The sequence below is a fragment of the Propioniciclava sp. genome (genome assembly GCF_047602245.1).
Lineage (GTDB): Bacteria > Actinomycetota > Actinomycetes > Propionibacteriales > Propionibacteriaceae > Propioniciclava.
Genome location: NZ_JASGHT010000001.1, coordinates 2,909,011 through 3,024,353, shown reverse-complemented (window position 1 = coordinate 3,024,353; position 115,343 = coordinate 2,909,011). Strand labels below are relative to the sequence as shown.

The window sequence follows — 115,343 nt, the reverse complement described above, 5'->3', positions numbered from 1 at the left end:
TGATGCGTTTCTCGCGCACCGGCGAGGGACTGCACCGTTTCGTGGATCCCGCCGACGGCCGGGTCTACCTGTACTCGCAGTTCGAGGTGGCGGATGCCCGGCGCATGTTCGCCACGTTCGAACAGCCCGACCTGAAGGCGACCTTCCAGTTCACCGTGCTCGCACCACAAGCCTGGACGGTGTTGTCGAACTCGCCCGCGGTCGCGCCCACCCAGGCCGGCGACGGCGTCCATCGCTGGGAGTTCGCGCCCACCAAGCGGATCTCGACCTACATCACCGCCTTGTGCGCCGGCGAGTTCCACTCGGTGACGGACGCCTACCTGCGCGAGGACGGCACCTCCATCCCGCTGTCGGTGCACGTGCGGGCCTCGCTGGCCGAGCACCTGGACGCCGACCGCATCCTGACCACCACCCAGCGCGGCTTCGCGGTGTTCGAGCGGCACTTCGGCTGCCCGTACCCGTTCGACGACTACGCCCAGGTTTTCGTGCCGGAATTCAACTTCGGCGCGATGGAGAACGCCGGCTGCATCACCTTCCGCGACGAGTACATCTTCCGTAGCCGGCAGACCCGATCTGCTTACGAGAGCCGCGACAACACGATCCTGCACGAGATGGCGCACATGTGGTTCGGCGATCTCGTCACGATGACCTGGTGGGACGATCTGTGGCTCAACGAGTCGTTCGCCGAATGGGCCAGCCACTTCGCCCAGGAACAGATCCGTGCCGAGTACGCAGACCGGGCCAATCCGTGGGCGACCTTCTGCAACAGCCGCAAGACGTGGGCCTACCGGCAGGATCAGCTGCCCTCGACGCACCCGATCGCCGCCGACATGGTCGACCTGGAGGCGGTCGAGCTCAACTTCGACGGCATCACCTATGCCAAGGGCGCCTCGGCGCTGCGGCAGCTGGTCGCCTTCGTCGGCCAGGACGCCTTCCTCGCCGGGGTGCGCGCCTATTTCGCCGAGCACGCTTTCGGCAACACCCGCCTGCCTGACCTGCTGGTCCACCTCGAGAACGCCTCTGGCCGGGATCTGTCGTTCTTCACCAGCCAGTGGCTGCAGACGGCCGGGGTGAACACGCTCAGCGCCGAGTTCGAGACGACGCTCGGCGCCGGCGGGGAGGAGTTCGCCTCGTTCGCCATCCGCCAGGCCGCCACCCCGGACTGGCCCACGCTGCGCCGGCACCGGATCGCGGTCGGCCTCTACGATCTGGCCGGCGATAAGCTGACCCGCCGGGATCGCGTCGAGTTCGACATCGACGGCCCGCTCACCCAGGTGCCGGCGCTGGTGGGGGTGCGGCGTCCGGATCTGCTGCTGCTCAACGACGACGACCTCAGCTACGCCAAAATCCGGCTCGATGAGCGCTCGCTCGCCACGCTGGTCGGCTCGGTGCACCTGCTGGACGACGAGCTGGCGCGCGCGCTGGCCTGGGGGGCGACCTGGGATCTCACCCGCGACGGCGAGATGCCCGCAGCCGACTATGTCGATCTGGTGCTGCGCGGTGTCGGCGTCGAGAGCGACCTGACCGCGGTGAACGCCCTGCTCGCCCAGGCCCGCGCGGCGATCGACCACTACTCCCCGCGCACGGCCCGCCGCGCGCTTGCCGACCGCTTCACCGCCGGCCTGGCCCGGCTGCTGAAGGCCGCCGAACCGGGATCGGATCATCAGCTCGCGCTGGCGCGCGCGCTGTCGTCGTCGATCAACGACGAGATCGGCGCGGCGGTGCTGCAGGCGTGGCTGGATGGCGAGGAGGTGCCCGAGGGCCTGAGCGTGGACACCGATCTGCGCTGGCGGCTGCTCACCGATCTGGCCCGCGTCGGCGCCATCGGCGAGGCGGCCATCGCGGCCGAAGCTGAGCGCGACAAGACGGCGACCGGTGCCGAGAAGGCGGCCGGTGCCCGGGCCGCGCTCAAGGACGCCGCCGCCAAGGCCGACGCCTGGGCGGCAGCCACGCAGCGCGACACCCCGAACGAGACCCACTTCCAGATCTGCGCCCAGTTCTGGCAGTTCGATCAGGACGAGGTGCTCGCGCCCTACGCCGACGCCTATCTCGAGGTCGTGGATGCGATCGCCGAGCGGCGCGGCCCGTGGGCGTCCGCATCGACCACGATCCGGCAACACGTGCTGGGGTTGCTGTTCCCCCGTCCGCTGGCCGATGCCGCGTTCCTGCGCAAGCTGGACGCCTTCCTGGCAGACCGGGAACTGCCCGACTCGGTGCGGCGGCTGGTGATCGAGCGGCGCGACGACGCCGTCCGGGCCCTAGCCAACCAGGAGCGCTGAGCAGCGATGGGCGTCAGAGTCGCCACCCTCGCCGGCTGGTTCGAGGACGCCTATCCCCCGGGCCTGGCCGAGGGATGGGACCAGGTCGGATTGTCGGTCGGTGACCCGGACGCGTCCGTCGACCGGGTGCTGTTCGCGGTCGACGTGACCGACGCCGTGGTCGCCGAGGCGATCGCGGCGGGCGCCCAGTTGATCGTCAGCCATCACCCGCTGCTGCTGCGCGGCGTCCACGCGGTGCGCACCGACCAGCCCAAGGGCCGAGTGGTCGCCACCTTGCTGCGGGCCGGGATCAGCGTGTTCAGCGCGCACACCAACGCGGACGCCGCCGCCGACGGGGTCGCGGACGCCCTCGCCGACGCGTGCGGGCTGGTCGATCGGCGCCCGCTGGTGCCATCAGCCAGCGAGCCCGCGCTCGGCCTGGGCCGGATCGGGCGCCTGCCCGAGCCGATCACCGCGGACGCCTTCGCGCGCCGCCTGGCGGCGTCCGTGCCGGGCACGGCGGGCGGGGTGAAGCTGGGCGGGGATCCCGGCCGGCTGCTGAGCACGGTCGCCGTGCTCGGCGGCGCCGGAGACTCGCTGCTCGATACCGCCCGGGCCGCGGAGGTCGACTGCTATGTGACCGGCGACCTGCGCCACCATCCGGCACAGGATTTCCTGGCGCATGCGGACGCCCCCGCGCTGGTCGACGTGCCGCACTGGGCAGCCGAATGGCTGTGGCTGCCGCGCGCCGAAGCCTATCTGCGGCGCACGGCGTCCGCGGCGGGGGTTGATCTGGCGACGTCGGTCTCGACGCTGGTCACCGATCCGTGGGTCGCCCGCTACTGAGCCGCCTGAGCAGCGCGAACGCCAGCGGCGCCGCGACGGCGAGCAGGACGCCGCCGGCCACCATCAGCCACACCGCGATGCCGGGGTACATCAGCGACACGGTCCGGCCTGCCGCCGAGAGCGGCGCGCCGAGCACCCACGCCAGCCACCAGGCGATCATCCAGCGCGGCCGGGGCGCACCGGCGCAACGGAACAGGTCGGCGAGGTTGCGGTAGGGCAGCCACCAGGCGCCCACCGGGATCAGCCACGACCACACGTGCCACCACGGGGTGTGCCGCGGCGTGCCCGGCGGGTAGGCGCGCACGGCGCGGAACTGCCAGATCACCCAGACCAGCCCGGCGATCAGCAACGACACCTCGGTGCCGATGACCAGGCCGTTGTAGGCGTCGTCGGTCAGCCACGCGGGCGGCTCACCGAGCCGCCACGCGCTGGCGCCGGTCGCGACCAGCGCCACCAGGGCGTGCAGGCAGGCCAGGACGCCGGCCGCGGTGCTCAGCCCCCGCAGGCGGACGGGTGCGGGCGCCGGCCATTCCGAGGCCCGCGCCGCCTGCGGGAGCGAGGTGGCGGTCATCTCAGTGCGCGTCGACGGCCTCGACCTCGGAGCGGTCGCCGCTCCACAGCGTGTGGAAGGTGCCCTCCTTGTCGACCCGCTGGTAGGTGTGCGCGCCGAAGAAGTCGCGCATGCCCTGGGTGAGCGCGGCGTTGGTGCGCTCGGCGCGGACCAGGTCGTAGTACGACAGCGCCGACGCGAAGCCCGGGATCGGCACCCCGGCCTCGGCGGCGCGCGCCACCACCCGGCGCCAGGATCCCTGCGCGTCAGCGAGACCGGCGGCGATCGACGGGGCCTCCAGCAGCGTCTCCAGGTTGCCGGCCGCGTACTCATTGGAGATGCGGTCCAGCAGCTTGGCGCGGATGATGCAGCCCGCGCGCCAGATGCGCGCCACCGCGGCCACGTCGATGTCCCAGCCGTAGTCCTGGCCGGCGACCTTGATCAGGTGCAGGCCCTGGGCGTAGGCGACCACCTTCGCGCACCACAGCGCCTGGCGGACGTCCTCCACGAACGCCTCGCGATCATCGACCTGGACGCCGCCGCTCGGCCCGGTCAGCGCGGCGCGGGCCGCCTGGCGCAGTTCGGGGCTCGAAGACGCGGCGCGCGCGTAGACGGCCTCGGCGATGGCCGCGGCGGGAACGCCGAGGTTCAGCGTCTCCTGCACCGTCCAGGTGCCGGTGCCCTTCATGCCCGCGGCGTCCACCACCACGTCGACCAGCGGCTTGCCGGTCTCGGCGTCGATCTGGCGCAGCACCTCGGAGGTGATCTCGATCAGGTAGGAGTCCAGATCGCCGGTGTTCCACTGCGCGAACACGTCCGCGGCTTCGGATGCCGACAGCCCGACGCCCTTGAGCAGGTCGTAGGCCTCGCCGATGAACTGCATGTCGGCGTACTCGATGCCGTTGTGCACCATCTTCACGAAGTGGCCGGCACCGTCGGTGCCGATCCAGGTGCAGCACGGCTCGCCCTGATAGGACGCCGCCACGGCCTCCAGCATCGGGCCGACGTGGGTGTAGGACTCCTTCGGGCCGCCCGGCATCATCGCGGGGCCCTTCAGGGCGCCCTCCTCACCGCCGGAGATGCCACAGCCGATGAAGTTGAAGCCCTGGGCCGAAAGCTCCTTCTCGCGCCGGCGGGTGTCGGGGAAGTAGGTGTTGCCGCCGTCGATGATGATGTCGCCGGCGTCCAGATGCGGCGTCAGGGTCGCGATGGTGGCGTCGGTGGCCGGGCCGGCCTTGACCATCATGATGATCCGGCGCGGCTTCTCCAGCGAGTCGACGAACTCCTCGACCGTCTCCGAGCCGATGAACTCGGCCTCGGGGTGCGCCTGGAGCACCGCGGCGGTCTTGGCGTAGCTGCGGTTGAAGATCGCGGTGCGGAAACCCTTGCTGGCGAAGTTGCGGGCCAGATTCGAGCCCATGACGGCCATGCCGACGACCCCGATCTGTGCGGTGCCGGTCTTGTCGCTCATCGTGTGATGTTCCTTCCGTACGGGATGGATGACGCCGCCGTCGGCGGTTGTGCGCCTATCTTGCCCTACCCCGCCGACAGTCCCCGGCGGTCCCATACGCGCACCACGAGCCGCCAGGCCACCCACACGACCACGAACAGCGCGGCCGCACCGAAGGCGTCCAGGATCGAATGCTGTTTCAGGAAGCAGGTCGAGCCCGCGATCAGCACCACCAGCACCCAGGAGGTCGCCACCACCCAGCGTCGCGTCACGTAACGGCTGGTGGCCAGGCAGAACGCGACCACGATCGAGGTGTACACGTGCAGGCTGGGGAACACGTTCGAGGGGTCGTCGAAGCCTTGCAGACCCTCGACGATGGTGGTGAACACGCCCTGATCGGGGTAGCTGTCGGGCCGCAGCGACTGGGTGGTGGGCCACAGCGTGTACCCGATCAGGCAGGCGGTCATGCCGGTGATTAGCAGGAACGCCAGCCGCGGGATCTCCGCGCCGCGCCGCCAGTCGATCACGTACAGCCAGGCGATGAAACCGAGCAGGTACGGGAACCAGGCCAGGTAGGCCAGGATCCAGCGGGCGTCGAAGCCGAACAGCGCATCCAGCGGCGAGGAGACGTCGATCATCGAGGAGGCCGGGCGTCCCTCGAGTGCGAAATACCACCCGAGGAACACCGGCAGATACAGCAGTGGCGCGAGCCTCTTCAGCACGTCAGCGGCGATGGGTGATGCGGCCGGCCCACACGGTCAACTCGACCGGGTCGGGCAGGTCGAGGCCGTGGTAGGGGTTGTTGCGCGACTTGGACGCCGAGCGGCTCTTGTCGACGGTCTCCCGCCGGCTCGGGTCGACCAGCACCAGATGCGCCGGCTCGCCCACCGCGAGCGGGCGCCCTTGGTGCGCGAGGCGTCCGATCCGCGCGGGCGCGACCGACATCCGGTCGGCCAGGCCGGCCCAGTCGAGGCGTCCGGTGTTCACCATGACCTCCATCACCACGGCGAGCGCCTGCTCCAGGCCGAGCATGCCGGGTGCGGCGACATCGAAGGGATGGTCCTTGTCCTGCACGGTGTGCGGGGCGTGGTCGGTGCCCACGATGTCGATGGTGCCGTCGGCCAGCGCCGCGCGTAGGGCTTCGAGATGCTCCGAGGTGCGCAGCGGCGGGTTGACCTTGTAGGTGGTGTCGAAGCTCTCCACATGCGGGGTGTCCAGCAGCAGGTGGTGCGGGGTGACCTCGGCGGTCACCTGCGCCTTACCGCGGGCCTTCGCCCAGCGGATCACGTCCACGCTCTCGGCGGTCGAGATGTGGCAGGCGTGGTAGCGGCCGCCGGTGAACTCGGCCAGTTGCACGTCGCGGGCGATGATCGTCGACTCCGCCACGGCCGGCCAGCCGGGCAGGCCGAGGCGTCCGGAGATCTCGGATTCGTGGCAGCAGGCGCCCGGCCCGGCCAGACGCGGATCCTGGGCGTGCTGGGCGACGACGCCGTCGAACGGCTTGAGGTAGGTGAGCGCGCGGCGCATGATCAGCGAATCGTGCACGCAGGCACCGTCGTCGGAGAACACCCGCACGCCTTGGGCCGCCATCAGCCCGAGTTCGGCGAGTTCGGTGCCCTCGCGGCCCTTGGTGACCGCACCGATCGGGACCACCTCGCAGTGGCCGTCGCGGCGTCCGAGATCGGCGACATAGGCGGCCGCCTCGGCGGTGTCGGTGGCCGGGTCGAGGTTCGGCATCGCGAAGACGGCGGTGAAGCCGCCGCGCGCAGCGGCCAGGGTGCCGGAGGCCACCGTCTCAGCGTCCTCCTTGCCCGGTTCGCGCAGGTGCGTGTGCAGGTCGACCAGGCCGGGCAAGGCGAGCAGGCCGGAGCCGTCGATGCGCTCCGCGCCCGCGGGGGCGTCGGTGACCTCGACGAAACGGCCGCCGTCGATCGCGAGATCGCGCACGCCGCCGTCGGCCAGCGTCACACCGGTGATGACCAGACTCATCGGGCTCCTCCCTCTCCACCCAGCAGGTGGTACAGCACACTCATGCGGACAGCGACGCCCGCGGACACCTGATCGAGGACGCGCGAGTTAGCGGCGTCGGCGGCCTCGGAGGAGATCTCCACGCCGCGGTTCATCGGGCCGGGGTGCATGATCGCGGCCTCCGGCTTGAGCAGGCCGAGCCGCTCGGCGGTCAGGCCGTAGCCGGCCGAATATTCGCGGGCGGTCGGGAAGAACCCGCCCGACATCCGCTCGCGCTGGACTCGCAGCATCATCACGATGTCGGCCCGGGGCAGCACGGCGTCCAGGTCGTGGCTGACGGCCACCCCCCACTGCTCCACACCGGTGGGCAGCAGGGTCGGCGGCGCGACCAAGGTGACCTGCCCGCCGAGCGTGCGCTGCAGCAGCACGTTCGAGCGGACCACCCGGCTGTGCAGCAGGTCGCCGACGATGGCGATCCGCTTGCCCTCGAATCCTTCCCGGACGCGCGCCTGGCGGAAATGCTGGCGCATCGCGTACGCGTCCAGCAGCGCCTGGGTGGGGTGCTCGTGCTGGCCGTCGCCGGCGTTGACGACGGACGCCTTCACCCAGTTCGCCGCCTGCGCGACCGCGCCCGAGGAACCGTGCCGGATGACGAAGCAGTCCACGCCCATCGAGTCGAGGGTCAGCATGGTGTCGCGCAGCGACTCCCCCTTCGACACCGAGGAGCCCTTGGCGGACACGTTGATCGTGTCGGCGCTCATCCATTTGCCGGCAATCTCGAAGCTCGTGCGGGTGCGCGTCGAATCCTCGAAGAACATGTTGATGATGGTGCGTCCGCGCAGGGCGGGCAGCTTCTTGATCGGGCGGCGCTGCACCTCGTGCATCTCCTCGGCCATGTCGAGGATGGACAGCGCCTCACGGCGCGACAGGTCCGCCGCGCTGAGCAGGTGACGCATCAGGCCCCCTTCTGGTGGCCGAGGGTGATCAGGTCTTCGCCGTCGATCTCGGTGAGCGCGACGCGCACGTGCTCGGTGGAGCTGGTCGGCAGGTCCTTGCCGACATGGTCGGCCTGGATCGGCAGTTCGCGGTGCCCACGGTCGATCAGCACCGCCAGGCGGACGACCCGCGGCCGCCCGAGGTCGGACAGGGCGTCCATGGCGGCGGCGATGGTGCGCCCGGAGCAGAGCACGTCGTCGACGAGCACGACGGTCTTGTCGTCCAGCGCCACCGGGATGCGCGTGCGCCCCACCGCGCGAGTCGGCTGGCTGCGCAGGTCGTCGCGGTACATGGTGATGTCGAGTTCGCCCACCGGCACCTCGACACCCTCGGACTCGGCGATCAACGCGCCCAGCCGCGCCGCAAGCGGGACGCCGCGGGTCTGGATGCCCAGCAGGACGAGGCCCTCGGGGCCTCGATTGGACTCCAAGACCTGATGGGCGATCCGTTTCAATGCCCGACCCATGTCGTTGCCGTCCCAGATCACTCGGGCCGTCGATTCTGCGCTCACCAGGGTTGCTCCTTCGCCGCTGTCCCGGGCAGTCAATCTACCCGACTCGTCCGCTAGCATTCGGGACATGTCGCATCTCGCCTTGATTCCCCTCCTCGAAAGCCTGCCCGGGTGGCCGCAGGAGGCCGAACCGGCCGTCCTGGACATCCTCGTCGTCATCCTGGGCATCCCGCTCGGCATCACCGCCGTGATCACGGTGCTGTTCATGGGGCCGCATTGGCTGCGCCGCTCCCAGGGCAAGAGCGCCGAACTCGAACGCGCCTGAGTCCGGCAGGCCGCCCTCAGGACTTGCCGAGGGCGGCGTAGCAGGCCTCCAGCAGCGGCTCGGGCGGACAATGGTGACCCGTCATGAGCCGGATCTGGTCGAGCGCCTGCCCGACCAGCAGGTCGATGCCCGACAGCTGAACGATGCCCGCCTCGCGGGCGGCCACGTCCAGGCGGGTCGGGTAATAGTTGTAGGTGGCGTCGAAACACGTGTTCGTCATCGCCGCGATTCCCGCGGCCACCTCCGGCTGCAGGGGGGCCGACACGGTCGCGATCACGATGTCGACGGATTCGGCGTCCGGCACCTCGCCGTAGACCCCCAGTTCGTAACGGACGCCCAACGCGTCGGTGAGCGCATCCAGGCTGGCGCGGGCCTTCTCGGGGGAACGCACCAGCACCAGTAGGTCACGGACGCCGAGTTCGGCCAGCGCGTACACCGCCGACCGCGCGGTGGCGCCGTTCCCGAGCAGGATGGCACGGTTGGCGCTGGTGACGCCGGCGCGGCCGAGCGCCCCGGTAAGGCCGGTGACATCGGTGTTCTCGACCTGCGGAGCCCCCCCGGGGTTGAAGATCAGGGTGTTGCCGGACTCCAGCATCCGGGCGCGCTGCGACGGCTCGCCGAGGGTGAGCAGCACGCTCTTCAGCGGGGCGGTGCAGGACAGGCCGACCCACTCGGGCCCGCAAGAGGCCACGAACGCAGCCAGTTCATCCTCTTCGACCTGGTAGCGGCCGTAGTGCCAGTCGTCGGCGATGCCCAGCACGTCATAGGCGCGCCGATGAATTACGGGGCTGAGCGAGTGCGCGATCGGAGACCCGAGCACGGCGCAACGATGAAGTCTCACCGGTTCCCTTTCTTCGGTTCTGCCGGCCAGCGCCGGTACAGGTCGCGCACGGCGCCGGGCAGCGGTTGCGGACGCCCCGCGGCGTCCGCGTGCACCAGCACGGTGACCGCGCGCGCCAGGGTGCGCCCAGCCGAGGAGTCTACGATGCGCGCGGCCAGCGTGAGTGAGGTCCGCCCGAGCGCAGCCACCGACGTCTGCACCTGGTACGGCTCGAGCCGATGCTCGATCTGCCCGATGTAGCGCATGTCCTGGCGCACGACCAGCCACGCGCTGCCGCGCGACGGGGCCCCCAGCATTCCCACCCGCGCCTCGCCGACATAGTCGTAGAAGCGGGTGTTGTTGGCGTGACCGTAGGCGTCCAGGTCGGACCAGCGCACCACCAGCGGGTGCGCATAATGACGCCCGGACACCTGATAGTCGCCGACGTCACGCAACGGGTCCAGCGGGACGGAACGCTCGGTGAACCAGCGGCGTTCGGCGTCCGCCATGCGCGCGGGGCGCTGCGTGGCGAAGTCGAAATTGCACAGCAGCGTGCGAGCCCGGGCGACGCGCTCACCGGCGGCGTACACCTCGTAGCCGACGGTGAACTGCGCGGCACGGACATCACCCACGCTCAAGCCGACCTCGACCTCTCCGACGCCGCCGCGGATGGGCGCCAGGTACTCGACCTGATGCTCGACCACGATGATGCCGCCGCCGAGCAGGTGCGCGTTCGGGCCGCGGAGCAGGAAGTCGACGCGCGCCTCCTGGAGGTAGTCGAGGATGACCGCATCGTTGGCCCACCGCTGGGGCAGGCTGTCCTGTGCGTCGAGATCGGCCCAGCGCACCGGCACGCGCACGAGGTGAAGCTCAGTCATCGTCCTCGGTGTCGTAGAGCGAGTCGACCACGTCGGCGTACCGTCGGGTGACGACACTGCGGCGCAGCTTCATGTTGGCGGTCAGGCCACCGTCCTCCACCGTCAACTCGTGGTCGAGGATCGCGTACCGCTTCACCGTCTCCCAACGTTCCAGCTTGCCGTTGGCCCGCTTCATGAAGCGGTCGACCGAGGCACGCATCTCGGGCAGCTGGGTGAGTTCGGCGTAGCTGAGATCCTCCTTGCCGTGACGCTTGGCCCAGTTCTCGACCGCCGCCGGATCGAGGGTGATCAGCGCCGAGATGTACTTGCGTCCATCGCCGACCGCGATCACCTGGGATGCGTAGGGAATGTTCGCCGCCAGGGTGCCCTCGACCTTCTGCGGGGCGACGTACTTGCCGCCCGAGGTCTTCATCAGGTCCTTCTTGCGGTCGGTGATCCGCAGGTAGCCGTCGGCGTCCAGTTCGCCGATGTCGCCGGTGTGGAACCAGCCGTCGATGAGCACCTCGGCGGTCTGCTCGGGATCCTTGTGGTAGCCGCGCATGATGCCCGGCCCCTTGATCAGCACCTCGCCGTCGGCGGCGATCCGGATCTCGGTTCCCGGCAGCGCGGGGCCGACCGTGCCGAAGCGCGGCGTGACCGGCGGGTTCACCGTGGCGACGGCCGAGGTCTCGGTGGAACCGTAGCCCTCGACGATCACGATGCCGGCGGAGTAGAACCACTCCTGCACCTGGGGGCTCAGCTTGGCCGAGCCGGACACCATGAACTCGATCTTGCCGCCCATCCGGGCCTGCAGCTTGGAGAAGACCAGTTTGTTGGCGAGCGCGTACTGGACCGCGAGCAGCTTCGGCATCGGCTTGCCGGCCAGGCGGTACGGGTTCGATTCGCGGCCGACCGCGAACGCCCAGCGCGCGATCTTGAACTTCACCCCGCTGGCCGAGTTCGCCTTCACCGCGTTGCGCACCTTCTCGAAGATGCGGGGGGCGCCGCACATGAACGCCGGATTGGTCGCCCCCAGGCCGGGGACGATGCGGTCGAGGCGTCCGTCGATGACCGAGCCGAAGCCGATCTGCAGCTGGATCATCGACACCGCCTTGCCGAACACGTGCGACAGCGGCAGCCAGAAGTACTGCAGCGAGCCGGCGCCGATGATGTTGAGCGAGTCGACGCCCACGCCCTCATAGGTCCAGTTGCCGTGGGTCAGTTCGACGCCCTTGGGCAGGCCGGTGGTGCCGGAGGTGTAGATCAGGGTCGCCAGTGAGTCGGATGTCGTGGCCGCAACCGCGTCGTCCATCGCAGTGGGATGCTCGGCGAGATGGGCGCGCCCGCGCGCACGCAGATCGGCGACACTGAGGGCGCCGTCGAGCTGGCCGTCGAACAAGATGATCTGCCGGATCTGGCCCTCGGGCACCAGCGCGCGCAGCTTCTCGACCTGTGCGACGTTCTCGGCCACGAAATAACGCGAGTCGGAATGGGTGACGATGTGCGCGAACTCGGGGCCTTGGGTGTTGGGGTAGACCGTCGTCGTCGCCCCGCCTGCGCAGTTGATCGCCAGGTCCATCAGCACCCACTCGATCCGGGTGTTGGACGCGATCGCGACACGGTCCTCGGGCTGCAGGCCAAGGGAGAGCAGGCCCGCACCGAGCTCCCACACCTGCTGGCGGGTCCGCGTCCAGGTCAGGCTCACCCAGTTCTCCTGGGCGTCCGGGTAGCGGAACGCCTCGAGATCGGGCGTCTTCGACACCCGCAGGTTGAACATCGCTCCGACCGTCGGCGGCCGATTGTCGAGCAGGGTCTGGATGTCGGTCATCGTTGATCCTCTCTCAGCGACGGCCACGGTCGAGCCATCGTGGCGTCAGTGTAGAGGGTCGATTCCAGCATCCTCACTAGCCTCGCGGGCTAGAATTGCCTTCATGCAGACGTCCGCCGCTCCGCGCTGGCTCACCGCGGAGCAGCAACGAACCTGGCGCGCCTACCTCGAAGCCTCCGCCCACATCGACCGTTATCTCGAAGAAGGCCTGCGCCCATTCGGCCTGGGAATGAGCGAGTACGAGATCCTGGTGAACCTCTCCGAGGCTCCCGGACGCCGGATGCGGATGAGCGATCTGGCCGACGCGTCCCGCCAATCCCGCTCGCGGCTCACCCATACGGTGGCGCGGATGGAGAAGAAGGGCCTACTCACCCGGCTGCCCTGCCCCGGCGACCGGCGCGGCGTCATCGCGCAGCTGAATCCGGACGGCTGGGATCTGCTCGACTCCGCTGCCCCCGACCATGTGGCGTCCGTGCGCGAGATCCTGATCGACGTGGTCGATCCCGAGGATCTGGACGCGCTCGGGCGTGTGATGAATGCCGTCAACCGCGCCGCCGAGCACGCCACTGGCCCGGCGAGCTGACCGTCGTGCCCACCACGGCACCGCTGGTTCCCGGAGTGGATTCCTCGACGCTCACCCGCGCGCTCTACTCGACCGACGCCTCGCTCTACCGGGTGGTGCCCCAGGGCGTGGCGCACCCCGCCTCGGTCGCCGAACTCGAGGCGATCGTGGACGCCGCCCGCACCGCCCGCATCCCGCTCACCACCCGCGGGGCGGGCACCTCATGCGCCGGTAACGCGGTCGGGCCGGGCATCGTGGTCGACGTGGCGCGGCATCTGCGCACCATCCATGCCCTCGACGCCCACACCCGCACGGCCGTGGTCGATCCGGGGGTCGTCCAGGACGTGCTGTCACGGTCGGCGCAGCAGGTGGGCTTGCGCTACGGCCCGGACCCATCGACGTTCAGCCGCTGCACCGTCGGCGGCATGATCGGCAACAACGCCTGCGGACCGCGCGCGCTCGGCTACGGACGCTCCTCCGACAACGTGGTGGCGCTGGAGGTCATCACCGGAACCGGCGAACGGCTCACCCTCGACTCGCGGGCGGACCTCACGGCGTCCGGCTCACCCACGCTGCGTGCCCTGCACGAACTCGTGATGGCGAACCTGGGCGTGATCCGCACCCAGTTCGGCACCTTCTCCCGGCAGGTGTCGGGGTATTCGCTGGAATGGCTGCTGCCCGAGCGCGGCTTCGACGTGGCGAAATTCCTGGCCGGCAGCGAGGGCACGCTGGCGGTGATCACCCGGGCCACCGTCCGGCTGGTCGCCGACGCCCCGCACACCATCATGATCGCGCTGGGTTACCCGAGCATGCCCGAGGCCGCCGACGCCATGCCCGCCCTGCTGCCGTTCTCGCCCACCGCCGCCGAAGGCATGGACGCCCGCATCGTCGACGTGGTCCGGCACACCCTCGGCTCCTCGGCGGTGCCCGACCTGCCCGCGGGCGAGGGGTGGGTGTTCGTCGAGTTGGCCGATGCGGACGCCGCCGCGTTGCGGGCGCGAGCCGACGCGCTGGTAGCGGCGTCCGGCTGCCTGGAGGGCCGGGTGGTCACCGACCCGAAGATCACCGCGGCGCTGTGGAAGATCCGCTCCGACGGCGCCGGCCTGGCCGGGGTGAGCCTGGCCCGGCCCGCCTATGGCGGCTGGGAGGACGCCGCGGTGCCGCCCGCCCGGCTGGGCGCCTACCTGCGCGACTTCGACGCGCTACTGCGCCGGCATGGGCTTCAGGGGCTGCCGTACGGGCACTTCGGCGAGGGCTGCGTGCACTGCCGGATCGACTTCCCGCTCACCCAGGACGCCGGCGGTGCGGCGTCCTATCGCGCCTTCGTCGAGGAGGCGGCCGATCTGGCGGCGTCCTACGGCGGTTCGATGTCGGGCGAGCACGGCGACGGCCGGGCCCGCTCGGAGCTGCTGGGGCGGATGTACTCCCCCGAGGCGCTCGCGCTGTTCGCCCAGGTGAAACGGATCTTCGACCCGGACAATCTGCTCAATCCGGGCGTGCTGGTCGATCCCGCGCCGGTCGACGCCGACCTGCGCGCCCCGGCGGTGCGCGCCTCGCCGCTGTTCGGCACGCATCGCCGGTTCGCCGACGACGTGCACCGGTGCACCGGAGTCGGCCGCTGCGTCGCCTCCACCGGCGGCGGCGTGATGTGCCCGAGCTGGCAGGCGACCCGCGACGAGAAGGACTCCACCCGCGGGCGGGCGCGCGTGCTGCAGGAGATGATCAACGGCACCCTGGTCACCGACGGCTGGCGCTCGGCCGAGGTGCACCAAGCACTCGATCTGTGCTTGTCGTGCAAGGGTTGCTCGCGCGACTGCCCCACCGGCACCGACATGGCCGCCTACAAGTCGACGGTGTTGCACGAGGCCTATCGCGGACGGCTGCGCCCCCGCGACCACTACACGATGGGCTGGCTGCCCCGGTGGGGCCGGCTGGTGTCGAGCACCCGGCTGCTGCCGCCGCTGATGAACCTGTTCATGCAAACCCCCGGGCTGTCGGCGATCGTGAAGGCGGTGTCCGGCATCGACGCCCGTCGCGGCATGCCCCGGTTCGCGGCGCGGTCGAACAGGGCGGTGCTGCGCCGTGCGTTGGCCCGTCCGGGCTCGCCGGCCGGCCTGACGCGCACCGGCCTGGAGCCGTCCGGCGCCCTCGCCGCGCAGGAGGACACGATCACCGCCAAGGGCGAGGTGGTGCTGTGGGTCGACTCGTTCTCCGACGCCTTCGAGGGTGACGCGATCGCCGCGACCGCCGCGGTGCTGATCGAGAACGGGTGGACGCCGCGCCTGCTGGAGCGCAAGGCCTGCTGCGGGCTGACCTGGATCACCACCGGCCAGCTCGACGGCGCGGTCAAGGAACTGCGCAACGCCACCGGCGTGCTGCACCCGTTCGCGGCCCGCGGGGTGAAGGTGGTGGGCACCGAACCGAGTTGTATCGCAGTGTGGCGTTCGGACGCGTTGGAACTGCTGCACGACGACCCGCGGGTGCAGGAGGTCGCCGCTCAGGTGGTCACGCTGGCCGAGTTCCTGGCCGCAGACCCTGATTTCGTGATGCCGGACCTGTCCGGGCACACCATCGTCGCCCAGCCGCACTGCCACGAGGCGTCCGTGATGGGGTGGGAGGCCGAGGCGGCGCTGCTGGCCCGCTCGGGCGCGAAGGTGACCCGGGTGCAGGGCTGCTGCGGGCTGGCCGGTAACCACGGGATGATCGACGGCCATTACGCCTTCTCCAAGGCCGTGTTCGGCACCCATCTCGAGCCGGCCCTGGACGCCGCGGGCGACGATGCGATCGTCCTCGCCGACGGATTCTCCTGCCGCACCCAACTCACCGACCTGCGCCACCAGCACTCATTGACCTTCGCCGAGCTGATCCTCGCGCACCGCTGACGCCGGCCCGCCGGCCCTCCCGGGGTTCGCCGCCCGCCATCTGCGGCTGGCGACCTAGCGGTGGGGGCGGGAGACCCACTCCGAGGCGTGCAGGCGCTCGATCGCGTCCAGGAGTAGGTCGAGGGTGAACTCGAACTCGTCGTGGATGTCGCAGCCGGCCGGGTTGCGCGCGGCGGCGTCCGTGGCGATGGCGACGATGTGCGGAAAGCGTGCGGCCATCGCCCGCACCACCTCGGCCGAGGCGTCCACGGCGTCCGTACTACCGGGCGGAGCGCTCGCTTCCTCGTCGAACGCCTCCTCGCTGTAGCCCCAGATCCGGGTGCCGAGGGCATGCATCGCGTAGTGGGTGAGGTCGGCGGAGAAGCCGTCCTCGATGAAGTCGCCCGCCACCGCGTTCATGTGGGCGAGCACCGTCTCGGTGCGACGGCGGCGGGCGCCGATGGCCGCGCGTAGCCAGGCGTGCGCCCCGAGCGCGGCGCGGGCGGTCATCACCCGGCTGCGCACCCGGTCGCGCCAGCCCCGGCCGGCCGGGGGCTCGGGGTAGTCGGTGATGACCAGATCGACCATGCCACCGATGAGATCGTCCTTGTCGGACACGTGTTTGTAGAGCGCCATCGGCACCACGCCCAGCGTGTCGGCGAGGGCACGCATGGTCAAGGAATCGAGACCGTGGGCGTCCGCGAACGCGACCGCAGCCCGGAGCACGCTCGCTCGGTCGAGCCGTCGCCTCGTTGACATGGTGTACAGCATACACTTACGCTCCTTATAGGTATACGTCGTACACCTTGGCGTCCGCGATCGAGGCATCGCGCCACCACCGCGTCAACCCGGGGAGGGATCTCATGACCGATCACCGCACACCGGCCACCCATCAACGCGCACCGGCCACCCATCAACACACACGGACCACCGATCAGCGCACGCTCGCGGCCGTGACCGGAGCGCTCTACCTGGTCACTTTCGCCACCTCCATTCCCGCCCTCGCACTCAAAGCCCCCTTCCTCGGCGGAGGCGGCTCTCTCGCCGCCGCGCAGACGGCCGCGGTGCTGGAGATCATGCTCGCCGTCGCGTGCGCCGGCACCGCGGTCGCGTTCTATCCGATCGGACGCCGCTACGCACCCGCCCTGGCGCTGGGATTCGTGGCCTCGCGCATCACGGAGGCCGCCCTCGTCGCCGTCGGGGTGATCGCGCTGCTCGCATTCACCACCGTCCGGGCCGGCCTTGACGCGGACGCCCCTCTTCCGAGCACGCTCGACGCATTGGCGGCGCTGCATGACGGGGCCTTCCTGGTCGGCCCCGGCCTGCTGCCCGCCCTCAACGCCGCCCTGTTTGGCACCTTGCTGATCCGGCACCGCCTGGTGCCCCGGATCATCCCCGCCGCAGGCCTGATCGGCGCCCCGCTGCTGACATTCTCGGCGCTGGCGACCATCGGCGGACTGGTGGACCAGGTCTCCCCCGTCGCCGGCGTCCTGGCCCTGCCCATCGCGCTGTGGGAGTTCGCGATCGGAATCTGGCTGCTCGCCAAAGGCGTCCACGTCGCGCCCGTGGACGGCTGAGCCTCACACCGCTGAGTGAGGCAATGTCAGCAAACATTGACATTGTCAACCATGTCTTCATACCCTGACATCGTGAGCGAGTTCCTCAACGCCCGCAGCCTCACCCGGCTGGCCCAGATGATGAAAGCGCTGCGCCTGCGCCGAGGTCTCACCCAGGCCGAGCTCGCCGCCAAGGCTCAGGTGTCGCGCCAGTGGCTGATCGCGCTCGAATCGAAACCACCCGCCGGCCTCGAAGTCGGACGCCTGATGCGCGTCCTCGACGCGCTGGACGCCAGCCTCTACCTGCGCGACGACGAGGTGGCCTGACACCCGCCCCTCAGTCAACCGGACTACCGACAGGCGAGTTCGTAGCCGCTCTCGACCGCGACCATCGTGTAGCCGACACCCGGGTGAAGGATCTCGGCGACGTCGAGGGCGCCGCCCCACTCCGTGGGGGTGCCACCAGCGATCCGGTCGATCAGGACACAGCCGGGGACGGGGTTCTTGTTGCCGATCCAGTAGACGGGGTGGGCGTCGACCAGGTAGGACATCAACCCGACGTCGGTTTCGACGACGGCGCCGGCGGGCACCTGGGCCAGCACCGCCCGGGCGGCGCCGGCTCGCGCCGGTTCGTCCCAGGCCGACGGGCTGAGGAGGGATCGCAGCGGAAGGGTCGGGGCCAGCACGGCCGCGACGACGATCGCCATTACGGCACCCAGCGCGGCGTAGCGGCGCAATCCGCGCCAGGGCAGCTGCGGGCCGCGGCGCATGGCGTCCAGCAGCGCGGCGAACGCGATCGGCATCAGGACGGCGCTGTAGTGCCAGGCAGGCCCCCAGTGGCCGCTGTTGGACGACACGAACCTCCAGGCGAGCGTGGGCAGCAGCACCAGCGCGACCGGCGAGCGCAGCATCAGCCCGCCGGTGATCACCACGAGCAACAGCAGCGTGTGACCCTTCGCGGGGTCGAAGAGGGCCGCCGGGTCGGCGAACAGCGAGCCCGGATCGGCTTCGCCCGCATACGCCCACGACCCGCCAGGGTTCAGCGAGGGAAGCACGACGAGGGTGGCGATCAGGAACCAGGCCAGCCCCCACACGGCCAGCCACAGCCCGAGCCATCGGCGTCCGACCCAGGCCAGCAGCAGCCCGAACACCAGCACGGTGAGCCCGAGGTCCTCCTTGACGAAGACGAGCAGGCCCGCCCAGAGCGCGGCGGTGCGCCAGCGCTCCTCCACCAGCGCGCACAGGGCGACGGTGAGGATCGGCACGGCGAGGGCGATCTCGTGGAACTGCGCCTCCGCCGCGTACTGCAGGCCCCACGACAGCCCGAACGCCAGCCCGAGCAGGACGCCGTTCATGGTCGAGCCGAGCAGCCGGATCGCCGAGCGGGTCAGCACGCCGGCGGCCACTGCGAAACACGCTGCCTGGATGACGAGCAGGGTGAACGCGCTGGGGAACAGCGCATAAACCGGGGCGAAGACCACCAGCAGCGGATGGAAATGATCCCCGAGCAGGTGATAGCCCTCGCCCTTGATCGTGACGATGGGCGCCTGCAGCCGGGCATAGTTCTGCAGCAGCTGGGTGAAGATGCCCAGATCCCAGGAGCGGACGGCGAACTCGCGCCACTGCCACGCGGCGTAGACGACGTAGACCACCGCCACGATCGCCGCGACGAGCAGCGCCCCGGCCCAGGCCGCGCGGCGTGACGCCGGGGCCTGGCCCGCGCGCCGGGGCGTGCCGGCCACCGGGTCGCCGGGAGGATTCCCGGCGTGCTGTGCGCGTCGATGCTCCACCACGGTGTCCTCTCGTCGTTGCCCGCCCGTCGGCCGCTCCGCAGGAGTCTGCCACCCGTCCGGGGTTCGCGCCGTCCGTCCCCGGCCTGCCGCGCCGGCGATTGACACCCGCCGTGGGCTCACCTACAGTCGGTTCGGTCTCGGCAGAGACACGAGCATTGGGCATGTCACTCGCTTCGCGAGGCAAGGACTCAGGCTCCGCCGCAGTGAACGCTGCGATGGATCCGGGGTCCTTTTTTGTTTGCCCTGACCCGCATCGTGCCGACACCACCGCTGACCCGATCAAGGAGGACCCATGGCAGCAGTCGACTATGCGGCCCTGGCGCAGGACATCCTGGCCAAGGCCGGAGGACCGGACAATGTGGCGAGCGTGGTGCACTGCGCCACCCGGCTCCGCTTCACGCTCAAGGATCGCGCCAAGGCGGACAAGGACGCCATCAGCACACTGCCGGGCGTGATCACCGTCGTCGAGAACGGCGGTCAGTTCCAGGTCGTCATCGGCAACAACGTGCCCAAGGTGTACGCGGCGCTGCCCGCCGCGCTGACCGCCGACAAGGAGGGTGCGGACGCCGCCGGGGCGTCCGGGGGCGTCGTCAGCCGCATCATCGACGTGGTGTCGTCGATCTTCGCGCCCATCCTCGGCGTGCTGGCCGCGACCGGCATCCTGAAGGGACTGCTGCTCATCGCGGTCGCCGCCAAATGGCTGGCCACCACGTCACCGACCTACCAGATCCTGTACGCGGCCGCGGACGCCCTGTTCATGTTCCTGCCGATGTACTTGGCCGTCACCGCGGCCCGCAAGTTCAACTCGAACCCATACACCGCGCTGACCCTGGCCGGCTCGCTGCTCTACACCCAGCTGGCCACCATCAACATGCCGATCGACGGCAAGGTCACCGCCACGACGCTGCGCGCCTGGAGCCAGGCCGGCAACACCGTCGACTTCTTCGGCATCCCGGTGCTGCTGCAGAGCTACACCTCCTCGGTGGTGCCGATCGTGCTCGGCGTGTGGGTGATGAGCTACCTGGAGAAGTTCTTCAACGCGCGCATCCATGAGTCGGTGCGCAACTTCATCACCCCGATGCTCGCGCTCGTGATCATGGTGCCACTCACCTTGATGACCCTCGGCCCGCTCGGCGTCTTCCTCGGCCAGGGCATGGCCGGCCTGATCCAGTCCGCCTACACCTTCTCCCCGGTCGTGATGGGCATCCTGATGGGTGGCCTGTGGCAGGTGCTGGTCATCTTCGGCATCCACTGGGGCATCGTGCCGATCTTCATCAACAACCTCGCCACCCAGGGATTCGACCCGGTCAAGTCGGCCGCTTTCCCGGCGGTGCTGGCCCAGGCCGGTGCCGCGCTCGGCGTCTTCCTGCGCCTGCGTGACCGCCAGCAGAAGGCGATCGTCGGCTCCACCGTCATCGCCGGCATCTTCGGCATCACCGAGCCGGCCATCTACGGCGTCAACCTTCCCCGCAAGCGTCCGCTGATCATCGGCTGCATCGCCGGTGCGGTGGGCGGCGGCATCACCGGCGCGATGGGCGTCCTCGTGTTCGGCACCGGCGCACCTGGCCTGCTCACCCTGCCCATCGGCATCGACCCCAACGGCAATATGAGCAACCTGGTCTGGCTGCTGGCCGGCACCGGTCTGTCCTTCGTGCTGGCCGCCGTGGGCACCTATCTGTTCGGTTTCAGCGCTGATGATCTCGCCAAGGACGCCGCCGCGGCCGCCCGCGCCGAGAGTGATCCCGCCGCCGGCGTCCCGGCGCCGGCCACCGGCGGCACCGCGCTGCTGACCGCCCTCGATACGACGGTCCGCGCGCCTATGTCGGGCACCGCGATCGATCTGGCCGACGTCGATGACAAGGTGTTCTCCTCCGGCGCGATGGGGGTCGGTTTCGGCATCGTTCCCGACGACGGCCGCGTGGTCGCCCCGGTCGACGGCAAGGTGATCGTGGCGATGGGGCACGCGTTCGGCATCCGGACGGCCACCGGCGTGGAGATCCTGGTGCACGTGGGCATCGACACCGTGCAGCTCAAGGGTGCGCCGTTCAGCCAGGTGATCGCCAAGGGCACCGAGGTGCGCGCCGGTGATGTGCTCGCCATCGCCGACCTGGACGCGATCCGGCGGGCCGATCTCGACCCGACGACTGTGGTGCTGGTCACCAATCCGGGTAACTTCACCACTGTGGACATCATCGCCGCTGGACCCATCGCCGCCGGTGACGACGGTCTCGTCGTGGTCGCCTGATCCGCGCACGGCACAACGCTCAAGGAGAACCGCATGCATTACGCACAATTGCCCGCCTTCCCCGAGGACTTCCTGTGGGGCGCCTCCACGTCGGCCTATCAGGTCGAGGGCGCCTGGGACGCCGATGGCAAGGGCCCCTCGGTCCAGGACGTCCGCACGCACTTCCCGGAGGGAACCACCGACTTCAAGGTGGCCGCCGATCACTACCACCACGTCGAAGAGGATGTTGCCCTGATGGGCGAGATCGGCCTCAAGGCGTACCGCTTCTCGATCGCGTGGACGCGCATCGTCCCCGACGGCGACGGTGAGGAGAATGCCGCCGGCATCGCCTTCTACCACCGCCTGATCGACGCGGTGATCGCCCAAGGCATCACGCCGATCATCACCATGTACCACTTCGATCTGCCTCAGGCGCTGGCCGAACGCGGCGGTTGGGCCAACCAGGCCACCATCGACGCCTTCGTCCGCTTCGCCGAGATCCTGTACCGCGAGTATGGCTCGAAGGTGCGCTACTGGCTCACCATCAACGAGCAGAACATGCTGATCATGTACGGCAAGATGCTCGGCACCACCACGCTGGAGGGCGACGCCGCCCAGCGCGATCTGTACCAGCAGAACCACGGCATGTTCCTCGCCCAAGCGCGCGCGATGATCCGCTGCCACGAGCTGCTGCCCGAGGCCAAGATCGGTCCGGCGCCGAACGTCGCCTACGTGTACCCGGCGTCCTGCGCACCCGAGGACGTGGTCGCGGCCGACGACTGGAACGCCGTCCGCAACTGGCTTTACACCGATCTGGCCGCCCGCGGTGAGTACAACTCGCTGGCCTGGGCCTACCTGGTGGAGAAGGGCTGGGCTCCGGCGATCGCCGAGGGTGACATGGAGATCCTGGCCGCGGCGAAGCCCGACTTCATCGCGTTCAATTACTACGCGACACAGACGGTCGCCGCGCCGAGCGGGGACGCTTCCGACCTGCGCGCCCGTGGCGAGGACCAGCAGATGGTCCGCGGCGAGGTCGGCGTCTACAAGGCCGTCGACAACCCGAACCTGCCGAAGAACGCGTTCGGCTGGGAGATCGACCCGGTCGGCTTCCGCACCACGTTCCGGGCCTTGTGGGACCGCTATCGCCTGCCGCTGCTGGTCACCGAGAACGGCCTCGGCGCGTTCGACGAGCTCGGCGAAGACGGCATGGTGCACGACGATTACCGCATCGACTACCTGCAGCGCCACATCGAGCAGATCCGGCTCGCGCTCGCCGATGGCGTGGACGTGCTCGGCTACTGCCCGTGGTCGGCGATCGACCTGATCTCGACCCATCAGGGCTTCTCGAAGCGGTATGGCTTCATCCACGTCGACCGCGACGAGTTCGATCTGAAGGATCTGGCCCGCAGCCGGAAGAAGAGCTCCTACTGGTACCAGGAGGTCATCGAATCCCGGGGCGCTCGCCTCGACGGCTGATCGCCTCGCCCGTGCGGGTGGACCGGTCCTGCACCGGTCCCCCCGCTCTCACAGAAAGGACCCGACCGCGGCCCATGCGCGTCACCCGAGTCCTCAACAACAACGCCGCGATGGTCGTCGGCAACGACGGCGCGACCGCCATCGTGCTCGGCCGTGCCATCGGCTACGGCAAACGCCCGGGTGACATGATCGATCCCGCCGCGGTGAGCGAACGTTTCGTCCCGGACGCCTCCACCTCGCTCGACCGGCTGACCGCCTTCCTGGCCGAGACGCCGCTGGAGGTGGTGCGGCTGGCGCGCGAGATCGCCGAGGTGGCGCACACGCGGCTCGGCGTGCGGATCAGCCAGGCCTTGGTGCTGCCGCTGGCCGACCATCTCGCGTTCGCGATCCAGCGCAGCCGCTCCGGGAGCGAGATCGACTACCCGTTGCGCTGGGAGATCGCGCAGCTGTACCCGCAAGAGCTCGCTCTCGGTCGGGAGGCGGTCGACCTGGTCAGGCGGCGCCTGGGCGTGGAACTCGCCGAGGACGAGGCCGTCGCGGTCGCGATGCACGTCGTCAACGCCCAGTTCGCCGGCGCGAGCCTGGCGCCGACGCTGGAGATGACGACGAAGCTGAACCGCATCCTCGGCGTCATCGAGACGACCATGGGCATCCAGATCGACCGGGACGCGATGAGCACCACCCGCTTCATCACGCACCTGCGCTACTTGTTCGTGCGCCTGCAGACCCACCAGCAGTTCGCCGGGGAGCCCACCGGTATCAGGTCGGCGGTGCTGGACGCCCATCCCCGGGCGTACCAGTGCGCCGAGCGCATCCGGTACCTGCTCACGCTCGATGACCAGTCGCTATCGGACGACGAGGTGACCTACCTCACCCTCCACATCGCCCGGCTGATGCAGGCGGCGCAGGGCTGAAGGGCTACCGGCGTCCGTCTCAGCGCGCTGCCTCGGCGGCGATCACCTGCTGGAAGACATCGGCGGGCTGGGCGCCATTGATGGGCTGGCTGCCGACGACGAAGAACGGGGTACCGGAGATGCCGATCTCGCGGGCATGGGCAGTGTCGGCCTCGACGGCCGCGCGCAGCGTCTCGTCGTCGAGTGCGGTCTCGAAGGCGGCCAGATCGGGAACGCCGGCCGTCCGGGCGAACGCGATCAGGTCGTCACGGGCGATCTCGGGGTGACCGCTGGCGGGGGCCGCGGAGAACACAGCCTCTTGGAACTCCCAGAACTTGCCCTGTTGGCCGGCCGCGCGGGCCGCCACTGCCGCCGCAGCGGACTCGTCGCCGAAGAGCACCAGGTCGCGGAATTCGATCCGTAGCGTGCCCGCATCCACCGCGGCTTTGAGCTGCGGCAGCGTCTCCTGGTGCCACTTCGCGCAGAACGGGCAGCGGTAGTCCGACCAGTTGGTGAGCACGACGGGCGCGTCCACCTTGCCGAGCGCGAGCGGATCGCCTGCCTGGCGGCGCGGAAGCTCACGCAAGAACTGCTGGAGCTGAGGGTCGGGCGTCTGCGCGGGCGCGGCGGACGTCCCCGGTGTGCCCGGCGCCGGCACCGCCCCGGGCGCACCGGCGCCCAGGGGCACCTGCGTTCCGATCAGGAAGGCGACGACAACACTGATCGCCCACAGCGCCGCGAGCAGCGCCTTGCGGCGTCCGCTGCGGCCCGCGCGTGGTTGCAGGGTCGGCGTGGAGGACGGGGGCGGGAGACTCGACATGCGCTCACCGTATACTGGGCCCGATTTCATCCCACACACAGCCAATGACGAGGACGGTTCATGCCCGAGTTCGTGTTCACCATGCACAACGTGCGCAAGACGCTGGGCGAGAAGCTCATTCTCGACAACGTCACGTTGTCGTTCTACGAGGGCGCCAAGATCGGCGTCGTCGGCCCCAACGGCGCCGGCAAGTCGACGCTGCTGAAGATCATGGCCGGCCTGGAGAAGGCGAACAACGGCGACGCGATGCTCGGCAAGGGCAAGACCGTCGGCATCCTGCTGCAGGAGCCGCCGCTCACCGAGGACAAGACGGTGATGGAGAACGTCGAGGAGGCCGTCGCCGAGACCAAGGGCATGCTGGACCGCTTCAACGCGATCGGCATGGAGATGGCCGAGCCGGACGCCGACTTCGACGCGCTGATGGACGAGATGGGCACGCTGCAGACCGAGCTCGATCACCGCAACGCATGGGATCTGGACAGCCAGCTCGAGCAAGCGATGGACGCCCTGCAGTGCCCGCCCGGCGACACCCCGGTCAACGTGCTCTCCGGTGGTGAGCGGCGCCGGGTCGCCATGGTGAAGCTGCTGCTGCAGCAGCCCGACCTGCTGCTGCTCGATGAGCCCACCAACCACCTGGACGCCGAGAGCGTCAACTGGCTCGAAGGTCACCTCAAGAGCTACCCGGGCGCCGTGCTCGCGGTCACGCACGACCGGTACTTCCTCGACAACGTCGCCGAGTGGATCTGCGAGATCGACCGCGGCAAGCTACACCCCTACGAGGGCAACTACTCCACCTACCTGGAAACCAAGCGTTCCCGGTTGCAGATCGAGGGCAAGAAGGACGCCAAGCGCGCCAAGATCCTCGAGCGAGAGCTGGAGTGGGTGCGCGCCAACCCGAAGGCCCGCCAGGCCAAGAACCGGGCCCGCCTGGCCCGCTACGAGGAGTTGGCGGCCGAGGCGGACCGCAACCGCGCGATCGACCCGACCGAGATCAACATCCCGCCCGGTCCGCGCCTGGGCGCCGATGTGCTGCAGGCGGTCAAGTTGACCAAGGGCTTCGGCGACCGCGTCCTCATCGACGACCTGAGCTTCACGCTGCCGCGCGCCGGCATCGTCGGCATCATCGGCCCCAACGGCGTCGGCAAGACGACCCTGTTCAAGATGATCGTCGGCGAGGAGACCCCGGACTCGGGCGAGTTGAAGGTCGGCAAGACCGTGTCGTTCAGCTACGTGGATCAGGGCCGCGGCGGCCTGGACCCGAAAAAGAACGTCTGGGAGGTCGTCTCCGACGGCCTCGACCACATCAAGGTCGCCAACTTCGAGATGCCCTCGCGCGCCTACGTGGCGTCCTTCGGCTTCAAGGGCCCCGACCAGCAGAAGCCGGCCGGCGTCCTGTCCGGCGGTGAGCGGAACCGCCTCAACCTGGCGCTCACCCTCAAGCAGGGCGGCAACGTGCTGCTGCTCGACGAGCCGACCAACGACCTGGACGTCGAGACCCTGCAGTCGCTCGAAGACGCCCTGCTGGAGTTCCCCGGCTGTGCCGTCGTGATCTCCCACGATCGCTGGTTCCTCGACCGGGTCGCCACCCACATCCTCGCGTGGGAGGGCAACGACTCCGACGAGGCCAACTGGTTCTGGTTCGAGGGCAACTTCGCCGACTACGAGGCCAACAAGGTCGCCCGCCTGGGTGCCGAGGCCGCGCGCCCGCACGCGTCCAAGCACCGCCGGCTCAAGCGCGACTGACCCATGGCCGAGGCGATCACGGGCCGCGCCCTGCTGCTCGACATGGACGGCACCCTCGTCAACTCGCACGCGGTCGTCGAGCGGGTGTGGCGGGACTGGTCGATCGAGAACGGGCTCGACCCGGTGGAGGTGCTGCCGAGGATCCACGGACGCCAGGCGCACGCCACCATGGCGATTCTGCTCCCCGGCCGCCCGCACGAGCTGAACCTGGCCGACAACGCGCGCCTGCTCGCGATCGAGCAGACCGACCTGGACGGCATCGTGCCGATTCCGGGCGCGGCCGATCTGCTGGACGCGATCGCGGACGTGCCGCACGCGCTGGCCACCTCGGCACCGGTGCCTCTGGCTCGAGCCCGGATGGGCGCGGCCGGGCTCCCGGTGCCGTCGGTGACGGTGACCGCCGAAGATGTCCGGTTCAGCAAACCCGACCCGGAGTGCTTTCTGCTGGCGGCCTCCCGGCTTGGGGCCGCCCCCGAGGACTGCGTGGTGTTCGAAGACTCCGAGGCCGGCATCGCCGCCGCCCGCGCCGCCGGGATGGCGGTCGTGGGCGTCGGCGGTCCTGCCGCGGCGTGCGATCCCGACCTCGCCGTGCCCGACCTCACGTCGATTCACCTTGAGGTGGTCTCGGACGGCTCCTTCGTCCTGACGCTGGTGTGATCTCGGCCCGCCGTCAGCTGGCCAGCGCCTCCAGCGCCTCGTCGGCCTCCTCCGCCTCGCCGGCCTCGTGCGATCCGCCGGACGCCTCGGCCTCACCGATCACACCGTTCTCGTCCGGATCGCCACCCCATGGATCGTGGGCGGCCCAGGGATCGTCGATGCGCTCGTCGGCACCCTCGCGCGCGCCGTTGGCACCGGCCTGGTCCGCGTAGCACGACGCCTCGGCGTCGTTGCGCGCGGCCTCGAACTCGGATTCGGCCGGCCCGGACGCCTCGGGCCGCAGCCGCGCCCGCACGAAGCGGGCGGTGCCGCGGCGCAGGTCGGGCGCGACCCAGGTGGCGTCGACCGCGAACTCGGCCCGCGGCATGCCGTGGGCGTCCACCCAGCGATCGATGCGCAGGCGTCCGTTCACCAAGACGGCGTCGCCCTTCTTCACGCTCTCGATCACATGCATGGCGAGTTGCCGCCAACAGGTGACCCGGTACCAGGTGGTGTCGAGGTCGACCCACTTGCCCTCGCGCAGGCCCCGTCGCGTCGCCGCGACCGGGAACGATGCCCGCGCCCCATAGCGCTCGTCGGTGCGCCACTCCACATCGGCTCCGACGTTTCCGCTGATGACCACTTCCGCCTCCATGGCAGCCCCTTTCCGGTTGGCTCGTGCCAGGGCATTCGGCGGACTGGGCCGGTTTTGGGCAACGGATTCGCTGGCTGTGGACAACTCGCGTCGCGTCCCACGGGCAGCGATCCTGCTGTGGACAAACACCCCGCGCACCCGGGGCGTCCGCCGCACCGCCGCACTCGACCGCACGACGTGAAGGGTTGACCAGCAGTGTTACCGCGCCTTGGCGACCGCCTCGCGCGCGGCGGCCAGGCGTTCCAGTTCCGCACGCACCGGCTCGACGATCTCCTCGTCGGCTACCTCGGTCACCGACGTCATCAGCGCCCGTCGCGCCGAACGCGCCTTCACCGCCGCGCCCGCGTTGACGAATACGCGACTGAGCAGGGCCACCAGCACGCCGCCGGCCACACCGCCGGCCACGAGAACCAGCTGGGCGGGCCAGCCGAACCACAACAGCAGCGGCAACTCCACCGGCACCTGGGCCAGGGCGAGCAGGGCCGGCAGCAGCAGCCACACTCCCCCGGCGACCAGCGCGGCGAAGAGCAGCCACTGGAGGATGGTGACCACGATCCACCAGCCGTGCCCGGCGTCCATCTTCAGATCGGTGGAGGCCACCGCTCGGTCGAGCCGGTCGATCACGCGCGCGTCGTTGCCGCGGGCCACAGCGCGGATGCGGTCCGCCCACCCCCGCGGAAGCCCTGCCGTCGCCGTCTCGATCACGCCGCGCACGGAGGCGTCCAGCTTGGCGCGCTGCACCGAGGTCGCCTTGGGCAGCGATGTCCGGCTCACCTCGGTGGGTGAGAGTGCGGTGGGCGCCAGCCCCATCCGCAACCGCTTCAGCGGGTCGGGTTTCAACCGCTTCACCCACGACACCATCGGCCAGCCGGTGGCCAGCGCGCCACGGTGCTGCCATGCGTCGCGGACGCCGTCCACCACCACCGGCACGCTGGCCGCCTGCGCCATCGACGCGTACACGCCCTCCAGCGAGGCCTCGTCGAGCACGGGAATCGGCCCTGAGCCGAGTTCGCCGGCCAGCAGACCGGCCTGGCGGGTGACGTCGGCGGCGAACCGCATCCGCGAGGCCGCCTTCGCACGGGCCGCGGCCTCCAGCACCGCCCGGAACTCAGGCACACCCTCGCCGGTCACCGCCGACATCGCCAACACCCGGACGGCACCGAGCCCCTCGGAATCCAGCAGACGGCGCAGGTCGGCCAGCGCCGCGGCCCGCGCGTCCGGCGTCAACCGGTCGGCCTGGTTGAGCACGACGACCATGATGTCGGCGTGGCTGGCCAACGGCTTGAGGTAGCCGTCGTGCAGCGCGGCGTCGGCGTATTTCTGCGGGTCGACGATCCACACCATCATGTCGACCTGTTCGACCAGCCGGTCGACGGTGAGCCGGTGCGCGACCTCGGTCGAGTCGTGGTCGGGCAGGTCGAGCAGCACCAGGTCGCGCAGCGCGCCGTCCCCGGTCGCGATCAGATGGCGGCGCCGCACGCCCAGCCAGTCCAGCAACTCGGCGGGCAATTCGGTGCCCCAACTGACCGCCATCGCCTCGCTGGTCGTCGGACGGGTCACGCCCGCTGTCGCCAACTGGGTGCCGGTGACGGCGTTCAGCGTGCTCGACTTGCCCGACCCGGTCGCCCCGGCCAATGCCACCACGGTGTGCTCGCCCGCGATCGACAGACGCTCCCCCGCGCGTTCGATGAGCGCATCGGTGGCCTCGATCACCGATTCTGGGGCTCGCCCGCGCGCGAGATCGATCGCATCATCGAGGTACTTCAACCGTGCGGCCAGGCTCGGCTGCTTGCGCCGGTCATCCTTCACGCGGCACCTCCACCCGGTAGCCTTCGTCAGCAGGTTCGAGCACCTCGCCGCTCAGCACCGGATGCTCGGCGGCTGGCAGCGGGACGATCCGTGTCTGGCCGCGACGCTCGGCCAGACCTGCGACGGCGGCGCGGACGGCGTACGCCTGCCGGGCATCGACGCCGACGCCCGTCAACGCGTGGTGGTAGCGGCCGAGCTCGATCGCCATCAGCGACTCGATGTGCTCGTCGAGCAACTGTTTGGCCTGCTTGGCGAGCCGGCGCACCGCGTCCTCGCCGAAGACCGCCTCGAGCAGCTTCTGGGCGAGCACAGCCGTGCCGCCGGCCACCCCCACCTCGGCACCGGTCAGGCCTCCGGTCTGGCTGAACACGACAACCATGAGCGCCACTCCGGCGCCGTTGACGCCGAGCGCGAGATAGCGGGCGGTGCTGCGCTTGGAGGCGCCGACCTCTTGAACCAGATCGAGCACATCGCCTTGCCAGGCGCGGATCGAGCGCTGCACCTCCTCGGCGAAGTCGGGCGAGGAGTGCGCCAGGTCGGAGCGTGCGCGGGCGAGCACCTGCCGCCCGGCCGCGTTCGCCGCCCAGGACGCCTCCGCGCGCTCGGCCGCGGCGTCGCCCTCTTCACGGACGAGGGCTTCCAATCCGGACTCGACGGCCAGCTTCACCTCGGCGACCTGCGGCGGCTCGCCCTTGAACGCCGACAGCATTCGGTCCCTGAACCGGCCGATCCGCTCTTCGACGGCCCGCATGAATGCGCCGGTGCCCACGAAGTCCTGCCAGCGCGCCAGCACCTCGCCACGCAGCAGGGTTCCGTCCGCTGTCTGGACGCCCACGGTGCGCACCGCCTCGGCGTAGCTCTTCTCAGCGTCCTCGCGCAGCCGTGCGAGCGCCTCCGCCTGTTCGTCAAGCGCGGTCGCGACGGCGGGCGCGCGGTCCACCAGCGAGCCGATCGCGCCTTCCAGGGTCTGCAGGACGACCGCCTGCCGGCTCGCCTGGTCGGCGGCCAGCGTGGCGAGCCAGCCCCGGATCGGCGCGACGGCGGCGTCCGGAAGCATGCCTGCGGAGTCGGTGGTCGTCTCGGGGACGGCGAACAGCGGTGAGCGACCCAGCCCACGTTCGGTCATCAGGCCGCCCAGGTGCGCGGGCACCTCGCCCATCGCCGCAGGCGGGATCCGGTCCAGCACCACCGCGACCGCGGCACCGCGCTCGGCGGCCGAGCGCAGATATTCCCAGGGCACGGCATCGGCATACCGGGCCGCCGAGGTCACGAACAGCCACAGGTCGGCCGCCGCCAGCAGCTGCGCGGCGAGCGCCCGGTTCTCGGCGACCACCGAGTCGATATCGGGGGCGTCCAGCAGCGCCAGGCCACGCGGCAGCGACGGCTCGGCGACCAGTTGCAGCGTGCTGGTGTCGTGGGAGGGATCGAACGAGCGCGCCAGCCCGGGCAGCACCCTCTCGGAGGTGAAGTGCTCGGCGTCGTCGGGATGGTGCACCAAGACAGGGCTGCGGGTGGTCGGGCGGATCACGCCGGGGCGCGACACGACCCGCCCGATCAGCGAGTTCACCAGCGTCGACTTGCCGGCGCCGGTCGAGCCACCGACCACGGCGAGCAGCGGCGCCTCGAGACGGTCCAGGCGCGGCAGGATGTAGTCGTCGAGCTGCGTGGCCATGGCGCGCGCGGTGCCGGACGCCTCGGCGCTGCCGGGCAGTTCGAGCGGCAGCCGCACGGCGCTCACGGCGTCGCGCAGGACGACCAGCGCTTCGGCGAGAGCCACTGTGCTCATGGCGTCCTATCCTTTCGGCGGCCCCCAACGCGGGTCCACGGGCGAATACACCGGCGAGCCTAGCGGCATGGACGCCGTCGGTGCGGGAGTCATTTGCCTGCGGCGCCGCAATCGCCGCAGAGGATTCGGGATCTTCGGGAACTGGAAGCGCTGCGCCTTCGGGTCGGTGATCGCCACCGGCCACAGTGCGTGCGCGGTGGCGAGCAGTTCGCGGGCACGGCCGTCCCCGGCTTCATCGATCGCACCGCGCACCTGCGCGTCGCGCAGCTGCGCCAGTTCGCTCATGGCGCGCTGCAGCCGGAAGGTCGCCATCAGCGGCCGCCAGCCGTAGCTGACCGCGTTGCGCAGGCTCGCCCACCGCGTCCGCTGCCGGCTGAAGGCGACCACCGCCTCGGGCGGCAGCCAACCCATCATCACGTAGTCACCCAGGCGATCGCGGTGGCGGCGCCCCTCGGCGAGAACCTGCCGGATCAGGTGGAATGCCAGCGACAAGGCGATGATCCAGCCGATCACCGCCATCACGTTGGCGTCCATCCCGACACTGGCGAAGAAGTTGAACACCATGTGCGCCAACGCGGCGAGCAGGTAGCCGGCCAGCGGCGCGATGATCCGCACCACCTTGCTGCGCGCGCGCAGGGCGATGATCAGGCCGATCGCGGTGAGGATGGTGAACAGCGGGTGCCCGAACGCGGTCTTGAGACCGCGCAGCAAGACGATCTCGTTGAGCGCCGCCTGCGGATCGCCGGCCTCGATCGTCGTCGACGAGTACACGATGACCCGGCTGTAATAGAGGATGTTCTCGGTGAAGGCGAAGCCCGCCGCCGACAGTCCCGCCAACGCGGCGGCCTGGATGCGAGAGACCAGCCGGTAGCGCAGCACGATCGCGATGCCGAACAGCACCGTCGCCTTGGTCGCCTCTTCCACGAACGGGGCGATGAACACGGCCGTGCGCGCGCCGGACGCCGGATCGCCCTCGCCCACGATCGAAAGGTGCTGCCCGGCCCAGGTGTTGATCATCATCGACAACGCGGTGGCGACCGCCCCGCCCCAGCCCACGGCGAGCCACCACAACAGCGTACGCATCGGCCTGAACCGGTCGAGGCAGACGAACACCACGACCCACGCCAGCAGCGTCGGCCAGGCCAGCTGCGCGGCGCGGCGGATCGCCGACGGGTTCAGCCCGGGGATCACCCCCTCCTCCAGCACCGTCGCGCGGATCGAGGTGGAGTACATCCACCACAGGCAACCGGCGTAGATCGCGGTGAGGCCGAGCGTCACCCACGTCCATGGGCTGGTCAGCACCCGGAGCGCCCAGTGCTGGTTCTCCGACGCCGACGGACCGGGGAGGCCGTTGGCGCGGCGCGCGCGGCGTTCAGCGAGGTCGAGCGTCATGAGCCCAAGGGTAGTAGGCCGCACCGACTCCTCCAGGCACCTCTTCAGCGTCAGGGATCGCTGAAGGCCAGCCTGCCCGGGGGTTTGCTCGGGTAGGGCGGCCTCCTCACCATGAAGGGTGGGCGCGAAGGTAGGCGAGTTGGTCCTCGGGAATGGCCGGCACCGGAACGACGACGTCAGGGAAACTGAACACGTCGTCTCCCCAATTCCCACCGATCAGCGACCGCGAGGTGGAGTGAAGGTTGCTGAACCGGATGCCGCCGAACGCGTCGATCGCGACATCGCCGCTGAACTCCCACTCTCCGTTGCCCAGGGGATCGAAGTGCCCGTCGTAGTGGTAGTGCAGCGGCCACGTGCGTGGATCGCCATCCGGCGGCAGGCGGGTGATCGCGCGGAAATGGACCGACGCCTCGGAACTCTCCCACCCGCTCGAACGCGACTGATCGACCTCGATCACCGGCGTCGATATCTCGCCGTAAGCGTTGCCTTCCCAGCGAATGGTGAGCACCGCGTAGGCGGTGCCGGGACGAACCTGCGGTATCCGCACGATACCTTGGCGGTACTCATGGGCCTGACCGGTAGCCTTCGCTCCGGGCATCTGCTTGCGGGCTTCGGGCGTGAGAAGGCGTTGTTGTGTGTCGTAGCTGACCGTCAGCGAACCGGACGCCTTGGCCAGGACCTGGGTCTGCACGATGGCGGCCGCACCGAGCCCGATCTGTGCGGCCTCCGCGCCGGTCAGCAGCAACAACGGGTTCTGCTGGTAGGCATAGACGCGGACCTCCTTCGAGGCAGGAACCGCCAGGGCGACCGCTCCGGCGAAGAGCTCGGCCTCGGCGCGTCGGCGTTCGGCGAGCACGGCGCTTTCCCGTACGCCGTCCGGAGTGCGCACGCGCGTCCAGCGCCGCATCTCGGCGGGAATCCCCGCGACCTCGCCACGCTCGAGCTGGGCGAGCACGGACGACCGCTGGAAGGCCTGCGCACCGATCCCGCAGGCGAAACTGACCAGCGCATCAATCTGATGCACGGCCAAGGGAGCACCGGACTTCACGGCGAGGAAGTCCTCGGCCGCCGCGATCCTGCGCGCCAACTCTGCCTCGCCGGCCGTCCCCGGCGCCAGGTAGGGACGCTCCCAGTTCTCGATGAACGTCCGCCCGGCCGGTGAAACCTCGACACGCCTGGAGAAGGGCACCACCACGCCACCGGCGCCGCGCCGCACCGACGGGACCACCGTGGTCACCAGCACGGACTGCTGCGCCGACCTCGGCGGCGGAAGGGCGTCGGTCGCGATCGTGACCGACCCCGCCCCGGCGATCTCCGGTCGGCTGTCGACGACGAACTCCCAGCTGGCCGCGTCGATACGGCCGGCGAGCAGGGAGGCACCGGGAATCGGAAGCCGGGAGACGAAGCCGCGGACGACCGCGTTGATGACGTCGATCGTGTCCCGGTAGGCACCGGTGGATGCGGCTTCGAAGCTCTCGCCCGCCTTCCACCGCTTCCAGAAGAAGTGGAGCGTCGGTTCCGGCAGATAGTTGTTGCGGTGCGCGCCCGAACTCGTCCGTGCCCCGGCATCCAGCCAGGCCGGGTTCAGGCTCGATCCGACACAGTTCATCATGTAGACGCCGCGCACGTTCAGGGCGCCGCCGTAGTCGGCGCGCAGCGCCCGGATCCATGCTGCGTCCACCGAGCCGGTGGCCGACACGAATTCTCCGTTGCCGCCGTGGGTGAGGATCAGCAGATCGATGACGCGGCCGGCACGCGTGGCATCGAACAGCGTGGCCCGGAGCTCTGCGGGGGTCGCCGTCGAATCGCGCAGGATCGTGACGTCGGCGTACAACCCAGGACGCGCCGCCCCGAAGTTGTTCAGCGCCAGGTCGGCGGACTCGAGCATGGTGTCGACGGTCCTGCGGATCGCCTCGTTGATCGTCTCGGCGAGGCTCCGGCGGACGTCGGGGGTGATGATCGCCTCCGCGCCGGGGATCGCCTGGACGAGCTTCTCGACCAGGGCGGGAAGGCCCAGGTCGATGCCACCGTTTTCGATGAGCACGACGAGTTGGCGATCGGCAGCCGACTGCACGGCGCTCCAGACCGAGCGTGAGGTACCTGAGGTGCGTGTCATGGCATGTCCTTCCCGAATACGTTACGCCCGGCGCAGGTGATGTCCTTCGAGCAGTTCGCTGATCAACTGGTCGACCTGGTCGGTGATGAGTGCGGCGGCCGAGTCGACCAGAGCAGCCGACGTGGGCGAGGTGTAGGTGTCGACGGCGGCCCGGATCACCTTCAGGCCGTCGGGCGTCGGGACGGGCGTGTGCGCCCAGACCCGCTCGACAAAGGTGCTCAGATCGACGCCGCTAGCCAGCAACCCCGGGTCACTGAGGTTGGCCACCGACTGCGCGACAGCCTGGCGCATCACCGCCAGGGTCGCCGGGTCGAGGTGTCCGTCGCCGTGCACGGTCCAGGGAGCGGCTCCTGCGGCGTTCCTGACCGCCACGCCCACCTTGTTGAGGTGGTCGTGCACGCTCTTCACCGCAAGGTTGGCGATCTCGTCGGGCTTGACCGCCGCGGCCTTGCGCAGCAACTCCGTGAAGTTGTGGACGGTGTTGATGTTGGCATGCCATCCCACACCTCCGATTCCGATCGAGGGGTCGTACTGCTCGAGGACGCTGAACTTGGCCTTGACCTCACCGCGGAAGGCACGCTCGGCCACACGGCCGAAGAACTCATTCGCCTCGCGGGTCAACGTCGAGCCGTCGTAGAAGCCGGCACGGAACCGGCCCATGACGACCTCCTTGTTGACGAGATGCCCGGCGGCGAACGCGTCGGTGAGGAAGTGATCGGCGAATGCGTTGACGATCAGCGCAGATTCGAGCGAGGGCGTCGCGTTCGGGTGGGCGAGATGCAGGCGCTGCGACTCGGCCAACGCCCGCTGATGCAGTTCCCGATAGCGAGCGCGGTTGTCACCGTACCGTTGGGCAAACGACTCACCCATCAGGGAGGCCGGCGAGAAATGGTCGTAGTTGGCCTTGGCCAAGGTCAGATAGATGCCGCCGGTGGCCCTCTGCCACTCCGCGTCGTTCGGATTACTCCCGGAACCGCTGCGGTAGTGGTCAGCGCTGCGGCGGATGAGGGTGCGCATGGTCTGAAGTTGCTCGGGAGCGGCCGCCAGGAGACCGTCGGGACCGTCGAAGAAGTCCCCCATCGCGATCAGGTCGCCGTAGCTGAAGGGCACACCGCCAACATTGAGCGGCAGGACGGCGACCTCGTCACCGGCACGCACGTGTTCGCCCGTGTCAAAGAACGGGCGGCTCAATCCGTCGCCGCCAAGCGCCTGGACGGTGCCCCCGAGGGCGACGCGGCCGGCATCGGTGACGGGATACAGGTGGCTCCACACGGGGATGGGTGGCGCTTCGGCCGACCGGCGGGCGTCCTCGATGGCGGACAGGTCGCGGATGAACTCACGTTGGCCGACCGTGGCTGGCGCGGCGGCGGGCGGAGCCGGGGACGGGCGGGGCCCGGCCGGGGCGACCTGCGCCTGGAGCGCTTGGTCGAAGCTGTCGAAACGACGCTGCAGTTCGACTGTTCCGAGGTCATAGGCCTGCGCGTAGGCCATGCTTTCGGCGATCCGGTCGAAGATCGCCTGCTCGTTCTTCGCCTCCACCGGGGGCGGGGGCGGTGGTGGCGACGCCTGTCGCTCGCGCATGGCGCCGGTGGCCGGATCGTAGATCTTCTGCCCGGTCAGGATCGCCTGCATGTCGGCGGCCAGGTCGCTTTCCGCGAGTCCCGCGCGCGCCTCGGCGGGCGGGTCGCTCGGGACCGGTGGGCGCGCGGCTTCGAACGGGTCCACCGGCCGCTCAACGGGGGCGATCGGTGCCGGAGGTGGTGGAGCCGGCTCCGGCTGCCGGATCGCTGCCGAGTAGGGGTCAGGTGCGGCATCCCCGGGCGGCGGCGGAGGCGACGGCGTCACCGGTGCAGGCGGGGCAGGATCCGGTGCGGGGTCGGACGCCGCCGGCGGCGGCACCACGGCAGCCACCGGAGCGGACGACCCCTCGGCCGCTATCGCAGGGGCCGTCGCGGGGGACGTGCCGGCCGGTGACGTCACGGCGGGCGGCTCGCCGCGTTCCACGACGTATTCCTCCGCATCCGCCGCGGGCACGACGGCCGGCAGCACGTCGGCGCCCGTGTCGATGCTGAGGCCAACGGCCCGCGGCGACGGACGCGGCGCGCGACGAGGAGGACCGTAGAAACCGGTCAGAAGGCGCGCGTAGGCGGCGTCCACGTTGCCACTACTGGGATATGCCATGTCAGGACCTCACATTCACTTTCACGACCGCGAACTGGTCGAAGGTGATCACCAGTTCGTTGTCGTCCTGCAGCAGACGGGCGTCGTCGAGGCGGAGGGTCAGGTGCGCCGGACCGCGCGAGACGACCTCGACCAGTTCCCCGTTGACCACGGCGACCGGAGCGAACGAGGAGTCGACCGACAGGTTCCGGCCCTCGACCAGCAGCACGGGCGACCCGTCCGACTGAGAGAGGCTGACACCGTCGATGACCGGCGCGGCCTTGCTGCGCCGCGACTGCTGGAGTTTGCGGGCGATCTGCCCGTAGTCGATGTCCGAATCCGTCGCCGCACGCAGGTCGACCTTGCGCTCCTGGAGCTCTTGGAGGTCCTCGATCGAGTTGACGCCGATCCGCCTCAGCTTCGTCCGCGTCGGCTCGTCGACGTCGAGGCGATCCGGTGCCGGCGACGGCCCCCGCGTCTTGGTGCTGGCCCGGACCTGCTGGTCGGTAATGGAGTTGAGCTGGATCGACAATCGCGACGACCCTTCCTCGCCGGGGCGAGCTGTCACGAACCGCACCGATCCATCGCTGTAGGTCGGGAACGCGTTGACGTCGAGGGACACTTCTTTCACCGAGTAGCTCAACGGCTTGTTGATCGCCTTGACGGCGAGTGTCTCGCGGGTCTTGTCGAGTTCGACGACGAGCGAGTCGACGAAATCCTCCAGGCGCCAGGGCGTGTTCTCAGCCATCGGACTCTCCTGTCACCACGACGATGCGCACCGCATGGAGGACCGGCGCCAGCGAGGTCTCGAGGTGGTACAGCGGCGGCGCGGCACCGATCTGCACCTGCCCGCCGGTGACCGTGAGATCGAGTTCGATCGGCGTGGTCACCTCGCATGCGGTGATGGTCTGACGGATACCGCGGGCGGCGTCCTCGATGGGCGGCGACAACGGCAGCAGCGCCGGCAGCAGCCGGTGCAGGGGGATGAAGGCCTCGTCCATCAGTCCGCGCTCCGAGCCGGCTCCAGACCGGCCTTGACATCGAACACGACCTGGTAGCCGTCGAACAGGTAGCCCTCCGGGGTCGGATCAGGCTGCTCATCGGTCGACGTCAGTCCGAGCAACCGGATTGCCTGAACGACCGGGAAGGCGACCTGTCGGTCGGCCATGCTCAGCACCTGACCGTGGGCATCGACCTCTGCCGGCGCGCCGACGGTGAAGGTGCGCAACTCGATCACCGGGACGGCCCAGAGCGCTCCCCGGGTGCGGCGGCGTCCCTCGAAGCGGACGTTCACCGTGGCGTCGCCTCCCTGGGTCGACAACCACGCGGGGCTGCGGAACGCAGTCACGTCAACCGCGTCGAGCGGTCCATGACCCGGCCACAGCGCCAGCAAGGCGTTCAGTTCCGGCACCGCGACCTCGATCCCGGCCTTCACGCGCCCGGAGGTGACCTTACGCACCCCGCCGGCGGGTGTGCCCGGCGCGGTGCGCGTCTGCATGAGTCCGTTCGTCTCCCCCGCCGTGAGGAGAACCGAGTAGCGCACGGCGCTGTCGAAGCCCCACAACGCCGCGTCGTCTCCGTCCTGCGTGGTCCAGACCCGATTCCAAAAGGTGCGATACCGGGGCATGTCGGTGAGTTCGATCGGGGCGCCGACGCGATCACCGACCGTGCGCACGGTGCACGGCGCGGCCACCACCACGCGGCTCGCGCAGACGCTGCGGTGGACACCGGAGGAGGTGGGCCAGCGAAGCTCCGCCACGACATCGAGGTCGACCTCCTGCGGAAGCGCCGCGATGTCATGGCCCGACAGCGTCACCGCGAACACGCCGCCGGGTGCGATCTCGGTGAGCCGTTCCGTGCGCGACAGCAGCACGGTCGAGGTCCCCGGCTCGCGCACCGACAGTTCCAGGATCGCTCGGGGCAAGGGAGTGGCCGGACCATCGGCGGGCACGTCGAGGCGGAAGCGCAGCGAGACCGTCTGCGTGGGCGCGTAGACGACGCGTGCGCCCCCGGGGCGGTCGAGCGCCGGCGCCTGTACCGGGGTGAGAAGCGCCCGGCTGGCGCGCCCGGCGTCCTGAGGTGCCGGTGAGGTGCTGGCGGACTGGGCGAACCAGACCGGCGTCCCTTCCGGAGCGGATACGGGGCGTGCCTGGAGGATGCCGATCACCTCGGCCCACGCGTCGTCCTCGCCTGCCGAACGCAGCAATTGCAGCAGCCGCATCCGCGTGCGGGGGTCGAGCGCGCTCGCCAGCGGTGTGGCGGCCTCGCGACAGCTCGCGTGCCGCATCGCGAGCGCGTTGAGCAGCAGCGGCAGCACCGAGGGCGGTGTCGCCGCGGGCCACGCCTGCGCCTGCGCGATGGCTGAGGATCGCCACTGCGGACGGACCGACGCGGGGGTGGAAAAGAGATACTCGGCCGGCGCCTGCGCCACTACGGACGCCGTTTCGGCGGTCGCGGCAGGGGCTTGCGCAGCAGGTGGCTGTGGCGTGGTGGCTCCCGTCGTCGGGGTCGCCGGCGCGGTGATCGTGGGCGCGATGATCGTGGGCGCGGACGCCGCGGCCGGAGCCGGCACCGTTCCGGTCGCACCGAGCACCGTGCGCAGCAGTTCGCCGAGCACCTCGGGCGTCACCAGGGACGCCGCCCCGGTTCCCCCGAGCAGGTCGCGCAGCAGCGGCGCCGCGGCGCGGACGAGCGAACCCAGGAGGTCATCCAACGACGCCGCTCGGCTGAACGCGCCGGCGGCGGTGCGGTGCGCGACCCCCGTGCGCAGGGGTTCCGGCATGGTCCGCGCCGGTGAGGAGGACGCGGTCATGGCCCGGTCCTCACTCGGGGCACGGCCGAGGACGGGACTACCACCGCCGGCCCCCAGCCTTTCCGCCCGCGAGAACGCCCGGCTGCGGCCGGACTCGTCCTTGGCCGTTTGCACCTGGACGAGCGTGCCGCGCTCGCGGACGGCTCCACGATCGAACGCCAGTCGCATCGTGGTGTCGAGGTGGCGGCCCGCCCGCTCGTTGCGCACCCACGGGCCGACCCAGTACGGCTGATCGACCACGGCGATACCGTCCAGGTCGCGCACCTCGAGACCGAGGAGGGCGCGCGCCAGCGGGTTCGTGCCGGTGTCCACCTGCAGGGTGATCGTGCGTCCATCGTCATCCACCTCCCGGAGTTGAGCGAGTGCCATCTCGCCTGCCTACCTGCCGGTGACCGCTCTCGGAGCACCAGCGGGTGCCGCCGCGCCGCCCGGGGCCAACGCGGCGGTGCCGCCGTCGGAATACATGTTCGCGAAGTTGTCCAGCTTGAAATAGTCGGTTTTGAACTGGATATTGACCTTTCCGGTCAGCTTGGCGGACAAGGTGTCGGTCGCTTCCTTCTGCGACGTATTGATCTGGATATTCGTATTGGTCATCGACATGCTGCCGCTCGGCCCACCGAACAGCCCGAACAGCGGAGGGTCGTAGTCCATCTGCAGGGTCGTCGTGTTGATGTTCTGGTCCTGATGGGACGCGGTGGACTTGCGATTGGCGGTGATCATGAACTCGACGCCGGCCTCGATGACGCCCTTTTCGACCACCAGGCGCGTGACGCCCATCAGCAGCACCTCGCGTAGCGCTGCACGGTGCTCCTTGGCCATGTTGATCTTCGCCTCGAGGACGGCGCGTTTGACCTCGGCGTCCTCCGGATCCTTCTTGTCGCCATCAGGGGTGGTCAGCGCCAGTTTCTGCCGGCCGTCCGGACCGGTTTCGGTCGTGACGCCGAACTGCTCGGGTCGTGACTCGGCCAACTTGAGGAAGGACTCGTCATCCTTGATCTTCGTGATGAATTCGGCCGTCGACTTCGTAGCCTCCTTCATCAGCTTGATGTAGGAGTCGGTCTGTTCCTTCATCACCTTCAGGTTCGCGTTGAAGACGGCCTTCATCAGGTCGGCGACGAACTGAGGGAAATCGACGCTGTCCACCAACTCGTTGAAGGCCTCGGTCGACCCCTCGAAGCCCGGACGGTACCCGTCGAATCCCATCTCTTCGCCCGAGTCGGTGGCCATCGCCCGGACGACGGCACGAGGCGACAGGCCACGGCGCGCGCGTTCACGATCGACCTCCTCCTCGACGAGGGAGAGATAGACGCTCTGCTGGTCTGCCAGCGCCATCGACTGGAACGGTCCACTGGGTGCCAGCACCTGCACGGCGTTGCGGCGGGCGATGGTCAGGATCTCGTCGTCGGGCGACCAGGAGGAGATGTCGGTCATCGTTAGCTCCGTTCTTGTCGCGGCCGGTTCAGAAGTCCCACTCGTCGCCCGGCGCGGTGCGCGCACCGCTGGACGACGGAATCAGGCCTTGCGGGATGAGTCCCGGTGGCATGCCCGGCAACGACGCCGGATCCGGCATGCCGGGCATCGTGGTGGGCGCGTCCCCGCTGGTCTCGCGGCGTTCATCATCGTCGGCGAGTTGTTCCTGCAGGATGCTCTGCGTGGTGATGAAGGCGTCCACGTTGGAGATGAACTCCGAGAACGGGCCATCCTGCTCGAACGACCACGCGGTGTAGTCGGCGATCTGGTTGATCAGCGTGTAGCCCAGGCGCGCCTTGTTGTTGAGCACCGACACGCGCGCCCGCGCACCTCGCGCGACCGCGAGCTTCTCGACGACCTTGAGCCACGACCCACCGCCCGGAACGACGTGAGAGCGGATCTCCGGATGCTGGAAGATGCGCGTGACGAGGAAGTCCAACTCGGCGTTCATCAGCGGCGTCATCACGGTGGCCAGGCCGACGCAGTTGCTCGACAGGTTGTACTGCAGGTCTTCGACGGCCTGCATGACGTTCTGGCGCGACACGAAGTTGTCCGGGTTGGGGCTGACCTGGGCCCGCTCGAGGTAGCGTGCGGATTCGAGGATCAGGATCTTCCACAACCGCAGGAACTCGTCGTTGACGGGTGCGTCGCCCGCCGTCGGCGCCGAACCGGAGTTGAACACCTGACGGTAGTAGGCGCGGCGCAACGGCTCCCGCGTCGCGTTGACCTTGTCGATCTGCCCGGTGCGGTAGTCGATCACCGGGAAGCGCCCGGAGAAGACGTAGTCTTCGAGGTCCTTGCGCAACACCGGGTCTTCCACGGCGAGACCGTCGTGGTAGAGGTAGCTGTCGGTGAAGTAGCGCATCGCTTCGAACAGTCCGAGTTCGTCGCCGAGCGTCATCACGTAATAGAGCTGGGCTGCGCACTTCACCGCGGCACTGTTGACCGAACTCGACGCGGCGTCGTCACCGTAGAAGGTCACCCCGAACGGATCCGTGCTGGGCGCCGCCAGCGGCTCCGCCGACGCTGCCTTGGCGAGATACAGCGGCACCATATAGGCCGCGTTCTCCTCCGTGACGGTCACCGGGGCCGCGTTGAGCAGGGCGATCAGGCGAGGCCTCAGCTCGGCGGGCACCGACACCTTCGAAGCGACGATGATGTCGTCGAACTTCGACTCCGCGAGATCGGTTTTCACCAAGGACAGCATCGCGTCGGGGAATCCGGCCGCGGTGAACAAGGCCTCCGAAGCCCTCAGCGCCGCGACGAGGTGGCTGTCGTCGTCCTCGATCAACCGCACCCGGAGCGACTGGGCGGCCACCAGTTCACGGGCGGCACTCACCTTGGCGTAGCCGACCATGTCACCGGCACCGAGCCGGTGGGATGTCGCGAACGTCAGCAGGCTCGCCCGCTGACGGATGCCGAACAGCAGCGTGCCGCGTGCGAAGACCAGGTCGCGGATGCCGGTGCGATCCAGGACGACGCGGGTGTTGAAGTCGAGCACCGAACTCTGTTGTTGCAGGTCCGCATCGAAGGCGTAGCGGAGGTCGCTGAGGTCCTGGTTGGCGGCGATGACCTCGCTGATGGTGAGTTCGCCGTCGTTCTCGACCAGGGACTTCAGCTTTGCGGCCAGGCTCTCCTTCGCCCATCGTCCGACGCCGACCTGTTTCGCGCGGGCAGGGGTCAACGTCAGTCTGGCCAGGGCCGTGACGGCGTCGGTCGGCTCGTCGGCGCCGATCACCGCCTTGCGCAGCAGGGCGTCGAGTTCGTCCAGCACCGCGCCGACCGTCTGGTCGGTGGCGGCTTGCTGTCCCTGGACGGTGGCCAGGGTCCGCTTGATGCGGAAGCCGCTCGCGGCAGCTCCCTTGTCGAGCACCGTGGAGGTGACCAAGTTCGGCATCACTGTCTCCTTACCGTGGGTTGCCCGCTGCGCTGCGCGGTCGAGGCGAGCGCGAGAGCCATTTGAATGCGTCTGTGAGGTTGATCAGTCCGTAGCCGGCGAGCGGGCTACGGGAGCGGGAGTCGATCCGGTCGCTGGTCTCGCGCAGCACCCGGATGACGTCGTTGCCGGCGAGCCCGAACCCGTGACGACGTCCGTAGGACTTCATCAGGGCGACCGCCCCGGCGACCAACGGTGAGGCCTGGGAGGTGCCCGAGGCGACGGCGTAGCGCCCGCGGGCGTACGAACTGAGGATCTGCACCCCGGGAGCGATCACCGTGATGTCGGCCCCGTAGGACGAGAACGACGCCACGCGTCCGGCGCTGTCGCAGGCGCCGACGGCGATGACACCGGGCAAGGCGCCCGGGTAGTACTTGGTCGGTCCGCCGTCGTTCCCGGCGGCCGCAACGACCGTGACACCTTTGCTCTGTGCGTAGCGCACCACATCGGCATGTGGCAGGCCGCCTTCGGTATGGCGAATCCCGACGCTCATGTTCACGACGTCGGCGCCCCGGTCGACACACCATTTGAGCGCGGGATTGATGTTGTCGACGATGCCGGCGCCCTGCAGGCCCGCCTCGGTCTTCATCGTCGCGAGGACGCGCACCGCCATCAACCGGCATTCCGGCGCGACACCCGGATCGATCGCCTTGCCTGCTGCCGCGATGATGCCCGCCACATGCGTGCCGTGGCCGACTTCGTCGTCTGGATCATCGTCGGCATCCAGCACGTCCCCGACGAAGTCGCTGGTATCCAGGCCCGCGAGATCGACGAAATCGGCGGCGGCGTCCACCTTGCCCGCCAGCTCTGGATGGTGCAGATCGACGCCGGTGTCGAGCACGGCCACGTGGACGTGCGGGTCGCCCCGGGTGAACGCCTGCGCGAAGTCCAGTCCGATCAGTTCCCGGGTAGACCCCGGAGCACTCAGCGAGCGGGCTTCCCCAGCATCGGGCAGATCGACCGACGCCACCACGAGTTGGCTGCACCGCTCCACGGTGCCCAGCGCACCGAGCGATGCCAGCACCTCGGGGGCCACCACGGACGCGTCCAGCAGCAGGATCCGGTAGGTGCGGTCGAGACCGTGGAAGACCTCTTCGGGGCTCCAGGCACCGCCCGCGGGAATGTACTCGTGGGTCACCCAGAAGTCGGTGGGCATCCGGTGAAGGACGGCGTCCACCTCGGCATTGACCGTGGTCACGGTGTGGGTCTTGTCGCCGATGAAGCCCACCCAGTCAGGAATGACGGGCGGCTCGGGGAGCCTGGCCCGCATCTTGAGGATGAGATGATGCTTCACGCTTTCGATTGAACGATCAGCGGCGCACCGTGACAATACGTAGTTACGACACCCCCCACAGGGGTACGGGCGGCAACAGGCCGAGCGCTTCGGCGCGGCGCACCGCGAGTAAGCGATCATGCACGCCGAGCTTCGCGTAGACGTTGCCCAAGTGCTTGTGCACGGTGCGCTCGGAGACTCCCATCCTCGCCGCGATCTCGCGGGCCAGCATGCCTTCGCTGAGTAGCCGCAGTACCTCGATCTCCCGCGAGGTCGGCTGAGGCAACGAAACCGAGGACGGCGGAGCTGGCGTGGCCGGCGTCACCGAAGGAGCCGTCCGGCGGGCACGCTCGAGCAGCTCAAGATGGCGACGCACATCGGTCAGCCGAGCCTCATCCCGTTCATCCGGCCTGGCCATCGTGCCCAACAACACCACGGTGAACCCGTGGTGATCGGCGATCACCGGAAGCTCCGACAGATGAGCCGAGGCGAACCAATCGATCACGAAACGACGGGCCGCACAGCCGTACCAGACCTCCTCCAGCGTGTCGGCCGACCATGTCTCCGGGATGGTGAAGTCGATCGTCGACGCCATCTCGTCGGACTCCTGCCGCCACAGACACAACGCCGAACGGGGCTCGCCGAGATCCACCCTGATATGACCCGTCGCCCGTGCACGAAAGGCGCGCCCGAGCCAGCTCAACACGAGCGGACGGTGGTCGCCGCCGTCGACCACCGTCGTGAGCGCGTCGGTGTACATCTCCAGCGCCCACCGCGTGAAGACGGCGTCATCCACCGTGGGCGGACGAGCCGGATCCGATGGCATGGCGCCTCCTCGCGGCGCTGTCGAACAGGGGCAGCTGAGACCTGAAGTGAAGCGAAGGCTACTCCGCTGGTCTCGCTCGTGTCGATGAGTCGAGGTGCCCCCGCTCGCCTCCGCCTTGGGTCGAGTCAATCAGATGGCAGCATCGAGGCCCGGACCCTGACGTCTTGAAGAAGTCAGGGTCCGGGCCTCACCGGAGTGTCAGCGTCCGGGCGACGCGAACAGCGGCATCGTGGTGACGTCGATCAGCGGGTTGGAGTCCTGCGTCTTGACGAGCTCTTCCGCTTCTTCGCGGGTGGCTACGGTCGGGACCGACCCCAGCAGCGGCCGGGCGGCGGTCTCGGGCATCGCGAACACGGCCGCGACGGCGATCGCCGAGAAGGCCATGATCCAGATCGCCGGCATGTACGGGCTGACCGGCGAACCGTGGGTCGCGTTGACGAGCAGGTTCGCGAACAGCGGGGTCGTGCCACCGAAGAGGGAGACTGCGATGTTGTAGGTGATCCCCATACCGGTGAAGCGTCCCGCCGTCGGGAACAGCGCCGGCAGCGCGGAGGCGGTCATCGAGACGAAGAACGCGACCGGGACGGCGACCAGGCCGAGCGCGACGAACACGATCCACATGCCCAGCTGGGGTGCCAGCTGCAGGATGGCGAAGGCCGGCAGCATGACCACGAGAGTCGACCCGGTGGCGAGGAAGTAGACGCGCCGGCGTCCGATGCGGTCGGACCAGCGGCCGATCGTCGGCAGCATCAGCGACATCACCACCAGCACCGGCACCGTGGCGATGGCGGCGTTGAGGTTGGAGACCTGCAACTCCTCCTCCAGGTAGGTGGGCATGTAGCTGGTCAGCGCGTAGCCGGCGGTTCCCTCGGCGGCGACGATGGCGATGCCGATCAGGATCCGCTTCCAGTAGACCCGGATCAGGCTGGGCAGGTTGTGGCGGTACTGCAGGTCGAGCGGGTCGGTCGGCTGGAATGCCTCCTGCGCGGCACGGGTCTCTTCGAAGCCGGGGGGCTCGGGAATGCGCATCCGGAAGTAGATGGCGATGGAGCCGAGCGGGATGGCGAGCAGGAACGGGATGCGCCAGCCCCAGTCCATCATGGCGTTGTCGATGCCCATCGCGTATTCGGTGATGAACGTGGTGATGGCGACGACGGTGGCACCCGCGGCGAAGCCGAGGTAGGAGCCCACGTTGAGCTTCGATGCCCAGAAGCCGCGGTCCTTGTCGGGGGAGAACTCACTGACGTAGGTGGTCGCGCCCGCGAACTCGCCGCCAGTCGAGAACCCCTGCATCATCTTGAGCAGGTAGAGGGGGATGATGATCCAGAAGCCGCCGGCCTGCGCCGCCGACGGCAGCACGCCGATGAGCGCGGTCGCGGTGGCCATCAGCGCCATCGTGAAGTAGAGCACCTTCTGGCGGCCGATCCGGTCACCGATGGGGCCGAGGATCAGCCCGCCGAAGGGGCGCACCAGGAACGACACCGCGAAGCCCAGCAGGGTGACGGTGAGGCCGAGTTCCTTCGGCATGCCCTCGGTGAAGACCTTCGTCATCGTGACGGCCAGGTAGCCGTAGATGCCGAAGTCGTACCACTCCATGAAGTTGCCGACGAAGGCGCCGCGCAGGGCGAGCTTCATCCGGGACGGCTCGACGACGATCACATCGCTGGTTTCGAGCTTGCGTGTCGGCGGCCGGGTGTTGGGCGGCGGCGCAGATTCGGACATGGTTGTTCTCCTATTTCTCGGGAGGTGGGTGAAGGAAACGAGAGCCGGGGCGCCGGAGCGCCCCGGCTCCAGGTCAGATCAGCCCGTCGGAGAGCTGGTTCGGCGTGCCGAAGCGGTGCGCGGTGATCGACACCGCCTGCTCGTGCAGGTGCGGCAGCATCTCGACGCGGCCGGCCGAGACGATCTCGCCGCCGTAGACGGCGACGTCCGGCTTGCCGTGCGCAGCCTCGTAGACCGCGGCGACCCGGGCCTCGCGGGAGGCTCCGGCGACGATACGGACGCGAGCGCCCGCGTGCGGTCCGTCCTGGGCGGCGAGAGCGCCGACCCGCTCCTGCCAGGCGGCCTCGTCCTCGAAGTGGACGGTGAGACCGGCGGCGGCCAGCGCGTCCGCGACCGGCTTCGGCAGGGCGACCGGGGTGCTGACGACGGGCTTGGCGCCGGCGGCGAGGCCTGCGGCGATGGCGCGCACCGCGTGGTGCAGGGCGGCGTCCTCGGTGACCCGGATGACCACCTCGACCGGCAGGTAGCGCAGCAGGTTGCGTTCGACACCGAGCTGGGAGGCGTCACGGGCGATGCCGAACTCCTCCGCCCAGGCGTCCGCGTCGCTACCGAGCGCGGCACGCAGCCAGGCCAGATCCTCGCCGCTGACGCCGGATTGCTCGGCGGCGGTGAGCAGGCGTGCCGCGACCGGACGCGGGGCGCGCGTCGCGCCCGTGACGGGGGCGTCGGTCCAGTCGACGAGACCGTGCAGGTAGTTGGGTCCCCCGGCCTTGGTGCCGGCGCCGATCGCGGACTTCTTCCACCCGCCGAACGGCTGGCGGCGCACGATCGCACCGGTGATGCCGCGGTTCACGTACAGGTTGCCGGCCTCGATCCGGTTCAGCCACAACGCCAGGTCGTCGCGGTCGAGCGAGTGCAGGCCGCTGGTGAGGCCGTAGTCGATCTGGTTGACGATGTCGATCGCCTCATCGAGGGTCTTCGCGGTCATGATGCCCAGGATCGGCCCGAAGTACTCGGTGAGGTGGTACTCCGAGCCCCGCCGCACGCCCTCGCGCACACCGGGACGCCACAGCTTGTTGCCGCCGCGCTGGTCGAGCGCCAGCGGGCTGTCGCTGGGCAGCGGCTTCGGCTCGATGAGCCACTGCTCGCCCTCGCCGAGCGTGGTCAGGCCACGCAGCAGCTTGCCCGACGGCGCGGTGATGATGGTGCCCACCTGGGTCTCCAGGTGCTCCGGCGTGCCGACCTTCAGCGAGCGGACGGCGTCCAGCAGCTGGCCACGGAAGCGCTTCGAGGTGGCCACCGATCCGACCAGCACCACCAGCGAGGCCGCCGAGCACTTCTGCCCGGCATGCCCGAACGCCGACAGCGCGACGTCCTTCGCGGCCAGGTCGAGATCCGCGTTCGGGGTGACGATGATCGCGTTCTTGCCACTGGTCTCGGCGAGGATGGGCAGGTCGCGGCGCAATTCGCGGAAGCTGACCGCGGTCTCGTAGGCGCCGGTGAGGATGAGCCGGTCCACCCGCGGATCGGCGACGAGCTTCGAGGCCAGCTCGCGGCCGGTGAACTGCACGAACTGCAGCACGTCGCGGGGCACACCGGCCTCCCACAACGCCTCCACCATGACCGCCGCCGACCGGGCCGAGCTCGATGCCGGCTTGATGATCACCGACGCACCGGCGGCCAGCCCGGCGAGCACACCACCGGCCGGGATCGCGACGGGGAAGTTCCACGGCGGGATCACCGCGACCAGCTTCTTCGGCTGGTAGGTGGCGCCGTCCACCTGGCCGAGGAGCTGGCCGAGCATCGCGTAGTAGTTGGCGAAGTCGATCGCCTCCGACACCTCCGGATCGCCCTGGTCGAGGGTCTTGCCACACTCCGACCCCATCACCTCCAGCAGATCCGCACGATGCGCCTCGAGGCGCTCACCCGCGCGGTACAGGATGCGGGCGCGCTCGTCGGCGTCCAAGGCCTGCCACGAGCCGGACGCCGCGATGCCGCGCGCGATCGTCTCGTCCAGCACCGTCTCATCCTCGATACGCGACGACTCCACCAGCGCCGTGCCGAGCGTTGATCCGACCATCCGGTCGGCGATGCCGCGTCCCCAGACGCGGTTGCCGGGCAGGTCCGGATCGCTGTCGGGCGTGTTGCCGAATTCGCCACGGCGTCCCGCCTCGACCCGGGCGTCGACGCGCTGCTCGGCGCCGGCTTCGTCGTAGTGGCGGCGGTCCTGCAGGCGATTCGGGGCCGGCACGGCGAACGACTCGACCGAGCCGTCGCCGGTGATGCCCTTCAGGTCACCGAGCGAGGCGAGGAAGCGGTTCTTCTCACGCTCGAACAGCTCGGCACTGTCGTTCAGTTCGAAGACGGCCGACATGAAGTTGTCCGGGCTGGCACCCTCCTCCAGGCGGCGGATCAGGTAGGCGATCGCGACGTCGAACTCCTGCGGGTGCACGACGGGCACGTAGAGCAGCAGCGAGCCGACCTCGCGCTTGACCGCCTCGGCCTGGCCGGTCGCCATGCCGAGCAGCATCTCGAACTCGATGCCGCTCTGGGCGCCACGGGCCTTCGCCAGCAGCCAGGCCAGCGCCACGTCGAAGAGGTTGTGGCCGGCCACACCGATCCGGACGTTCTTCACCCGCTCGGGGTCGAGCGCGTAGTCGATCACGGCCTTGTAGCTGGTGTCGGAGTCCTGCTTCGAACCCCAGGTGGCGACCGGCCAGCCGTGCAGGGCGGCGTCCACCTGTTCCATCGGCAGGTTGGCGCCCTTGACGATGCGCACCTTGATCGGGGCGCCGCCGTCGGCGACCCGGGCCGCGGCCCATTCCTGCAGGTCGATCATGGCGCCGAGGGCATCCGGCAGGTAGGCCTGCAGGACGATGCCGGCGGCCAGCTTCTTGAACTCCGGACGCTCCAGGATGCGCTTGAAGACCGCGACGGTGAGATCGAGGTCCTTGTACTCCTCCATGTCCAGGTTGATGAACTTCTTCGGGCTGGCGGCATTGGCGAGCTCGAACAGCGGCGTCAGCTGCTCGACGATGTGGCCGACGGCCTCGTCGAACGCCCAGTGGTTGTGCGGCGCCACCGTGGCGGACACCTTGATCGAGACGTAGTCGACATCCGGGCGGGCCAGCAGCGCGCGCGTACCGGCAAGCCGGCGCTCGGCCTCGTGCTCGCCGAGGATCGCCTCACCGAGCAGGTTGAGGTTGAGCCGGACGCCGTCGGTCTTGATCTTCTTGATCGCCGGGCCGAGCTTCGCGTCACTGGCATCGATGATCAGGTGGCTGACCAGCTCGCGCAGCACCCTGCGGGCGATCGGGACGACCACGCCCGGGAGCGGCTTGGCCACCACACCGCCGACACCGATCGCGGCCCGCATCGGCGCGGGCAGGAACTTCGGGGTGAGCGGGACCAGCTCGTTCAGCTTCTTCGCTGCGGCACCGTAGTCTTCCGGCCGCACCACACCATCGACGAAGCCCACCGTGAACTCAAGACCGTGGGGGTCACGCAGCACCCCGGCGAGAAGTTGGGCGGACGAAGCGACCGGATAACCAGCCGCCTCCTTCAGCCACCGCTGCACCAACGCGATGGCATCGGACGCGAGATCCTGAGGACGAACACTGCTCACGGTGTGACCTTTCGAACGATTGTGTAACGGCGACCTAACAACTATGTAACGGACCTGCGGGCACGCCAAAGCCCTCGTGACTTGGGGTCTGAGGTGGAGGGCTCCAACGGTTCTGCGCGCGAGCAGAGGCTCCTGGCATCAGTGTGTGCGACAGATAGGGATGAAGTAAAGCGACTGTTTCTACCTGATAATGTGAAGTTTACCTGAATCGGGTTGTCGGAGGCCTTCACTTCACAACCCCAGGTCCACCCCGAAAGCCCTGCGGAGGAGGCACGATGCTCGAGATGAAGCGGCTGCGGCTGCTGTGGGAACTGCACGTCCGCGGCACGGTCGCGGCCGTCGCCGAGGCGCTCAACTACAGCCCTTCGGCGGTGTCGCAGCAGCTGGGAATCCTGGAACGCGAGACCGGAGTCGAGCTGTACCGGCGGTCCGGACGCACGCTCGAACTCACCCCGGCCGGTGAAGCACTCGTCGCCGAAACCGAGGTGCTGCTCGCGGGACTCGAGCGCGCCGAGGCCGCACTGCACCGCGTCCGGGACGAGGTCAGCGGCACCGTCCGCGTGGCCGCCTTCCAGACCGCGATCCTGTCGATCGTCCCCCCGGCGCTACACCGGCTCCGTGAGGAACATCCCGACCTGCGCGTCGAGGTGGTGCAGTTCGAACCCGGGGCCGGGCTACGGGAAACCTGGGCGCGTGGCTTCGACCTCGTCGTCGCCGAGCAATACCCGGGCCATTCCGCCGCGCACTTTCCCGGGCTGGACCGCCGCCCGCTCACCGGCGACCCGATCCAGCTCGGGCTCCCCCTCACCGGCACCGCCGATCCCGCCTTCGACCGGATCGCCACGCTCGCCGATGCCGCCGAGCTGCCTTGGGTGATGGAGAGACCAGGCGCCGCCAGCCGGCACTGGGCCGAGCAGGCCTGCCGCAGCGCGGGCTTCGAGCCGGACGTCCGCTACGAGGCCGCCGACCTGCAGGTGCATGTGCGCCTCATCGAATCCGGCAATGCGGTCGCACTGCTGCCCGGGCTCGTGCACTCCGGTGTGGCGACCCGGATGCGCTTGCTCGATCTTCCCGACGCGCCGCGCCGCACGGTGTTCACCGCGGCGCGGGCATCAGCCGGCTCCCATCCAGCACTGACCGCCGTACGCGAGGCATTGGTGCACTCCGCCACCGCCCTGGGGCCCGACTGGACGCCGTGAGCGATCAGGGGGATGACACGAAACCTCCCCCATCTGCGGGATGTACCAGGCATTGTCTTCGGCTCGACACTGGCAAAAACACCTGAATGTCGGCCATGACGAGGGGTGAATCCGATGCCCGCTGATGGAAGACTCCTGGAAATCGCCAGACAACAGTCGTGGGCGATCGCCTGCAGCGCGGCTCCCTGGGAAGGTGCGCTCTGCGAAAGCCTGCAGGAGTTCTTCGGCGACGATGTCCATCTCCACCTGGTGCGGTTCGCCCGAACCGGACCGTGGAGCCTGCGCCTGCTCGACTGGGTGGAAGCCCCGGCGCGGTCAGGCGGAATGGCACCGGGGCGTGCGGTCGACATCGATGACGTCCGCCGGCACCCCGGCATCGCCACGATGGTGCAGCAGAACACGGCGGCACCGATCCGGCTGAGCGATGTCGTCGACCTACGCAGCTTCCGGCACACCGAGATCTTCCACCGCACCCATTCCCGCCCCCATGGCACGAAATACGCCTGCGCGGCGCCGCTGTTCAGCAGCCCGGAGACATTCGTTCTTCTCGGCGGGCACAGCACCCGCGAGGACTTCTCACCCGATCAGATGAGCCTGCTCGCCCGGCTCCAAACGGTGGTGGCCAGCGCCTTGATCATGCGGTCGGCCCTGCGCCAGCTGTGCGATGCCGCGGAGCAGCACGGGGAGCACCCGGATCGGCCGCAGCCTGCCTCACCAACACCACTCCGCCTGCCGGAGCGAACCGCCGAAAGCGACTATTGGCCATCGGCTCGTGAGCAGCAAGTCCTCTGCCTACTCACCCTCGGCCTGACCAGCAGCCAGATCGCGCGCCGGCTGGAGATCACCGAACGAACGGTCCGCAAGCATCTGGATTCCGTCTATCGCAAGGCCGGCCTGACCAGCCGGACTGCGGCGGCCGTCTGGTGGAAACGCCGTGCGGACGGCTGAGGAGTCGGTGTCAAGTGGCGACAACGACACCTGGCCCGACCGATCCGGCTACCCGGATGCTGGTGGCAGACCCAGCGGCCCGATCCCGGAGCGACCATGAACGAGTTGTCTGCACAACTGTTGGCATCCGCCGTCCGCTACGTCATCGCGCGAGTCGAAGAGTTGGCGACCCCTGAGAAGCTGGCGGAGGTCATCGATGGCAACGTTCCCGCTGACAGCGCGGGCGTCGCCACCGACCTCGCCGCCGCCCGGGACCATGCGGACGCCGCGACGACCGCGCTCGACGACGGCAACGTCGCCCGCGGTGCCCAGCAGGCGTGGCTGGCGGTCCAGGAGGTCCACGACGCCGCAAAGGCGCTCGGCGTCGGAGACCTCAGCACCGTCGCGCAACGCGTGGTGGGCGCAGCACCGCCGGGCGCGATCATCCGCCATCTCGGCATGCTGGACCCGGCCATCGCGCCACGCGACACGGGGCTCACCCTGACCTGGACGACTCGCAACGTCAGTCTCGGGGTGTTCACGATCGGCACCCTCAGCATCGGCTTCGTCTTCTCGGTCAACAGCCTCGGCGTCACGGTGCGCGCCGCGCAGACCCGCGCCGATCTCGGCGCCGGGGCCGCCGGCCTGGTGTCCCTGCTGCTCCAGGGTGCGGGAGAAGCCGCTGCGGACATCACCCTCACCATCGACCAACGCGGCCTCACCGCCTCAGGCGCCCTCGGCCCGATCGCCCTGCCGGCGCGCCTGCAGGCCCAGGTCGTCGAGCTCGGAGGGCTGGATCTCACCCTCATCCCCGCGGGCGACCAACTGCGGGTGCGGCTGCGCAGCCGCATCCGCACCGACCTGGCCGGCGTCCTGGGCGCCCGCATCAACGGCGCCGGATTCGAACTCACCCTCGACGCCGGCCGCATCCTGCGCGGCGAGTCGCCGTTCCTGCCCACCCCGGCACCCGTCGCGCCGACCGGAATCGGCCTGTCCCTCAACGCCGGGCCTGTATCGGGCTCCGGCGAACTCCTCCAGGTGGCGGACGGGTACGGCGGCGCCCTCGACCTGCGGATGGGGCCGGTCGGTGTCACCGCCTTCGGCCTGCTGCGGACGAGCGCCGGCTCGGTATCGTTCGTCGCCGTCGTGTCGGTGCGCTTCGACGTGCCGATCGAGCTGGGGCTGTTGTTCACCCTGAACGCCGTCGGCGGCATCGTCGGGCTGGGCGTCAACGTCAATCCGTCGGCGATCGCGGCGGGACTGCGCGACGGCGTCCTCGACCGCCTGATGTTCCCCGCCGACGTGCGCCGGGCGGCCCCGCAGATCCTCGACACGCTCAGCGCGGTCTTCCCGCCGAAACCAGGCGGTCTGGTGGTGGGGCCGATGGTGCGTCTGGGCTGGGGACGCCCGGCCAGCCTGATCACCCTCGATGTCGCGCTGGTCCTGGCGGTGCCCGATCCCGTCGTCCTGATCCTCGGCCGGGCCCGTGCCGCCATCCCCGACGCGCAGGCAGCGATCATCGACCTGCGCGCCGACGTGATGGCGCAGTTCGGCCGCGGCGTCATCTTGATCCGCGCCGAACTGCACTCCTCGCGGATGGGGTTCTTCTCGGTATACGGCAGCATCGGGATGCTGATCCGCTTCTCCGACGGCCCCACCGCCGTGATCAGCGCGGGTGGGTTCCACCCCACCTACACGCGGAAGCCGCCCGAGCTCGCCGACCTGCGCCGCATCGGCGCCGAGCTATCACCGCCGATCGGACTGCAGTTCCGCGTGCAGGGCTACGTCGCCCTCACCCCGAACACGGTGCAGTTCGGCGGGTCGTTCGAGGTCGGATACTCGATCGGCGTCGCCGCGGTGCGCGGCGGCTGCTCGCTCGACGCCATCATCCAGTTCGACCCGTTCGGTTTCGCCGTCGACCTGAACGCGCATGCCCACGTGGAAGCGTTCGGCATCACCCTCCTGGGCGTCGCGCTCGCCTTGCACCTGGAGGGGCCGAGCCCCCTGGTGGTGAGCGGACGCGGCTCGATCTCGCTGCCCTGGCCGCTGCCCGATCCCAGCATCAGCATCGGGCCGTTACGGATCGGGGGCGGCGATCCGCCTCCCGAGCTGCCCCCGCCCGTGCATCCGCTGCGCGAGGTCGCTGCAGCGCTACGCGCCACCGATGCCTGGCAGAAGGTCGACCGGCAGGGTCAGCGCCTGCCTGTGCGCCTGAGGGCGGCGTCCGGCACCACGGGCGTGGTGATCGAGCCGTGGGGCCTGCTGCGCGCCAGCCAGCGCGCTTTCCCGCTCCGGATGACGCTTGAGCGGTGCGGACGCGCCGCCGTTGAGCCCGAGGGCTGCCGCATCGACGTGAAGGGGCTCATCACGGTCGGCGGCGTGCCGAGCGAGGTCCCGACATCGCCGGTCACCGAGACGTTCCCGGTCGGCCAGTTCATGCGGCTGACCAAGGACGAGCAGCTCGCCGCGCCGGAATTCGAGGACCGGCAGGGCGGCCTGGTCATCGACCCTGCCGGGGCCGAGACCGTGGCCGGCACGCTGAAGCCGTTCGCCACCGAGGCGTCCCTGGAGTACGAGGACTTCTGGCGGGATGCCACTCAACGCTCGCGGCCTAAGCTGCGTTTCGCGCTCCCCGACTGGCTCGCAGCCCTCATCCTGGACTGCGGTCCGGCCGGGGCGAGCGCCGCGCGCGCGGAGGATCGCTACCGTCCCCAGCAGCTGGAGCGCGTCATCGAGGTGCGCCCGGTCAGCGAGGTGCGCGTGACCGACATCGACACGGGCGCCGAGATCGACGGCTTCGCCCTCTGGAGCGACGCCCGGCATTCCGCCCGAGGCCAACGCGGTGGTCTCGCTTCGATGACCCGGGTAGCACAGCCATGAGCACCTTCGACGTCACCGCCCGCTCCACCGCGGTCGACGCGAACAAGGCGGGTGCGGACAGCTTCACCTTCCTCCCGTACTTCCGTAGCGGCGCGGCCGCCGGCATTCAGGGCGTGGCGACACCGCCGTCGGCCCCCGCGCGGACGACGATCTCGATCGCCTTCACGCTCACCGACGGGCGCGGCGGAACCGAAGACGTCGCGCAGCAGATCGCACTGCGCGGCCCGGGCGACGTCCTCGGCATCGACCCCGCCCAGATCATCCGGCGTCATCCCGCGCCCGGCACGGCCTCGGCGTCCACCGGCGACCTCGTACACCTCGAGTTCGACCAGCCCGACCTCCCGTGGATGTTCACGCCGGTGGCTCCCGTCGGCGGACGGCTGCACCCGTGGCTGCGCCTAGTCGTCGTGCCGACGTCCGCGATCACCGAAGAGGTTCCCCCCGCAGGTCCGGACCTCCCCAGCGCCGTCGTCGTGCCGGCGAGGGAACTGCCCGCCGCCCAGGACGGCTGGGCCTGGGCGCACGCACAGGTCTCCGGCACCAAGCTGACCGAGGGCACGCTCGCACGGCACCTGGGCACCGGCGCGCCCCAACTGAACCTGTCACGACTGGTCTGCCCGCGCCGCCTCACCGCCAACAAGCAATGGACGGCGCTCGTCGTGCCCGCATTCGAGGCCGGGCGGCTCGCGGGGCTCGGACAGGCCCCCATCGACACCCTCGACTGGGCGTGGGGCGCAACCGACACGGTGACGTTGCCCGTCTACGACCGGTGGGAGTTCGCGACCGGCGATCCGCTCGGCTTCGAGGACCTCGCCCGCCGCATCGTGGGAACCCCGGCGACTCCCGATCTGGGCCGGCGCTGGGTCGACACCAGCACCCCTGGCAGCGACCTCACCGTGACAGGCACGCCCGGCCCCCGCGCCGTGCGCGGTGCTCTGGTCGCCCCGATGCCGGACGCCGACGCGAGCGGCCGCTGGGAGGAGGCGTCCGTTGCGCGGCTGCGCGACCGTCTCGCGCCGTCCGGCGGTGACCCGGTCGTCGGGCCGCCGATCTACGGCGGGGCGCACCTGCAGCGCGACCTGGTGCCTGCCGCCGGACAGGAGCCGGCCTGGCTCGCCGAGCTCAACCTGGACCCGGCTCACCGGATCGCGGCCGCGCTGGGCGCCGCCGTCGTGCGCATGGACCAGGAGCCGCTGATGGCCGGCGCCTGGTCGCAGCTGCAGAACGTCCTTGCGGCCAACGCCGTGCTGCGAGCCGCGCAGTTCGCGCGTTTCACCTCCTCGGCGCTGCACTCGCGGACGATCGCCCAGATGAGCGCGGCTGACACGCTGCAGGTGACCCAGCGCGCGCACGCACACCTCGACGTCGACGGCCGCACGGCCCACGGCGCCGTCGCCGCCAGCGCACTGCCGGTGGCCGCGGGCAGTGCCGCGATGCGGCGGCTCACCCGCCCGCTCGGGCGCTCGATGCGCTTCGTCCCTCTCCCCGACCGGGCCGCGTCCGCCGTCGCGGTGATCGCCGACGGCGATGCCGGCACCGACTGGGTGGTGTCCGTCCCTGGACCGATGACCACCGACGACAGCGGTCTGCTGGCTCAGGCGGAGGCTGGTGGTGGGCTCACCGGAGTGCTCGATCTCGCCGCCGGCGACGATGCGGCCGACGCGCTGGTCGAGATCATCCAGGCACTGCCGACGCCCGACGACATCCGGGCCTTCACCGACGGGCCCGAGTTGAACGCCCGGCTCGATGAGGTGCTGACGCTGATCGCCTTGGGCTGGCGGCTCGCCCAAGCGCAGGATCCCTGGCCGGTGCCGGCGGTCGTGCTGGCTCGCTTCCCCGAGACTGGACTGGATCCGTTCGATCCCGGCACGACCCATCCGCAGAGCGTCATCATCGACGGCGTCTTCACACCGGTGCTGGAGGCCGCCGCGTCGCGCTGGGATGGCCGCTTCGAAGAGTTCCGGTGGCCGACCGAGATCGGACCGGATCGGCATGCGCTGGCGCCGCTGTGGCGTGAACCCGACCCGCGGGTGGGCGAGACCTTCGACGAGTTGCGGTGCCACGACCTGGCCGAGCCCGTCGAACCGCTGCGTCCGCGACTGGACATCGCCGCCCTCGACCTCGCCGCCCGCCTGCATCCGTCGCTGACCGTCCCGCGACGCACCGCGACGCGGCTGCCGAATCTCGCCGGCCTGCTGGGCCGGCCCCTCGACGATCTGGACGCCGTCATGGCCGCCCCCGAGTTCCGCACACCGCTCTACGAAGCGCTGGACCGCTACGACCGGGAGTGGCTGATGCCGGGCATCGCGGCGATCCCGGCGCCGGACATGGTCACCGTGCTGGAGACCAACGGCCGGTTCGTCTCCTCCTTCCTCGTCGGCGCGAACCATGAGTTCGCCCGCGAACTCGTCTGGCGCGAGTATCCGACCGATGGGCGGGCGACGAGCCTGCGGCGTTTCTGGACGCCGGAGCCGGACATCGAACCCCTGCATGCGCTCCGCCACGGCTCGCTCGCGGGACTCGCCGACCCGCGGTTCGACGGCAAGCTCGTCTTCGTCGTCCGCGGCGAACTGGTCCGGCGCTTTCCTCACCTTCTCGCGAACGTTGCCCGCTCCACGAACCCCGACTACCCCGTCGAGTACGCGTCGCAGCCCGTACGCACGCTGTTCCGCCTCACGCTGTCGCCGGACATCCTGCTGGTGGGGGTCGATCTCACCGACGCCCAGGTCACCGCGTCCGACAATCTGAGCCCGATGCCGCCCCAGGACGCGCACTGGCTGACACTCGCCGAGCACGTCGGCGCCCCGCGGTTCGGTCTGGACGAAGAGCCAGAGAAGCCGATCGGCAACCCCGTTCAACGCGACGCTCTGAGCTGGAAGCACTGGCCGCCCACCAACGACCACCTGCCGGCGACGATCCCCAAGGATCTGCAGGTGCAACCGCCTCGGCCCGTGACGAGCGCCCTGTTCGCGTGGGCGCTCTTCCAGAAGCCGGCACGCGTGGGCTACCGCGTCGCATCGCTGCTGTCCGAGACGGGAGGCTGATCATGTCTGATGCCTGGAGCGAGGTCGACCCCGCGCTTCCCCTCGCGCTCCTGCCCGTGCGGGTCGAAACGCGATCGCGGCTGTCCGCCGACGAGCCGGGTGCCGTCGAACTGCGCGTGCGCATCTATCCCGACGAGCTCGCGTTCGACGCCATGTCGGGGCGGGCCCTGCTGCTGCCCGAGTCGTTCCGGGTGATCGCCGTGCAAGGGGAGGTCGTGTCGGAGCAGGACGGTGCCCCGATCGCGGGCGACGACCTCGGCGTGGGCCTGGGGCAGGGTCTCGGGTCGGGCGATGTGGGCGATGAGCAGTTCGAGGGTGCGGCGCGGACGCTGCGCGATCTCGCCGACGGCGTCGGCGACAGCGCCTGGCTCGGCGACTACGACCTGGCGGTGGCACGTGGCTTCGCAGTGACGGTACGGCTCGGCGCCGGCGCGGAGAAGATCGATCGTCTTTATGTGATCGGCGTGAACCGCGCCGACCCGCAGAGCACCGCCGATGCCCTCGCCGCGGCGCTGCGGACGCAGCCCGAGTGCGCGTTGTGCGCGGCAGGTACCCCCACGAACAACACCACGAATGCCCGCTCCGGAGGCGTGGGGAACGACGGCGCCCCGGCCGCCGCCCAAGCGGTCGTGCAGGCGCTGGGACTACACGGTGCCGAGACGATCGACGGCTGGCCCTCGACGGCGACCGATCCGTCGCTGCCCGGACTGATGGCCAGCGCGCTGTGGCCAGTGGCGTGGGGCCCGTGGCTGCGCGATACGTTCTCCGACCGGGTGCTCGGACTGTACGACCGGCTGGATGTGCACGACCATCTGCTGCGCTGGGTGCGCCCGGAGGGGCCTTTCCCTGTCTTGCGGGTCGGCCGCCAACCCTACGGGATCCTGCCGGTCACGCTCACCGGCGAGGTGACCGGCAAGGGCCGGGGTGCGCGCCTGGTGACGGGTGCCGTCCGGGCGGCGTGGCCGTCCTGGCGCGACGCGCCACCGCCACCCAGCGTGCGGGACGGCGACCTCGCCACGGCGCTGCCGAGCATTCTCGGGCTCGCGCCGTCGAGCGGATTCGTGCGGGTGCGGCACGTGCTGCACACCGACAACGCGCTCGACGCCCTGATGGCACGCGTCTTGCCCGACTTCCACCGCAGGCGCACGGAGGCGACGCGCGAGGCGGAACAACGGCTCGGCCTCGCGCCCGGGTCGCTGCGTCAACTCCCCTACCTGGGCGATCCGCGGATTCTCGGGCTGCCTCTGGTCGACGAGACGGACCCGAAGGCGCTCGCCGGCCTGGTTGATGCGCCCGCCGAGCCCGCCGACGCGAGCGTCCTGCAAGTGCTGCTCAGCGTCGCACGCGGCGACTCTCTCGCCCGGGCCCGCGCGGCGCGGCGCACCCTCGTGGCGCTCATCGACAACGAGGGATGGATCCGGCAGATCGAATCAGGCGGCCCCGACGACGCCGAGCGGGCGCGGGAGAGCCTGGCCCAGATCCTCATCGACGCGCTCGCCAAGCTTGGCGGCGCGTCCGGCGACCCCCAGGCTTTCGTCGAGACGTTGCAGGGAGCCATCACCGGCGATCTGCTCGACATCGACGCGATGACGATCCGCGACCACATGCGACCGCTGCTGGAGCATCTCCGCAAGCGCTTCGGGACGCTCATCCTCACCGCCCACCGCACCCCGCTGTACGCCCGGCTGAAACTCGCACAAACTCCGTCGAGACTCACCCAGGCCCGGGAGATCCTCGGCGCGCTGCTGGAGTACCTCGCCGCCGTCGACGAGGCAGCACGCGTCGTCCTCGCGCTCCCCACGCTCGCCGGCGTCACCGACAGCGACCAGCGCGCACGACTACTGGCAGGAGCGCTGGACACGGCATCCCATCGGCTCGATGCCTGGACGACATCTTTGGCGACCAGGCGGCTCGACCTGCTGCGGGCGGCGAACGGCACCGGTGTCGTGGTGGGGGCGTTCGCCTGGCTGGAGGACATCGTGCTGACTCCCCCGCCCACCGATCCGGACGCCATCGTCACGGCCCAGGGCGTGGGCTGGATGCAGGCCCCGTCGCCCACGCACGCGGCCACCGCCGCCGTGCTGCGCAGCGCCCGGCTCAGCCATGCGCCCGACGACGGTCCCGACAGCCCGCTCGAGTTGGACCTCAGCAGCACCCGCACCCGGGAGGCGGTGGACATCGTCCGCGGAATGCGGGAGGGGCAGCAGCTCGCGGCCCTGCTCGGCTACCGCTTCGAGCGGTGGCTCAACGACGCCGATCAGAGCCTCAACCGGTTCGTCCTGGCGCTGCGTGCGCTTGCCCCGCTCATCGTCGGCCGGGAGACGCCCCCCTCGGCCGACGCCACCACGACCGCCCTGACCGGCGCCGTCGTCGACGGGCTCGCGCTCATCGACAAGACCGGCGAGATCCGGGCCGCGCTGGAGACGGACGATCCGCGATGGGACCCGCCACGACCGGGCGAGGTGGCGCGGATCGAGGTGCTCGTCCGGCGGCTGGCCTCGCTCGCCGACGCGATCGCCGACCTGATGCTGGCCGAGGGCGTGCACCAGCTCGTCGCGGGGGATGCCGCCCGCGCGACGGCGGCGATGAACGCCATGTCGGGCGACGTGATCCCCGAAGAGCCCGCGGTGCCGCTCTCACCCGCCGCGCGCGACGGGATGACGCATCGCGTGGCGGTCCTCGGCGCCGCGCGGCCGGCCACGGACGCCGATGCGGGCTGGACGCCGAGCGTGCGGGCGATCTCGCACCCGTTCCTCGAGACCTGGTGCCGCGAGGCGCTCGGCCGCGCCGACCGGATCGTCCTCGTCAGCACAGACGGGGGTTTCGACGACCTGTCCGCGGTACCGATGAGCGCGCTCGATCTGGTGATGGCCGCCGACGGCACCGACCAGGGGCTCACCCGGTTCTGGGCACGGTGCCGCCGTCGGCGTCCGTCCCTTCCCGAGGAGTGGCTCACGACGCGCCCCGCCGCACTGAGCCCCGATCAGCTGACCCTGCGCGAGGCCTGGCAGCTGGCGTCCGCCGTGCGCGCCGTGCTGAGTTCCGCGCGCGCCGCCATCCCGGACGATCTCGTCGCCTCGGGTGAGAGTCCCGCTGCGGCGCGTCACGTTGCCGACGAGGCCGCGACCGCGCAGCGCCTCGCCGCGGCGGTGGCGGCCCTGCGCCCCCTCACCGACCCCCTTCCCGCGGGCGGGACCGCGCAGGACGTCGCGGCGCTCCTCGCCCGCGCGGATGCCCTCGCCGACGCCGGAATCGGGGACGACACCGATCCCGGGACGCTCGGCTCAGACCCGGACGCACTGCGCTCCTACCTCGCCGGACTCGTCGGTGCGCTGGAGGGCCGGCTCGTGGCGGCCGACGCGGCCGCGGATCCCGGCGCCGTCACCGATGCGCTCGGCAGCCTCGTCGGCCGCCTCCCGGTCGTCGAGGACCTCGATCCGCAGCCGGAACCTCCGCTCGCGGATCGTCTGGTCGCCGGCGATGCGGGCGCTGCGCCGCGCCGATGGGTCGCGCGGATGACCACGGTCCGTCCCGCGGTGGCCGGCTGGGCGACGCTCTCGGCTCTGCGGCGCGCCACCGGACGGGCCGGTGAGCTGCGATTGGCCGTGTTCGGTGCCGACCGCTGGGTCGGCGACACCGACCTGCCGGCGCACCCGGCCACCTCCCTCCTCATCGAGCCGGTCAGCCGCTTCGACGCCGCCGGACCGATCGCGGGCCTCGTGGTCGACACGTGGAGCGAACACCGTCCCGCCCAGCGCACGATGGACGCCCCCGAGGGCGAGGCCCGTCGTGAAGAACTGGTCGCCACCGGCCTCGCCGTGCACGCGAACGGTCCCGCCGCACGCGCCGCTCATGCCGTGCTGCTGGCCGTCAGCCCCGACGGGGCTCCTTGGTCGGCGGAGCGGATCGTCGCCGTCATCGACGAGGTGCGCACGCTGCTACGCCTGCGGCTCGCGACGCCCGGCTCCGTCGCGGGGCTCGGCGACCTCCTTCCTGCCGTCGGCGTCGGGCACTGGTCGCTCGCCGACGAGCAGGTTCTCGACCCGAGGCTGCTGCGTCAGGCGGCGCGCTTCGTCCCCTCGTTCGTCAAGGGAGGCTGAGATGGCCGATCTGTTCGTCACCCGGACGTTCCCTGAGACCACGCGCGTGCGTCCGTTCACGACCCGCTTCGAGCCGAACCCGGTCAGCGGCGACCCCGCGACCGGGCTGATGGCTCAGGTCTGGGATCCGCTGTGGCTCCTCGGCCGCCAGTGGCAGTTCGGCGAGTTCGCCGGCGAGGACACCGGCACCCCGCTCACGGTGGAGGTGACGGCCGAGTTCGATCCGCTGGTGGCCTGGCATCCGGGGCCTCTGGGCGACGAGCCGGCCTGGTGTCCGCTCGCACCCGGCGACCTGCTCGAGCCGCTCGTCGAAGCCGAGCCGGACGCCGCCCGCGGCGGCCGGTTCGCCGCCGCCGCGGCGTGGGCCTTGCAGGATGCCCTGGCCGCCCTCGGCGCGAGCGCTGCGGTGGACGCGCTCGTCGAACAGTGCGGCGCCACGCCGGGCGCCTGGAGCGGGCCGCAGTCGATCCTCGCGGATCGTGCGCTCGACGCCGGGGGCGTCGCCGCCGCGTTCGCCCACGGGCATCCCGCCTGGTTCACCACGGCCCTGCCCTCCGCACCTGCCCCGCGGCAGCAGGCGACCGCGGCGATGGACGAGTGGCTGGAGTGGTACACCCGCGAAGCGGCACCGCCCTCCACCCCGTCGAGTTGGCTCGGCGACCGGCTCGAGTACGAATTCTCCGTCGCGACCACGCGTGCCGTCCTGCGCGCGCCCGCCTACGGCGGCGGCGAGATCGGATGGTCAACGTTCGACCTGGAGCCCACGGCCCCCGCGCCGCCCAGCGATCGCACGCCCGAGCCGATCACGCAACAGTTGCTGGCATCGCAGCTGACCTTTCCCGGAATGCCGTCGTCACGCTTCTGGGAATTCGAGGATGCTGCGCTCGACCTCGGCTCGGTGTGGGCCGACCCCGACGAGTTGGCTCGCCTGCTCGTCGTCGAGGCCGCGATCGTCTCCGGCGACGACTGGCTGGTGCTGCCCGTCGACTCACCGCCCGGCGGCGTCCTGCGTGTGACCGGAGTCGCCTGGCGCGACACCTTCGGGGGCGTCACGGTCGCGGAGGAACGCCCAGCGCCGATCCCGCTCGGACGGCGGGTGGCGCCCTGGCGCGTGTTCACGACGACCGAGGCGCTGCGCGAGGGCGACCGGGCCTCGTTGACACTGCCAGGAGTGCGCCAGGAAGTCGCCGGACTGTTCGTCCCGCCCTCGTCCGCTACCGCACTGGAGGCGCCCGTCGTCGAGGATGTCCGGTTCCAGCGCGACGAGACCACGAACCTGGTGTGGGCGATCGAACAGACGGTGCCGTCGGCAGGCTCCGGCGATCCGTTGCCGCTGACAAGCGAGCCGCGGCCTCGCCCCGACGCGATCGACCCCGGCGGCCAACCCGCCGACCAGGTGCTCGGATATGAGCTGATGACCTTCGTGCCCCAGACCTGGCATCCGTACCTCGCGCGCATCGGTGAGGCAGGCGTCGTGCTCGAGCGGGCGCGGCTCCTCGGCGGCGCCCGGCCCGGACCGCAGGGGGTGCTGCTGTCGGAGGAGGCGCAGCGGATCATCCGCACCGCGGAGGTGCCCAGACAAGGGGTGCGCGTGCAGCGGCTGGCGCGCGCGGCGCGACGCCCGGACGGATCCTGGGCGATGTGGCTGGGACGCAGGGTACGCCCCGGGCACGGCGAGGCGGAGAGCGGCCTGGAGTTCGACCGCACCCGCAAGCCCACAGGGTCGAACTAGTCCGACTCTTCCTACTCGGCCGAGAAGGCACGACGCCGGCGTCCGGGTGCGCCTTCGACCAGGCCGGATGGCGCCCCCGGGAGGATTCGAACCTCCGACCGACGGATTAGAAGGCCGCTGCTCTATCCCCTGAGCTACGGGGGCCTGCGGATGATCATACGGGTAAGGGCACAGCGGACGGCGTCCGCGCAGTCGGCGTTGAGCGGCCAGCCGGTGTGGCGGCGTCCGGCTCGTGCGCTCAGCCGAGAGAATGGGAACCGCCCCTGACTAAGGAGACCCGATGGTCTGGTTCGTTTTCGCCGTCCTACTCGCCCTCGGCGGAGCAGCGTCGCTGGTGTTCCTCCGCAGCAAGCCCGGCCAATGGTCGGGCATCGGCGCACTCGCCGTCGCGGTGGCGATGCTGATTCCGGCGTTCCTGTTCATCGTGCCGCCACGGCAGATCGGCATCCCGATCACGTTCGGCCTGACCGGTGACCCGTTGCAGTCGGGACCGCACCTGCGCGCGCCCTGGACGTCGGTCGAACTGATGGACATGACGATCCAGGTCGACGACAACCTGGGCGACGACCGGACGGAGGTGCGCCTGGGCAACCAGAGCGTCGCCTTCGTGCAGAACCAGGTGCGCTGGTCGGTGAAGTCGGAGGCGGCCACCGAACTGTTCGCCGCGCACAAGAGCTTCGACAACATCGGCCGTGCCATTGAGGAGCCCGAAGTGTTCTCGGCACTGTCGAAGGCGATGGCCGGCTATGACCCGCTCGACCCGTCGCGTCCGGACAACGCCACCCTCGAGGTGGAGGTGAAACGCGCGATGGAGGCCGAGCTGAACGACCGGCTGGTGATCCACTCGGTGAAGATCCAGAAGATCGACTTCGACGCGCTCACCCAGTCGCGCCTGGACGCCTTGCTGGCCGAGCAGGGCAACACCCGGATCGCCGAGCAGAAGCAGCGCACCGCCGAGAAGGAAGCCGAAGCGAACCGGATTCTCGCCGAGTCGGTGAGCAACGACCCGAACGTGATCGTCGCCAACTGCCTCAAGGACGTCTCCGGTGCGGCGCCAGGCACCTTCCCGGCCGGGTTCCAGTGCTGGCCGGGCAGCAACGGTTCGGTGGTCATCCCGGCGCGCTGACCCCGCGCCACAACACGACGGACGCCGAAGGCGTCCGATCACCACGAAGGGCCGGTCGATGATTGACCGGCCCTTCGTGGTTGGAACGTGTGTCAGTCGCCGACGGCGTCGCGTCCGCGCTTGACGATCAGCGGATCGGGATCGTAGACGACCGAATCGTCGCGGCCCTCGTAGTCGAACTGGTTCAAGAAGGCGCGCATCGCGTTCAGGCGGGCCCGCTTCTTGTCGTTGGACCGGATCGTGATCCAGGGCGCGTGATCGGTGTCGGTCCGCTCGAACATGGCCTCCTTGGCCGCGGTGTAGTCCTCCCAGCGGTCGAGCGACTCCAAGTCCATCGGCGACAGCTTCCAGCGGCGCACCGGGTCGATCTGGCGGATCGCGAACCGCGTCCGCTGCTCACGCTGAGTCACCGAGAACCAGAACTTGGTCAGCAGGATGCCCGCGTCGATGATCATCCGCTCGAAATCGGGGGCCTGCCTCATGAACGTCTCATACTGCTCATCGGTGCAGAAGCCCATCACCCGCTCGACACCGGCCCGGTTGTACCAGGAGCGGTCGAACATGACGATCTCGCCGAACGTCGGGAAGTGCTTGATGTAACGCTGGAAGTACCACTGCCCCTGCTCGGTGGTCGTCGGCTTCGTCAGCGCGACCACGCGCGCGGCACGCGGATTGAGATGTTCGGTGAACCGCTTGATGGTGCCACCCTTGCCTGCGGCGTCCCGGCCCTCGAACAGGATCACGTGACGGATGTCGTTGTCCTGGCTCCAGTACTGCAGCTTGAGCAGCTCGACCTGCAGCAGGTACTTCTCCGCCTCGTAGTCGTCGCGAGTCATCAACTCGTCGTAGGGGTAGTCCTCGCGCCAGGTCTCGACCGCGCGGCCGCCCGGATCGATCAGCGCCGGATCGGGACCCTCGGCGTCCCCCACCGTATAGCCCTGAGAGACCAGACTGTCGATGAACTGGCGCAGATTCTCGCGCTGTGCGGGGGCCTCTTCCAGGATGTCCTGAAGGTTGTTCTGGTCCATGGCACTCCTGTGGGGTGACGTCGTTGGCAGGGTTGAGTGACAGCCTAGTGAGTTTGTCGCCGTAAAGTGGGAACGTGAACGACCGACTTGTGTGGATCGACTGCGAAATGACCGGACTCGACCTGGTCAACGACGCGCTGATCGAGGTGGCAGCCCTGGTGACCGACGGCAACCTCAACGTGCTGGGCGACGGTGTCGACGTCATCATCGCCCCCCCACCCGAAGCGCTGGAGGCGATGGGCGACTACGTCCGGACGATGCACACCAACTCGGGACTGCTCGACGAACTCACCTCCGGTACCACCATGGCGGACGCCGAGGCCCAAGTGCTGGCCTACATCCGCGAATGGGTGCCCGAGGAGCGCAAGGCCCCACTGGCCGGCAACACGATCGGCACCGACCGGGCGTTCCTGGCCCGCGACATGCCCGCGCTGGAGGCGCACGTGCACTACCGCAATGTGGACGTGTCCACGATCAAGGAGCTGTCGCGGCGCTGGTTCCCGCGCGCCTACTTCAACTCTCCGTCCAAGTCCGGCAACCACCGCGCGCTGGCCGACATCCAGGAGTCGATCGAAGAACTGCGCTACTACCGCGATGCCGTCTTCGTGCCCGCCCCCGGCCCTCAGCCGGTCGAGTTGCGCACCCTCGCCCGGCGCCACCAGGGCGCGCTGACCGGGAACCGCCACCCGAAGGCTCCCGCTCAGGGCCCGGACGCCGCGTCCGTGGGCTGAACAACGGGACTCGAACCCACGACATCGCGGGCCATCCTGCTGCCGGATCCGTCCAGTGCAGGCTCTTGGTCTGGCAACAGGCCATCAGCCCGCACTGAAGCCACTCCGGACGCCGCCCGCGCCGGATTTCCCAGGTCGGGCCAGGGCAGGTTATGATGGTCGCCGCTGCTGAGGCAGCGATGGTGGGTATAGCTCAGCTGGTAGAGCACCTGGTTGTGGTCCAGGATGTCGCGGGTTCGAGTCCCGTTACTCACCCCAAAACACTTTGCCCCTGGCTTTCCAGCCAGGGGCAAAGTGTTGCTTCAACGACAGCGACCTCGTCTTCGTACGAGATAGCGTGCTGATCGACCTCGTCACTCCACCGAGTGCTGCCGCGCGGGGAAGTTCGCTAGTGAGCACACCGACGGCGTGGACAACCGCTCTGGTACCCAAGGCAACCCGCCGACTGATGTGGCCACCAACTCCCGACGGCCATCGGCCCGCTCATCATCAAGTCGGAAGGGCCGCAGCCAGAGCCACTGCGCCGCTAGACTTGAGGCACACCACCCACCCCCTCTGGTGCCGGGTCTCGTCTCGAATGCCTCTGCTGGCCCTCGACGGCCTTCCACACACGTGAGTCACAAGCGGCCGTAGGAGGCACATGCTGCGAGCCGCACGCGGATTGACCCGATTGAGCGAAGCTTCGGCGGCTAGCCCTTGGCTCGACTAGTCTCTCATCGAGTCCAACTTACTAGGAGTTGCCAGGATGGCCTTGAAGGAACAGATCGCTAGTCGCGCTCGGGAGATCCGCACCGACGGCTACTCCATGTCGATCGGTGAGGTGATCACTCTCTGCAACGACGGTGACATCGATATCCACCCCGAGTTCCAGCGAATCTTTCGCTGGAAGGCCGCGCAGAAGTCACGCCTCATAGAGTCGATTCTGCTGGGGATTCCCATCCCACCGATCTTTGTGTCGCAGCGCGAAGACGGCGTCTGGGATGTGATTGATGGCGTCCAGCGACTCTCGACCATTCTGGAATTCACAGGAAACTACAAGGACGAAGACGGGAAGCGCAAAGTCGGCTTCCGACTACAGCCCGGTGAGTACCTTAGCGAGATGTCCGGTTTCGCCTGGTCCGCAGGACAAGGCGAAGGCGACGCCGACGATGATGATCCGCCGGTGGCGGCGCCACTCATTTCAGACAACAAGCCTGAGGATCTGGCGTTCGACGACGTACTGCGCAGGGATTTCAAGCGGGCAAAACTTGAGTTCCGCATCATCACAAAAGGCTCTGACGCGTCCGCGAAATATGACCTCTTCCAGCGACTGAACTCCGGCAGCGTCCTCTCTCCTCAAGAGGCACGCAACTGCCTCATGGTGATGATGAATCGCGACATGTTTCACCTCGTCCAGCGATTGGCTTCAGAGCCGCCGTTCGAATCGAGCATCCAGCTTTCCGAGCGCCAAGAAGAGCAGGCTTATAGCGAAGAACTCGTCCTCCGCTTCTTTGCCCAGCGCGCCTTCTCGGGTGGCGACACGGAACTCCGCCAAGAGTACGGCGAGTACTTGACCAACTGGATGCGTGGCGTGGCGGACAACGGCGGTCTCTCGCAAGATGATGAGGCCGCCTTCGAGGAGACCTTCGAGCTTCTCGTCGCCGCCCTGGGGGACGATGTCTTCCGGCGATGGGACGGCTCACGCCACACCGGCCCGTTCTCAATTTCAAGCTACGAGTTCATCACGACTGGCGTGGTCCACAATCTCGATCGGTGGAGGCAGGCCAAGCCGGAGGACCTTGCCGAGCGGACCAGGGGTGTCTGGTCGGATGAAGCCTTCCGGTCGTGGAGTGGCACGGGGATCAGCCCCCGTCGCCGAGTGCCGCGGCTAGTGAACCGCTCGCGTGTCTACTTCGCCTGACCATGTCGCTGCTGACCGATGATGGTTTCGAGGCCACGCTCGGGGACGATCTCGGGTGGCGGAGAATTGAGCTGGCCCATCTAAAGGACGCGTTGGCTCGTTCGGCGCGGCAGAGCGAGGACAGCCCCGCAACGCGTGGGCTGAGCCGCGCGATGGTGGCGATGTGCTATGCGCACTGGGAGGGTTACTCCAAGAACGCACTGGAGCGCTATGCCCGCTTGGTCACGCGTCGTAAACCGAAACTCTCGGAGTCCAGTGAAGGCCTGGTCATCGAACACGTGCATCGCCTCATGCGCCGACTCGCCTCCGGGGACAGTTACGCGCGCGAGGCCATCACCAAGGCGATCCGCGGCGAGTCGGATGAGCGGCTCAACATCGACAAGTCCTTGCTCGCGGACACAAAGTCCAACCTCCGCTACAAGACTCTGGCAGAGCTCTTCAAGCGCGGCTGCATCCCCCTCGATGCCTTCAAACTCAAAGCGAACCTCATCGATGTCCTCCTGTGCGACAGACGCAACGGGGTCGCCCATGGCCGGGCTATATTCGTGCCGGCAGGCGACAGTCTGGACCTGTGCGCTGAGACCATCAAACTCATGGAGGCGATGCGGGACGTCCTGGTCACCCAGGTTCGCACAAAGGGATACCTCACAGTGGCAGCAGAGACCCCGCCTAACCCCAGTCCGGTCAGGCAGACCTGAGACCAGGGGGACACTACTGGCGTACGGACGACGGAGAAAGAAATCATCTGCCTCGCGGGGCACTAAACGTGCAACTCAGGCGTCGGGGTTCCGCCTTCCGATCTCGGCCAACTCCCGCTCCACCTCGTAGAGGTCTCGCTCGTTGCATTCCACCCACCGGTGTTCGCTGGCGTCCAGACCAGCCAGGAAGGCGAAACGACTCTGGACGGTTGCGATCCACTCGTGAAGACGCACAGGCTTGGTCGGATAGCCGATGTCTTCTGGCCGGAAGCCGCTCGGCGCCCTGTCGGCGAGCACGTCGGCGGGATCGATCGGCTTGCTGCCACGGCCATCGACGACGATGTCGCGGTATACCTTGAGCACCCATAGCCTCCGGACCAGCGCCCTGTCCATGGCGCCGGACGTCGCGTACCACTGCAAGTCATAGAGATCACGAGCCAGGGATACCCTGCGGTAGCGGGCAGGTTTCTCCGCCACCGCCTCTTCTACGCGCACCACAGGAGTGGATGTCAGCTCGAAGTCGTAGCGATCGTGAATCGGTAAGCGGATCGGCTCGAGGAGGTCGGCGGCCAAGCTGAGTGGGTGCCGCGCAAGTTCAACCTTTGCACCCAGTCTCGGGCTGCCGAACGGGGTCATGATCCGCAGGTCGCCGCGCCGACCGTCATCGCCGAGATTCTCGATCACGAACGAGAAGCCATCGAGTTCTGCTCCATCGAGAGCACCCAAAACCGCCAAGGGGAGATCCTCACCGGGAGCGGCGAAGTCAAGGTCTGTCGAGAATCGACCCGCGTTGCCCGCACGGAACTTGCGTAGCGCCGTGCCACCCTTGAACACGAGGCCCTGATCGAAAAGGCCTTCCTCATGGAGGAGATGGAGCGCGTGATCCTGAGCGATGTCGAGCAACGCGGCATCACGCCCACCCTTGGCACCCTGATAGTGGCGAACTAGATGGCCCTCAGTGATGCGGCTCATGACCCGCTCCCCACGCTGAGGTATCTGTGGAGGGCAGTGTCGTTCACCTTCGTCAGCGAGTCGTAGCGCCCACCCGGTTGCCTTGGCCCGAGCCATGCCGTGCCTCTCGGCGGGTACGCGTCGACAACCCGCTGCGCGCCCTCCGGGTTGCCTGCGACCTGTAACAAATAGGCAGTGCGCTGCTGAGCGGCCTCACCCATCGGCGTCAGCAACCGGATGATCTTCTCGGCATCGAGTTGATGTGGGAATGTCGACAGCCACTGCCCCAGTCCGGCGACATCCCTATACCCGGACGGGCGCACCCCGATGCCGACGATGAGACCCTCTCGGTTCCAGGACGGCAGCCCGTCAATCTTGCCGATCCCCTCACCCGACAGCTCGACGCGGACGTAGCGCCATTCGCCGCCCAGCGCCTTCGGAAAGGACGCCCCGTCGGGCAAGGCCACGACCTCCTGTTCGGGTACTCGCTGAGCCAACCCCAGGACGGAAGCAGCTGACTCCATCGCAAGAACACCCGGCCACTCGGATCTGATCGCTCGCTGGGCTCGGAACTCGATGAAGCGGTCACCCGAACCGTATGCGCCACCCCGAGCGGCGGGCAGGAACTCCCACGCATGCCTAGAACGAAGCTGCCCGAACCATCCACCGCGCTGCAACTCGTAGGCAAGCCGACGAGGATCACCATCCATTCCGATCTGGCGCATCACAGACTTCAGGCGCTCGAAGGTCACGACGACATCACCATCGAGCTCAAACTGCTCGACAACGTCAGCCACTGATCGAGCAATCACGCGAGCCACTGTCGTTCACCACCCTTCTTTGCAGAAGAGTATCAAACTACGGTCTTGAACGACAGTACGGACGTGACCTCACCGCGCTCCACCGCGCAGCTGAGGCGTCCGCGGCATCGATGTTCGCGCGGTCCTGTTCAGGTGTCCGTTGAGCCAACCCGCACGGAGGCCGCGGACTCCATCGCCAGAGCCAACAGGCTAGGCCGGGTTCGTCGTGTACTTGCTCAGCAGCGCCTGCGGGAGGTGGCAGGAGTCGCCGGGGAATCGCGCCAGCCGGTCCTGGTGCTCGTCGGCGCTTCTCACGTAGTTCGTCAGCGGCAGGACTTCGACGGCGATCTGCCCAGAATCGGGCCTGGCCTCGATGAACGCCCGCGCCAAGTCCAGATGACCAGGATCCTCGGAGTAGACGCCGGTCCGGTACTTCTCCCCCACGTCCGGCCCGTGATGCCTGACACGAAGATGCGTTGGCGAGCGGGCAGGTAGGTGCGTCCCGGCTCATTCGAGAGGTGCCGGGCTGGGCGGGACCTATCGGGTGTCTCCCGCACGTCAGGCTGAAGTCGGTCGTTCGCGGCGTTTGTAGGGTGGCGTGCTGCTCGCTCGTGGTGGGTTGCTGGTGGTCGGCGCGGCCATGGCCTGGGTGCTCCGACGAATCGTCCGACCCGGCGCTCGCAGCGCGCTCACGCGTCATTCGGTCGAGTCCGTGACCAGCAGACCGGGCTGTGGCGATGAGGGCGCGGACCAACGGCCGAGCGGGCACTGCGCTCCCCACTCGTCCAAGCAGGGCAGATAGAATCTCGACATGGGCGATCACGCTGTACCGAACCTGCCGTCGCGTGACTTCGGTGCCACCGTCTCGTTCTATGGTGCATTCGGCTTCGAGGTGACCTACCAGGACGACGGCTGGCTGATTCTCCAGCGCGGTAGGCTCCGCCTAGAGTTCTTTCCGTACCCAGAACTCGTTCCCGAAGAGAGCTCGTTCATGTGCAGCATTCGCGTCGACGATCTCGACGACCTGTACCGCCAGCTCAGCGAGGCCGGTGTCGAGGAAAAGTCACTCGGGCGTCCGCGCTTGCATCCGGTCCGGCTACAGCCGTGGGGGCTGCGCGCCGGGTTCCTCGTCGATCCCGACGGAACGCAACTGAACCTGATCGAGAACGGCTCGTAGCTCTGTTCTGATCGCTGCTCCGCGCGATCACACCCGACGGCAGAGCGGCAGCGCGGCTGCGGTGAACGCGGCTGCTTGCTGGCCGACTAGCCGTGGTGGCCCTGGCGGGCCGCTCGTTCAGGGCTGAGAATTGTCATTAACCCCACCAAGGGCTACCGTGCAGGCAAGCTCGCGGGCGACCACACCGACGGCGTCGGCAACCACTGGTGGTACCAGATGCAGCCCTCCGACTGGCACGCCCACCAGCTACCGCCGACCATCGGTGAACGCATCGTCAAGCCAAAAGACTGGTAGCCAGAGCCACCGCGCTGCTACGCTAAAGACATACCACCCGGCCCCTCTGGGGCCGGGTTTTTCTCGTCTCAAGAAGGAGCAGAGGCCGAGAATGCCGACGTCGAATAGCCCTCGGCCTACCCGTGAGGGCAAGTCAGGGCGCAGACTCCTCCGATGGCGCTGTCTTGATGCCCCACCGGTAGCCGTCGGGGTCTGCGCAAATGGCGTAGGACTGGCCCCAGGGCATGTTGGTCAGTTCCTGCAGTACCTGGCCACCGCTCGTTCGGATGACCTCGACGAACCCGACGGCATCGGTGCGCCCATCGAAGGTGATGTCGATAGTGGTTGAACCCGGGCCCGATGCCGGCGCGGAAGAGTCCCACCAGCGTGCAAACTCTGCCGTGTGGAGCCCGACCGGCGCGAATCCGGCTGTGACTTCCCATGCGCGAGGAGTCTCGTCACCCGGCGTCACGATCGAGCGTAGCTGGCAACCTAACGCCGCGTAGAAGGCGCGGCTTCGGTCCAAGTCAGCGACGATGAGATTGATCTGTGTCACACCAACCATGCGTCAAGAGTACTTTCGAGACCCGGATCCCTGGGCCTGACTGCATCCGGTGCGACCACAGCGGTGCTCGATGTCAGGCGGTGTTCGTCGTGTATTTGCCCAGCAACGCCCGCGGGAGGTGGCAGGAGTCGCCGGGGAATCGCGCCAGCCGGTCCTGGTGCTCGTCGGCGCTTCTCACGTAGTTCGTCAGCGGCAGGACTTCGACGACGATCTGCCCAGAATCGGGCCTGCCCTCGATGAACGCCCGCGCCAGGTCCAGATGACGAGGATCCTCGGAGTAGACGCCGGTCCGGTACTTCTCCCCCACGTCCGGTCCCTGTCTGTTCACGCTGTACGGGTCGATGATCTCGAAGAAGTAGGCCATCAGATCGCCCACGGTGACGGCGTCCGGATCGAAGCGGGTACGCACGCATTCGGCGTAGCCGTCGTAGTCTCCGTCCAGCATCGGGCTGGTGCCGTTGGCTCGTCCGGCCTCGGTGAAGACCACGCCGGGAAGGGTCTTGATGAACGCCTGCACACCCCACAGGCACCCGCCGGCGAAGTAGATCTCCTGGCTCATCGACACCTCCACCGGACGGTTCCTGCTCCCTGCTCGACGCGCATGTTCGCTCGGGCCAACGCTAGCCAGTCCGCCAGGACTTTGCCTCGGGCAGCCGACAGTGAAGCGCGAAGAGTGCGGTCCACGCCGGACCATGTATCACCATCGGGCCCTCGCCCTCCTTCACCACAGAGCCCCTCGGCTCTGCTATTGGAGGTTTGTGCAATGAACATCGAAGACATCGCCGAGTCTGCAACGGTCCCCTATACGACCGCGCTCAAGGAGTTCGACTGGTGGGGGTTCCCCTTCCAGAGCAAGCAGCTCAGCTTCACCATGCAGGCCCAGCTCGCCTCGAACTGGTGCTGGGCAGCCACGGCCAGCAGCGTGTCGCGCTTCTTCTGGTCTTGGAGCACTTGGGCACAGTGCACGATCGCGAATGCCGAATTGGGGCGCAACGACGCCTGCAATTCGCCGATCCCGTCCGGCGCCAACGTGCCCTGGTATCTCGACAGGTCACTGGCCCGCACCAACAACTTCGTCTCGATCCACTCCGGGCCGGCGTCGTTCGCGACGATCCGCGCCGAGATCGACGCCGGCCGTCCGGTCGGTGCCAGAATCGGGTGGAGCGGTGGCGGCGGCCACTTCATGGTGATCTATGGCTACGCGAAGTGGCTGAACACCGAATGGGTGTACATCGACGACCCGATCTACGGCAAGAGCCAACTCACCCTGAGCAACTTCACCAACAACTACCAAGGGAGCGGCACATGGACGCACTACTACCTCACCAAGAGCTTCCGTCTTTGGTGGTGGCCTAACGTGACGCTGAACGACCGAGTCTTCACGAAGCTCTGGGAGGCACGCGAGCATCTGCACCTGGCCGCGGCCACGGATCCCGCGCATGTGCGGCAGTCCGCCGGCGAACGGCCGTCCGAACCTGACCAGGCCCGGTTCGGGCTCACCCAGCCGACCTTCGCGCTGGGACTGGATCAGCTGCTGTCCGGCGAGAACACCGACCCGAAGCCGGTGGGCCTGCGCGTCTTCGAGACCCTGGACGGCAAGCCGGTGGCGTTCTACGACGTGGACGACGCCGACGAGGGCGCCGTGCGCGCGGCCTCGCAGTCAGAGACGCGCTTGGACGCCTTCGCCTCGGCGATCGGCGTCGCGGCGCCCCAGGTCACCGGCGGCGGCGAGGGCACCGAGACCCGCATCCTGCAGGTCCCCGCCCTCAACTTCGAGGCGTTCTGGGTCGTGCAGGGCGAGGACGAGTCGGTGCTGGTTCCGTTGCTGGGCGCCGCGGGGCTCGAGCCGGGGCAGTCCTATCCGCTCCAGGATGCGCTGGACAAGTTGCGCGAGGCCGCCCAGCCGTTCGCCGGCATGGACGACACCATGGGCGCCTAACAGCTCACCTCCCGGAGGCCCGATCCGGGACGAGACCCACTCTCGCGCACAAGTTGCACCCACGCGCACGAAATATCGTGCGCAACCGTACAACTCGTGCGCGAGAGTGTGGGCTCCTTCTTACCCGTCCCGCCGGGCAGTCCCCCTGACCGCCGCGGGAGCGCCGCTGGCCGGTCAGGCGAAGGCGCGGTCCAGAAAGTCGTTGACCAGGGCGATGTAGCCCGGACGGTCGGCGAAGTAGCCACCGCAATGCTCGGCGCCGTCAAAGGTCACCGACTCGGTCGCTCCCGGCCCGGCCGCCTCGGCGAGCAGGACCATATGCTCGTACGGAATGACCTGATCGGCGGTGCCGTGCAGCAGCAACATCGGCCGGGGCGCGATCGCGGCGATCCGGTCGACCGGCCGCACCTCGTCGAACGAATAGCCGCGCACCGCGCGGTTGAGCAGGTTCGCGGCGGGGACGACCGCGCCCGGCAGTCGGTATTTGGCGTAGGCAGCGGCCACCACGTCGCTCATCATCGCGAACGCCGAGTCCGCCACCACCGCCTCGATCCGGTGATCCTCGGCGGCGGCGAGGATGGTGGCGGCCGCACCCATCGAGAAGCCGACCACGGCGATCCGGGCTTCCGGGCAACGCCCGCGCACCAGATCGACGGCGGCGCGCACGTCGCGCTGCTCGAAATGCGAAAGCGACTGCGGACCGTCCCCGGAATCACCATTGCCGCGGAAGTCGAAGAGCAGCACGCTGTGCCCGGCGCGCCACAGCCCCGAGCCGATCCCGAGCATGTCGGCCTTGGTGCCGCGGTGGCCGTGGCAACAGATCACGACCGTCTCCGCATCGGACGCCTCCAGCCACCATCCGGCAAGCCGGACGCCGTCGTCCGCGGTGAAAGTGACGTCCTCCGACGGCGCCCCCACCTCGAACGGGGAGAACCCGTACTGCAGCGCCGGCCGGTACCTGCCGTTGAGCTTGAACACGGTGGCGCCCGCCACCGCGCCGACCCCGATCCCCACACCTGCCAGCACACGCGCCGCCGCACCAAGAGCCCTACTCACTCCTGCAACCCTACGCCGCCCCCGGTGACTGACCAGAGTTGGCTCGACGACCCGGCATTCGACATCCGAGGCCCTGAATGGGCCGTGCGGGATACGACCAGGAGATTGTTGCGACGTTGTCGCAACAATTGACGCTTCGCTTCGGCCGAGGGTTCGACAGGGCCAATCCGCATCGGATGATCAAGTTCGCACAGCTGTTCCCAGACCCGGAGATTGTGGCCGCGCTGGGGCAACAATTGAGTTGGACTCACTTCAAGACTCTCCTGCCCGTGCGCAGCCCCGAAGCGCGGGCCTTCTACATCGACCAGGCTGTCGGAGCACGTCTGAGCGTCCGTGCGCTACGTGAGCTCATCGGACGCCAGGGCTTCGAGCGCAAAAGAGATCGCCGATGCCCAGGCCCTCGGGGCAACGGATGGACGTTCGTCGCGCGCCAGAAGCGGATGACCATCGACAACGACGACTTCTACCTCGCCCCCCAAGGCCGAACTTCAGGCGCGAATCCGAGAGATTTACCGGACCGCACAGGAGAGGATCACCAGGAAACGGCTCGCCGCATCCAACGAAGACGCTGACGAGTAGGCGCGAACACCGTCTGACCATGCACCCTGTGGGGTACGCTGATCTTTATTGAGAATGGTTCTCAACTTAGAGAGTGGTGTCATCATGCCCAGCACACAAGCGCCGAGCAGTCCGGATCTGGCCGGACGGCTGCAGACCCAAGCGATCATCGCGTGGGTGGTGACCGCCGTCGGCACGGTCACCTTCCATCTGCTGCACCTGTATGCCGCGGTCGGCGAGGTTGCGGCGCTCGCGGACGGCCACGGCCACGACCATGCGCACGATCACGGCGAAGGCGGCGGGCACTTGGACTTCTACACGAGCCTGACCGATCACAACTCCGGTTCGGCCTGGCAGCTGGTCATCTTCCTCGCCCTGATGGTGATTCCGCCTGCCATCGGGCTGGCGTACGCCACGAAGGCCGGCGCGATCATCATGATGGCCACCGGCTTGATCCACGCGTTGGCCATGTCCCTGGATGGGTTCGCCCACGGCCTCGGCGAGGGCGCCTGGTCGACCCTCGCCCTGACACTCGTGGCCATCCTCACGCCTGCGGCCATCGCCACGATCAGGAACATCCAGTGGCTCCGAGCTTTCCCCACCCACGGAGCGGCCGCTTAGCGGCCGCGAGGACGATTCCGCCAAGCGCCGGGCGAGCCCTATCCCGCTCCGTACAGTGGTGCCGTGACGAAGCGAGCCGGTCGCGCGTGGGCGATCGTCGACCGTGGCACCCGCCTGTGGTGGCAGGCATGGGGCCGCAGGATCGATGACGTGGAATGGCTTGACCGGTCGGTGGCCGTCCGCGGCCTTGGCGGCGAGGGATGGCTGGACGAGCTTCGAGGGTCGGGACGAGTCCGGGACGACATTCCCGGCAACGGGATCCTGCCTGATCTCGGCGTCCTCGACAGCGCCGGATTCCGCGCCGCGGACCTGCACCCACTCGTTCGGGACTTCTACGAACACACCAGCCTCTGGGATATGGATGTCCGCATCGTCTGGTCACGATGGTTCGCTTTCGGTGGCTGGCTCATCGAGCGCTTCTTCGGCCGGCGGGTGCAACAGCTGGCCATCCCGGTGACGCCGGGGCGGTCCTCGCGCAGCATGTCCTCGTCGGTCAGCGCAGTGTTTGATGACAAGGGACGACGCGAGGCGTCCGCGTGGACGCGCCGCCTCGTCGCCACCGGCGAATGCGTCTACAGCGGGCGCTACGCCACGAAGCCAAGCCCCATCGACCAGACGCCACTGGTGCATACCACCTTCCCGCTCGAGGACGGCAACATCCAGGTGCTCCTCACCCCGAGCGTCGAGGATGACGGTTCGCTGCGTCTGTCCTCGCCGGCCGGTGGCTTCGGCGAGCCGGGCGCCTATGCCGTCGTCCGGAATCCGCGCCGCGACACCTGGCACGCCGCCAGGCTCCCCCTGCACGAGGAGTTCCGCGTGTATGTGGACGCCTCCGGCGCCCTCCGCACCGTTCATGACCTCCGGCTCTGGCGCGCGGGAGTGCTACGGCTCAGCTATGAGATGAGGCGACGACGATCAGGATCGGTCGCGATGCAGGGGTAGCCGGGCGGTGACCATCCCGTGCGCCGGATGCCGCCACCGACGACGAGACCACTAGGGTTCACGCGTGGCCCTACGCACCCATGACCTCAGCAGCTCGCACGACTCACGGCGCTCGGCGGACTGGATGGTCACCGGTGGGGCGGGGCTCCTGGGGACGGCGGCGGTCGCAGCCCTGGCCGCGAACGGGATCATCACCGGGATTCCTGCCCTCCTGATCGGCGCGGTTGCGCTCGTGCTGATCCCCAGCGTCCGGCATCTGTCCGGGCGAGTGTTCGTCAATGGCGTCCTGCTGTGCGCGATCGCCTATCTGACCTGGATGATCCCGCTGCCGCCGATCGGGATCACCCGGGGAGGGCTGCTGCTCAGCGTGATGGCCGGGCTGGTCTGCGGAGCGATCGCGGCCCGGCGCCGCGGGCTGACCCGGGTGCGCGTCCTTCCGGCCGTCGCCGATGTGGACGCCGTGATGGCGGTGCTGGCGACGATCACCTCATTGGCCTCGCTGACCTATTGGCTCAGGGCCTGGACGCCGGAACTCGCCTACGGGCTGCTCACCGGCCCCTGGGACAACTCCTCGCACTACTCCATGGTCATGGTCATGCACCGGTACCAGAACATCCTGTTCAACCTGGGGCCGTCCGCCGACGGGACGCCGTACTCCTTCTATACCTATCCGGCCGGCTACCACGCCGTGGCGGCGTCGGTGATGGATCTCCTCGCCGGCACACCGGGCCCGCATCCGGTCGCCTTCGTGATGACCGCCGCGATCGTGCTGGCGGGCGGGTACTTCATCGTGGCGGCGGGGATCGCCAACCTGCCCGTCATCCGCCGCGCGGGAGTGTGGGGGTACTTCGCGATCAGCGTCGGCGTCGGCGTCCTCGGCTTCGGCCCCGGCATGATCGCCCCCAGTGACGGGCACTACAACTTCAGCTTCGCCATCATCATGGTGATCGCAGCCTCCCTGGCCGCGATCAGGATGCGCCGGTTGTTCAATCCGCTTCAGGCCAGCACCGTGCTGGCCGCCGCTCTGTGCGCGGGCGGCGCCTGGCTGCCGATGGGCATGCTCGCCGCCGGGCTGTCGCTGATCGCGCTGGTGCCCTGGCAGCGCAACCGGCTGGTGGGGACGACCGCGGAGCGGGCCTGGGTCGGCTTGGTGGCCTTAGTCGTGCTGGCGGCGACGGTGGTGACGATCGCTTCGCAGTACATGCTCGGGACGACGGTGGGCCACCTGGCCACGGCCGGGGGCGGGCTGGTCGCCGCCAGCGCCGTGCTGCCGCCCACCACCGCGGCGCTGCTGGGCCTGCTCAGCCTGGCGATCCGGACGCCGGACAGCCGTATCGCCCAGCGGCCGAGCGTCCGCCGGGCGGCCTGGATCAGCCTGCTGCTGATGGGGCTGATCGTCGTCTACTCCGTGGTCGAGGCGATCATCGTCACCTATGCCGGCCAAGCGCGGCCCAGCTACTACCCGCAGAAAGCGCTCAACGGCATCACCACGGTGGCCATGGTGATCGCCGGTGTGATGATGGCGATCGTCGCCTCCGACCGGGTGCCGCTGCCCGGAACTCGGCCCTCCTCGCGGCGGGCGATCGCGGCGCTGATGTGCACGATCGGCATCCTTCCGCTGGCGCTGTCGCACACGACGATCTTCTCCCGCAACGGCCTGGGCGACACCTCCGCCCGGGTCTTCGGGGGCCTCCCCGCACGTCCTGACCTCGTTGCCGCGTGCCACGCCGCGCTGAAGGTGCCCGTTCATCAGGCGGCCATCATCGCCAGCGGACGCGAAACGGACACCCTGATCTGCGCGGACGGCCGCGGCACCCAGTCGTGGGAAACCTGGGACATCAACGAGGTGACGAAGAAGCTGACCGGCCACGAACTGGTCCGTGCGGCCCGGCCGTGGCTGGACGGCGGCACCGCCGTGCTCGTCGTCGCTCCTGAATCGCTCGACCGGTACCGGCGCCTGGTGGGGACCGGGTCGGACCAGAAGGTCATCGCCTGGGAGGATCCCCCAGCCCGTCGCTGAGCGGCATCGGCCACGGTCGTGCGGCCGCGCTCGCGCCCGGGTTCATGCGCTGCGGACGCTGCGCAGCAGGTTCACCATCTCGATGGCACCCACCGCGCAGTCGAAGCCCTTGTTGCCCGCCTTGGTGCCGGCGCGCTCGATCGCCTGCTCGATGCTCTCGATGGTCAGCACGCCGAACATCACCGGAATGTCGTTGGCGAGCGACACGGTCGCGATGCCCTTGGCCACCTCATTGCAGACGTAGTCGTAGTGGGTGGTGCTGCCCCGGATCACGGCACCCAAACAAATCACCGCGTCATACCGGCCGCTCTTCGCCATGGCCGAGGCGATCAGCGGAATCTCGAAGGCTCCGGGCACCCAGGCCGTCTCGATGCTGGACTCATCGACGCCGTGACGCGTGAGGGCGTCGAGTGCTCCGGACAGTAGTTTGCTGGTGATGAACTCGTTGAACCGCGCCGCGACGATGCCGACACGGATGCCGTGGGCGACGAGGCCGCCCTCGAAGCTCTTTGTCATTCGTTTTCTCCTTTGATCAGTACTGTAGAAGGTGGCCCATTTTTTCTTGCTTGGTCTTGAGGTAGAACAAGTCACTTTCGGTTGCCTCGACCTGGATCGGGAGACGCGCCGACACGCTCATCCCTGCCCTGGAGAGCTGATCGACCTTGTCGGGATTGTTGGTCAGCAACCTCAGCGTCTCGACGCCGAGATCGCGCAGAATCTGGGCTCCGATGAAATACTCGCGAGAGTCGCCGGGGAATCCGAGGGCGAGGTTCGCCTCCAGCGTGTCCATGCCTCGATCCTGCAGGGCGTAGGCGTGCAGTTTGTTGATCAGTCCGATGCCACGCCCCTCTTGGCGCAGATAGAGCAGGACGCCTCGTCCCTCGTCCTGGATCCGGCGCATGGCCGTCGCCAACTGGTCTCCGCAGTCACAACGCGCCGAACCGAAGGCGTCCCCGGTCAAGCACTCGGAGTGCACGCGGCACAGCACGTCACGCCCATCACCGAGGTGGCCGGCGACGAGCGCGACATGATGCTCGTCAGTGAGTTGGTCGACGTAGCCATGGGCCACGAAGTCGCCGTACTCGGTGGGCATCACGGTGGACGCCACCCGCTTCACGAGCCGGTCGTGCCGTTGGCGGTACTCCTGAAGATCCCGGATACTCACCATGGTCATCTGCCAGGTCGCAGCCAGCGCGGCCAGTTCGGGACCACGCATCATGGTGCCGTCCTCGCGCATGATCTCGCAGCAGAGCCCGCACTCTTTCAGTCCAGCCAATCGCAGCAGATCGACCGTCGCTTCGGTGTGACCACTACGCTCCAGAACGCCGTTCCTCCGTGCACTCAGTGGGAACATGTGACCGGGGCGACGGAAATCGGACGCGCGGGAATCGTCTTGAGCGCACATCATCGCGGTGTGGCTGCGTTCGGCGGCGGAGATACCGGTCGTCGTGTCGACGTGGTCCACCGAAACCGTGAAGGCCGTCTCGTGATTGTCCTGGTTGTCGAGCACCATCGGTGTGAGCTGCAGCGCGCAGCACCGTTCGGCGCTCATGGGCATACAGATCAGCCCTCTCCCGTGGGTGGCCATGAAGTTCACCACGTCTGCGGTGGCGAACTCGGCAGCACAGACGAAGTCACCTTCGTTTTCCCTGTCCTCGTCATCGATGACCAGGACGATCTTTCCCTCACGCAGGTCGTCCAGCGCGCGCTCGATCGAGTCCATCCGAACCTTCCCTTCTCTAGAATCCGTGTTCCGCCAGGAATCCGGCGGTGATACCGCTCCCCCGTGGCACCTCACCCAGCAGGCGCGCGACGTATTTCCCGATGCAGTCGTTCTCCAGATTCACCGCGTCCGAGATACGCAGGCCCGGCAGGATGGTGGACGCCGCGGTATGCGGTATCACGGAAACGCTGAAGTCGTTCGCCGTCACGGCGGCGACCGTGAGACTGATTCCGTCGACGGCGATCGATCCCTTTTCCAGGACGAGCCGGAGAATGTGCGGGTCCGCGGCGATCGTGAACCAGATCGCGTTGTCGTCGCGCCGGCGCCTGATCAGCTTTCCGGTGCCGTCGATATGACCCGAGACGATATGCCCGCCGAACCGTCCGTCGGCGCGCAGTGCGCGTTCGAGATTCACCGGACTTCCTGGCCGGAGCCGGCTAGAGTGGACCGGTCCAGCGTCTCGTGCATCACGTCGGCGGCGAAACCGCCGGCCGTGATGTGCGCCACGGTGAGGCAGACGCCGTTCACGGCAACGCTGTCGCCCAGGTAGATGTCCTCGCCGATCCGCGGAGCACGAATCGAGAGGACGGCCGACCTCGCGCCCTTCGTCACGCGCTCGACCACTCCGACCTCTTCTACGATTCCGGTGAACACGCCAGCACCTCACTGTCGAGAAGAAGGTCGTCGCCCAGCCTGCTGATCGCGGGCGGGCCCAGCCGGACGGCAGCCCCCGGCTCCGCCACCCCGGCACCGCCGACCGGCGTCATCGCGCGCCCGCCGAAGATCTTGGGCGCGACGTATGCCTGGACGCGATGGACGACGCCGCTGCGCAGCGCCGACCAATTCAGCGTGCCGCCTCCTTCGAGGAGCAGACTGTCCACCTCACGCTCGCCCAACGCACGCATCAGCGCAGCCAGATCGATGTGGTCGCCGTCGCGGGGAACCACCATCACGCCGCAGCCGGCCGCCCGATAGGGACGATGACGGTCGGCGTCGGCGACAGCGGTCGCGATGACGGTGGGGACATCCCCGCTGGTGGCGACCACGGCAGCCGTTTCCGGGGTTCTGAGATGGGTGTCGCAGACAACGCGCAGCGGGTTACGTCCGCCCTCGATGCGGCAGGTCAGCAACGGATCGTCGGCGAGCACCGTGCCGACGCCCACCATGATGGCGGAGTGACGAAGCCGGTCCTGGTGTACCTGAAGCCGGGCGGCCTCGCCGGTGATCCACCGCGACAATCCGGACGCTGTGGCGATCTTGCCGTCCATCGTCATGGCGTACTTCATCACCACATAGGGCGTGCGGTGCTGGATGAAGTGGAAGAAGCTCCGGTTCACCTCGTCGCAGGCGCCGCGTTCGACATCCTGGACGACCTCGACGCCCTGCGCACGCAACGCTTCCACGCCCTTGCCCGCGACGAGCGGATTGGGATCGCGTGAGCCGATCACCACCCGGGCGATGCCGCTGGCCAGCATGGCCTCCGTACACGGCGGCGTCCTGCCCTCATGGCAGCAGGGCTCGAGTGTCACGTACAAGGTGGCGCCGACCGGTGAGGCCGCACAGTCCGTCAGCGCGCGGCGTTCGGCATGGGCCTGCCCGCACCGTGCGTGGTAGCCCTCACCGATGATGCGGCCGCCCTTGACGACCACCGCACCCACCAGGGGATTGGGGTTGACCCACCCGCAACCTCGCTTCGCGAGTTCGATCGCCCGGCGCATGTACTGCTCGTCGCCCATCATCACCTCCAAGAAAGTCGCCCAGAAACGTCGGGGCCGAAGAGGGAACGATGAGCGGCGACCGCGAAACCTCGCGTCACAGAAAATGCCTTGAACAATATGTGTTCAAGGCATACAACTCATCAAGCCCGCGACTACACGACACGGACCCCGACAAAAAACCCCGAAATGCATCAGCATTTCAGGGCGTCACGTCGGCGTCCGCGCACGAGCGCGAACTCACTCATCTTCTACTATCAGACTCTCACTGTCGGCTCCGGAATCTAACCGGATCATCACCTTGCGGTTCGTGGGCTCTACCACCGATCGGGAATTACACCCTGCCCCGAAGATTTATTTATTTGTCTTCGCCAAGTTAGCAGCACCCCGAAAGCGTGTCAAAGCGGCGGCCCCACCTGCCGCCACGCAGCGTGGCTCTCGCCACGATCGCCGATGGGCGGACCGGGGCGGCTCAAGGCCGGGCAGCGAGGGCGACCAGTGAATCGAGCACACCCCGGACGGCGCGGCGATGCAGCGCCTCGGGGCGGGCGAGGGCGTCGATCTGCCGGGCCAGCGGAAGGTCGGCAACCGGCAGCAGCACGACGCCATCAAGGCCGGCGTGACCCCTGGTGTACCGGGGCATCAGTCCGATCGCCTGGCCGGTGCGGACGATGGTCGCCGCCACGAAGAACTCGTTGACCCGGTGCGCGATGTCGAGCGGACGCCCGTGCCTGACGGCGATCGGCGCGAGCAAGTCGGCCAGGGGAAAGCCGTCGTGCACCGCGATCCAGCGTTCACCGGCCAGGTCCGCGATGCGCACGCTGTCGCGGCCGGCGAGCGGATGCGTGCGGGCGACCGCGACATCGAGAGGTTCGGTGAGCAGCGGGGTGACGACGAGCCGGTCATTCGGCCACGGGTCGCCGTGCGGCAGCCGGTGCGCGATCACGAGGTCGTGACTGAGAGCGAGGGCCGGGAACTCGGCGAACGAGACATCCTCGTCCGACAACCTCAGGCGCGGGCCGTCCGCCAGCGCCATGAGCAGTGGAGCGAACCAGCTGAGGCCCGCACTGTGGAACGCGGTGACGCTCACCTCGGCGTCCGGGTCGTCGAGGAAGTCATCCACCGCCGACGCCGCGTCGGCCATCGCGACCGCGACGCGTGTGCCCGCGGCTGCCAGCGCGCGCCCGGCGTCGGTCAGTTCGAGGCGGCGTCCGCGCTTGACCGTCAGCGGCGTCCGGAACCGGCGCTGCAGCGCGGCGAGGTGCTGCGACACCGCGGACGGGGTGACATAGAGCGCATCGGCGACCGCGGAGACACTCCCCCGTTCGCCGAGCTCGCGGAGCACGCGCAGCTCATGCAATTGCATAAGCCAATCCTAAATGGTTACTTCAGTAAGTGAAGATTGTTCTTTACGGTGGGCGAGCCCAGCATGGGAGCATGACCGACCGAAACGGACGCCGCACGCCCGCATCCGACGCGCTCTTGCTGGCGGTCGCGATGGTGTGGGGCGGCAGCTATCTGTCGGCCAAGAACCTGGTCGCAGCGGTGGACGCCGAGGTCGCGCTGGCGTTGCGCTACGCGATCGCCGCGATCGGGATGGTCGCATTCGTGGCGATCCGGCGGAGCGGACCCGCCGGCAGGCGCGCCGCGCTCGCCGCCCCAGACCCGGAACGCCGCATACTGTTCGTGGGAGCCAGCCTCGGCGTGAGCCAGGCTTGCGTGCTCTGGCTGGAGACGACCGGCGTGGGGCTGACCAGCTCCACGAACGCGGGGCTGCTGATCAGCCTCAGCCTGATCTTCACTCCACTGCTGGAGATGCTCGTCCTGCGCCGCCGCCTACCGCCGGCGTTCTATCTGCTAGCACTCGTCGCGATCACGGGGGCACTGCCGCTCGCCTCGCCGGGCGGCCTGCGCACCCCCGGTCCGGGCGACGCGCTCGTCCTGACCGCCGCCGTCGTCCGTGCCGGACACGTCACCGCGACCGCGCGGCTCTTGCGCCCCACCGACGACGTCGCGCTGATCGTCACCCTGCAGATGGTCACCGGCGCCGCGATCGCGGCGATCCTCGCCGGGCCGCGACTGCCCCTCGCGTGGGGAACCATGGGGCCTGCGGCCTGGGGCGACGCGATCTACCTCGGCCTCGCCTGCAGCGTCTTCGCGTTCCTCGTCCAGGCGTGGGCCGTCGGCCGCACCTCGGCCGCTCGGGCGAGTCTGCTGATGGGCACCGAACCCGTGTGGGCGATCGCCGCCGGCGTCACGCTGGGCGGCGACCGGCTGGGTCTCGTCCAGATCCTCGGCGCCGTGCTGGTGGTGGCTGCCACGACCCTAGGAGCCCGTGTCGAGCGCCGCGCCCGGGAGGCCAGGAACGCTAGTCCGCCTCGATCACCCGGTGCCCCGCGGCACGCCAGGCCTCGATCGCCTCACGCGCGGACGCCGTGACCGGCGCCTCCGTAATCAGGCCCACCGACGTCGGCAACGGCACGAAGTAAGGGTGCCGGTGCCGCGCCGTCAGCTTGGTGTTGTCGAGCAGCACCCAGGTGGTGCGCGCGTTCTCCAGCGTCAGTGACTTCATCGCCTGGAGCTCCATGTCCGGACAGCTCAGCCCCCGCACCAGATCGATCGAGTCCGCCCCCAGGAACGCGACGTCCGGCGTCATCCGGGCGAGCTGCTGAGATGCCATCGAGCCCAGCAGCCGCCCGCCTCGCGGGTGCAGCACACCGCCGAGTACGACCACCTCCGCAGCCCCTTCGGCGAGCACCATCAAGCTCGGCAGGCTGGTGGTGGCCAGCGTGATGTCCGCACACCCGGCCAGCACCTCGGCAGCCTTCGCCACCGTGGTCCCGGCGTCCAGGAACACCAGCATCCCCGGCTCGACCTGCGCCGCCGCCGCCTGCCCGATCCGGCGCTTGGCCGCGGCATTGACCCGGTCTTTCTGGCGCCACGAGGGATCAGCCGGACGCGCGACGGCGCCACCGATCACCCTGAGGATCAGCCCTTCGGCCTCGAGATCGGCCAGATCGCGCCGCACGGTGGACTCGCTGACCTTGAGCGCCATCGCCAGTTCGGGGATCTCGTTCGGCTCGTCTCCGGATACCAGCTCGAGAAGGCGCTGACGACGCTCGCTCGTGGCCGACCTCACGGCTCGATCGCGGCTGGGCACCTCTCCTCCTGACAGTCGGGAGCGACTGCCGCCAAGGTAGCAGATGAAACCTTTACGCAAAACTACGGCGAGTAGTTGACATCAATGCGCAACTAGGCGCATGGTTGCTGCGTACGCCGATCACAGTCGAAGGAGACAGCAATGACGGCAGTCGTCATCATCGGGGATGACCTCACTGGCTCGAACGCGACCGGAGCCCTCTATGCCATGAGCGGGCTGCAGGTCGTCACGGTCGCCGACGTGGCGACGGCACACCGAACCGCCGACGTGGACGTGTTGGTCTTCAACACCGAATCCCGGCACCTCTCGGCGCGGGACGCCACCGCCCAAGTCGAGTCGGTGATGGACTTCGCGGCCCAGACCGGCGCCCAGATCGTGAAGCGCGTGGACACGACACTGCGCGGCAACATCGCGACCGAGGTGACCGCCGGCCTCGCCACGCTGCGGGCCAAGCGGCAGAGCGGTCGTCAAGTGGCGCTCATGGTGCCGGCCTTCCCCGCCTCCGGCCGCGTGACGGTGGGCGGGCGGCAGCTGGTGCAAGGCGTCCCGGTTGCGCGTTCGTGGGCGGCCACCGACCCCTTCACCCCGGTGCGGACCTCGCGCGTGGCGGGCCTGTTCGCCGACCAACCGGTGCGGACCGCCGAAATCGGGTTGGAGGAACTCGACGACCGGCTGGCCGAGCGGCTGGCGGTCGCGGCCCACGATGCGGATGTCGTCGTGGTCGACGCCTACTCCGACGAGGACATCCTCACCGTCGCGCAAGCAGCCCACCGGGTCGGCCTCGACAGCGACCTGGAATGGCTCGTGGTGGACACCGGACCGTTCGGCGTCGCCCTGTGCGCCAACCGAGGACTCGGCGGGGTGCGCACCGAACAGAACCCGCTCGTCCTGGTGGTCGCGGGCAGCCTGACCGATCAGACCCGCGAACAGCTCGACCGCCTAATATCGGCGACCGACACAGCACTGGTCACCGTCGACGCGCACCTCGACACGCCCGACAAGGTGGTCGATGCGCTGGCCGAAGCGGTCGCCGCCGGCCGTTCGGTGGTGGGCGTGCGCACCGCCCCCGTCACCGGACACCCCAACGCAGTGGATGCCGAACTCACCTTGCAGTTCCTCGCCGAGACGGCACGGGCGGCGATGACCAGGCTCGAACCGGCCGGCATCTACGCCACCGGCGGCGACGTCGCGATGACCGTGCTCGACGCCCTGGGCGGCGACGGGTTCCGGATTCTCAGCGAGGTGCTGCCCCTGGCCGTCATCGGCGAGGTCAGCGGCGGCCCCTACGACGGCACCGGCCTGGCGACCAAGGGCGGCCTGATCGGCGACGCCGACGCCGCCGTCCTCTGCGTGGCCGCGCTGCAACAGGCCTCACGACACTCCGCCGACGTGACGTTGGTGGATCCAGCCACTCAAGAAGGGAAGTAAGACGATGGGCGAGATTCAGACACCCGTCCTGGGCGTGACGGTAGGCGATCCTGCCGGCATCGGCCCCGAGATCAGCGTGGCGACGGTGATTCGCCCCGACCTCCGGTCGCAGGCACGCGCCGTCCTCTACGCCGACCCGAGCATCATCCAGCGGGCCATCGCGATCATCGGCGCACCGGCGCGAGTGCGCATCATCGATGATCCCGCCGAGGCAAGCACCGAGGCGTCCGTGGTCGACGTGATCGACATCGGCGTCGTGGCGGACGCCGCACAGGTCGAGTTCGGAAAGGTGCAGGAACTGGCCGGGCGCGCGGCCGTCGGTTCGATCGAAACCGCCGTGACCGACGCCCTCGCCGGCCGGACCGCGGGCATCGTCACCGCCCCACTCAACAAGGAGGCGATCTGGGCGACCGGCTCACAGTTCCTCGGCCACACCGAGATGCTGCAGGAACTGACCGGCGCGGAGAAGACCGACACCATGTTCGTCCTGGGCGAGCTGTGCACCTTCTTCGCCACCCGGCACATGTCGTTGCTGCAGGCGGTGCAATCGATCAAGCAGGATCTGCTGGTCGGTTCGATCAGCCGCGCACTGCGCGCCCTGCGCGTGTTCGGCTACCAGCGCCCCCGCCTGGCCGTCGCCGCCCTCAACCCGCACGGTGGTGAGAACGGCCACTTCGGCCGCGAGGAACTCGACGAGATCATCCCCGCCATCCAGCAGATCAACGCAGAGTCGGACGCCGGCGTGATCGGCCCGATCCCGGCCGACTCCGTCTGGCATCTGGGCCTCAAGGGCGCCTTCGACGGCATCCTCTCGCTGTATCACGACCAGGGGCACATCGCGACGAAGACCTACGACTTCGACCGGACCGTCTCGGTCACCGTCGGACTGCCGATCCTGCGCACGTCGGTCGATCACGGCACCGCCTTCGACATCGCCGGCACCGGCAGGGCCGCGCCGCAGACGATGATCTCCGCCTTCGAAGCAGGCATCCGGTTCTCCGCCCGCAACCAAGCCATCGCTGAGGCCTACCCCAGCAAACAACTCGTCTCCACACCGCCAGAGAGGAACTAGTCCCGTGTCCACTACCGCACCCGCACCAGCCGTACCTCAGAAGAGGTGGCTGTATGTGATCCCGGTCGCGGCGATCATGTACATGCTCGCCTACCTCGACCGGAACAACGTCGCGGTGATCCTGCCGTTCCTCGAGCAGGACCCGACCATGCATCTGTCCGTCGCCGACAAGGGCCTGGTCAGCGGCATCTTCTTCATCGGTTACATGTTCCTGCAGATTCCCGGTGCCGTCGCCGCCCAGAAATGGAGCGCGAAGAAGACCGTCCTGATCCTGATGATCACCTGGGGCCTGGCGGCGATGGCGTGTGGCTTCGTCGCCAACCGTGACCAGTTCCTCGTCGCGCGCTTCTTCCTCGGCGTCTTCGAAGGCGGCGTCTGGCCGGCCGTCCTGGTGCTGCTCGCCAGCTGGTTCCCGCTCGCTGAACGCGCCCGCGCCAACGCGCTGTGGATGCTGTGCCTGCCGCTGTCGTCGATCCTGATGGCGCCCCTGTCCGGCATCCTGCTGGAGTACTTCAGCTGGCGCACCGTGCTGATCATCGAAGGCGTCCCGCCGCTGCTGTGGGCCATCGTCTGGTGGTTCGCCGTCGCGGACGGCCCCAGCAAGGCCACGTGGGTGGATGCGCGGGAGCGCGACTACATCCAGAGCACGCTGGCCGCCGAAGAGGCCGCCAAGCCCGCCGTCGATCCCAAGGGCGGCTACCGCCGAGCGCTCAAGGACCGCCGCGTCCTGCTGATGATCGTCATCTACTTCTGCTGGATGACCGGCTTCTACGGCTTCAGCCTGTGGCTGCCGACCGTGCTGAAGCAGCTCACCGGCGGCTCCTCCACCGTGGTCGGCTGGCTCACCGCGATCCCGTACCTGATCGCCCTGGTCGCGATGGTGCTGGTATCGCGCTGGAGCGACCGGACCCAGAACCGCCGGCTGGCGGTCGCGGTGCCGCTGCTGGTGGGCGCCACCGCCCTCGTCCTGGGACAGATGATCTCGGTGCCGTGGATCAACATCGTGCTGCTGTGCGTCGCCGCGGTCGGCATCTACTCGCCGTACGGTCCCTTCTGGGCGATCCCGGCTGGGTTCCTGCGGATCGAGGTGCTGGCCTTCTCGATGGGGCTGATCAACGCGCTCGGCAACCTGGGCGGATTCCTCGGCCCGTACGCGGTCGGCTGGTTGCACGATGCCACCGGGAGCGACTTGGTCGGCTACCTGTCGTTGGCAGGCGTCCTTGTGCTCGGCGCCGTGCTGACCCTGGTGGGCGTGAAGACGCAAGCACCGGCCGCCAAGGAGCCGCAGCAGGCAGTGAGGGCCTGATCTGCGGACCCAGGGGTGGTGCCGTCCCGATTCCCGGGCGGCACCACCCCTTTCGTCCGCCCCTAATTCCCTGCTCTCAACACGCTGCCGGCCATCACCGCGTCCCCGTCCGGTCCGCCAGTGTGTGACCGAGCGTAGGCTCCGTGCTCACGCGTGAGAAGTTGTCGTCGCGCGCAGGCTGCAACATGCGCGCGACGACACGTAGATGCGCCAAGCGACGGAGCGTACGCTCCGTCAACCGTCGTGGACCGCGGACCGGGGACCCCACTGCGTCGCGATCACGAACGCCGCGATGTCACGATGGCCGTCCGCATCGGGATGCAGTCCGTCCGACAACACCTCGGTGCGATCGCGCAGAATCCCGTAGACGTCGATGAAATCCCGGTGCGTTTCGCCGGCCCAGCTGGACAGCCGCGCGTTTGTCTCCTCAAGCGCCGACGTGGCGAGTTCAGCCCCGAACTCGCCCGCAATCCTCTTCTCGTCGTTCCACAATGGCCCCATCACGACCGGACGGACTCCCGAGGACTCCAGTTGCCGCACGAGCGACTCAAGGCGTGCAACCACATCGTCCGGGCCGGCCTGGTCATGGATGAGGTCATTCACACCGCACGCGACGAGCACCGTGTCGCAGCGCCGGCGTCGCACCTCGTCAGCGGCGAAGACGCTCAGCTCTCGCGCGGTGATCCCAGGAATGGCCAGATTGAAGAACCGATGCTGTCGCTCGTTCGCACCGATATGGACGGTCGCGACCTCATGCGCCCAGCCGCCCCGCTCATCGGTGCGTCCATAGGCGATCGAGTCGCCGACGAGCCCGATGCGCTGAGCGACCGCAAGCGGCCGCGCATCGACGTACGCCCACACCATCCCGCGCCCGGCGGTCATCACGCGGCGTCGCGCGTAGGCGGAAACCTCGTACTCGTCGGCCGCCCCGAGTTCCTCATCGGTCAACGCGAGGATTCCGCCGGCCACTTCCTGCTCCTCGTCGCGCACCAACCCGCGATGAACGGCCAGACCACTCAGGCGCACCACGTCAGGATCGTCGATCGGCACGTCCGTGATGCCATGCCCCACCAGCGAGTCCGGGATCACCGGCACCTGGCGCGAGAACAGCTCCTGCTGCACCTGCGGATCAAGCAGCGTCCCGAACGAAAACACCAGATGGGCAGGACCAGGCTCCTCAAACATGCACCCGATGCTAGAGCGCCGAGCCCCCTCCGACGTGACGGAGCGTACGCTCCGCGAGCCACGGAACCTACGCTCCGCTGACCGGGGTCGAGGGGGGACGATCGTCCGAGCTCAGCGTCAGTGCCGAATACGTCACACGAATCGTCGCCGGAGCGGCTGACCGAGATGATTCGTGTGACAATCTCGGCACTTTCGGCGACGGCGTCAGGGTTGTCGCAGGCCAGTTTGATCCGGCAGGGCATCGAGCAGGTGATTCAGGACCACCTAGGCGTCCGCCCCAAGATGAAGGCACGCACCCATGCGCCCGCGTTGGTGGGACGCACCGACGAACTGCTCGCCGGCCTGGGCAGCGACGCCACATCGTGAGGCTGGTGGCGGGCACCGTCGCCACGATCAACTCGCCCGAGCCCGGCCTTGCCGAGCGCTGGGAGGCTCTGCGGGCTCGCTGCGTAACAGCCACGTCAACTCTGCGTTTCAGGTGCGTCAGCGCCCTATTCCGGGCTCCTCATCCGTGGGACCGTCGTGTTCATGACGGACTTGATGGAAAGACCCGCCAGCGGTGAAAAGACGACCCTGAAACGCAGCATTACCACCTTGTTGCTGTTCTTCTTCATCGTCGGCGACACTCTCGGAGCAGGAATTTACACCCTGGTCGGAAGCATGGCACAGGACGTCGGCGGCGCCATCTGGGTGCCTCTGCTGATCGCCCTGGTGTTGGCCTTGCTCACCGCCGGAACCTACGCCGAGTTGATCACCAAATACCCCCATGCCGGCGGCGCCGCACGCTATGCCGAGCGCGCATTCAACAAGCCCTACATCACGTTCCTCATCGGTTTTCTGATGCTGTCCTCGGGCATCACCACGGCCGCCGCGCTCGCGAACGCGTTCGCGGGCGACTACCTGCAGGCGCTGGTCAGCGTTCCGCCGGTGCCGGTCACCCTCGGCTTCATCGCGTTGCTGATCGCGGTCAACCTGCGCGGCGTCAAGGAATCGCTGATGGCAACGTCGGAGCCACCCTGATCGAGATGAGCGGCCTGGTCATCATCATCGTCGTGGCCGCCCTGGTCATCGGCGGAGGCGGCGGCGACCTCAGCCGCGCCACTACCTTCGCCGAAGGCGTCCCGGCGATGAGCGGCGCGTTCGCGGCGTCCATCACCGCCTTCTTCTCGTTCCTCGGCTTCGAGGCCGCCGCCAACATGGCCGAAGAGGTCAAGGACCCGGCCAAGTCCTACCCGAAGGCGCTGTTCGGCGCGATCCTGACCGCGGGCGTGGTCTACCTGCTGATCGCGCTGAGCGCCGGCATCGTGGTGCCGACCGATCAGCTCGCTGCCTCCCAGGGACCGCTGCTCGAAGTAATCAAGGCCTCCGGCATCGCCTTCCCGCCGTGGCTGTTCGCCGCCATCGCGCTGGTCGCCATCGGCAACGGCGCCCTGCTGTTCATGGTGATGGCCAGCCGGGCCACCTACGGCCTGGCCGAGGCGCACCTGCTGCCGCCGGTCTTCGGGCAGATCGCCCCCACCCGCCGCACCCCGTGGGTCGCCATCCTGGTCGTCGGCGCCGTCACGATGGGGATGAGCTTCATCGGCGACGTCGGCATGCTCGCCGACACCACCGTGCTGCTGCTGGTGCTGGTCTTCATCTCGGCGAACCTGTCGGCGCTGATCCTGAAGAAGGACAAGGTCGCGCACCAGCACTTCGTGGCACCCAAGATCGTGTCGATCCTCGCGCTGATCGCCAGCGTCCTCCTGCTCACCCAGCAGAGCACCATCACCTGGATGATCGGCGGCGGCTACATCATCGCCGGCACCGCGCTCTTCTTCATCGCGCAGGCCCTGAACAGGCGCGCAGGCATCAAGCCCGACACCGCCAACCTGGACGCCGAACCTCCGTCCTGATCACTCACCCCTGCTGACCACCCTCCGATCGGCGCCTCCACGACATCTTCGTTCGTGGGGGCGCCGGCCACGCGCCACGAGTCACTCAAGCAGGAGACGAAACGAGTGCGGCCACCGAGGCGTAGGCGTCCGGCATGTCGCGGGACGGGACGTCGTAGACGCGGCTGATCCTGGTCTCCTCGTCGTAGCGCGGCCACCCCGCCTCGCCGTGCGTGACGAACCGGACGGCCGCCGCGTGCACCTCGTCCGCGAGCGCCTGGGGCGGGTTCGGCCCGGCGAGCGGTTCCATCGCGGGACCGTCGAGGCAATCGAAGAAGAACGGCACGTCCACGCAGTGCTCGGCGAAGCCGAAGGTGCCGGACGGCCAGGAGAACCGGTAGACCCAGGTGGACGCCTGACCGCGCGCGGCGGCGGTGGTGAGGACGCCGACGCGGAACATGCGATCGGTCAGCAGCCGTCCGGCCAGACGCACCTTGCCGAGCGCGGCGACGTCCGAGTTGTCGCGCAGGTACTGCGGGCGCACCTTCCCGCGAAGACCGAGCTTCTTCAGCAGCAGGAACTGCGGAACCCAGCGCAACGCGTCCTCGGCTTGGGTGAACGCCATCGTGAACTCGTCGTCGGTCGCCCCGAGGACGAGCGGTTTGCCGACGCCGATCCCCTGGCGGAGGGATTCGGCGGTCGGCCGGAGGATGAGTTCGCCGTCGACCACGGGGCCGAGCGGAAGACCGTTCTCGACCACTTCGGTGAGCGCCTCCGGGCCGAGGTCGGCCGCCTTCTTCTGGATCTGGAGGATCCGTTCCTCGGGCAGCGAGGCGAAGCCGGCCCTGGTCGGTTCGACCCCGGCCTCGCGCGCGAGCCCCTCGCTGAACGCCCGCGCCCGCGCAACCGGCACGTCGGCGACGGCACCCGAGATCGCATAGACGCCGTGGAACAGGTGCTGCGCACACTCCATGCCGAGCAGGGTGAGCACCGCTCCCCCGCCCGCGGACTGCCCGGCGATGGTGACCCGGCCTGGATCCCCACCGAAGGCGGCGATATTGCGCTGCACCCATTCGAGCGCGTGCAGCCAGTCACGGACGCCCCGGTTGGACGGGGCGCCCTCGATCCAGCCGAAGCCGTCGAAGCCGAGCCGGTAGGAGATCGTCACGGTCACCACCCCGTCCCGGTTGAAGTTGCGGCCGTCATACCAAGGGCTCGCCGGCGATCCGGCGGTGAACCCGCCTCCGTGAATCCAGACCAGGACGGGCAGCGCCTTCTCCGCGGGCGCCCCGGGTGTGGGCGTGAAGACGTTCACATTGAGCGTGCTGGAGCCTTCGACGGACGGTTCGGGAATGAGCGTGATGCCCGGATCACCGCGCTGGGCGGTCGCGCCGTAGTCGAGCACGTCGAGGCACCCCTGCCAGGGCGCCTTGGGAACCGGCGCCGCGAAACGCAGTTCGCCGACGGGCGCCTCGGCGATCGGAATCCCGAGAAAGGCTGCCGAACGAGGTAGCCCGCGCCCGCCGGTGGTGGACCGCCAGCGCCCCCGCACGGCACCGGCGTCCGTGCTCACCTCGACGAACTCGACGCCGCGCGGCTCATCGGGCCGGCCACGGTGGACCTCGCCCGTTCTCATCTCGGCAAACTCGGCGTCACCCTCGCCTCCGGTACCCGCAAGGGATGCCTTCTCGTCCCGCATCGCTCGCTCCGCTCCGGCGTCCACGCCATTGAGGGACGCCGCGACCACAGTAAACCCGCGCCCGCGGTCACCGGGGCCGGTTCGCGATTCCCACCAGTTGCGCGGCCGTGCCGCGGAGCTGGCGCCGGCCCCGCCACACGGCAGTCAGCGGACGCCGCAGGTGGGCGTCCCGTAGTGGCACCCGGTGCAACTCACCGGTGGTGAGCTGGGAACGCACCGCCAGCAGGCTCAGTACCGCCGGCCCCGCTCCCGCCGCGACCGCGACGCGCACCGCGGCGTTGCTCGACAGCACCTGCGCCGGTTCGGCCAGCGGCAGACCGTCCAGCAACTCCTCGAACGCATCCCGGGTGCCGGAGCCGTCTTCGCGCACCACCAACGGCGTGGCCGCCACCTCGCGCAGTGTCACCCCGCCGGGCCGGGCCGTCCACGGGTGATGAGGGGCGACCACGACGGCGAGTTCGTCGTGCCGGACGACCTGCGTGTGCAGCGCGCGGGGCAGGTGCGGGGTCTCGATGAAGCCAAGCGGAAGGCGTCCCTCACCGACCCCCTCGATGACCTGGGTCGAGTTGAGCACCTGCACGTCGACGCGAACGCGGGGCTCGATGCGTCGCAGGCCGGCGAGCCAGGCCGGCAGCAGGTTCTCGGCGATGGTCATGCTGGCGCCCAGGTGGAAGTCGATCACGCCGTGCTCGCGGGCGTGCTGCAGCCAGTCGGTGAACTCCTGGGCGCTGTCGAGCAGCGTCCTGGCGTGGGCGGCGAAGATCAGGCCGGCGGAGGTGGGGCGCGAGCCGCGCGGGTGCCGCTCGAGCAGGGGCACGTTCGCCTCGGCCTCCAGCTGGGCGATCATCCGGCTGGCGTTCGGCTGGTACATGCCCAACTTGCGTGCGGCGGCGCCGAGGCTGCCCTCGTCGACCACGGCGACGAAGAGGGCGAGCGCTTGAAGGTTGGGAAGGCCGTAAGCCATATCACGATCATATGGCCTGAGTGCGGATTGCCGTCTACCGGCCGGCCCCCGTTCCCACAAGCATGGTGGGGTGCCGCTGTTGAAGACGTTCCCGCGTCCGTCCACCTCGCCCACGGCCGTGATCGCGCCAGGGCTCGCCTTGTGCCTGGCCGCGGCGGGCGTCGCCTACCTGCTGACCCTGCTTCTTCCTGGGGTGAGCCCGCTGATCCTCGCCATCACCTTCGGCGCGCTCGCCGCGAACGCGCTCACCCTTCCCGCGTGGATCAGCCCGGGAGTGGCCTTCTCGTCGAAGAAGCTGCTGCGGGCGGGCATCGTGCTTCTCGGGCTGAAGCTGGCGCTCACCGACATCGTCGGGCTCGGGTTGCCGCTCATGGTGGTCATCGTCTGCATCGTGGCGGCGGGGATCACCGGCACCGTGCTGATCGGGCGGGCACTGAAGGTGCCCGAGGGGCTCACCCTCCTGATCGCATGTGGTTTCTCGATCTGCGGCGCCGCCGCCGTGGCGGCGGTCGCCGGCGTAACCGACCCGGACGAGCGGGCGGAGGAGGACACCGTGACCGCGGTGGCTTTGGTGGTGGTCTTCGGGACGCTGATGATCCCGCTGCTTCCGCTGTTCGCCGGGCTGCTGGGCCTGGATTCGGTGACGGCCGGGTTGTGGGCGGGCGGCTCCCTTCACGAGGTCGCTCAGGTGGTGGCCACCGGGGAGGCCATCGGCGGTAGCGCGCTGGCCGTGGCCGTCGTCGTGAAGCTAGGCCGAGTGCTTCTGCTCGCGCCCGTCGCGGCCGTCCTCAGCGTCCGGGAGCGGCAGGCCGTTCGCGGCACTCGTCCGCTCGGCGGGGCCGGCGATCCCGGGCGCGATGCCGGGTCGGCGTCCGGTCAGGTGGGCGGAACGTTGCCGCCGCTGGTGCCGGTGTTCGTCGTCGGCTTTGTGGCCATAGTGGGCCTGCGTTCCTTCGTTCCGTTGCCGCCGGCCGTGCCGGAGGCCGGCGCGCTCGCGCAGACCTGGTTGCTGTCGGCCGCGATGTTCGCGCTCGGATGCGGGATCAAGGTGCGCACTCTCACCCATGTCGGCATCCGGCCGTTCGTCCTCGCGGCCCTGTCGACGGTCCTGGTCAGCGTGGTGGCGCTCGTCGGCGTCCTGCTGGCGACCCACTGAGCCAAAGCGCCGACCGGGCAAGCCGAGGCAGCTTGCTTGAGTTCTGACAAGCGCGCCGTCGGCATGCGTCAGCTGGTCAGCGTCCGGTTGTGCGCCAGGGCGACCTCGACCCAGAAGGCAAGATCCTCATCATCGGCGAGGGTGCCGGCGGCGACTTCGATCCAGCCCGGTCCCATGTCACGGCCCGGCCCCATCTCGGCTTGTGCTGCTCCTGGGCGGGTGAGGAGTTCGTCGTGCCGCTCGGCGGGCACGCGTACGAGAAGGCCGCCGTCTTTCAGGGCGCTGACGATCATCTTCTCGTTGACCATGACCGAACGCCCACCGAACATCGACACCTCCCGCATCGCCGGCTGACCGGCGAGGAGGTGGCGGAGCCGATCGATCAGGGCGTCTTGCTCGGGCGTCATCGCGACCTCCCTCGTTCCGGATCAGTCACCGACGGCCACCGCCGCGGCGCCGGAGCGTCACCTCCGCCCCGCTGATTCCGGCGAGAGTACCGCGGCCTTGCCCGATCGCGACATGCCGTCGGCGGCGGGATCGCCGCAGGAGTGGTCGAAATCTATGTCCAGTTTGAAGGCGGCCTCCCGCGACAAGGGGTGATGCTCACAGCCGTGAATCTGGAATGAGATTTCGACCATCGAGTAGCGTCACCGCATGCCGCGCACGCCCGGCGCGGGTATGGGCGCGCTCTGGTCGCTGCGACTATCGACGAGGCGACCGCGCGCGGGTTCGAGCGGATGACGCTGCGCACCTTCGCCGGCATCCCCTGGAACGCGCCGTTCTACGCCGCCCTCGGGTTTGAGGAACGGCCGGCACCCGGTGACCACTTCCATGCCGCGCTCGTCGCCGCCGAGGAGCGCCTGGGGCTCCTCCACCAGGGCCGGCGCGTTCACATGGAACTCGCCCTCGATTAGCCACATCCCGCGCCGAGGTATCAAGCGGCCGGTTCGTTGCTCCTGGTGAACACAGGGCCACGCCGGACAGACCGGCGGGCCGCAAGGAGGACATCATGAGCTGGAGTGGTTGGTTCAACCTCGGTGCCCCCACCGGCGGCTTCGCCGGCGGGCTGGCGACGATCTCGCGCAACAACACCGTGTGCAACATCTACGTCCGCGGCAACGACAACAAGCTGTGGCAACGCGCCTACCACAACAACCAATGGCACCCTGGACCAAGCACGCCGACGGCGTGCTCGCATCGAAGCCGACCCTCGGTTCGATGGGCACCAATCACGAGCACGTCTTCGTCCGCGGCACCGACGGAAACGTCTACCAGAAGTACTGGCAGCACACCGTCGAACCGGTGGGCGAGCAGTCGTTCGGGGTGAGCGAGTGCGTGTACGGATGGACCGCGGCCTACCGGCAGGCCGGCTCACAGGTCACGGTGCGAATCCAGCTCAACCCCGACAACGGCATCTCGGCGGCGATGCTGGCCACCCTGCGCAACACCTGGCGCAACGGCATCATCAGCACCTGGTCGAACCGGTTCGAGTGCCGTGCACCCAACGGCGGCAAGCAGCCGATCACCTTCGACGTGCAATGGGTCACCTCCAACCCGCATCACGTCGTGCGCGTCCAACAGGGCCTCGCCCGGTCGAACATGACCACCTGGGACACCAGCGACACCGGCAACGTCGCCGCCCACGAGTTCGGGCACATGCTGGGTCATCCGGACGAGTACGCGGATTCCACCTGCCCGGGCCGCAATCCGGTGAGCACGGGTACGGTCATGGACGACAACACCGAGACGGTGGCCCGTCTCTACAACCGGATCTGCGGTTTCCACCGATCCGGCCACACCCCGGTGGGCGCGGCTCCCGAGCCCGGCGAAAACACGACAGAGGTGACGACGGTGCAACTCATCGACAACCTGAAGCCCGACATCCGCCTCAACGTGCTGACGCGGCTGCGGTCCATCGCCGAGGGCGACCCCGAGGTCACGGACGCCGAGGGCGCCCAGGTCACCTTCGAGGTGGTCGGCGGGGCGCCGGGCGAACGCTACGACTACGTCCTCAGCGTGCGCGGTGACGGAAGCGCCGAGCGGACGGTCGTGGACGAACTCGCGACCGCGACGGACGCCGGCGCCCCGGCCCCGCAGAGCACCTCAGGCTCCGTGGGTGAGGACGTCGCGGCGCGCGTCTTCGCCGCCGCCCGCGACGCCGGCCTGTTCGACGACGAGGCGCCCACGCTCCCGCGGGAGTCGTCCGCCATCCCGCCGGACTCGCTCGTCGCGATCGTCACCGTCCGCGACGGCGACTCCGTGCGGCGGCTGGTGATGCCGGCCGATGATCCGTCCGTGTCCGGCGGACCGCTCGGCGACGATGTAGTCGACGTTCCGCTGTCGACGGCCATGCGACTGCCGTCGGAGTCGTTCGGGGTGATCGAGTCCCTCCTCGGTGCGCTGCGCGAGGCCGAGTCGGCGCTGTGAGTCACCTTGTCCCCCGGCCCTCCGGATTCCCGGACGGGCCGGGGACGAGCACGGCCGGCAGGGTTCATGCCAACAGTGCGCGGGCCCTGTCCATGACGGATTTGCCGTCCATCATCCCGTAGGTGCGCCGCTCGATGATCTCGAACTTCTTGCGGCGGGGAACGGTGATCGCCTCGATGCGCTTGATCTCGAAGCCGATCTGGGGCCCGATCATCACCACGTCGTAGTGGTCGATCTTGGCCTCGAGTTCGTACAGCCCCACGGCATCGACGGCATCGCCGGGCCCGCACTCGTTGCGCATCCGCACCGCCAGGATGCTGGTGGACATCCCACCACCGCACACCAACAGGACCCTCATCCCAGCCTCGCTCCCTCGCGCGAATACGGCGTCCGGAGCACCTCGGCAGAAGCACCCGGCGCGGCTCGACGCGATCGGTTGAATCGTAGCCACCCGATCGCGCCCGGCGTCGCAAGAATCGACCACTCAACGGTGGTTGCGGGCGACCCAACCACCGTTGAGTGGTCGATTCTTGCGACCGTCCGGATCAAGGGGCCATTGCTCATCGGGGTACTCAGAGGAACTCCCTCGCAACCGGCATCGCGCCTACCGTCGTGGGTATGACAGTCATCGCCATCGTCGGCGCCGGTCCCGGACTGGGTCGCGCCACCGCAGCCAGGTTCGCGCGCGAAGGGTTCGCGGTCGCCCTCCTCTCGCGTAACAAGGAGAAACTGGACGGCCTCGTCGCCGATCTCGCGTCGCACGGTGTGACCGCCGCCGCCTTCCCCGCCGATGTGCACGACCGCGACGGCCTGACCGCCGCCTTGAATACCGCGGCCGGCGAACTCGGCCCGATCGAGGTGCTGCAATACAGCCCGGTCCCCCGCAAGGACTTCCTACGCCCGGTCCTGGAGACGACGCCCGAGCACCTCGCGTCCGCCGCGGAGTTCTCGATCCTTGCGCCGGCCGCGGCCATCACGCAGGTACTCCCCGGCATGACCGAGCTGGGACGCGGGACCATCCTGCTGGTGAACGGTTCCAGCGCCGCTCGGCCCAACGGCAAGGTCGCCGGCACGTCGGTCGCCTTCGCCGGCGAGTCCGCCTACGGCCAGATGCTGCACGAGGCCCTCACGCCGCAGAACATCCATGTCGGCCAACTGATCATCCCCGGCGCCATCGGTGGCGGGGATCCGCTGTACGCCCCGGACGCCCTCGCCGACCGCCTGTGGCGCATCCACGCCGAGCGTGGCGCCTTCCGCACCACCGTCGGTGCCACCCTCGCCTGAGCCGCAGAACCCACAGGCGCCCCCTCGGCGAGCACGCCACACGACCGCCCATCACCACCGAAGAAATAAGGAGCACGCCCATCATGGCTTTGCATGACGACGGCTATACGTTCGCACTCGCAGACGACGTCACTCGGACGCCCGTGCGCTACACCAACCGCTACGGCATTGAGATCGCGGCCGACCTGTACACCTCGAAGGCACTGGACGAGACCGCAACCCACGCGGCGGTCGTGATCGGCCCTCCACACGGTGGCGTGAAAGAGCAGGGCCCCGGTGTCTACGCCAACGAACTAGCCAAGGCCGGTTTCGTGGCCATCGCGTTCGACCCGTCGTACAACGGCGAAAGCGGCGGTGAACCACGCCACGTCACCTCTCCGGAGATATTCGCCGAGGACTTCAGCGCCGGCGTCGACTACGCCGGCGGCCTTCCCTATGTCGACCGCGAACGCATCGGCGTCCTGGGCATCTGCGGCAGCGGCGGATTCGCGCTCTCCGCCGCCCAGGTCGACCCGCGGATCAAAGCCGTGGTGACCTCCGCGATGTACGACATCAGCGGCGTCAAGCGCAACGGCTGGGAGAACAAGGGCACCGACGAGGACCGCCGCACCCCACTGCGGGCGATCGCCGCGCAACGCTGGGCGGACGTGGACGCCGGACACCCAGCCCTCCAGACACCGTTCCCGAAGGAGTTCCGTCCCGAGGGACTCTCTCCGACCACGGCGGAGTTCCACGAATACTACGTCACCGAGCGCGGCCATCATCCACGCTCCATCGGCGCTTTCACCATCACCAGTGAGGCAGCGCACATCAATTTCGGCGAGTTGCGCTGGTTGACCGACATCGCGCCGCGCCCGATCCTGCTGATCACAGGTGACCGGGCACACTCCCGCTATTTCAGCGAGGACGTCTATGCCCAGGCCGCAGAGCCGAAGGAACTCGTCGTGATCCCGGGCGCGCGTCACATTGACCTGTACGACGACACCGCCCTGATCCCGTTCGACAAGATCGTCGCGTTCTACACCGACTGCTTGAGGTGAGCCGGCCGGTCGCTCAAGGGGGGCATATCCTCTCCCTCCTTGAGCTTCCCGGCGGCGCCTACCGTTGGTGTCATGGACAATCGCGCCGACATCCGTAGCTTCCTCGCCAGCAGGCGCGCACGGCTCACCCCCGAACAGGTCGGACTGCCCACGAGCGCCCGGCGGCGGGTGCCGGGACTGCGCCGCGAGGAGGTCGCGGTGCTGGCCGGAGTGAGCACCGAGTGGTATATCCGCCTCGAGCGGGGCCACATCAGCGGGGTGTCCGAAGAGGTGCTGGACGCGGTCGCCGAGGCTCTGCGCCTTGACGACGAGGAACGCGCCTATCTGCTCGATCTGGCCCGCGCGGCCAAGCCGTCGCATCGCCAGGCGACTCGGCGCCGCGAAGTACCACTGGCGCCGCAGGTGCAGTGGATGCTCGATTCGGTCACCTTGTCGGCCGCCTATGTCCGCAATGGACGCCTCGACGTGATCGGCTCCAACGCGCTCGGCCGGGCGCTGCATTCGCCCATGTTCGACAGCCCGACCACGGTGAACGGACGCCCCAACTTCGCTCGCTACTTCTTCCTCGACGACACCTCCCGCGACTTCTTCGTCGACTGGGAATCAGGCGCCGGCGCGACGGTCGCGCTGCTGCGCACCGAGGCCGGGCGCGAGCCACACGACAAGGCCTTACGCGAACTCGTCGGAGAACTCTCCACGATGAGCGAGGAGTTCCGGTCGTTTTGGGCCTCGCACGAGATCCGCTCCCGGCACGAGGGCATCAAGCGACTGCACCATCCCGAGATCGGCGAGGTCGAGTTGAGCTACCAAACCGTCGACCTGCCACTGGGACGCCGCGCCTGGCACGACCTGTCGTTCTACACCGCCGAGCCGGGCAGCCCGAGCGAGGAACGCTTGAAGATGCTGGCGAGCTGGAAGGCACCGGACGCCGCCGCCGACCGCCAAGTGCCGAAGCCCCACTGCTGCTAGCGCCATCCGAAACGAGGCCCGGCAGCCAGGTGGCTGCCGGGCCTTTTCAGGTACGTCAGCGACGGGGATGCCTCGCGAGGATGCCGAGCGGCAAGAAGTAGAGGACGCCGATGACGGCGCCGACCACGACCGGACCGGTGGCGCCCAGCGAGGATTCGATCGCGAAGCCGGCGACCCAGGTGCCGATCGCGGTGCCGACGTTGAACATCGAGGTGCACATCGCCGAGGCCAAGGTCGGGGCGTCCTTGGCGTAGCCGACGGCCTTGCCGATCAGGACGGGGTTGGTCGACATGCCGAACAGGCCCAGCAGGATCAGCAGCACCACCGCGGGCACCGCCGCACGAGACAAGAAGACCAGCGCAACCAGGACGACGAAGGTCGCGGTTGCTGATCCCCACAGCAACCCGAACGGGTTGCGGTCACCGACGCGTCCGCCGACATAGGAGCCGATCGCCGCGCCCAGGCCGTACACGACCAGGATCAGCGGCACCGCGGAGTTGGGCAGCCCGGCGACGTCGGTGACCAGCGGCGAGATGAAGCTGTACACCGTCAAGGCTGAACCGGTCACCACCGCACAGCACGCCAGCACCAGCAGGACGCGGCCGTCGCGCAGCGCCTTCAACTCCGACGCCAGCGAGGGCGGGGTCTGGCCGGGAGCATCAGCCGGGATCAACCGGTAGACCGCGAACGCACCCACGACGGCGAGGACGGCCAAGGCCCAGAAGGGTCCGCGCCATCCGATCGCCTGCCCGGCGAACGAGCCGAGCGGGACGCCGAGGACGTTCGCCACCATGCCGCCGCCCAGCACGATGCCGACGGCCCGCGATGCCATGGCGACCCCTGCGGTCTGCGCCGCCACCACCGCGGCGACCGCCCAGAACCCACCGGTGGCCAGCGCGGTCAGGAAGCGGGCGGCCAGGATCAGTGTGTAGTCCCCGGCCGCGGCGACGATGACGTGCCCGGCCGAGAAGACGATCAACGACAATCCCAAGGCCACGCGCCGTGACAGCTTCAAGGTGATCGCGGCCATCGCGGGGGTTCCGACGATCATGCCGATCGCGAAGATCGTGATCATCAGCCCGGTCTGGGCGATCGAGATGCCGAGGTCGGCGGCGATCTCGGGCAGGATGCCCGCGACGATGAACTCCGAGGTGCCCATCAGGAACACGCCGGCCGCCAAGACGTAGGTGACGAGAGGGAGTCGCGCGGTGGCGTCCGCCACCGGCTGGGTACTGGGTGACAAGGAAGACTTCCTTTGATCGGGTGATCGAACTCGAATCGAGTGAATCAGGCTCGCGCTCAATGCAGGAGAGCGAACCCATCGGGGGTACAGCCAACACCCCCGATGGGTTCATCACAGGCGAGCACCGATGATCAGGACGTCCGGAGCCGTGCCCGGATGTCTCCGAGTCCTCGGGCAATGAGAAGGTCACCCTCCGTCAGGCGCACCCAGCCGTGCGTGCCCTCATCCCACGAGCGGAACAGGCCATCGTCACAGATGATCGTGACCACGGAGGTCCGCCCCGGTTCCACATCGACGCCTGCGTAGCCGGCGAGCCGGATCGGCTGCGCGGGATCAGCCGGCCGGAAGTAGACCTGCACCACCTCGTGCGACGCACGTTCGCCGGTGTTCGTGACGTCGACCCGCACGATCGGTGCTTCCGCCTCGCCCGGCAACACCCGGGCGTTCGCGTACCCCCAGGTTCCATAGCCGAGACCATGACCGAACCAGAACAGCGGCTCCGGCGCGAGCCCATCGAAGTACCCGCGGTACCCGATCGCCACCCCTTCGCTGTAGGTCACCGCGAGGTTCTCGTCCGGAGTCACCTCCCACGCGGGCGTCGCGCCGTCGGCGCGCGGATAGCTGGTGACCAGCCGGCCCGTCGGCTCGGCAACGCCGAGCAACACATCCGCGATCGCGTCGCCCGCCTCCTGCCCTGGCAGTCCCGCGATCAGGACGGCATCCACATCGTCGATCCACGGCATCAGGACGGGCGTCGCCGCATTGACCACGACGATCGTGCGCTCCGCGGCCGCCGCAACCCGCCGGACGAGCTCATCCTGGCGCCCGGGCAGGACGAGCGTCTGCTTGTCGTGTGCCTCTGTTTCGTCCTCATCGGTGAGACCCACCACCACGATCGCGGTGCCGGCGTCGCGCGCGGCCGCTTCCGCCTCGGCGAGCGCATCGTCGTCGGTGCGGGTGCGCTGCTCCGCGACCAGGGCCACGGTGCCGAACGTGCCGGTCACCAGCAAGTGGCTCTCTTCGGCGATGTCGAGCTGAGGGTTCGCCGCGAACAACGCCTCCCAGTTCACCCGCTCGATCTCCAACCGGAGCGTGAGCAAGGCGCCTGCGGGCAGGTCGAGCGTCTCGACGAACGAGGGCGGGCGCAGCATGGCTTCGGCCGGCTCCACCGTCGTGATCGGCATCTCGCGGCGGATGACCTTGCCGTTCTCGGCGGTCAGCGTCAGCACCCCGTTCGCGATGCCGCCCACACGCACCGGGCCATCGTGGTTGCGCAGACGCACCGTCACCTCGACGGCGGTGGGCTTCTCCTCGAAGTCATCGTCGAACCCGACCGTGATCGTCGTGCCAGGTTCGTGTCTCGTGGCGATCTCGCGTCCATCAGCGGCGAAGAACGTCACGCGCATGCCGTCCTCGCCGGTGACCGGATCGGTCACGAACCCCAGTTCGGCAGGCAGCGGACGCGTGCGCACCTCCACTCCGTCCACGACGCCGACGCGATCGCCCAGGCGTGCGCGGAGGGCGTCCGCCACACTCGTGAGGTGGGGCGGGTTCACGTGAGCGGATCCACCGCCCATTCCCTGAGTGTCCACCGCATGGCGTCCGGCCAGCACGACCGGTCCGGCGCCGTCCCACGGCAGCAGGCCGCCCTCGTTCTTCACCAGCACCATGCCGCGGATGGCGATCCGGCGCAGCTGTTCGCGCCGTTCGGCTGAATCGGGAAGCGGCAGGTCTGCCTCATCATCGCGTTCGCCGGTGCCGGACGCCTCAAGTGCGCCGGTGCGCTCAGCCAGCAGGAGCAGCCGGTCGAGGTGATCGTCGACCGTCGCCTCCGCCACCTCACCGCGGCGCACAGCCGCCACCAGCCGGTCGCCCCACGGACCGTCCGGGCCGGGCATGATCAGGTCGAGCCCAGCGTTGGCCGACGGCACGGTCCTCTTCACGGCGAACCAGTCGCTCATGATGAGCCCGTCCCAGTCCCACTCGTCCTTGACGATGCGCTGCTGGATCTCGGCATGTTCGGTGGCCGTCGTCCCGTTGATGTCGTTGTAGGCGGCCATCATCGACCAGGCGTCGGCGTCCTGCACCGCCATCTCGAACGGCAGCAGGTACACCTCACGGAGCGCCTTCTCACTGACGCGCGAGTCGACGAAGTTGCGCAGTGTCTCGGACTCGTTCGCCACGAGATGCTTCAGGCACGCCGCCACGCCTCGCTCCTGCATGCCCCGCACATACGCGGCCGCGCTGCGGCCGGTGAGGTACGGGTCTTCGGAGTAGGCCTCGAACAGCCGTCCGCCGAGCGGGGAGCGATGCAGGTTGATCGTCGGCCCGAGCACGACATGGATGCCCTGCCGATGCGCCTCATCGGCCAGCATCCCGCCGACCTCCTCGGCGATCGCATCGTCCCATGAACCGGAGATCAGGGTCGCGTTCGGGAACAGCGCGACCGCCTCGCCGCCGGCGAATTTCAGTCCGCGCACGCCGGTAGGCCCGTCGGAGAACGCGAGCGGCGCCAGTCCGATCCTGTCGTTCCCGGGCAGGGTGAATGCGGTCTCACCGGTCAGTAGATGGACCTTTTCCTCCAGCGTCAACTGCGCAATCAACGGCCGTTGGCGCGCCAGCCCCTCACGGCGCATATTTCTCGTGTTCATGGGTCGCTCTTCCTTGAGTGTTCCGGTCGTCAGGTGAGGTCGGCGCCGTGTGAGTCGATGACCTTGCGGTACCAGTGGAAGCTCTTCTTCTTGATGCGGGCGAGGTCCTTTTCGGATTCGTTGTCACGGTTGACGTAGATGAAGCCGTATCGCTTGAGGAATCCTTCGTGGGTGGAGATGAGGTCGATGGCCGACCACGGGTTGTAGCCGAACACGTTCACTCCCGTGGTGATGGCCTGGCCCAGGGTGGTGAGGTGATCGCGCAGATACTCGATCCGGTAGTCGTCCTCAACGTGGCCGTCGACGAGTTGGTCGTAGGCGCCGAGCCCGTTCTCGGTGACGATCAACGGCAGCCCATAACGCGATTCGAGTTCTTGGGCGGTAGTCCGGAACCCGAGCGGGTCGATCGTCCATCCCCACTCGGTCGTGGGCAGGTTCGGGTTCGGCACCCGGCGTCCGGGCCCACGGATCGCCCCGGTCGCATCTTGCGGCGTTTCACCGGGCACGAACGTGATGGTGGAGGTGGTGTAGTAGTTGAACGCGATGAAATCCGGACGCCCGCTGCGGAGGATCTCCATGTCGCCGTCGGCGATCTCAAGTGTGTGCCCGGCGAACCGGATCGCGTCCAGAGCCATCGTGTTGTAGCGGCCGTACACGGCGGCGTCGAGGTAGAGCCACAGGTCGAGCGCGTTGGAGTACTGGGCGCACAGGACATCCTCAGGGGTCCCGTTCAGCGGCATCGCCAGCCCGATGTTCGGCGCGGGCCCGATCTTCGCCTCCGGCAGCACCTGATGACACAAGGCCATCACCGCGGATTGAGCAACCAGCATGTGATGGTTGGCCTGGTAGAGCGGGTAGTCCTCACTCGGCGTGCCGCCGGTCACGTTCTCGGGCACCATCGTCATCATGTTCTGCTCGTTGATGGTCTGCCAGTAGGTGATCTTGTCACCGAAGTGCTCGAACAACACCCGTGCGTACTCGACGAACGCGTCGATGGTGGCCCGGTTCGCCCACCCGCCCTGCTCGGCGAGTGCCTGGGGTAGGTCGAAGTGATAAACGGTCACCACCGGTTCGATGCCGTGGGCGCGGAGTTCGTCAATCAGTCGCGTGTAGAACTCGATACCCTTCGGGTTCACCTCGCCGACCCCGTCGGGAATGATCCGCGTCCAGGCGATCGAGAACCGGTACGCATTCAGGCCGAGTTCGGCGAACAACGCGACGTCCTCGATGTAGCGGTGATAATGATCCGAACACACCGTAAAGTCGGGGGTGCCTTCCGGGATCGGTTTCACGTCCTGGACGCTGGCGCCTTTACCGTCCTCACGCGAGGCGCCCTCAACTTGGTAGGCACTCGTCGATGCGCCCCATAAGAAATCCTTCGGGAATACCATCACAACGCCTCCTTCTTCGCAGCCTCAGCCTCATGCTCGGCATGCCTGGCCTGCTCGTTCTGGTACTCGATCAGGTCGGCCTTCCGCACGAAGGGCATGTAGATCAGGATCGCCACGATCAGTCCCGCGGCCTGCATCAAGGCTCCCTGCCAGCCCGCGATGACCGCGCCCTGGATGATCGGCGGAGTGGTCCAGGGAGCCAGCACGCCGGTGTACAGCGGCACCAGGCCGGTGTAGAGGCACACGTACTGCAGGACTCCCAGGACGACCGGGGTGATGATGAAAGGGACGCCCAAGATGGGGTTCATCACGACGGGCACGCCGAACATCAGCGGCTCGTTGATGTTGAACACACCCGGGAGGCCGCCGAGCCGTCCCATCATCTTGAAGTGAGCGGACTTCGCGAACAGCAGCATGCAGATCGCCAACGCGAGGGTCGACCCCACGCCACCGAAACTCATGCTCTCCAGGAACTGCTGGGTGACGATCTTGCCACCGTTGGCCAGGGTGAGCGCCTGACCTGAATCGAGAATCGCCTGATTGTCCGCCGTGTTCGCGAGGAGGAACGGGGTAAGCACACCGGACACGATCGAGGAGCCGTGAATACCGAAGAACCACAACAGCGGCGCCATCAGCTGGATGACGATCACGCCACCGAAGGTATCCGCCACCCCCTGGATCGGAGCCTGAAGTAACGTGTACAACGCCTCAAGCAGCGTCGTGTTGAGCGCACCCAGGACGCCGTACACGACGATCGCACCGGCCAGGATGACCACCGACGGGATCAGCGAGGTGAAGGCCGTAGCCACGTTCGGCGGCACACCGTCAGGCATCTTGATCGTGATGTTCTTCTTCAGGAACCAGCAGTAGACGAGGCCGACGACCAGGGCGATGATGATGCCGGAGATCATGCCCTGAGATCCGGTCCACTGCAGGGGCAGGACGTTCCCGATCGTCACTCCGTCCTCGTTGGTCACCTCACGCGGCATCAACAGGGCCATCACGCCCAGCGAGAGCATCGCGGGCGGCAGCGCCTGATAGCCCTGGTCGCGCACGTAGTTGTAGGTGATCGCGACACACGCCACGATCCCGAGCAGAGCGAACGTCGCGATGTACCCCCCGTTCAGCACGCCGCTCAGACCGATCGACTCGAGCCATTCGCCGTACCCGGGGAACGGGAGATTGGCCAGAAGGAGGAAGAGCGAGCCGACGATCGTGAGCGGCATCACGACCAGCATGCCGTTCTTCAGCGCCTGGAGGGGGCGCGTGTTCACGAACGCCATCACTGCGGGAAGAACTTTGTCATTCATGAATGTTCCTGGTGAGGTAGCCATGGGCCGACATCACTTCCTTTCGAAACCGGGATTGAGATCTCCGTCGATCACTGGCCTGGTGGGGCCGACTCACGATTCAAGCAAGCTCTCGATCCACGAGGGAGTCCCGCTGGATAGGGGTACTGGCGGTCTCCCCCATTTCTCCCCCGGCCGGGTGAACGAACCAGCATGGAGGCATGCGTGAGCACCCGGTTCACCGAGACGATGTTCGCTGCGCGGTCACCCGCCTACCGGTGGTCCGGCAGTACACCCATGACCTGACGCGAGGGCCGTAACGTAGAGGGCGTCGGGCGACCGGCGCCCGTGAGCGGCCCCCGAGCGCCGGATCGACCGAGCCACCCGCACCAAGACGGCTCGTCGCATCACAGCAGCGAACCAAGCACCGGAGGAGAACCATGAAGACGCTCTATCTCATGCGGCACGGGCAGACGCTGTTCAACGAACTGCACAAGATCCAGGGGTGGTGTGACTCACCCCTCACCGAACTCGGCGTCCGGCAGGCCCAGGTCGCGGCACGGTACTTCACCGAGAATCGGATCGAGATCCAAAGCGCCTATTGCTCCACCTCCGAACGCGCCTCGGACACCCTGGAGCAGATCACCGACCTGCCGTATGCCCGCCTGAAGGGATTGAAGGAATGGAACTTCGGCCGCTTCGAAGCCGAATCCGAATCCCTGAATCCCGCACTGCCGTACGGTGATTTCTTCGTTGCGTTCGGCGGCGAGGGTGAACAGGAATTCCGCAAGCGGATCGCCGACACGATCTTCGATCTGGTGTCGAAAGACCCCCACGACACCATCCTGGCCGTCTCCCACGGGGCCTCGTGCCGCCAGTTCATGCGCCACTGGGCGCACACGAGCGAGGTCGGCCAAAAGGGCCCGATCAGCAACTGCTGCGTGCTGAAGTTCGAGTTCGACGGCGCCACGTTCCGGCTGCTGGAGATCGTCAATCACGACTTCTCGTCGATCGACGGCTGACGGTTCCGGCCATCCGCCCGGCCCGCTCCAAACGGTTTCCGGCGCCGCGTCATGACTCCTGAACAAGCACGGCGTCCCCGTTCGAACTGAGCGAGATCTCGGGACGAGGACGGCGCGCCCCGACCAGCGCGATCTGCGCGATCACCGCGAGCACGACCGAGACGACCGTGACGATGCCCAGCGGGAGCACCGTGCAGGCCCCGCCCAGCCCGACCAGCGGAGCGGCGATGCCGCCGAAGCCGAAGCGGGTGCAGCCCAGCACCGAGGACGCCGTGCCGGCCAACTGGGGATAGTTGGCGAGGGCGAGCGAGGTGGTGGGCGGCGAGGTCACGGCGACACCGGAGACCATGATCAGCAGCGAGACGATCACCACCCACAGCGACAGGTTCCACAGACCGGTGGCGAGCAGGCCGAGCGCACCGATGGCCGTCATCACGATGCCGATGACGAGCGTGCCGCGCTCGGACCAGCGTTCCGCGGCGCGTCCGGCGACATAGCCGAACACCATGAACCCGGCCGAGTTCAACCCGAAGGCGAGCGAGTACTCCTGCGGGCTGAGCCCGTAGATGCCCTGGAGAATGTAGGTCGCGCCGGACAAGTAGGCGAACAGGGCGGCGTTGACGAACCCGGAGACCAGCACCGCACCCAAGAACAGCCGATCGGCGAGCAGGGTGCGGAAGTCACGCCCGGTCTGCTTCAGGCCTCCGCTGGTGCGCAACTGCGACGGCAGCGTCTCACCGAAGATGATCAGCACCGCCACCAGCAGGACGGCACCGATTCCGGCGAGGAAGAAGAACAGGCCGCGCCAATCGGTGAACCGGGCCAGCTGCCCGCCGATGAGCGGGCCGACGATCGCGGCCAGCCCGCCCAGGACGGTGAGGCGTCCGTAGTAGCGGATCAGCGCACCGCCCTCGTAGACGTCGCGGCCGGCGGCCTGGGCGATCACGATGCCGACCGCTCCGGCGAGGCCCTGGACGAGGCGGGCGAGGATCAGCAATTCGATCGACGGGCTGAGCGCGCACAGCGCTGAGGTGATGACGTAGGCGATGGTGCCGATGATCAGCGGCCCGCGGCGTCCGAACCGGTCCGACAGCGGTCCGGCGATGACCTGGCCGACCGCGAGCCCGATCAGGCAGGCGGTCACGGTGAGTTGTGCCGCGGAGGTGGTGGCGCCGAGTTCGTCGGTCAGGGCGGGCAGCACGGGGAGGTAGAGGTCCATCGAGATGGGCCCGAAGACGGTCAGCAGCATCAGCAGGGTCGCGAGCACGGGGCCGACCCGGCGGGTGGTGAGTGGTGTGGTCATGTGTTTCCTCACATCATGGGGGCAGGCAGACGTGAGCGCCCCCGGAAAGGCTGGGCCAGGGGCGCTCGCGGTCAGGAATCAGAGGGTGAGCAGGACTTTCGTGGCGCGGCGCTCGTCCATCGCCCGGTATCCTTCGGCGGCGTCCTCGATCGGCAGCGTCAGGTCGAAGACCTGGCCGGGATCGATCTGGTCGGTCATGATCAGGTCGATCAACTCGGGCAGGAAACGGCGCACCGGCGCGGGCCCGCCGAGCAGGCTCACCGTCGCGAAGAACAGGTCGAGCCCGTTGAGTTCGACACCGTGCGACACGCCGACATAGCCGACGTGACCGCCGGGCCGGGTGGCGCCGATGGCCTGGAGCATCGACTCCTGGGTTCCGACCGCCTCGATGGTGGAGTGCGCGCCGTAGCCGCCGGTGAGTTCCTTGATCTGGGCGATCCCCGCCTCGCCGCGCTCTTCGACGATGTCGGTGGCGCCGAAGGCTCGCGCGAGCGCCTGCCTGTCGGCGTGGCGCGACATCGCGATGATGCGTTCGGCTCCGAGCCGCTTGGCCGCCAGGATGCCGAGCAGGCCGACCGCACCGTCACCGACGACCGCGACGGTCTTGCCGGGGCCGGCTTCGGCGGCCACCGCCGCGAACCAGCCCGTTCCGAGCACGTCGGACGCCGCGAGCAGGCTGCGCGCCTGGGCTTCGGTGGGCTCACCCGGCACCTTGACCAAGGTGCCGTCGGCGAGCGGAATCCGTGCATAGTCGGCCTGGGTGCCAATGGACCCCAGCATCACCTGGTCGCGGCACCGGGACTGGAAGCCGGCCTCACAGATCTCACAGGTGTTGTCGGAGGCGACGAAGGACCCGACGACATAGTCGCCGACCGCCACGTCCCGGACGTCCGCACCGATCTCGTCCACGACGCCGATGTACTCGTGCCCCATCCGGGCAGGACCGTTCACCTCCTCGATTCCGCGGTACGGCCACAGGTCCGATCCGCAGATGCAGGCGGCGGTCACGCGGATGATCGCGTCGGTGGGCTCGACGATCACCGGCTTGTCAACGTTCTCGACCCGGACGTCCCGGGGGGCGTGCATCACGACAGCTCGCACAGGGGTTTCCTCACTCGATCGCTTCTTGGAGTTACCTCTCTATGACACCAGGTCACGCCGCCGTCAGGGAGTCCCCGTCGAAAGGGGTATTGCCAGGGACTCCCTCGCCGCACCATGGTTGCCTACCCTGACCGCATGGACAATCGTGCGGAGGTCAAGGAGTTCTTGACCACTCGGAGGGCCAAGATCACCCCCGAGCAGGTCGGCCTTCCGGCGGGAACCAAACGCCGGGTCAGCGGCCTGCGCCGCAGCGAGGTGGCCACGCTCGCCGGGGTCAGCATCGAGTACTACACGCGCCTGGAGCGCGGATCGATCAGCGGCGCCTCCCCCGAGGTGCTGGACGCCTTGGCCCGGGCCCTGCTGCTGGAAGACGCCGAGCGCGCCTACCTGTTCGACCTCGCCCACGCGGCCAGCCCGGTCGCGCGTCCGCCCAAACGGCGCAGCCCCAAATGCTGGACGCCGCACCCCAGCCTGCAGTGGATTCTGGACGGGATCACCGCCGGCCCGGCCTTCGTCCGCAACGGACGCCTCGACATCCTGGCGACGAATCTGCTGGCGCGTGCCTTCTACACTCACCTGTTCGACATGCCGGGCCAGCCGCCCAACCTCGCCCGGTTCACCTTCCTCGACGAACGCGCCCACCAGTTCTACCCGGACTGGGACTCCTTCGCCGAAGTCACGGTGGCGATTCTGCGCACCGAGGCCGGGCGCGACCCGCACAACAAGGATCTTCACGATCTCGTCGGCGAATTGAGCACGCGCAGCACCGAGTTCCGGCGGCTGTGGGGCACCCACAACGTCCGTCACCACGGTGCCGGCTTCAAGACGTTCCGCCATCCTGTCGTCGGCGAGATGACCCTCGCCTACGAAGGGATGGGCCTGGAGGCCGAGCCGGGGCTGTCCCTCACGATCTATGTCGCCGAGCCCGGCACGCCGGCCGCGGACCGCATGCAGGTGCTCGCGGCCTGGGCTGCGAGCGAAGACGAGCGGACCGGCGGCGTCCGCCTGGCCAAAGAACCGACATCCTGCTGACACCAGTCAGGCCGGTGTGGGTACCAGGAGTGGCTCCCAATACCACCGGCCCCTCCGTAGGCTGGACGGATGGGGCCAGAGAAATCACGCATTCTCGTCACCGGCGCTTCGGCCGGACTCGGATGGCTGACCGCGACCACGCTTGCCGATGCCGGTCACCAGGTCGTCCTGCATGCTCGTCACGCAGGACGGCTGGAGGACGCCGGCATCATCGATCGCATGCACGGCGTGGTCTTCGGCGACCTGGCCAGTGCGGACGCGACCGCTCACGTCGCCGAGGAGGCTGACGGGTTCGGCCCGTTCGACGCGGTCATCCACAACGCCGGTGTCATCGACGGCCCTGACCTGGTCGCGGTCAACGTCGTCGCGCCGTTCCTGCTCACGGCGCTGATGACCCCGCCGGCGCGGATGATCGTCCTGTCCAGTTCGATGCACCTGTCGGGCTCTTCTCGCCAGCCGGCGGCCGGGGTGTCCGGACGGCGTCGCCTCAGCTACAGCGACACCAAGCTGTACGTCACCGCGTTCACGATGGCGATCGCACGCCGTT

93 protein-coding genes, 2 tRNA genes, 3 pseudogenes and 1 riboswitch (2 of these 99 only partly in view) are annotated in these 115,343 nt (G+C 68.8%); of the genes and pseudogenes, 46 read left to right on the top strand and 52 right to left on the bottom strand.

From position 1 onward, the window contains the following. Together pepN and QM708_RS14300 are read left to right on the top strand one after the other, a co-directional pair. Nucleotides 1-2,279 carry the 3' portion of an aminopeptidase N gene (gene pepN / locus QM708_RS14305; RefSeq protein ID WP_415109936.1) on the top strand. The gene continues 319 nt to the left of window position 1, outside the view, so the window shows 2,279 of its 2,598 coding nt (coding positions 320-2,598); its start codon lies beyond the left edge, outside the window; its stop codon occupies nt 2,277-2,279. Between the two features lie 6 nt (nt 2,280-2,285). Next, entirely contained in the window at nt 2,286-3,104 is an 819-nt protein-coding gene (locus tag QM708_RS14300; protein WP_415109933.1) for a Nif3-like dinuclear metal center hexameric protein, read from the top strand. Here QM708_RS14300 and QM708_RS14295 read toward each other — a convergent pair. The 6 genes from QM708_RS14295 to pyrR form a co-directional block, all read right to left on the bottom strand. Continuing rightward, a complete protein-coding gene (locus tag QM708_RS14295; protein ID WP_415109930.1) occupies nt 3,076-3,675 on the bottom strand; it encodes a DUF4328 domain-containing protein in 600 nt (199 codons plus the stop codon). The genes QM708_RS14300 and QM708_RS14295 overlap by 29 nt on opposite strands. Before the next feature lies 1 nt (nt 3,676). Continuing rightward, nucleotides 3,677-5,125 (bottom strand): NADP-dependent phosphogluconate dehydrogenase, encoded by a 1,449-nt coding sequence (gene gndA, locus QM708_RS14290; RefSeq protein WP_415109928.1) that lies wholly within the window; start codon nt 5,123-5,125, stop codon nt 3,677-3,679. A 65-nt stretch (nt 5,126-5,190) separates the two neighbouring features. Further along, nucleotides 5,191-5,826, bottom strand: a complete 636-nt coding sequence (locus QM708_RS14285; protein ID WP_415109925.1) for a phosphatase PAP2 family protein — start codon at nt 5,824-5,826, stop codon at nt 5,191-5,193. Between the two features lies 1 nt (nt 5,827). Beyond that, a complete protein-coding gene (locus tag QM708_RS14280; RefSeq protein WP_415109922.1) occupies nt 5,828-7,093 on the bottom strand; it encodes a dihydroorotase in 1,266 nt (421 codons plus the stop codon). Beyond that, nucleotides 7,090-8,028, bottom strand: coding sequence for an aspartate carbamoyltransferase catalytic subunit (locus QM708_RS14275; protein WP_415109919.1), 939 nt, complete (start codon nt 8,026-8,028; stop codon nt 7,090-7,092). Before QM708_RS14275 ends, QM708_RS14280 begins: the two co-directional genes overlap by 4 nt. Further along, nucleotides 8,028-8,582: a bifunctional pyr operon transcriptional regulator/uracil phosphoribosyltransferase PyrR gene (gene pyrR, locus QM708_RS14270; protein ID WP_415111444.1), complete on the bottom strand. Its 555-nt coding sequence runs from the start codon at nt 8,580-8,582 to the stop codon at nt 8,028-8,030. The genes QM708_RS14275 and pyrR overlap by 1 nt, the downstream gene beginning before the upstream one ends. Before the next feature lie 64 nt (nt 8,583-8,646). Between pyrR and QM708_RS14265 the strand changes: the two genes are divergently transcribed. After that, entirely contained in the window at nt 8,647-8,844 is a 198-nt protein-coding gene (locus tag QM708_RS14265; RefSeq protein ID WP_415109916.1) for a hypothetical protein, read from the top strand. A gap of 16 nt (nt 8,845-8,860) precedes the next feature. Here QM708_RS14265 and QM708_RS14260 read toward each other — a convergent pair whose 3' ends face one another. The 3 genes from QM708_RS14260 to QM708_RS14250 are packed head-to-tail and all read right to left on the bottom strand — an operon-like array spanning nt 8,861 to nt 12,349. Next, on the bottom strand, nt 8,861-9,664 hold the full coding sequence (locus QM708_RS14260) for a shikimate dehydrogenase family protein (protein WP_415109913.1): 804 nt from the start codon (nt 9,662-9,664) through the stop codon (nt 8,861-8,863). 17 nt (nt 9,665-9,681) lie between these two features. Continuing rightward, complete coding sequence (locus tag QM708_RS14255; protein WP_415109910.1) at nt 9,682-10,542, bottom strand: acyl-CoA thioesterase; 861 nt, start codon at nt 10,540-10,542, stop codon at nt 9,682-9,684. Beyond that, a complete protein-coding gene (locus QM708_RS14250; RefSeq protein WP_415109907.1) occupies nt 10,535-12,349 on the bottom strand; it encodes an AMP-dependent synthetase/ligase in 1,815 nt (604 codons plus the stop codon). The genes QM708_RS14255 and QM708_RS14250 overlap by 8 nt, the downstream gene beginning before the upstream one ends. A gap of 103 nt (nt 12,350-12,452) precedes the next feature. Here QM708_RS14250 and QM708_RS14245 point away from each other — a divergent pair, with 103 nt between their 5' ends. Both QM708_RS14245 and QM708_RS14240 read left to right on the top strand, forming a co-directional pair. Further along, nucleotides 12,453-12,932 (top strand): MarR family winged helix-turn-helix transcriptional regulator, encoded by a 480-nt coding sequence (locus QM708_RS14245; RefSeq protein WP_415109904.1) that lies wholly within the window; start codon nt 12,453-12,455, stop codon nt 12,930-12,932. A gap of 5 nt (nt 12,933-12,937) precedes the next feature. Further along, entirely contained in the window at nt 12,938-15,793 is a 2,856-nt protein-coding gene (locus tag QM708_RS14240) for an FAD-binding and (Fe-S)-binding domain-containing protein (protein ID WP_415109901.1), read from the top strand. Between the two features lie 54 nt (nt 15,794-15,847). On the opposite strand, the gene QM708_RS14235 is transcribed toward QM708_RS14240, so the two are convergent. Continuing rightward, complete coding sequence (locus QM708_RS14235) at nt 15,848-16,531, bottom strand: TetR/AcrR family transcriptional regulator C-terminal domain-containing protein (protein ID WP_415109898.1); 684 nt, start codon at nt 16,529-16,531, stop codon at nt 15,848-15,850. A 104-nt stretch (nt 16,532-16,635) separates the two neighbouring features. Here QM708_RS14235 and QM708_RS14230 point away from each other — a divergent pair, with 104 nt between their 5' ends. Both QM708_RS14230 and QM708_RS14225 read left to right on the top strand, forming a co-directional pair. After that, nucleotides 16,636-17,349, top strand: coding sequence for a DUF4386 domain-containing protein (locus QM708_RS14230; protein ID WP_415109895.1), 714 nt, complete (start codon nt 16,636-16,638; stop codon nt 17,347-17,349). 51 nt (nt 17,350-17,400) lie between these two features. Continuing rightward, complete coding sequence (locus tag QM708_RS14225; protein WP_415109892.1) at nt 17,401-17,655, top strand: helix-turn-helix transcriptional regulator; 255 nt, start codon at nt 17,401-17,403, stop codon at nt 17,653-17,655. Between the two features lie 23 nt (nt 17,656-17,678). Here QM708_RS14225 and QM708_RS14220 read toward each other — a convergent pair whose 3' ends face one another. Beyond that, nucleotides 17,679-19,118: a DUF2079 domain-containing protein gene (locus tag QM708_RS14220; RefSeq protein ID WP_415109889.1), complete on the bottom strand. Its 1,440-nt coding sequence runs from the start codon at nt 19,116-19,118 to the stop codon at nt 17,679-17,681. A 295-nt stretch (nt 19,119-19,413) separates the two neighbouring features. Here QM708_RS14220 and QM708_RS14215 point away from each other — a divergent pair, with 295 nt between their 5' ends. From QM708_RS14215 to QM708_RS14205, 3 genes are all read left to right on the top strand, one after another. After that, nucleotides 19,414-21,366, top strand: coding sequence for a beta-glucoside-specific PTS transporter subunit IIABC (locus QM708_RS14215; protein WP_415109886.1), 1,953 nt, complete (start codon nt 19,414-19,416; stop codon nt 21,364-21,366). Nucleotides 21,367-21,399: 33 nt separating this feature from the next. Next, nucleotides 21,400-22,821, top strand: coding sequence for a glycoside hydrolase family 1 protein (locus QM708_RS14210; RefSeq protein WP_415109883.1), 1,422 nt, complete (start codon nt 21,400-21,402; stop codon nt 22,819-22,821). A 74-nt stretch (nt 22,822-22,895) separates the two neighbouring features. After that, nucleotides 22,896-23,735: a PRD domain-containing protein gene (locus QM708_RS14205; protein WP_415109880.1), complete on the top strand. Its 840-nt coding sequence runs from the start codon at nt 22,896-22,898 to the stop codon at nt 23,733-23,735. A 19-nt stretch (nt 23,736-23,754) separates the two neighbouring features. On the opposite strand, the gene QM708_RS14200 is transcribed toward QM708_RS14205, so the two are convergent. Beyond that, nucleotides 23,755-24,534 (bottom strand): DsbA family protein, encoded by a 780-nt coding sequence (locus tag QM708_RS14200; protein ID WP_415109877.1) that lies wholly within the window; start codon nt 24,532-24,534, stop codon nt 23,755-23,757. A 60-nt stretch (nt 24,535-24,594) separates the two neighbouring features. On the opposite strand from QM708_RS14200, the gene ettA reads away from it, so the two are divergent. Then, the gene (gene ettA, locus QM708_RS14195; RefSeq protein ID WP_415109874.1) at nt 24,595-26,277 is read left to right on the top strand and encodes an energy-dependent translational throttle protein EttA; all 1,683 of its coding nucleotides are present in this window, start codon (nt 24,595-24,597) and stop codon (nt 26,275-26,277) included. Between the two features lie 3 nt (nt 26,278-26,280). Then, nucleotides 26,281-26,934: an HAD-IA family hydrolase gene (locus tag QM708_RS14190; RefSeq protein ID WP_415109871.1), complete on the top strand. Its 654-nt coding sequence runs from the start codon at nt 26,281-26,283 to the stop codon at nt 26,932-26,934. A 13-nt stretch (nt 26,935-26,947) separates the two neighbouring features. Here the strand turns inward: QM708_RS14190 and QM708_RS14185 are convergent, their stop codons facing one another. The 15 genes from QM708_RS14185 to QM708_RS14115 all read right to left on the bottom strand — a co-directional run bounded on the left by QM708_RS14185 (nt 26,948) and on the right by QM708_RS14115 (nt 50,495). After that, a complete protein-coding gene (locus tag QM708_RS14185) occupies nt 26,948-27,568 on the bottom strand; it encodes a single-stranded DNA-binding protein (protein WP_415109868.1) in 621 nt (206 codons plus the stop codon). A 198-nt stretch (nt 27,569-27,766) separates the two neighbouring features. Continuing rightward, a complete protein-coding gene (locus tag QM708_RS14180) occupies nt 27,767-29,377 on the bottom strand; it encodes a GTPase (RefSeq protein WP_415109865.1) in 1,611 nt (536 codons plus the stop codon). After that, the gene (locus QM708_RS14175; protein WP_415109862.1) at nt 29,367-31,163 is read right to left on the bottom strand and encodes an ABC transporter; all 1,797 of its coding nucleotides are present in this window, start codon (nt 31,161-31,163) and stop codon (nt 29,367-29,369) included. Before QM708_RS14175 ends, QM708_RS14180 begins: the two co-directional genes overlap by 11 nt. A gap of 6 nt (nt 31,164-31,169) precedes the next feature. Next, complete coding sequence (locus QM708_RS14170) at nt 31,170-32,555, bottom strand: PrsW family intramembrane metalloprotease (RefSeq protein WP_415109859.1); 1,386 nt, start codon at nt 32,553-32,555, stop codon at nt 31,170-31,172. Between the two features lie 106 nt (nt 32,556-32,661). After that, nucleotides 32,662-34,671 (bottom strand): lysozyme, encoded by a 2,010-nt coding sequence (locus tag QM708_RS14165; RefSeq protein WP_415109856.1) that lies wholly within the window; start codon nt 34,669-34,671, stop codon nt 32,662-32,664. Nucleotides 34,672-34,692: 21 nt separating this feature from the next. Then, nucleotides 34,693-36,852, bottom strand: coding sequence for a hypothetical protein (locus QM708_RS14160; RefSeq protein WP_415109853.1), 2,160 nt, complete (start codon nt 36,850-36,852; stop codon nt 34,693-34,695). 1 nt (nt 36,853) lies between these two features. Further along, nucleotides 36,854-37,579, bottom strand: a complete 726-nt coding sequence (locus tag QM708_RS14155; RefSeq protein WP_415109850.1) for a hypothetical protein — start codon at nt 37,577-37,579, stop codon at nt 36,854-36,856. After that, a complete protein-coding gene (locus QM708_RS14150) occupies nt 37,572-37,832 on the bottom strand; it encodes a hypothetical protein (RefSeq protein WP_415109847.1) in 261 nt (86 codons plus the stop codon). Before QM708_RS14150 ends, QM708_RS14155 begins: the two co-directional genes overlap by 8 nt. Further along, nucleotides 37,832-39,988 carry a hypothetical protein gene (locus tag QM708_RS14145; RefSeq protein WP_415109844.1) on the bottom strand — a complete coding sequence of 719 codons (2,157 nt, stop codon included), beginning with the start codon at nt 39,986-39,988 and terminating at the stop codon, nt 37,832-37,834. The genes QM708_RS14150 and QM708_RS14145 overlap by 1 nt, the downstream gene beginning before the upstream one ends. 33 nt (nt 39,989-40,021) lie before the next feature. Then, nucleotides 40,022-41,074 carry a hypothetical protein gene (locus tag QM708_RS14140; RefSeq protein ID WP_415109842.1) on the bottom strand — a complete coding sequence of 351 codons (1,053 nt, stop codon included), beginning with the start codon at nt 41,072-41,074 and terminating at the stop codon, nt 40,022-40,024. Between the two features lie 28 nt (nt 41,075-41,102). Then, on the bottom strand, nt 41,103-43,010 hold the full coding sequence (locus tag QM708_RS14135) for a hypothetical protein (protein WP_415109839.1): 1,908 nt from the start codon (nt 43,008-43,010) through the stop codon (nt 41,103-41,105). 10 nt (nt 43,011-43,020) lie between these two features. Further along, nucleotides 43,021-44,343 (bottom strand): S8 family peptidase, encoded by a 1,323-nt coding sequence (locus tag QM708_RS14130; RefSeq protein ID WP_415109836.1) that lies wholly within the window; start codon nt 44,341-44,343, stop codon nt 43,021-43,023. 43 nt (nt 44,344-44,386) lie between these two features. Continuing rightward, a complete protein-coding gene (locus tag QM708_RS14125; RefSeq protein WP_415109833.1) occupies nt 44,387-45,148 on the bottom strand; it encodes a helix-turn-helix transcriptional regulator in 762 nt (253 codons plus the stop codon). 198 nt (nt 45,149-45,346) lie between these two features. Continuing rightward, nucleotides 45,347-46,870, bottom strand: a complete 1,524-nt coding sequence (locus tag QM708_RS14120) for an MFS transporter (protein ID WP_415109830.1) — start codon at nt 46,868-46,870, stop codon at nt 45,347-45,349. Nucleotides 46,871-46,943: 73 nt separating this feature from the next. Beyond that, complete coding sequence (locus tag QM708_RS14115) at nt 46,944-50,495, bottom strand: proline dehydrogenase family protein (RefSeq protein ID WP_415109827.1); 3,552 nt, start codon at nt 50,493-50,495, stop codon at nt 46,944-46,946. Nucleotides 50,496-50,770: 275 nt separating this feature from the next. Here QM708_RS14115 and QM708_RS14110 point away from each other — a divergent pair, with 275 nt between their 5' ends. From QM708_RS14110 to QM708_RS14085, 6 genes are all read left to right on the top strand, one after another. After that, nucleotides 50,771-51,694 (top strand): LysR family transcriptional regulator, encoded by a 924-nt coding sequence (locus QM708_RS14110; RefSeq protein WP_415109824.1) that lies wholly within the window; start codon nt 50,771-50,773, stop codon nt 51,692-51,694. Nucleotides 51,695-51,808: 114 nt separating this feature from the next. Next, complete coding sequence (locus tag QM708_RS14105) at nt 51,809-52,642, top strand: LuxR C-terminal-related transcriptional regulator (RefSeq protein WP_415109821.1); 834 nt, start codon at nt 51,809-51,811, stop codon at nt 52,640-52,642. A 96-nt stretch (nt 52,643-52,738) separates the two neighbouring features. After that, nucleotides 52,739-55,501 carry a DUF6603 domain-containing protein gene (locus QM708_RS14100; protein ID WP_415109818.1) on the top strand — a complete coding sequence of 921 codons (2,763 nt, stop codon included), beginning with the start codon at nt 52,739-52,741 and terminating at the stop codon, nt 55,499-55,501. Continuing rightward, nucleotides 55,498-58,545 carry a hypothetical protein gene (locus QM708_RS14095; RefSeq protein WP_415109815.1) on the top strand — a complete coding sequence of 1,016 codons (3,048 nt, stop codon included), beginning with the start codon at nt 55,498-55,500 and terminating at the stop codon, nt 58,543-58,545. The genes QM708_RS14100 and QM708_RS14095 overlap by 4 nt, the downstream gene beginning before the upstream one ends. 2 nt (nt 58,546-58,547) lie before the next feature. After that, nucleotides 58,548-62,645, top strand: coding sequence for a hypothetical protein (locus QM708_RS14090; RefSeq protein WP_415109813.1), 4,098 nt, complete (start codon nt 58,548-58,550; stop codon nt 62,643-62,645). A 1-nt stretch (nt 62,646) separates the two neighbouring features. Beyond that, on the top strand, nt 62,647-64,377 hold the full coding sequence (locus tag QM708_RS14085) for a hypothetical protein (protein WP_415109810.1): 1,731 nt from the start codon (nt 62,647-62,649) through the stop codon (nt 64,375-64,377). 68 nt (nt 64,378-64,445) lie between these two features. Here the strand turns inward: QM708_RS14085 and QM708_RS14080 are convergent. Continuing rightward, nucleotides 64,446-64,521 (bottom strand) — tRNA-Arg (locus QM708_RS14080). Nucleotides 64,522-64,657: 136 nt separating this feature from the next. Between QM708_RS14080 and QM708_RS14075 the strand changes: the two genes are divergently transcribed. Next, a complete protein-coding gene (locus QM708_RS14075) occupies nt 64,658-65,503 on the top strand; it encodes an SPFH domain-containing protein (RefSeq protein ID WP_415109808.1) in 846 nt (281 codons plus the stop codon). 92 nt (nt 65,504-65,595) lie between these two features. Here the strand turns inward: QM708_RS14075 and ppk2 are convergent, their stop codons facing one another. After that, nucleotides 65,596-66,531: a polyphosphate kinase 2 gene (gene ppk2 / locus QM708_RS14070; RefSeq protein ID WP_415109805.1), complete on the bottom strand. Its 936-nt coding sequence runs from the start codon at nt 66,529-66,531 to the stop codon at nt 65,596-65,598. Between the two features lie 74 nt (nt 66,532-66,605). Here ppk2 and orn point away from each other — a divergent pair, with 74 nt between their 5' ends. The 4 genes from orn (at nt 66,606) to QM708_RS14050 (ending at nt 69,860) form a co-directional block, all read left to right on the top strand. Then, nucleotides 66,606-67,262, top strand: a complete 657-nt coding sequence (gene orn, locus QM708_RS14065; RefSeq protein ID WP_415109802.1) for an oligoribonuclease — start codon at nt 66,606-66,608, stop codon at nt 67,260-67,262. Between the two features lie 182 nt (nt 67,263-67,444). Continuing rightward, a tRNA-His gene (locus tag QM708_RS14060) sits at nt 67,445-67,520 on the top strand. 487 nt (nt 67,521-68,007) lie between these two features. After that, nucleotides 68,008-69,162, top strand: coding sequence for a DUF262 domain-containing protein (locus QM708_RS14055; RefSeq protein ID WP_415109799.1), 1,155 nt, complete (start codon nt 68,008-68,010; stop codon nt 69,160-69,162). A gap of 2 nt (nt 69,163-69,164) precedes the next feature. After that, complete coding sequence (locus QM708_RS14050; protein ID WP_415109797.1) at nt 69,165-69,860, top strand: MAE_28990/MAE_18760 family HEPN-like nuclease; 696 nt, start codon at nt 69,165-69,167, stop codon at nt 69,858-69,860. A 75-nt stretch (nt 69,861-69,935) separates the two neighbouring features. On the opposite strand, the gene QM708_RS14045 is transcribed toward QM708_RS14050, so the two are convergent. Continuing rightward, entirely contained in the window at nt 69,936-70,832 is an 897-nt protein-coding gene (locus QM708_RS14045; RefSeq protein ID WP_415109794.1) for a nucleotidyl transferase AbiEii/AbiGii toxin family protein, read from the bottom strand. Beyond that, the gene (locus QM708_RS14040; RefSeq protein ID WP_415109791.1) at nt 70,829-71,278 is read right to left on the bottom strand and encodes a hypothetical protein; all 450 of its coding nucleotides are present in this window, start codon (nt 71,276-71,278) and stop codon (nt 70,829-70,831) included. The genes QM708_RS14045 and QM708_RS14040 overlap by 4 nt, the downstream gene beginning before the upstream one ends. A 168-nt stretch (nt 71,279-71,446) precedes the next feature. Between QM708_RS14040 and QM708_RS14035 the strand changes: the two genes are divergently transcribed. Next, the gene (locus QM708_RS14035; RefSeq protein ID WP_415109788.1) at nt 71,447-71,611 is read left to right on the top strand and encodes a hypothetical protein; all 165 of its coding nucleotides are present in this window, start codon (nt 71,447-71,449) and stop codon (nt 71,609-71,611) included. A gap of 210 nt (nt 71,612-71,821) precedes the next feature. On the opposite strand, the pseudogene QM708_RS14030 reads toward QM708_RS14035, so the two are convergent. Beyond that, nucleotides 71,822-72,064: pseudogene (locus QM708_RS14030) on the bottom strand (peptide-methionine (S)-S-oxide reductase); the annotation flags it as partial. Nucleotides 72,065-72,422: 358 nt separating this feature from the next. Between QM708_RS14030 and QM708_RS14025 the strand changes: the two are divergent. Continuing rightward, on the top strand, nt 72,423-72,788 hold the full coding sequence (locus QM708_RS14025; protein ID WP_415109785.1) for a bleomycin resistance protein: 366 nt from the start codon (nt 72,423-72,425) through the stop codon (nt 72,786-72,788). Nucleotides 72,789-73,215: 427 nt separating this feature from the next. On the opposite strand, the gene QM708_RS14020 is transcribed toward QM708_RS14025, so the two are convergent. Continuing rightward, the gene (locus tag QM708_RS14020; RefSeq protein WP_415109782.1) at nt 73,216-73,626 is read right to left on the bottom strand and encodes a VOC family protein; all 411 of its coding nucleotides are present in this window, start codon (nt 73,624-73,626) and stop codon (nt 73,216-73,218) included. 73 nt (nt 73,627-73,699) lie between these two features. Continuing rightward, a complete protein-coding gene (locus tag QM708_RS14015) occupies nt 73,700-74,185 on the bottom strand; it encodes a peptide-methionine (S)-S-oxide reductase (RefSeq protein ID WP_415109779.1) in 486 nt (161 codons plus the stop codon). Between the two features lie 204 nt (nt 74,186-74,389). Between QM708_RS14015 and QM708_RS14010 the strand changes: the two genes are divergently transcribed. Next, nucleotides 74,390-75,565, top strand: coding sequence for a papain-like cysteine protease family protein (locus QM708_RS14010; protein ID WP_415109777.1), 1,176 nt, complete (start codon nt 74,390-74,392; stop codon nt 75,563-75,565). Nucleotides 75,566-75,739: 174 nt separating this feature from the next. Here the strand turns inward: QM708_RS14010 and QM708_RS14005 are convergent, their stop codons facing one another. Further along, complete coding sequence (locus QM708_RS14005) at nt 75,740-76,621, bottom strand: alpha/beta hydrolase (protein WP_415109774.1); 882 nt, start codon at nt 76,619-76,621, stop codon at nt 75,740-75,742. Between the two features lie 77 nt (nt 76,622-76,698). On the opposite strand from QM708_RS14005, the gene QM708_RS14000 reads away from it, so the two are divergent. The 4 genes from QM708_RS14000 (at nt 76,699) to QM708_RS13985 (ending at nt 80,762) form a co-directional block, all read left to right on the top strand. Next, nucleotides 76,699-77,193, top strand: coding sequence for a DUF1016 N-terminal domain-containing protein (locus QM708_RS14000; RefSeq protein ID WP_415109772.1), 495 nt, complete (start codon nt 76,699-76,701; stop codon nt 77,191-77,193). Between the two features lie 91 nt (nt 77,194-77,284). Then, nucleotides 77,285-77,800 carry a hypothetical protein gene (locus QM708_RS13995; protein ID WP_415109769.1) on the top strand — a complete coding sequence of 172 codons (516 nt, stop codon included), beginning with the start codon at nt 77,285-77,287 and terminating at the stop codon, nt 77,798-77,800. A gap of 63 nt (nt 77,801-77,863) precedes the next feature. Then, a complete protein-coding gene (locus QM708_RS13990) occupies nt 77,864-78,742 on the top strand; it encodes a hypothetical protein (RefSeq protein ID WP_415109766.1) in 879 nt (292 codons plus the stop codon). A gap of 64 nt (nt 78,743-78,806) precedes the next feature. Continuing rightward, nucleotides 78,807-80,762 carry a hypothetical protein gene (locus tag QM708_RS13985; protein WP_415109763.1) on the top strand — a complete coding sequence of 652 codons (1,956 nt, stop codon included), beginning with the start codon at nt 78,807-78,809 and terminating at the stop codon, nt 80,760-80,762. A gap of 42 nt (nt 80,763-80,804) precedes the next feature. Here QM708_RS13985 and ribE read toward each other — a convergent pair whose 3' ends face one another. The 5 genes and pseudogenes from ribE to QM708_RS13960 all read right to left on the bottom strand — a co-directional run bounded on the left by ribE (nt 80,805) and on the right by QM708_RS13960 (nt 85,566). Then, nucleotides 80,805-81,278, bottom strand: coding sequence for a 6,7-dimethyl-8-ribityllumazine synthase (gene ribE / locus QM708_RS13980; protein WP_415109760.1), 474 nt, complete (start codon nt 81,276-81,278; stop codon nt 80,805-80,807). A 16-nt stretch (nt 81,279-81,294) separates the two neighbouring features. Continuing rightward, a complete protein-coding gene (locus QM708_RS13975) occupies nt 81,295-82,485 on the bottom strand; it encodes a bifunctional 3,4-dihydroxy-2-butanone-4-phosphate synthase/GTP cyclohydrolase II (RefSeq protein WP_415109757.1) in 1,191 nt (396 codons plus the stop codon). 16 nt (nt 82,486-82,501) lie between these two features. After that, nucleotides 82,502-83,139, bottom strand: a pseudogene (locus tag QM708_RS13970) (riboflavin synthase). Then, nucleotides 83,121-84,221, bottom strand: a complete 1,101-nt coding sequence (ribD, locus tag QM708_RS13965) for a bifunctional diaminohydroxyphosphoribosylaminopyrimidine deaminase/5-amino-6-(5-phosphoribosylamino)uracil reductase RibD (protein ID WP_415109755.1) — start codon at nt 84,219-84,221, stop codon at nt 83,121-83,123. The pseudogene QM708_RS13970 and the gene ribD overlap by 19 nt, the downstream one beginning before the upstream one ends. A 221-nt stretch (nt 84,222-84,442) precedes the next feature. Further along, a riboswitch (FMN riboswitch) is annotated at nt 84,443-84,558 on the bottom strand. A 114-nt stretch (nt 84,559-84,672) separates the two neighbouring features. Next, nucleotides 84,673-85,566 (bottom strand): LysR family transcriptional regulator, encoded by an 894-nt coding sequence (locus QM708_RS13960; RefSeq protein WP_415109752.1) that lies wholly within the window; start codon nt 85,564-85,566, stop codon nt 84,673-84,675. A 71-nt stretch (nt 85,567-85,637) separates the two neighbouring features. Here QM708_RS13960 and QM708_RS13955 point away from each other — a divergent pair, with 71 nt between their 5' ends. After that, nucleotides 85,638-86,639 carry a DMT family transporter gene (locus QM708_RS13955; RefSeq protein WP_415109749.1) on the top strand — a complete coding sequence of 334 codons (1,002 nt, stop codon included), beginning with the start codon at nt 85,638-85,640 and terminating at the stop codon, nt 86,637-86,639. Here QM708_RS13955 and QM708_RS13950 read toward each other — a convergent pair. Continuing rightward, nucleotides 86,569-87,339, bottom strand: a complete 771-nt coding sequence (locus QM708_RS13950) for a DeoR/GlpR family DNA-binding transcription regulator (RefSeq protein ID WP_415109746.1) — start codon at nt 87,337-87,339, stop codon at nt 86,569-86,571. The two genes, QM708_RS13955 and QM708_RS13950, sit on opposite strands and share 71 nt — an antisense overlap. Before the next feature lie 162 nt (nt 87,340-87,501). On the opposite strand from QM708_RS13950, the gene QM708_RS13945 reads away from it, so the two are divergent. From QM708_RS13945 to QM708_RS13935, 3 genes are read left to right on the top strand one after another with little or no spacing between them, the layout of a single operon-like run. Next, nucleotides 87,502-88,788 (top strand): four-carbon acid sugar kinase family protein, encoded by a 1,287-nt coding sequence (locus tag QM708_RS13945; protein ID WP_415109743.1) that lies wholly within the window; start codon nt 87,502-87,504, stop codon nt 88,786-88,788. 4 nt (nt 88,789-88,792) lie between these two features. Continuing rightward, nucleotides 88,793-89,860, top strand: a complete 1,068-nt coding sequence (pdxA, locus tag QM708_RS13940) for a 4-hydroxythreonine-4-phosphate dehydrogenase PdxA (RefSeq protein WP_415109740.1) — start codon at nt 88,793-88,795, stop codon at nt 89,858-89,860. Nucleotides 89,861-89,915: 55 nt separating this feature from the next. Further along, nucleotides 89,916-91,166, top strand: coding sequence for an MFS transporter (locus tag QM708_RS13935; RefSeq protein ID WP_415109737.1), 1,251 nt, complete (start codon nt 89,916-89,918; stop codon nt 91,164-91,166). Nucleotides 91,167-91,400: 234 nt separating this feature from the next. Here the strand turns inward: QM708_RS13935 and QM708_RS13930 are convergent, their stop codons facing one another. Then, on the bottom strand, nt 91,401-92,351 hold the full coding sequence (locus QM708_RS13930; RefSeq protein ID WP_415109734.1) for a GDSL-type esterase/lipase family protein: 951 nt from the start codon (nt 92,349-92,351) through the stop codon (nt 91,401-91,403). Nucleotides 92,352-92,525: 174 nt separating this feature from the next. Between QM708_RS13930 and QM708_RS13925 the strand changes: the two genes are divergently transcribed. From QM708_RS13925 to QM708_RS13915, 3 genes are all read left to right on the top strand, one after another. Further along, complete coding sequence (locus QM708_RS13925; protein ID WP_415109731.1) at nt 92,526-92,717, top strand: hypothetical protein; 192 nt, start codon at nt 92,526-92,528, stop codon at nt 92,715-92,717. A gap of 162 nt (nt 92,718-92,879) precedes the next feature. Beyond that, nucleotides 92,880-93,371 carry an APC family permease gene (locus tag QM708_RS13920; protein WP_415109728.1) on the top strand — a complete coding sequence of 164 codons (492 nt, stop codon included), beginning with the start codon at nt 92,880-92,882 and terminating at the stop codon, nt 93,369-93,371. Between the two features lie 5 nt (nt 93,372-93,376). Continuing rightward, complete coding sequence (locus tag QM708_RS13915) at nt 93,377-94,246, top strand: APC family permease (RefSeq protein WP_415109725.1); 870 nt, start codon at nt 93,377-93,379, stop codon at nt 94,244-94,246. Nucleotides 94,247-94,331: 85 nt separating this feature from the next. Here the strand turns inward: QM708_RS13915 and QM708_RS13910 are convergent, their stop codons facing one another. Together QM708_RS13910 and QM708_RS13905 are read right to left on the bottom strand one after the other, a co-directional pair. Next, complete coding sequence (locus QM708_RS13910; RefSeq protein WP_415109722.1) at nt 94,332-95,861, bottom strand: carboxylesterase/lipase family protein; 1,530 nt, start codon at nt 95,859-95,861, stop codon at nt 94,332-94,334. A gap of 130 nt (nt 95,862-95,991) precedes the next feature. Continuing rightward, a complete protein-coding gene (locus tag QM708_RS13905) occupies nt 95,992-96,888 on the bottom strand; it encodes a LysR family transcriptional regulator (RefSeq protein WP_415109719.1) in 897 nt (298 codons plus the stop codon). A 70-nt stretch (nt 96,889-96,958) separates the two neighbouring features. Here QM708_RS13905 and QM708_RS13900 point away from each other — a divergent pair, with 70 nt between their 5' ends. Then, complete coding sequence (locus QM708_RS13900) at nt 96,959-98,044, top strand: YeiH family protein (RefSeq protein ID WP_415109717.1); 1,086 nt, start codon at nt 96,959-96,961, stop codon at nt 98,042-98,044. Nucleotides 98,045-98,112: 68 nt separating this feature from the next. Here the strand turns inward: QM708_RS13900 and QM708_RS13895 are convergent, their stop codons facing one another. Then, nucleotides 98,113-98,451 (bottom strand): TfoX/Sxy family protein, encoded by a 339-nt coding sequence (locus tag QM708_RS13895; protein ID WP_415109714.1) that lies wholly within the window; start codon nt 98,449-98,451, stop codon nt 98,113-98,115. A gap of 261 nt (nt 98,452-98,712) precedes the next feature. Between QM708_RS13895 and QM708_RS13890 the strand changes: the two are divergent. Continuing rightward, nucleotides 98,713-98,958 (top strand): annotated as a pseudogene (locus QM708_RS13890) (GNAT family N-acetyltransferase); the annotation flags it as partial. Between the two features lie 244 nt (nt 98,959-99,202). After that, nucleotides 99,203-100,471 carry a hypothetical protein gene (locus QM708_RS13885; RefSeq protein ID WP_415109711.1) on the top strand — a complete coding sequence of 423 codons (1,269 nt, stop codon included), beginning with the start codon at nt 99,203-99,205 and terminating at the stop codon, nt 100,469-100,471. 64 nt (nt 100,472-100,535) lie between these two features. Here QM708_RS13885 and QM708_RS13880 read toward each other — a convergent pair whose 3' ends face one another. Continuing rightward, the gene (locus QM708_RS13880; RefSeq protein WP_415109708.1) at nt 100,536-100,829 is read right to left on the bottom strand and encodes a hypothetical protein; all 294 of its coding nucleotides are present in this window, start codon (nt 100,827-100,829) and stop codon (nt 100,536-100,538) included. Between the two features lie 260 nt (nt 100,830-101,089). On the opposite strand from QM708_RS13880, the gene QM708_RS13875 reads away from it, so the two are divergent. The 3 genes from QM708_RS13875 (at nt 101,090) to QM708_RS13865 (ending at nt 103,764) form a co-directional block, all read left to right on the top strand. Further along, a complete protein-coding gene (locus tag QM708_RS13875; protein WP_415109705.1) occupies nt 101,090-101,755 on the top strand; it encodes an SDR family NAD(P)-dependent oxidoreductase in 666 nt (221 codons plus the stop codon). Nucleotides 101,756-101,838: 83 nt separating this feature from the next. Further along, entirely contained in the window at nt 101,839-102,795 is a 957-nt protein-coding gene (locus QM708_RS13870) for an alpha/beta hydrolase (protein WP_415109702.1), read from the top strand. A gap of 72 nt (nt 102,796-102,867) precedes the next feature. Next, nucleotides 102,868-103,764 (top strand): helix-turn-helix transcriptional regulator, encoded by an 897-nt coding sequence (locus tag QM708_RS13865; RefSeq protein ID WP_415109699.1) that lies wholly within the window; start codon nt 102,868-102,870, stop codon nt 103,762-103,764. A gap of 55 nt (nt 103,765-103,819) precedes the next feature. On the opposite strand, the gene QM708_RS13860 is transcribed toward QM708_RS13865, so the two are convergent. From QM708_RS13860 to QM708_RS13845, 4 genes are all read right to left on the bottom strand, one after another. After that, a complete protein-coding gene (locus QM708_RS13860) occupies nt 103,820-105,007 on the bottom strand; it encodes an MFS transporter (protein ID WP_415109696.1) in 1,188 nt (395 codons plus the stop codon). 131 nt (nt 105,008-105,138) lie between these two features. Further along, nucleotides 105,139-107,658, bottom strand: coding sequence for a glycoside hydrolase family 3 C-terminal domain-containing protein (locus QM708_RS13855; RefSeq protein ID WP_415109693.1), 2,520 nt, complete (start codon nt 107,656-107,658; stop codon nt 105,139-105,141). A 29-nt stretch (nt 107,659-107,687) separates the two neighbouring features. Next, on the bottom strand, nt 107,688-109,049 hold the full coding sequence (locus QM708_RS13850) for a glycoside hydrolase family 1 protein (RefSeq protein WP_415109690.1): 1,362 nt from the start codon (nt 109,047-109,049) through the stop codon (nt 107,688-107,690). Next, on the bottom strand, nt 109,049-110,359 hold the full coding sequence (locus tag QM708_RS13845; RefSeq protein ID WP_415109687.1) for a PTS sugar transporter subunit IIC: 1,311 nt from the start codon (nt 110,357-110,359) through the stop codon (nt 109,049-109,051). The genes QM708_RS13850 and QM708_RS13845 overlap by 1 nt, the downstream gene beginning before the upstream one ends. A gap of 419 nt (nt 110,360-110,778) precedes the next feature. On the opposite strand from QM708_RS13845, the gene QM708_RS13840 reads away from it, so the two are divergent. Further along, a complete protein-coding gene (locus QM708_RS13840; RefSeq protein ID WP_415109684.1) occupies nt 110,779-111,360 on the top strand; it encodes a histidine phosphatase family protein in 582 nt (193 codons plus the stop codon). A 49-nt stretch (nt 111,361-111,409) separates the two neighbouring features. On the opposite strand, the gene QM708_RS13835 is transcribed toward QM708_RS13840, so the two are convergent. Together QM708_RS13835 and QM708_RS13830 are read right to left on the bottom strand one after the other, a co-directional pair. Continuing rightward, nucleotides 111,410-112,663, bottom strand: a complete 1,254-nt coding sequence (locus QM708_RS13835; protein ID WP_415109681.1) for a multidrug effflux MFS transporter — start codon at nt 112,661-112,663, stop codon at nt 111,410-111,412. Between the two features lie 78 nt (nt 112,664-112,741). Next, nucleotides 112,742-113,764: a zinc-dependent alcohol dehydrogenase family protein gene (locus QM708_RS13830; RefSeq protein WP_415109678.1), complete on the bottom strand. Its 1,023-nt coding sequence runs from the start codon at nt 113,762-113,764 to the stop codon at nt 112,742-112,744. 135 nt (nt 113,765-113,899) lie between these two features. Here QM708_RS13830 and QM708_RS13825 point away from each other — a divergent pair, with 135 nt between their 5' ends. Together QM708_RS13825 and QM708_RS13820 are read left to right on the top strand one after the other, a co-directional pair. Beyond that, complete coding sequence (locus QM708_RS13825) at nt 113,900-114,796, top strand: helix-turn-helix domain-containing protein (RefSeq protein ID WP_415109675.1); 897 nt, start codon at nt 113,900-113,902, stop codon at nt 114,794-114,796. Nucleotides 114,797-114,865: 69 nt separating this feature from the next. Next, nucleotides 114,866-115,343 carry the 5' portion of an SDR family NAD(P)-dependent oxidoreductase gene (locus QM708_RS13820; protein WP_415109672.1) on the top strand. The gene runs 266 nt beyond the window's last position, so the window shows 478 of its 744 coding nt (coding positions 1-478); it begins with the start codon at nt 114,866-114,868; its stop codon lies off the right edge, out of view.

Coding starts and splice junctions, on each gene's coding strand:
- QM708_RS14300 (WP_415109933.1), top strand. CDS start 2,286: ATGGGCGTCAGAGTCGCCACCCTCGCCGGCTGGTTCGAGGACGCCTAT.
- QM708_RS14295 (WP_415109930.1), bottom strand. CDS start 3,675: ATGACCGCCACCTCGCTCCCGCAGGCGGCGCGGGCCTCGGAATGGCCG.
- gndA (WP_415109928.1), bottom strand. CDS start 5,125: ATGAGCGACAAGACCGGCACCGCACAGATCGGGGTCGTCGGCATGGCC.
- QM708_RS14280 (WP_415109922.1), bottom strand. CDS start 7,093: ATGAGTCTGGTCATCACCGGTGTGACGCTGGCCGACGGCGGCGTGCGC.
- QM708_RS14275 (WP_415109919.1), bottom strand. CDS start 8,028: ATGCGTCACCTGCTCAGCGCGGCGGACCTGTCGCGCCGTGAGGCGCTG.
- QM708_RS14265 (WP_415109916.1), top strand. CDS start 8,647: ATGTCGCATCTCGCCTTGATTCCCCTCCTCGAAAGCCTGCCCGGGTGG.
- QM708_RS14255 (WP_415109910.1), bottom strand. CDS start 10,542: ATGACTGAGCTTCACCTCGTGCGCGTGCCGGTGCGCTGGGCCGATCTC.
- QM708_RS14250 (WP_415109907.1), bottom strand. CDS start 12,349: ATGACCGACATCCAGACCCTGCTCGACAATCGGCCGCCGACGGTCGGA.
- QM708_RS14245 (WP_415109904.1), top strand. CDS start 12,453: ATGCAGACGTCCGCCGCTCCGCGCTGGCTCACCGCGGAGCAGCAACGA.
- QM708_RS14235 (WP_415109898.1), bottom strand. CDS start 16,531: ATGTCAACGAGGCGACGGCTCGACCGAGCGAGCGTGCTCCGGGCTGCG.
- QM708_RS14230 (WP_415109895.1), top strand. CDS start 16,636: ATGACCGATCACCGCACACCGGCCACCCATCAACGCGCACCGGCCACC.
- QM708_RS14225 (WP_415109892.1), top strand. CDS start 17,401: ATGTCTTCATACCCTGACATCGTGAGCGAGTTCCTCAACGCCCGCAGC.
- QM708_RS14215 (WP_415109886.1), top strand. CDS start 19,414: ATGGCAGCAGTCGACTATGCGGCCCTGGCGCAGGACATCCTGGCCAAG.
- QM708_RS14210 (WP_415109883.1), top strand. CDS start 21,400: ATGCATTACGCACAATTGCCCGCCTTCCCCGAGGACTTCCTGTGGGGC.
- QM708_RS14205 (WP_415109880.1), top strand. CDS start 22,896: ATGCGCGTCACCCGAGTCCTCAACAACAACGCCGCGATGGTCGTCGGC.
- QM708_RS14200 (WP_415109877.1), bottom strand. CDS start 24,534: ATGTCGAGTCTCCCGCCCCCGTCCTCCACGCCGACCCTGCAACCACGC.
- ettA (WP_415109874.1), top strand. CDS start 24,595: ATGCCCGAGTTCGTGTTCACCATGCACAACGTGCGCAAGACGCTGGGC.
- QM708_RS14190 (WP_415109871.1), top strand. CDS start 26,281: ATGGCCGAGGCGATCACGGGCCGCGCCCTGCTGCTCGACATGGACGGC.
- QM708_RS14185 (WP_415109868.1), bottom strand. CDS start 27,568: ATGGAGGCGGAAGTGGTCATCAGCGGAAACGTCGGAGCCGATGTGGAG.
- QM708_RS14175 (WP_415109862.1), bottom strand. CDS start 31,163: ATGAGCACAGTGGCTCTCGCCGAAGCGCTGGTCGTCCTGCGCGACGCC.
- QM708_RS14170 (WP_415109859.1), bottom strand. CDS start 32,555: ATGACGCTCGACCTCGCTGAACGCCGCGCGCGCCGCGCCAACGGCCTC.
- QM708_RS14165 (WP_415109856.1), bottom strand. CDS start 34,671: ATGACACGCACCTCAGGTACCTCACGCTCGGTCTGGAGCGCCGTGCAG.
- QM708_RS14160 (WP_415109853.1), bottom strand. CDS start 36,852: ATGGCATATCCCAGTAGTGGCAACGTGGACGCCGCCTACGCGCGCCTT.
- QM708_RS14155 (WP_415109850.1), bottom strand. CDS start 37,579: ATGGCTGAGAACACGCCCTGGCGCCTGGAGGATTTCGTCGACTCGCTC.
- QM708_RS14150 (WP_415109847.1), bottom strand. CDS start 37,832: ATGGACGAGGCCTTCATCCCCCTGCACCGGCTGCTGCCGGCGCTGCTG.
- QM708_RS14140 (WP_415109842.1), bottom strand. CDS start 41,074: ATGACCGACATCTCCTCCTGGTCGCCCGACGACGAGATCCTGACCATC.
- QM708_RS14135 (WP_415109839.1), bottom strand. CDS start 43,010: ATGCCGAACTTGGTCACCTCCACGGTGCTCGACAAGGGAGCTGCCGCG.
- QM708_RS14125 (WP_415109833.1), bottom strand. CDS start 45,148: ATGCCATCGGATCCGGCTCGTCCGCCCACGGTGGATGACGCCGTCTTC.
- QM708_RS14120 (WP_415109830.1), bottom strand. CDS start 46,870: ATGTCCGAATCTGCGCCGCCGCCCAACACCCGGCCGCCGACACGCAAG.
- QM708_RS14110 (WP_415109824.1), top strand. CDS start 50,771: ATGCTCGAGATGAAGCGGCTGCGGCTGCTGTGGGAACTGCACGTCCGC.
- QM708_RS14105 (WP_415109821.1), top strand. CDS start 51,809: ATGCCCGCTGATGGAAGACTCCTGGAAATCGCCAGACAACAGTCGTGG.
- QM708_RS14100 (WP_415109818.1), top strand. CDS start 52,739: ATGAACGAGTTGTCTGCACAACTGTTGGCATCCGCCGTCCGCTACGTC.
- QM708_RS14095 (WP_415109815.1), top strand. CDS start 55,498: ATGAGCACCTTCGACGTCACCGCCCGCTCCACCGCGGTCGACGCGAAC.
- QM708_RS14090 (WP_415109813.1), top strand. CDS start 58,548: ATGTCTGATGCCTGGAGCGAGGTCGACCCCGCGCTTCCCCTCGCGCTC.
- QM708_RS14085 (WP_415109810.1), top strand. CDS start 62,647: ATGGCCGATCTGTTCGTCACCCGGACGTTCCCTGAGACCACGCGCGTG.
- QM708_RS14075 (WP_415109808.1), top strand. CDS start 64,658: ATGGTCTGGTTCGTTTTCGCCGTCCTACTCGCCCTCGGCGGAGCAGCG.
- ppk2 (WP_415109805.1), bottom strand. CDS start 66,531: ATGGACCAGAACAACCTTCAGGACATCCTGGAAGAGGCCCCCGCACAG.
- QM708_RS14055 (WP_415109799.1), top strand. CDS start 68,008: ATGGCCTTGAAGGAACAGATCGCTAGTCGCGCTCGGGAGATCCGCACC.
- QM708_RS14050 (WP_415109797.1), top strand. CDS start 69,165: ATGTCGCTGCTGACCGATGATGGTTTCGAGGCCACGCTCGGGGACGAT.
- QM708_RS14045 (WP_415109794.1), bottom strand. CDS start 70,832: ATGAGCCGCATCACTGAGGGCCATCTAGTTCGCCACTATCAGGGTGCC.
- QM708_RS14035 (WP_415109788.1), top strand. CDS start 71,447: ATGCCTAGAACGAAGCTGCCCGAACCATCCACCGCGCTGCAACTCGTA.
- QM708_RS14025 (WP_415109785.1), top strand. CDS start 72,423: ATGGGCGATCACGCTGTACCGAACCTGCCGTCGCGTGACTTCGGTGCC.
- QM708_RS14020 (WP_415109782.1), bottom strand. CDS start 73,626: ATGGTTGGTGTGACACAGATCAATCTCATCGTCGCTGACTTGGACCGA.
- QM708_RS14015 (WP_415109779.1), bottom strand. CDS start 74,185: ATGAGCCAGGAGATCTACTTCGCCGGCGGGTGCCTGTGGGGTGTGCAG.
- QM708_RS14010 (WP_415109777.1), top strand. CDS start 74,390: ATGAACATCGAAGACATCGCCGAGTCTGCAACGGTCCCCTATACGACC.
- QM708_RS14000 (WP_415109772.1), top strand. CDS start 76,699: ATGGGCCGTGCGGGATACGACCAGGAGATTGTTGCGACGTTGTCGCAA.
- QM708_RS13995 (WP_415109769.1), top strand. CDS start 77,285: ATGCCCAGCACACAAGCGCCGAGCAGTCCGGATCTGGCCGGACGGCTG.
- ribE (WP_415109760.1), bottom strand. CDS start 81,278: ATGACAAAGAGCTTCGAGGGCGGCCTCGTCGCCCACGGCATCCGTGTC.
- QM708_RS13975 (WP_415109757.1), bottom strand. CDS start 82,485: ATGGACTCGATCGAGCGCGCGCTGGACGACCTGCGTGAGGGAAAGATC.
- ribD (WP_415109755.1), bottom strand. CDS start 84,221: ATGGGCGACGAGCAGTACATGCGCCGGGCGATCGAACTCGCGAAGCGA.
- QM708_RS13960 (WP_415109752.1), bottom strand. CDS start 85,566: ATGCAATTGCATGAGCTGCGCGTGCTCCGCGAGCTCGGCGAACGGGGG.
- QM708_RS13955 (WP_415109749.1), top strand. CDS start 85,638: ATGACCGACCGAAACGGACGCCGCACGCCCGCATCCGACGCGCTCTTG.
- QM708_RS13945 (WP_415109743.1), top strand. CDS start 87,502: ATGACGGCAGTCGTCATCATCGGGGATGACCTCACTGGCTCGAACGCG.
- pdxA (WP_415109740.1), top strand. CDS start 88,793: ATGGGCGAGATTCAGACACCCGTCCTGGGCGTGACGGTAGGCGATCCT.
- QM708_RS13930 (WP_415109734.1), bottom strand. CDS start 92,351: ATGTTTGAGGAGCCTGGTCCTGCCCATCTGGTGTTTTCGTTCGGGACG.
- QM708_RS13920 (WP_415109728.1), top strand. CDS start 92,880: ATGACGGACTTGATGGAAAGACCCGCCAGCGGTGAAAAGACGACCCTG.
- QM708_RS13915 (WP_415109725.1), top strand. CDS start 93,377: ATGAGCGGCCTGGTCATCATCATCGTCGTGGCCGCCCTGGTCATCGGC.
- QM708_RS13910 (WP_415109722.1), bottom strand. CDS start 95,861: ATGAGAACGGGCGAGGTCCACCGTGGCCGGCCCGATGAGCCGCGCGGC.
- QM708_RS13905 (WP_415109719.1), bottom strand. CDS start 96,888: ATGGCTTACGGCCTTCCCAACCTTCAAGCGCTCGCCCTCTTCGTCGCC.
- QM708_RS13895 (WP_415109714.1), bottom strand. CDS start 98,451: ATGACGCCCGAGCAAGACGCCCTGATCGATCGGCTCCGCCACCTCCTC.
- QM708_RS13885 (WP_415109711.1), top strand. CDS start 99,203: ATGGCACCCTGGACCAAGCACGCCGACGGCGTGCTCGCATCGAAGCCG.
- QM708_RS13880 (WP_415109708.1), bottom strand. CDS start 100,829: ATGAGGGTCCTGTTGGTGTGCGGTGGTGGGATGTCCACCAGCATCCTG.
- QM708_RS13875 (WP_415109705.1), top strand. CDS start 101,090: ATGACAGTCATCGCCATCGTCGGCGCCGGTCCCGGACTGGGTCGCGCC.
- QM708_RS13870 (WP_415109702.1), top strand. CDS start 101,839: ATGGCTTTGCATGACGACGGCTATACGTTCGCACTCGCAGACGACGTC.
- QM708_RS13865 (WP_415109699.1), top strand. CDS start 102,868: ATGGACAATCGCGCCGACATCCGTAGCTTCCTCGCCAGCAGGCGCGCA.
- QM708_RS13855 (WP_415109693.1), bottom strand. CDS start 107,658: ATGAACACGAGAAATATGCGCCGTGAGGGGCTGGCGCGCCAACGGCCG.
- QM708_RS13850 (WP_415109690.1), bottom strand. CDS start 109,049: ATGGTATTCCCGAAGGATTTCTTATGGGGCGCATCGACGAGTGCCTAC.
- QM708_RS13845 (WP_415109687.1), bottom strand. CDS start 110,359: ATGAATGACAAAGTTCTTCCCGCAGTGATGGCGTTCGTGAACACGCGC.
- QM708_RS13840 (WP_415109684.1), top strand. CDS start 110,779: ATGAAGACGCTCTATCTCATGCGGCACGGGCAGACGCTGTTCAACGAA.
- QM708_RS13835 (WP_415109681.1), bottom strand. CDS start 112,663: ATGACCACACCACTCACCACCCGCCGGGTCGGCCCCGTGCTCGCGACC.
- QM708_RS13825 (WP_415109675.1), top strand. CDS start 113,900: ATGGACAATCGTGCGGAGGTCAAGGAGTTCTTGACCACTCGGAGGGCC.